Source organism: Aminipila luticellarii (genome assembly GCF_004103735.1).
Taxonomy (GTDB): Bacteria; Bacillota; Clostridia; order Peptostreptococcales; family Anaerovoracaceae; genus Aminipila; species Aminipila luticellarii.
This window is the reverse complement of record NZ_CP035281.1, coordinates 2306864-2422206: the sequence shown is the minus strand read 5'-3', so window position 1 is coordinate 2422206 and position 115343 is coordinate 2306864. Positions and strand designations below refer to the sequence as shown.

The following is a 115343-nucleotide window of genomic DNA, read 5'->3' as shown; positions in this document are numbered from 1 at the left end:
GTATCGCGAACATTACCCGCACCTTTGTGGATGATTCGCTAAAAGGGAAGGGCATTGCATCCAAGCTGGTTGAGATGGCCGTAGAGCAGATAAAAATGGAAGGTAGAACTCCTAAATTTACATGTTCCTATGCGGTTAAATGGGCAGAAAAGCATGATCAAAGCTCTTGTAAATGCTAGGATATAGAAAAAGGAACAAGGGATTTTCGGTAAACAGGAAGTATAAGAACAGGACGAAAGGCAATAAAAGAGATGATGGATTTAAAAAGAGTAAATGATTACATGAAGAGGGTAGAAGAATCAGAGGAGGTGACATTTAAGCCTGTGGGAAGCAAGTTGAAGGTCGGGCTTGATTTGGGAACGGCGTACATTGTGCTGGTGGTGCTGGATGAAGAGGATAATCCCATTGCCTGTGAGAAGAGGGCCGCATCCGTACTCAGAGACGGTATAGTGGTCGACTATACGGGAGCACTGGCAATCGTAAGAGAATTAAAAGAGAAATTAGAACAACGTTTAAACGGCCGGGAACTGATAAACTGTGCTATTGCCATGCCTGCCGGAACCGATTCCAGTGTAAAAACTCACTCGTATGTGGCAGAAGGTGCCGGATTTGAAGTGACGAATATTTTGGATGAACCAACGGCGGCCAACTCCATATATCAGATTGAAAATGGTGTAGTAGTGGATATCGGCGGCGGAACTACGGGACTGGCCATCTTGAAAGACCAAAAAGTGGTGCAGATCGAGGACGAGCCTACAGGCGGTACGCATGTGTCGTTGGTTCTGGCTGGGAATTACCATATATCTTTTGCAGAAGCGGAAATCATGAAGCAGGATTACAGCAAGCATAAGGAAATTCTTCCGGTAGTAAAAGCGGTTGTGGAAAAAATGGCTTCTATTGTAAAGAAATACGTAGATCCAAAGGAAGTGGACACGATTTATCTCTGCGGCGGAACCTGCTGTCTGACAGGAATCGAAAAAATCTTTGAAAAGGAAACCGGAATGAAGACGATTAAACCGGACAATCCATTCTTAGTGACTCCTGCCGGAATAGCCATGAACTGCGTGGCAGGAGAATAGAAGCTCTGGATTATTTGTAATGGAAAATAACATCTATTAAAATTTTTTCTGGTATTTACAGATGGGATAAGGAAGAGTATAATTGGATTACAGTACACTAAAGCGTATAGTTGTAATCCAATTATTTATGCAGGCATAGTTTAGTGGCAAAATATCAGCTTCCCAAGCTGAGGTTGCGAGTTCGATTCTCGCTGCCTGCTCCAAAAACAAAAGGTAAAAAAGATTTATTGCTTACAAAGCCAGTAAATCCAAGCCTTTCAAGAGCTTCCACGATGAAAAGTGGAAGCTCTTTTTTCGTAGATTTATTGGGGTAAAAGCTTCACTCTGACAGGACTCAAACCTACAAGTAAAAACATTCATGAGCAGCGCCCTTTTTAGTACAGAGCGAAATGAAAAAGGGCGCCACTCAAAATACAATCAGATGAACAAGCTGAAATCAAAAAGGGCTCCGATTTTTAAGGCTGAATGAAAGCCGATAAAGTTAGCGCCCTTTTTTTATATATACACCAAAATCACATTAAATTTGAAAGCATTAGAAGGCCGGAGAATCGGAGTGCAGGAATGCACTTTTATTCTCCGGCTTTTTTGTTTTCTGGAAAGGAAAGGTCATGCTGGTACACTATAAAAGAAATAAACAAACCGCCTGCTACGATTCAAACAATCTCTCCACTGTAGGTAGAATACCCCCGGCTGAACGGCCATGCGGTCCATTTCAAAGCTGTGGCGGCTGCCCATACCCGTCCCACGGCTTCATCTGCTACAGCGCTGAGGGAGATTGCCTTAGAACGGATATGCAAAAAACTGCAAAACGCAAGGAAGGTGCAAGATGAAACATGGAAACTGATTTAACAAAGAGGTATCCGATCAAATCAAGGTACTGCTGCTGTATAACGCCATGAAAAAGTGGTGCGACGGAGCTGTTTTTGTGTAATCACAAACCAATATTTACAGGGAGGTATTCAAATGAGCGTTAACGCCAGAAAAGAAGAATATGAACACATAGAATTGTTTGGAAAGCCAGCACTTTTCACCAATTCCCGCATCGACCGAACCACGGTGCCGGTGGGCTTTTACTGCTACGATTTGCGCGGCTCCGACTATGATCCAGGCAGGCCGGTGAGCATAGAAAATAAGGTTACCGTTAACCACGCCGGAGCCGTTTTGACACCGGAGCCGGTCACTATCTCCAAGGAGGGTTTCCGCAGGCTGCGGGACAACATCAATTTCCTCGGTGAGTCCCTGACTCTCGCAGACTTCTGTGATGAGCACAAAATCACTCTCGCATCCGAATTATCCAATCCAGATGAGTCAGGCGTGAAGATGGGAGGAATGACACTTGGATAAAGGAAAAATCTTTGAAGTAGAACTCAGCCGGTGGAACCCTTCCGGTGCAAATCCGTCGGCACAAATCGCACTCCCCGCCACACCCTATGAGCTGGCGGATGCGTTGGAAAAAGCAAGAATTACCGGAGATACCGTCTATTCCGCGGAGGTTTTAAGCTGCAAGCTGGACTATCTGCCGCAATTTATCGCCCCCGATATCAATCTGTATGAGCTGAATCACCTCGCCCAGCGGCTGTCTTCCCTAAGTGCATGGGAACTGGACTGCTTCGAGGGCATGGTGATGATGGATGCCGTTCAGACTCAATACGCTCCCATATCAGTGGAGCGGCTCATCAATATGACACACAGCACCGAGCATTGCCAGATTGCCTATGAAGCTCATGACGATCCGTCTCTCGGCAAATTTTATGCGGATAATGATTTTGTACCGGCACTGGAAAGGGTATCGGATGAAGTCTACGAATATCTGGACTTCGCCAAAATCGGCAGAGAGATGCGCGAGGGTGAGGGCGGCGTGTTCACGCCCCATGGCTATGTAGTGCAGAACGGCGAGATTGCCTCCGAATACCACAGCGTCGATACCAGAACCCTTGACAAGCCGGATTATGCCGTGCTTCTCCAAGTAACCAAGGGGCATTTTAATGATCCCGCCTATGACAACGAAACGGTTGTCTTCCTCAAGCTCCCTGCCGGGGATGCGGCGCTTTTGCAGGCGGTTGATGCTGTCGGAGCCGCCTCCCCGGAGGAATGTGCATTTTCGGCGGAGGACTGCATGGCGCCAAGCCTCACTGAAAAAATCAGCGACGTTCTGTATGCATCTGAGGGCGACTGCTATGGGCTGGTGAATGAGCTGGCAGAGCAGCTCCGGCAGCTTGAAACGGACAACCATCTGCTGACCTACAAGGCAATGCTGGCGGAAGCTCCCGGTGATATATCTTTGGAAGAAGCCCTTGACCTTGCGTTTATGACAGAGGAATTTGAGCTTTTGACTGATACTGCCTCTCCCGCTGAGTACGCAAAAGTGGAAATCCAGCGAATGCTTTCTTTGGCAGGTGATAACGGACTGAGCCTGTTCTGTAATCTGGATAACTACGGGCGGTATCTTTTGGAGCAGCGTGCCACTGCCGAAACCGAATACGGGCTGCTGGAGCCGCAGAACGGCATGACGGTGGACCAATGCCTCAACCGCCCCGGACAGAGTCTTGGCATGGAAATGAAATAGCAAATCTTTGTTGGGTTTTGGTATAGCTATTCTCATGAAGCTGTGGCATTGTGTTGTGCTGAAGGGAGGCGAAGAAGATGGACGAGAAGCTCATGGACTTGCTGGATATGGCTCTGGCGGAGCGGTTTCAGCTTGTATATTCCGCCCTGCGTGAATCAGACCCTCAGGCGGAGAAACTGGCACAGGAACTAATTTCGCTCAGTGACAGCATCCAGAACAGCTTTGAAATCAGTCAAGGTATAAAAGACAGAATTGAGTAGTATCTGAGTCAAAATTCGGATTTAGAGGTAACGTTTCAAAAGCATCTGTACATTCAGGGCGCCAAGGACTGCGTGGCAGTGTTAAGAGAGCTTGGCGTAATCAAGTAGCGCAGGCAGAGACGCCTGCGCTTTTTTAGACCCCACATTAAAACAGGGCCGTTTCCCCAACAGGAGGCGGCCCTGTTTTTTTGCGCCCTTTTTTGCCTTTCTGGGGAAACGGCCGGAAAGGAGGACCCATGCAGAAAGAACAGCTTGCAGAGCATCTGCGCCGGTATCACCGCGGTGCGGAAAACGCGGTCATCAGCCGTGAGCTGGAATGTACCTTCCACGTTTCCGGCAAGGAGCTGCGGGATCAGGTCAATGCCCTGCGCCGGGAGGGTGTTCCCATTGCCAGCGACCAGAACGGGTACTTTTACGCGAAAACCGAAGCCGAGGTACGCCTGACCATCCGGCATATGAGAAACCGCATCAGCGGAATCAGTGCTGCCATCACCGGCCTTCGGCGTTCCCTTGCAGCCTTTGACGATACGCAGATACGTCTGCCGCTGGAAGGAGGTGATGACTCCTGAACAGCTTCATGTCCTGGATCGGCGGCAAGAAATCCTTGCGTGAGCTGATTGTCACCCTGTTTCCCCTCTATTATGAGCGGTACATTGAGGTGTTCGGCGGAGGCGGCTGGGTGCTTTTCCACAAGCTGCCCGGCAACGATTTTGAGGTCTACAATGACTTCAACGGTCTGCTGGTGAACCTCTACCGCTGTGTGCGGGAGAAGCCGCAGGAGCTAATGGCGGCGCTTGCCTACTGCCTCAACTCCCGCGCGGATTTCGAGCTTGTGAAAAACGCCCTCGCCCGCGATTCTCCCGCATCGGATGTGCAAAAAGCGGCGTGGGTTTACCAGCTTATCCGCTACAGCTATGCGTCGGGGCTAACCAGCTACGGTAGCCAGCCCCATGATATCCGCAGCAATTTCCCTCTCATCGAGCAAGCCCACCGGCGGCTTGCCAAGGTGGTCATCGAAAACAAGGACTTTGAGAAGCTCATCGGGCAGTATGACCGCCCTGTCAGCTTTTTCTACTGCGACCCGCCGTATTTTGAAACCGAAAGCTATTACAAAAACGTGGGCGAGGACGGCTTCACGGAAAAAGACCATATCCGCCTGCGGGATGCCCTGCTGCAGATCGGCGGCAAATTTCTGCTGTCCTACAACGACTGTGAATTTATCCGCAGCCTCTATGACGCACCGGGCATCCAGACGGAAGCCTTTACCCGCATTAACAACATCAAGCAGCGTTATGACAATGGGGCGCAGTTTCCTGAAATCCTCATTGCCAACTACGATCTGCATGAGCGTGAGAAAAACGCCCCATCACAGCTGAATCTGTTTGGGGAAGGAGGCTTCATGGAGTAGAAAAAGCGCCCTTGGCACAGCCTTGCGTGAAAAACAAAATTAATACTTGATTGGAGGAACCCTTTTTTATGAAAAAGAATCAAATGCCCCAAATCGGCCTACCGGCCGATGCCTGTGAACGGTCCGGCTTCACCGATAAGGATACGCTGGAGCTTCATGCCGGACAGAACGCCCTTGTATTTATGAAGGACAAAATGACGGCGCTGGAGGTGGCGAACGCCATCCAGAGTCTCAGCGCCCTTGCCGCCGATCTGACCGTCGTTCTCGCCTCCGCCTGCGGACTGTGCGACAACTGCGGCGAGGGCTGCGCAGATGACTGCCCTGCCGGATGCGTTTCCGCTTGCTCTCTCTGCCATGATCTGCTGGATGAAAGCCAGACTGTCCGCATCCCCGGCTATCTGCTGGAGGAAGCGGGTATCCCCGCCGACGCCAAGCTGGAAGCCTATACGGACGAGGACAGCGGCGAAATCACGGTGGTGGAGGCCGATATCCAGCAGGATATTACCGATGTGCCGCCCGGTATTCTCGCCGTGCTGGCCCAAAGCGGCGTGTGCCTTGCGGAGCTGGATGAGCTGATTATGCTGGACAGCATCATCTACGGCAACTAACCTGTCTTGGATTCCCAACACACAATCCGGGAGGTGAGCATATGCCGGGAATCACCCTGAAGAACGGCCTCATTTCCTACTACGGAAACCCGGCCGGATATACAGAAAAAGAAAAAGCGGTGGTGGACAGCATCTTTCAAAATGACGAGCTGACCGCATGGCTCAAAAGCCGCAGCCTGACCCCGCAGTGGACGGACGGCGTGATGGAACGGCTTGCCGCGGGGGAACGAATGGGCGGCATGAATGAGTCCGCCGCACCGCTGAAAAATGTGCGCGTCTGGCAGCTGAAGCCGGAAACGGATGTGTATAGGAAGTTTATCTCTTATGAGGAAACGGTGCGGCAGTTTGGAGAGCCGTCCCGGGAGCATTACCGGGTCGCCTATGACGGGCAGCTTGACACCAACGATCTCGAAGCCATCTACACAAGGTGCAACGTGAATCACCCGCCTGGCTATGACGGACACTCCCTGTCCATGTCCGATGTGGTGGAGCTGTATGACGCAGAGGGCAGCGAATTCCACTACTGTGACCGCTTCGGATTTCAACAAATCAGCTTCGGGGAACCGGAGCAAACCCAAACCATGGGCATGAGCATGTAGACAGCCAGAAGCTGTTTTTTTCATGCCCTCATTTTATGAAGGAGGCCAAAATGAAAAGTCTATTTTGCAAGCTGAAGAACAAGCTCGGTGCGGCTGCTGTGAAAAGCCGCTCCATTCTCGCAGGGAATGCCGGGGACGGCTACATTGACACCGCGATCAAAATCCTGATTGCAGTGGTTTTGGGCGCTTTGCTCCTCGCGGGGCTGTATGCCCTGTTCGGGGAAACGGTGCTCCCCACCCTGACCGAGCGCATCAAGGAGATGTTCAACTACGCCGGTTAACTGTGCCGGAAATCTTGTGAAGGAGGAAAAAACCATGCCTAAGAACACGACACCGGCCGCACCCAAGTACGATGTGAAAATCCACTCCATCCGTCCGGAGGGCAGCTGCAAGGCCACCGCCTCGGTCAATGTCTACGGCGATTTTGCCGTGCGGGGCATCAAAATTATGGAGGGCTCTAAAGGGCTGTTTATCTCCATGCCAAGCTATAAGGCCGGAAACGGCGAGTACAAGGATATCTGCTTTCCCTGCACCAAGGAGGCCAAGGCAGAGTTTGACAAGGCGGTCCTCGGCGCTTATCAGCAGACGCTGACCCAGGGGCAGACCGCCGCGCAGAAACAGGAATCCTCCGCCCAGCAGGAGCAAGGTCAGCCCGTCATGGGCGGAATGTAGGAGGCGCTTATGAATAAGAAAATGAAACGGCCGCTGTGCCTTGCCCTCACTGTCTGCCTTGTGCTTTCCCTGCTTGCGGGCAGCGCCTATGCGGTAAACCGGTATTTTGAGGATGCCAAGGGGCATTGGGCGGAGGAAGCCATTCAGATCCTGACGGAAAAAGGCGTCATCAGCGGCTACCCCGACGGGCTGGCGCACCCGGATGAAATCATCACCAGAGGGGAATTCGCCGCCTTGGTTGCCAGAACCATGGAGCTGCCGGAGCCGGAGGAAAGCGAGGTCACCCTTCGCTTCACCGACATTGCCGGACATTGGTCGGAGCAGGATGTTGAGGCGCTCATTATTGCGGGAATCATCCAAAAGGACGATTTCGGCACGAAGTTTTTACCGGATCAGCCCATCACCCGCATGGAGATGATCCGCATGCTGGTGCGTGCCATCGGCAAGGGCGAGCATGACGCCTCCTGCTCCTGCGTCACCGGCTTTTCCGACGACGATACGCTTTCCGAATCGGACAAATCCAGCATCTGCACCGGCAAGGAATACGGTATCGTAGACGGCTACCCGGACGGCACGGTCAAGCCGGACGGAAAGGCCACCCGCGCCGAAGCCTTTGAAATGCTGGTGGATACGGAAAAGGCCAAAGAAAAAATCAAGAAGGAAGAACCGCCCAAGCCGACTGTTCCCACCAAGCCGGAGGATAAGCCCTCCGATGGGAATTCCGGCGGGGGCAGTTCTGGCGGCAGCAGTTCCGGTGGCGGTTCTTCCTATGTTCCCGCCCCGCAGTTTTCATTTACACTGCCCAAAACCGCGTATACTGCCGATGAAATTGAAATCAAGCCGGAAAGCCGGTATGTAAGCGATTTGACATGGTCAGCCCTGAAAAACGATCTGCCTGCCGAGCTTTCAGAGCTGACAGACGGTACCCTTGACCACAACGGCGGTAAAGTGAAATTTATGCAGACCGGCAGCATCACCCTGATTGCCACGGCCAAAAACAGCCGGGGCGTCACGGTGACCCATGAGCAGACCATCAGCATCTACCCGGTTGTGACGGCGGCGTTCGCTCTGCCCGAAACCACCCATACCGACAAATCCGTGGCGGTGAAGCTGATGACCGAAAACCTCGGTACCAATGCGGTGGTATGGTCGCTCGAAAAGGATGGCACTGCCGTCGATATCGAAACGGCTCTCACCGGAACGCTGGATTCCACCGGCGGCACGGTGCTGTTCAAGGAAAAGGGCGTATACAAGCTGACCGCCTCGATTACGGATGAGCTGGGCAAGGTTATCACCGCACAGGATAGCATCACGGTCTACCCGGTAGCGGAGGTCAAGCTGACACTCCCAACCGTTTCTCATACGGATAAAACCGTGGCGCTCAAGACAGAAACAAAAGAAACGGACGGCCTCACAGTGGCCTACACCCTGACCCGGAACGGCGAGCCTGCCGAAACCGACACATGGATCGAAGGAAATCCTGCTGACGGTAGCATCCGATTCAAGGAAAAAGGTGTGTATGCGCTGACCGCCTCTGTCACCGACGATACCGGCAGAGTGTTTTCCGATACCGCCCATATTACCGTCTACCCGGTAGGTTCGGCGGGCTTCTATCTGCCGGAAATCTTCCACACCGACAGCACCGTGATGGTGGAGGCAGTGTTCGGGGAAATCGGCAGCCATACCGCAAATTGGACGCTGCTCCGTGACGGAAAAGAAGTATCCCTCACCGATGCGGTGGAGGGTACGCTGGGCAACAGCGGCGGTGAGCTGAAGTTTCATGCCAAGGGCAGCTATGTTCTGAAAGCGGAATTCACCGACGACGGTGGCAGAACCTACCGCTACGAGCAGGGCTTCAAGGTGTATCCTGTGCCTGCCGTCAGCTACAGCCTGCCGGAGTATGTTCACACCGATACGGATATTGCGGTCAAAACCGAAACCACTGATTTGGACGGCCTCACCGTCGAATGGCTGGTGGACAACACCTACGGATTTCAGGACTGGCCGACCTATGTGGACGGAACGCTCACAAACGGCGGCGGCACGATCCGCTTCAAACGGGCCGGTGTCTATGAGCTGGCAGCCAGAGTCACCGATGAAACCGGCCGTGTATTTCTGTACGAAAGCCATGACAAATGCGAGGTTCTGCCTGTGCTGACCATCGGCTTTGAGCTTCCCGAATTTGCCTATACCGATACCGCCATCGACCTCAGAACCCACGGCAACAATCAGGTTCTGCCGGTGGAGTGGTCCGTCAGCAAGGACGGCAAGAGCATTCCGCTCTCCGAGGCGTTTGACGGCAGCCTCACCCCCCAGGGCGGCAAGATTACCTTTAAGGGCGACGGCGAGTATGTTCTCACCGCTGCCATGACCGATTACCTGAAACGCAGATATTCCCACAGCGAAAACATTCGCATCCACCCTGTGGTGCAATATGCATTTACCATGCCGCAGGCTGTTCACTACGGCACGGAGTTTGAAGTTGCCGCAAAGGATGTCCGGCACCTCGGCAGCTATTCCGTTGTATGGACACTACAAAAGGACGGCAATCCCTCACAGTATCAGGGCACCCTCGGCAATGACGGCGGCAAAATCGCTATCCATGACACCGGCACATTTACCCTGACCGCCTCTATCACCGACAGCGAAGCGCGTGTCACCACCCATTCGGAACGCATCACGGTCACCAACACCGCGCCGAATGTCCCTGTGGTAGAAGCCGTACCCACCCGTACCGCCAAGGCCGGCAAGTTTCTTGTGAACATCACCGCCAGTGCCACAGACCCCGATGGGGATGCGGTGACCTTGGAGTATGCGGATACTGCGGCCGACAGCTATTATGCGCCGGGTACTCACACCATAAAAGTTCGTGCCAAAGACATTGCCGGGGCGTATTCTGCGTGGACGGAAAAGACCTTCACCGTGACCAATGCCGCGCCAACCGTTATCCTGACCGCCGAGCCGACCCGCACGGCGAAAGATGGCAAATTCCTCGTCAATATCAGTGCAAAGGCAGCGGATACGGACGGTGACGCCACCACGCTGGAATGGGACAACAAGGCGGCGGATGGCTACTATGCGCCCGGTACCCATACCGTAAAAGTTCGTGCCAAGGATATCGCCGGGGCGTATTCCCCATGGACGGAAAAGACCTTCACCGTGACCAATGCCGCGCCCACCGTAACCCTGACTGTCGAGCCGACCCGCACGGTGAAAGATGGCAAATTCCTCGTCAATATCAGTGCAAAGGCAGCGGATGCGGACGGCGATACCACCATGCTGGAATGGGATAACAAGGCGGCAGACAACTACTATGCGCCCGGCACCCATACCGTAAAAGTCCGTGCCAAGGACATTGCCGGAGCATATTCCCCTTGGACGGAAAAGACCTTCACCATCACCAGCTCCGCGCCTACGGTTACCTTGACTGCCACTCCGACCCGTACAGCCCAAAGCGGCAAATTCCTTGTGAATATCAGCGCAACAGCCTCTGACTCGGATGGCGATCCCACTACACTGGAATGGGACAACAAGGCGGCGGACGGCTACTATGCCGTTGGCACGCACACCGTCCGTGTTCGCGCCAAAGATGCTACCGGGCTGTATTCCGATTGGGTATCCAAGACCTTTACCGTGGCAAACTCCGCCCCGACAGCGCCGATGATTACCCGAACGCCGAACGGCAACAGTGTGGCACCGGGAACGCCGGTCACCATCACGGCAGCCAGCTCCGACCCGGACGGCGACCCAGTCACCCTGATTTGGGAGGGCAGAAACGCCGAAACCCAGACCTACCCCCGCGGAAAGAACGTGGTGCGTGTCAAGGCGGTGGATTCCGCAGGCGCCGAGTCCCCGTGGGCCGCTATCGTTTTCTTTGTGGCGGATTCCAACGGCGGCGGTGGCATGACGCTCACAGGCCCGGATTCCGTGATCATGGAAAACGGCATCGAAGGCGCCACCATCACCGAATACACCTTTACGGTGCCGCCCGTCAGCGGGCACAGCGGCTCCGACTTCGGCAGGGTGCGCGGCTACAACAAGCTGACCGGCCAGTGGGATCAGCTGGACTACGGCACCACCTCCAACGGCATCACCTTCACCCGTACCCTCGGCGCAGGCGTATACACGCAGCTGGAGTTTTATTATTATACCAACCACTCGTGCATGTACAACAAATCCAACATCACCTACTCGGTGACGTACCACTTTGAATAAGGGGGAACATCCATGAAGCATCTCATTTGCAAGCTGAAAAGCAAGGCGGTCATGACCGCCGCCAGAACCCGCCGCGTCCTTTCCGGCAGCCGCGGGGACGGATACATTGACACCGCCATCAAAATCCTGATTGCCGTGGTCTTGGGCGCTCTGCTCCTTGCGGGGCTGTATGCTCTGTTCGGGGAAACGGTGCTGCCCACCCTTGTGCAGCGCATTAAGGAAATGTTCAACTATGCAGGCTGATAGCACCCTTCAGGCGGTGCTTTTTTTCTGTCTGCTGCTGGCGGCTTCTGTGTGGGATCTCCGCAAGCGGATTATCCCGGACAGCATCTGCCTCCTGATTGCACTGACGGGGCTGATTGATTTCAGCCCCGTCAATCTTTTAGGCGTCCTTGCGGCACTGCCCCTGCTGCTTGCCGCCCTGTACAAGCCGGAGGGCATCGGTGGCGGGGATATCAAGCTCACAGCCGCCGCAGGCATGGTGCTGGGCTTTGTGGGATGCACGGCCGGGCTGCTGCTCGGCCTGACGGCATCCCTCTTTTTTTATCTCATAAACCAGCTCATCAGACGGCTTCGCAAGCTGGAGCCGCAGAAAGCGTCACAGGCATCTCTGCCTATGGCGCCGTTTTTGTCCCTCGGCTTTCTTGCCGTAACCATTTCAAAAATTTTAGGAGGAATTGTCTCATGAAAAAAATCCATATCAGCAGAAAAAAGGCCCTCGTCGCTGCCGGTATCGCCGCCGTTACGCTGGCCGCCGCCCTGATCCCCAAGGCTGTGAAAGCAGTGAAACACCGCAGATACAGCTCCAGTTTCTAAAATCACCATGAAATCAAGGAGGAAAAATCTATGAGCCTTTTCAAAAACCGCACGGTGGTCGGAGTGATCTGCATTCTTTTGTCCCTGCTTATCTGCTTCGGCGTGACGCCGCTGTTTAACCAGTCGGTCAGCCAGAAAACCGAAATCGTCCGCGTCGTGAAGGAAATCAAGGCAGGCGAGGAAATCACCAAGGAGATGGTGCAGACCGCGGAAGTGGGCGGCTTCGGACTGCCCGAAAATGTTCTTCGCCAGAGCGAATCCGTTGTGGGCAAGTACGCCACCGCCGATCTTTCCGTTGGTGACTATATCTTAAACACCAAGCTATCCGACACCCCGGCGGCAGAAAATACCTATCTGTACAACCTGGACGGCACCAAGCAGGCCATGTCGGTCACCATCAAGAGCTTTGCCAACGGACTGTCCGGCAAGCTGGAAAGCGGCGATATTGTGTCGGTGATCGCCCCGGATTACAAAAAGCAGGGCTCCACCGTGATCCCCGCCGAGCTGAAATATGTGGAGGTCATCGCCGTCACCGCAGGCAGCGGCTATGACGCCAACCAGCGTGACGCTGGACCCGATTCGCCTTCGGCGGAGAATGAAAAAGAACTTCCTGCAACCGTGACCCTGCTGGTATCCCCCGAACAGAGCAAGGTGCTGGCAGAGCTGGAATCGGACGGCAAGCTCCACCTGTCCCTTGTTTACCGCGGCACACCCGCCAACAGCGCCAAGTTTATCGAGGCGCAGGACAAGGTCGTTGCGGCACTGTATCCCGCGGAGCCGGTGCAGGACAGCGCTCCTGAATCTCAGGAACCGGAGGAAAGCACTGCATCCGAAGCGCCTGCGGAAAGCGAGGTGCAGTGATGCTGAACTTTAAGAAAAAGGGCATCTTCACCCGCCAAGTGCCAAAGGAGGATGCCTCGCCGGAGCAGGAGCCGCAGGAAGGAATCCTTGCCGTTTGGGGCTCCCCCGGCAGCGGAAAGACCGTCACTGCCGTGAAGCTTGCAAAGCACCTTGCCGACCGGAAGAAAAACGTGGTGCTTCTTCTCTGCGATATGACCGCCCCCATGCTGCCCTGCATCTGCCCGCCCTCGGAGCTTCAGGGCGAGCATTCGCTGGGCAGTATTCTTGCCGCCGCCCATGTGACGGAGCCGCTCATCAAGCACAATCTGGTGACGCTGAAAAAGCACAAATACCTCACCGTCCTCGGCATGAAAAAGGGTGAGAACGAGTACACCTACCCGCCCTATGAGCAGACTCAGGCACAAGAACTTCTGGATAATCTGCGAAAAATCGCCCCTTTCGTGGTGGCGGACTGCGGCAGCTATATCGCCAACGACATCCTTTCCGCCGTGGCGCTCATGGAGGCCGACAGCGTCCTGCGCCTTGCAAACGCCGATCTGAAATCCGTAAGCTATCTTTCCAGTCAGCTCCCATTGCTCCGGGATTCCAAATGGGATGCGGAGAAGCAGTACAAGGTTGCCGGGAACGTGAAGCCCCGGCAGGCCGGGGAGCAGATCGGACAGGCGCTGGGCTCCGTAGCCTTTACCCTGACCCACTCGCCGGAGCTGGAGGAACAGTACCTTGCCGGGAATCTGCTGGCAGATTTGTCCTTAAAGGACAGCCGCCAATTCCGCAAGGAAATAGAAAAAATTACAAGGGAGGTATTTGGTATATGAAAAGCTATCGTTCCAAATCCCCCTCGGAGAGCATGGGGGGCACACGGGGGGAACTGGTTCCCACCCGTGAGGCGCACTGTGAGCAAAGCGAACCATGCAGCTTTCGCAAAAGCTGCGCGCGCCAAAAGGAGGTGTTCGGCATATGAAGTTGGGCAAAAAACGAAGCGCACCGGCATTTCAGAATAAGGCGGCACGCACAGAAAAAAACGGCAGTCATCCGTTATCCACAGAACCAGAGCTGATCACCGAAGTCGGAAATACCTCCGAACCCACGGCTGAGAGGTTTGCAAACTTGCAGTTCGGTTCCGATGTGGATGTTTTGAATCCGCCGGATGAGCAGGAAGCCGCGCCGTTGCGTGACAACCGCACGCTGCGTGCGCATGGTCTGTTCTTTACCCCGGAAACGGAGGGAAAGGATTTCTCCTCGGTGCTTGCCGAGGTGCAGGAGTACATCTCCGAACATTACAGCACCCTCATCACCGCAGGCGGCGAGGATGCCAAGGCGCAGCTCAAACGCTACATCACCAAGTACGTCCAGGACCGCCGTGTCTCGGTAAACGGCATGAGCGGCGGCAAGCTGGCGGACGCCCTCTACACCGAAATGGCGGAGTTTGGATTTCTGACCAAATACATCTTCGGGAGCGGCATTGAGGAAATTGACATCAATTCGTGGAAAGACATTGAGGTGCAGTATTCCGACGGCCGCACCGTCAAGCTGGAGGAACGCTTTGAAAGCCCCCAGCACGCTGTCAATGTGATTCGAAGGATGCTCCACATCAGCGGCATGGTTTTGGATAACGCCAGCCCCATCGTGTTGGGGCATCTCAGTAAAAATATCCGTATTGCCGTCTTGAAAAGCCCCATTGTGGACGAGGATGTGGGTGTGGCGGCCTCCATCCGTATCGTAAACCCGCAGAGCATGAAAAAAGAGGACTTTGTCCGAAGCGGCACGGCGACAGACCCTATGCTGGACTTTTTATCCCTTTGTGTCCGTTACGGCATCTCGGTCTGCGTGGCGGGCGCCACCAGCTCCGGTAAAACCACCGTGGCAGGCTGGGTGCTGACCACCGTACCGGACAACAAGAGAATCTATACCATTGAAAACGGCTCCCGTGAGCTGGCTCTCGTCAGAGAAAAGGACGGAAAGGTGGTCAATTCGGTCATCCACACCCTGACTCGTGACAGCGACAATGACCGCCAGCGCATCGACCAGACCAACCTTTTAGACTATGCCCTCCGTTTCAACCCGGACATCATCGTGGTGGGCGAGATGCGCGGCGCGGAGGCAAACGCGGCGCAGGAGGCCGCCCGAACCGGCGTGGCGGTGCTGACCACCATCCACTCCAATTCCTGCGAAGCCACCTATCGCCGCATGGTGTCCCTGTGCAAGCGCGCCGTGGATATGTCCGATGCGACCCTCATGGACTATGTCACCGAAGCCTATCCCATTGTGGTGTTCTGCAAGCAGCTGGAAAACAAGCAGCGCCGCATGATGGAGATTCAGGAATGCGAAATCCTGCCCGACGGCACAAGGCGTTTCCGCCCGCTGTTCCAGTATGTCATCACCGAAAACCGCATGGAGGACGGCAAATTCATCATTGAGGGGCACCACGAGCAAGTCAATACCATCTCGGACAGCCTTGCCAAGCGGCTTCTGGAAAACGGTATGCCGCAGGCGGTCATTGAGAGCCTGAGGAGAAAGGAGGCACAAATCGCATGATGACGGTACTGTTAATCGCCTGCATTGGAATGATTGCAGGCTCTTTTATTTTGCTTGGGCTGACACCCATGGCGTTTACAACCGCCATCTTCGGCAGGCTGACTGATCAGCCCAAAGCCCTCCGGGATGAGGTCAATGAAACCATCCGCAGGAAAAAGAAATCCTATCTGCGCCGGGAGCTTGCCGAGGTGCAGTCTATCCTCAAGGTCACCGGCAGATCGGCACGCTTTCCCATGCTCTGTGCCTTGTCCCTGCTGTTCTTTGCCGTGGGCGCGTCCGTGGCCGTGATGCTCTCGAACTTTTTTCTGGTTCCTGTCATGGCGGCGGGCTGTATGCTCCTGCCGTTCTGGTGGGTGAAGCTCACGGCCAGCCACTTCAAAAAGGACATTGCGGCGGAGCTGGAAACGGCGCTCAGTATCATCACCACGGCCTACCTCCGAAACGAGGACATTCTGACGGCGGTGGAGGAAAATCTCCCGTACCTGAACCCGCCGGTGCTGTCGGTATTTCAGAGCTTTGTGTCCCGTGTGCGGCTGGTTGACCCCGATGTGACGGCGGCGCTCCATGATGTGAAAATGAGAATTGACAACACGGTGTTTCAGGAATGGTGCGACGCCCTCATTGCCTGTCAGCACGACCGCAGCCTGAAAACCACCCTGACGCCTATTGTCAGCAAGCTTAGTGATATGCGGGTGGTCAACGGTGAGCTGGAAACCATGGTGTTCGAACCGAGAAAGGAATTCATCACCATGGTGGTCCTTGTCATAGGCAACATTCCGCTCCTGTATTTTTTGAATCAGGACTGGTACCACACCCTGATGCATACCCCGCTGGGGCAGGTAATCCTGACCATCTGCGCTGCCGTGATTTTCATTTCCACGGCGTTTGTGATCAAGCTCACCCAGCCCATCGAATATCGAAGATAAGGAGGAACCCATGACAATCTATCTGTTTTTATTTGGAGTCCTCCTGTCGGCGGGACTCTTTTTCATTGCCGCCGATCTGCTGCATCTGCCCACCCTTGCAACCCAAAAGGCGATGCTGTCAGCAGGAAAGCAGGCCAAGGCCAAGCCCAAAACCACCGATGCCCTGCTGCGGAACGCCGCCGTCCGGCTCTCCCGGTATATCCGCATGGATGCGTACAAGAGAAGCCGGATGACAAATGTGCTGTCGGCGGCGGGGCTTTCCGACTCACCGGAGCTGTTCACCGCAACGGCTATTGTGAAGGCGGCGGCTATCGGGCTGTGTATCATTCCCTGCCTGATGGTTCTGCCATTGCTGGCGCCCATTGTACTGTTTACCGCCGTGCTGGTCTATTTCAAGGAAATCCGCAAGGCGGACGAGGCGCTGGCAGCCAAGCGCGGAAAAATCGAACAGGAGCTGCCCCGTTTCGTTGAGACCGTCACTCAGGAGTTGAAAGCCAGCCGGGATGTGCTGTCCATGCTGGAGAATTTCAAGAAAAACGCAGGCGAGGACTTTGCGGCGGAGCTGGACATCCTCACGGCGGATATGCGTTCCTCCAGCTATGAGGCGGCGTTAACCCGCTTTGAGGCAAGGTTCAATTCGCCCATGCTCTCGGATATTACCAGAGGGCTGATCGGCGTACTGCGCGGGGACGACGGCGGGATGTATTTTCAGATGCTGGCCCACGATATGAAACAGCTGGAGCTTCAGCGGCTGAAAGCGCAGGCCATGAAGATCCCGCCGAAAATCCGGGTGTTCTCCTTTGCCATGCTCATGTGCTTTCTCATGACCTACATGGCGATTATTGTCTATGAAATCATCACATCCCTTTCCGGGATGTTCTAACAGGGAGGTGTAAACCAGATGACAGAACAGGAAATGATGACGCTTCTGCGGAAAAAGCTGGACAGAGGCATGGCGCAGTATCGAAAGGAATGGCAGCAGAAACCGGCCTCTGAGCTGGTAGAGTTGGCGAGTGAAATTGCCGCTGTGAAGTTTGTGTACGGAGAATTATCCGGCAGCAGCTATTCGGCTGACTATATGGAATACCTCCTGCGCTTCGAAAACCCGCTGGAGGTGGTAAAGGATCAGTGGATATCCGAGCAGACCGTGGATTTCAGCGAGGAACTCACCCATGCCCTTTGGACGCTGTGGGACAAGGGCGAATCGGAAGCAGAGTATACCCTCGACCCGGAATATGCGCCTGTTTCTGCGGAGGAAGTGAGAATCACGGTGCGGGAATTTATTGAAGCGCACCCGAACGCAGCGTTTGACATGATGACGCCCGGCGGTTATGTGTACCTGACGCCGGAAACTGCACAGCTTCTGCTCTCCGGCCAGAGTGTGAAAGGAAACCCCGGCAGCGCTGAATTTGCCAGAGATGTCCCCGCGGATGAACTGCTGGAGCAGGAGATTTGCACTGCTGATTTCAGCAAGGGCGCATGGCGTATCTTAAGTGACCACAACCCGGAACCCCGGCAGGAGCAGGGGCCCTTTGAGCGGGGGGTGACCATGTGCTGAGAAAAATCCTGAAAAACAAGCGCGGCGAGGGCTATATCGACGTGGCCGTGCTGGTGCTGTGCGCCATGCTGGTTATTGCCCTTGCCGTGAAGGTGTTCCCCGTCTACATCCAAAAGCAGCAGCTGGACACCTTCGCCACGGAGCTCATCCGGGAGGCCGAAATTGCCGGACAGGTGGGCAGCGAAACCAGCCGCCGTGAGCAGCTTCTGCGGGAAAAGACAGGGCTTTCTCCCAGCGTGGAATGGTCTGAAACCGGCAGAATCCAGCTCAATGAGGAAGTCACGGTAACGGTCACCTACCAAACCAACATCGGGCTGTTTGGCGGCTTCGGCTCGTTCCCGATTACGCTGAGAGCAGATGCGGCGGGAAAGAGCGAGGTTTACTGGAAATGACGGATAAAATCAAGCAAATTTTACGGAGAAAAGACGGTGCGGGCTTTCCTCTCATTATCGCAATTACCCTGTCGCTGGTCATGATCTTCACGGGCATTTCAGAATACTTCCGTCTGATGATTGTGGCGCAGGGTGTGCGGGATGCAGTGCAGGCCGCCGTCATCTCCACCGTGGTGGAGAATTACGATGATGTGTACCACGGTGTGCGGGAGGGCTATTCGGGCGCTTACCAGCCCTATGCCGGAGATTTCGAGGAAAGTCTCGATTACGGCGATATTTATGACCGGCTGGACAACATCCTTGGACTCTCTTATAGCAGCGGATACCATGAAAAGCGCACGCCGGACGGCAAGCTGGAGTTTAAGGTCTGGAATCTGGAGGTGGACATCCGAAACGCGCCTCTTGCATCGGGTGACCAAGCTTCCGCCCGTTTTGAAGCGGACAGCACCATTCTGCTGGAGGTTCCCGTATCCTTTGGCGGGAAGCTGCTGCCGCCCATGACCATCAAGGTCAAGACCAGCGCCGGATACACGCCTAAATTTTGACTGTTATCAAAAAGTTTTCTATAATAACAGTAGACTTCCGGAAACGTTCATGGTAGGGTGTGAAATAACAAGAGGCTTATCAAAATATGGTAAATAGGAGGATGCTCTTATGAAAAATATGAATCCCAAAATGAAGAAGTGGCTGGCTGTCGCCGGGGGACTTGCCCTCTGCGTGATACTGGTGGTGCTGATCGGGCAGCGGTTCCAGACACCCAATCCGGTGGATGCGCCCCTCCCGTCCCAAAGCTCCGAGGTGAGCGATGTGACGGTAGACCCGTCCGGGCCGGACAGCACAGAGAAAGAAAAAGAGGTCACCGTAACTCCGCCCGATACCACCCAGCCGGTGAGCACCGACAACGGCGCGGTTTCCAGCGGCACGGAGCAGACCATTCAGGGCGATGTGAGCAAGCCGGAATATACCGAGGAACAGCTTCAAGACCCCACACAGAAGCCCAACGGCGAAAAGGTCACCGAGCCTCCCGCGGCAGTCGACCATGACAAGGTGGAACAGCCGAAGGAAACCCCGAAACAGGAATCCTCCTCTAAACCCAGCAATGGCGGAAACAGCATTCCTGGCTTTGATAACGTGCCAAACTTGGGCGAAAATCAAGTGATTGAGGGAAAAAGCGATGGCGACATCAACAAGCAAGTCGGTACGATGGACTAAAACTTAATACAATATATCCCAAGAGCACGGTTGAAAAATACCGTGCTTTTATTTTGCAAAAACACAGGAGGGCAAAATGAAAAAATTACTTTTGAGAGCCCTGCCGCTGTTCCTCGTTTTGTGTCTGCTCTGCCCGATGACTGCGCTTGCCGACACCGGCGGCAGCGGAAACATTGACGGCGGTGGCGGCGGGATGGGTCAGGGAACCAGCACCAATTCATGGAGTCCCGGTAATGAAGGTGTACGTGTCACGGTGGTTCGCGCAAGCGACCATGCGGTAGTTACTACTCCCATTGATTTAAGCAATAAGTCCCCATCATCTTCGATTTATCATTTCGGAAAGGTCAGCAAAATACAGTACAACAATGGCAGGAACTTGCAAGCTGTCCAAGGCGGTTATACCACCATAAAACCACCTCAGGCAATTCCAAAAGTTATCAGTACCAATGGCAGCAATAATATTGATGCACTCAAGAAATACTTTTGCTCTGAGTTTTTGGTGCAACTCATCGCAAATCACACTGGCATGGACTACGATGTTCTGATTGGCGGTGAGTACAAGTTGCTCCTTGAACCCTTTGCCTTTTATAAATTTGAGGGCAATATGTTTGCCACCACCGCTACTGAAGCGGCGCTCTATGATGAGCAGACCAGCGGCCTGTTAAGGCGGCGCATGGTATCCCTAACCCACAAGAATCTGCCGCTGGCCATGTTCCTGGAGGTAAGCGATCTCGGCTATCCCGCATGGGGAGGCAGCAAAACCAGCGCCGCCACCAATGCGGATATCAAGTCCAGCCTTGGGCTTGGCATCGTCCGCTTTGAGGAAAAGCCGGAGGAACCGCAGATTGACGCCTACGATTATGAGTACCGGGTCAACACCGACGTCATCACGGCGGTGCGCATCAGCGGTGGCCAGTCCGACCCTGACAGCCCCACCCGTGTCAGCTTCAACATTGGCGGCCAGACCTACAACGTGGGCAATGTTTATTACCCTGAAGGCGACAGCCAGCTTGCGTGGGTGAAATGGAGAACCCCTGATACCGAGCAGAACATGACCATTGAAGTGACGGTGTCCGGCCCCGGCAGCACGGCGAAAACGACCCTCAACGTAAAAATCGTTGACCTTGATAAGAACCCGCCGCCCAATCCCGTAGCCGATGACCGCAATGACAGCTTCTCCCGCACTTCTGTTCCAAGCAGAGCGGTGAAAAGCACGGCAAGCTGGAGTGTCTGGCGCCCGTGGTGGCAGGAATATTGGGTATGGCATGGGGATGATGAGGACGGATACTGGTGTGACCATGGATGGTGGGAATTTGATCTGGATCGCTACAGCGCCAGTCTAACCGCAGCCATGAGCATCCAGTGCGATGATAAAAATCCCACCGCCAGCGGAAGAGTTATGAAGTCAGGATACGGTATCAACCAGACCGTCACCGGGAGTGTCAGCTCCAGCCAAAGCTCGGCGGTTACCCAGCCGCAGAATGCGGTCAGCTATTTCCCTGAATTCGGCTACGAAGCCTACTGGCGGCTCTTGGATCGTATGGGATCGGGGCGGTTTGAATTTCAGAAAAATCCCTATTCCACCTACAAGAATCGGACTCATTTCAGCCCCATCTGGATGCTGGACGGCGCCTATACCGTCAACACATGGCTCATAGATGCGTGGACGCCCGATGGGATGCTGTCCGCCAACCTGACCGACAGCCTGACTATCCGCGGCAATCTGTGGCAGGATTGGCACGCCGGTCCCATCCAGCCGTAAAGGAGGGACGAGGATGGCATATGAACGCATTGAGGCTCCAAAAGGCAGCGTGTACCACTACACAAAAACGGATCGGCTGGAGGCAATTCTCAAGGATGGCCGCATCCGGCGGTTCGGAGATCGGGAGTGCTGGTTCTGCACCTCTCTTGCAGATACCCTGCGGCTTATGGAAATGACCGTCATGCAGGAGGGGCATCCTTACGTGGATGTGCAGGGCTTCTGGCGGAAATACCCCGCTTTTGTGCCGGAGGATTATGTGATTCTCCAGCTGGAGCCGCGCTATCAGAACGGCGATTGGGTGCGCTGGAATCAGGAGCTGCCGCCCGGCTGTTCCGCTGAGCTCCTTGCACAAGCGAAGGAATTCAGTGCGCTGAAAAAAGGATTTCGGGGCGACCTGAAGTTTTACCAAAACCCGCAAGTGCTTGCGGTAGCTCCGCTTTTGGAGGAACAGACTCCGGGCATGGACATGACCATGCAGCTATAAAAACAGAAAAAGAACAAGGCGGCGGGAGCGATCCTGCGGCCTTGTTCCTCATTTCGGAAAGGTGGTCTTTATGAAAAGATATAAAAAAATCGCGCTGGCACTCACGCTCGTTCTCATGGTAAGCCTGCTGTTTGGCACAACCGCTTTTGCGGCAAACGGCGACGTGGCCGGGGCGATTGAGGGAACGTGGAACGATGCCTCCGGGCAAATCAAGACGGTGGTCAACAAGGTGGTGTTCCCTGCAATCGACTTGATTCTGGCGGTGTTTTTCTTTGCCAAACTTGGGATGGCGTACTTCGATTATCGCAAACATGGGCAGTTTGAGTGGGCGGCGCCCGCCATTCTGTTCGCCTGCTTGGTGTTCACTCTCACGGCGCCGACCTATATCTGGACTATACTCGGGATGTGACTGTAAAACAAAAAGTAGGCAACCCGAGCCTGATAGCAAGGTTTGCCCATATTTTCATAGTAATCGTGATTAGTTTTGGTAGAACCGATTTAGTCTCAATAAGCTGTCTGCTCATTTGGTTCATACAGAATATTTGTTAAACAAAATAGGCAATAATGCTTTACTCCATTGATTTGATCAGAACAACCTTTTCCCATCTGAAATATCAATATCGAGCTCTTTTGCCACACTGTTTTGCTTAAATGGATTTATTTTTTCCACTACACCGTCACGTTTGAAAAGTGAGCCTGTATTCTTGAACCAAAAGGTTACATCTGCTGTTACGCATTGTTCACGGATATTAAGTACCCAATCATAATCGCACATACGGGCTTCTCGTCCTGTTTCGCCGCCAACGGTAACATGGTCTATGCCATCAAGATATGGTGTTAAATCTATCGCTTCTAAAAGTGGGGCGCAGGCAATAAAGCGCCGCTTTATCGGATAGGATAAAAAGAGCGGAAGCCTGTAATCGGCGAGTGTTTGATTTTCGGCAGTACAGCCAATATTCACATTGTCATAGCCTGTACCCCAATCAGACGGAAGCGATTGGGGGAAACGGTCAATTCGCTTTGTTAAAATCAAGAAATCAATATCTGTTCTTTCCTTGATGATAGCCCAAATGTCTTTACGCCACTCGTCTGCTTCTGGCAGGAAAAAGTCAGTCGCAAAACAGGTTGGAAGAATTTTGTTGCCTTTGATATTGTATTCTCCCTTTGCATTTTTCCTTGCGGGCCAATCAAATTTATCTGTTTTTTGTATTGTGCTTTGACCATAGCGTTTTGCATACGGCCCATAAAAATAGCAATTTGTACAGCCATCACTTATCTTGTAACAGCCTGTCCATGGCTCCCAGTTCATAGTATTCCTCCTCTTGGATGGGTGAAGCCGATGATGGCAGAAACGCACCGCTTGTCAAGTGCAGCGTTTGAACGTCACCGTCTGTGCCTTCATGGAGATCTTATCCACCTCATAGCCGTAGACGGGCAGCTCCTTCTTGAAGGTTAAAAAGGCGTGGTCGATGGGAAAGCCCAGAATCTGTTCAATCTCGGCATAGGTCAGCGCGAAGCTGTTCTCCGTGCGTTGACCTATCGCCTTCCAAAGCGGCTCATATTTACTCATTGTCCGTCTCCTCCAATCTTGTTTGGAATAAAATAGCGGCTTTGGTTTACCAAAGCCGCCGTGTATCACATACTAAAGCCTAACGCATACTGTTTTACAACCTCAAGAGGGAACATTGTGCGTGTAGCAACTTCTTCTGCCGACATGCCTTGATTAAAAAAGCGTTTGATAACCGTGGTCATATCCTCTGCAATTTCTACAATGTGCTTGTCGGGGTCATATACCCGAATATCACGCTGCCCCCACGGGTATTCTTTGATTTCGTGTACCCACTGCAAACTGGATATGCTTTTTAGTTTGGCGTATACCTTGTCTAAATCTTCCACTTCAAAATAAACTTGAAAGTTGTGCGATTGCTCTTTCACGCTATCGACTGATATGCCAACGAGTTCGGCATATCCTTGTTGCAGAGAAAACCCCTCAAAGGTCACATGTACGCCAATATCCATTACCGCGTTTTGATGAAGCACCTTTTCATAAAAATGTTTCGATGCGGCTATATCCTTAACCGCTAAAAGACAACCTTGATATTTCATTTTTCAATCCCCCTTTGAGGATAGTGTATCGTATATCTCTGTGCCGTCATAGTAAAAATCCGACATTGTTTTCAGATACTTTTGTGGGGTAACGCCACTGATAGCCTTGAAATCTTTATCAAAATGGGCTTGGTCGAAATATCCAGCTTGTTGCGACAATGCCGCAAAAAAGCAAGGCGATTTTTGAATGTGCTTTAATACATAATTAAAGCGAGTTAAGCGTATAAAGTCCTTAACATTCATCCCAATTTGCACAAGAAACAAGCGGTTTAGCTGTCGCCCACTATAATGGGATTGTCTGGCAACTTCTTTCACTTGTATTTGTCCATAATTATCAGAAATCACTTTGGTTGCCAACACCAAAGAGTCCGAAACAACATGCTTTTCCATGCGTCGGTATAAAATTTCCTCACAAGTATTCACCAAATCGGATACAGTTTTTGATGCTACAAAAGCCTGATGCAGCGAATAAAACAGCTCATTGTCAATATCCTCAAGCGTCAGTCGTTTATCTGCAAACTCCGCTTGGCTTTGACGAGTAATTTGATACAAACCATAGGGAGAAAGTTGTACAAGCAATAGGACATGATAACTATTTGGTTCCATTCCTAACAATACCGGGGTTAAAGATGCTCCCCACAGTTCAGCAATGACTGCGTTTCCGTCAAAAGCAAGCGACAATGTTCCGCAAGCGTTAGGCATAAGCGTATATTGTGCGGTAAATGTATTATTCGATGGAAATACGACGTTGTAATATTGAATATATTTTCTCAGCCCCACATGCGAGGGGAATATATTGAATTGCTTGTTATCTTTTATAATCAAATTATTCCCCCTCATCTTCAAAGTAAAGTTTTCATTATGTTTATCCGCCTAATGCGAATCAAGCAAATATAAATACACCCCTTCGGGGCAAATTTTTCCTCACTACCGTTTCAAAAAAGTTTTACTCGGTAAATATATAAAATAAGTTTACCATAGCAAAATGGAAGTTTCAATTAATTAAATATAGACAACAGGGAGGGGTTCGGTGCTATGAAAATTAAAATCCGTTCACCGTCTATATGCAAGCATTGACTGGACTATTCTTGGCATGTAGACAAAGCAAGAGCCGTTGCGTCAAGTAAGATGCAACGGCTCAAATTCGTGATAAGTCAGATTTTATTGTGTAGGTGAAGTTAAACCACTAACAGAGGGTGTGCTCATACCCTTACACAATGTTTTCACCCAAAATAATTTTTGGCATAGTGGTTAAGCATCTGTTCCATCGCTTGTAAAAATGCTCTAACCCTAACTTTGACACCCTTGCGTGAGTTTCTTCATCTCTAACAGTCCAATGTAAAACATAAGTGACTTTGCCTACATTGCGTGTGAGGCGAACAGGCAATGCCCCTTCTTTAACGGCATTAAAATCTGTTTGGCGGTGGGTGCGTTTGATATATCTAACTTCAATAACACCATCCTGCTCCATATAAAAGGCGGCAACCTCTTTCATAAGTTGCTCAATTTCCTCTTGCTTTTCAATCTTTGCCTCATAGATACAAATTTCATTAAACATTTATTGCACCACCTCACACATTATATAAATTATATAAAACTTGCTCACCGAGCGTTAATTTCCCATGCTACCGTTTCACAAAAGTTTTACACGGCAGATATATAAAGTGAGTTTACCATAGTAAAGCGGAACTTTCAATTAAACAAATATGAACAATGGAAAGGACACAGATACTATGAAAAAGTCCGTTCGCCATCCTTTTGCAAGGATACTCTGGACGATTTTGGGGATGTAGACAAAGCAGGAGCCGTTGCATCAAGATAAAGATGCAACGGCTTAATTTCATAATCTAAAATAAGGGTAAAGCTTCTTAAGAAAAATACCATGGCTCACTGATAAATTTGATATATATTTTTTTGTTTGCAATCTCAATTAAGCCTTCGTCCTTCATTCGTTTCAGTTCCCTGAAAAGTGAGGGGCGTTGTACACCGAAGTAGTCAGCAAGCTGCTTTTTTGTGATAGGTAGCAAAACAGATTCCGATTTTTGCTGGGTAGAAAGTGCCAGAAGGTAATGAAGCAAAGTTTTTAGGTCCCAAGTTCATGGCCATTCGTTGGGCGCTCACTGTACTTGCCATAATCATCTTCTCATGGATTTCGGCAAAAATTATTCGGGATGAGGATCTACCGGGAGAAATGCTGGCTAAGCCCGGCCTCCATATTAACAAGGATGCCTGTATGGGCTGTACCCTTTGTGCAAAGAACTATCCCACACTGTTTATAATGCAAGGGAAAAAAGCTGTTGTCAAAGCATATGATAAACAGGCTCTTGATTATGAAAAACTCCAAAGTGTAATAAAGGCATGTCCGGTTCATGCAATAGAATATTCGGAACAATAAAGATAAGGAGTTATATCACAACGTGATGTAGCTCCTTATTTACTTTATTAAAAAGGTTGTAAGCCTATCTTTGTATCCAGGATTAATATCATCGAGAGGGGTTTAAGTGTAATTACCCTCAGGATTCAATCACCCTATTAATCCAATCGCATAAGATATATAAGGGTAATGCTATGCAATTTATAATTTTGTGATGTTACCTAAGCTGAAAAAGGAGGTGTTTTTTTGTGAGTCGATATAATGAAAACAGAAGGGGTTGCGGAAATCAGACCGTAGAGTCATGCCAACAAGACCATGGGCCTTATCCCTATGTTACCAACATTTCGCAAGCAACTGGGCGGAATCAGAACTATCGCACGACATTGTGGACTGGATGTCACCTGCAGTTAACTCTGATGAGTATTCCCGTATGCGGTGAAATTGGGTTAGAGATACATCCAGATACTGATCAGTTTTTGCGTATCGAACAAGGAAACGGTGTTGCTTTGATGGGAAACCGCAAAGAGCAATTGGATTTCCAGCAATGTATAGCAGCAGATGATGTTATTTTTGTCCCTGCCGGAACATGGCATAATGTTGTTAATAAAGGGCGATGCCCTTTAAAACTCTATTCAATTTATGCACCACCACATCATCCGCATGGCACAGTGCACAAAACTAAGGCAGATGCCGATAGATTGGGGGATTGAAACCACAATACATGTAAAAAAAGTAAGAGCCACGTGAGAATTCACGCAGCTCTTATTTTTATTGCATTGAACCATTTTTCAGTTTTTGTCGTTTTACCAGTTTCACTAACTCAAACCAAAACACTGCGATAAATGCAATAATAACAGCCTTTAATAACAGAGAAGCAGAAAGTGGTGCCAACTTTAATAAGCCATTGAGTGGCGAATACAAAATAATGCCAAGCATAGCCAGTGTACCAAGGTTAACTGCCCACATCACTTTGTCTTTCACAAGGCGCTTTACCGATTGAAAGGTAAAATCGTGATCAGAACTATTGACCTGTACAAGAAACAAGTTGGATAGCATGATAATTGCAAGCCCCATTGCCCGGGCAACTGGTGCATTATCAACATTTCCATCGAGGATTACGTAATACGTTCCAAAGGAGGCCGCAAAAATGATAAGTCCCTGCAAAATGCTTTTGGCTAGAGTTTTTGCGGTCAACAGTTTTTCCTTTGGATCTCGAGGGCTTCGCTCCATAATGTCTGCTTCGGCAGGCTGACGCTCTAGTACAATCGAGCAGGTAGGGTCAATGAGTAGCTCGAGCAGAACAACGTGGAGAGGAAGTAAAAGCAGTGCTGAGGGGGCAATGCCAAGGATTGGTGCAAGTAAGGAGGCAAAGGCAATGGGAATATGAATGGTGAACACATAGCCCACAGCCTTGCGAATGTTATCATAAATACGGCGACCGTCTTTTACCGTTTCTACAATAGTAGTAAAATTGTCGTCCATTAGAATGAGATCTGCTGCTTCACGGGAAACTTCACTGCCGCGTTTACCCATTGCAATGCCAATATCGGCATATTTGAGAGCGGGTGCATCATTCACGCCATCACCGGTCATCGCGACAATTTCACCGTTATCTTTGAATGCTTTTACAATACGCATTTTATGTTCAGGAATGACACGAGAAAAAATGCTGACATCCTTCACTTTTTCACGCAGTTCTTCATCGGTCATTTCGCTTAGCATATCGCCTGTAATGATATGGTCGCTGTTTTGCATACCGATTTTCTTTGCGATAGACGCGGCGGTGATGCCATTATCACCTGTAATCATAACAACACGAATACCCGCTTTATTGCAAACGGCGATGTCTGCTTTTACACCTTCACGGGGTGGGTCGGCAAGCCCGATCAGTCCGCAAAGCGTTAAATGGCAGTCTGTGATCTGTGCAGGAATTTCTGCTTCACTTTGTAGCTTTGCAGTGGCAACTGCAATTACACGCAAACCTTGTTTGGACATTTCGGTGATCTTCTGTTCTGCTGTTTGTTTTTCTAAATCTGTAAGCTTACAAATAGTTAAGATACGCTCAGGGGACCCTTTTGCGGCAACGGTAATTCCGTCATCTCTGCGCCAAATATGCCCCATCATCTTCAACTCATTTGTAAAGGCATATTCGCTGATTAGTTCTCCAGCAAAAAGATCTTCCTTTAAAATTCCAAGGGTTTCGCAATGCTTGAGCATTGCCTTTTCCATTGGGTCATAGGCATCGGTCTCGCAGCCCATACCCATTACTTCACAAAGTGCTATGGTGTTGCCATCAGTAGCCCACGTATCCTGCACGGTCATCTGATTCATCGTGATGGTACCTGTTTTATCTACGCATAGCACAGATACGGCGCCAAGCGTTTCCACTGAAGGCAACTTGCGCACCAGTGACTGCTTTTTGGCAAGTCGCCAAGCTCCCATTGATAAAAATACCGTGAGGATGACAGGAAACTCTTCTGGAATCATTGCCATGGCAAGGGTGATGCCCGACAAAATGCTTTCAATCAGCCTGTCGCCAAAGCTGTGGTCAGGAATATTTAGCCATGTGAATATTCCTACAAGGGCAAACAAGACTGCAGCAATTCCTGCGCATAGTTTAACAAGACTTCCGGTTTGCTTTTGTAGGGGTGTGGGTTCCTCTGGTGCAGATGCAACATTAGCACCGATTTTTCCATATTCGGTGCTGCCACCAATTTTATCTACCAGTACCGTTGCTGTGCCCTGTGTAACCAGCGTGCCAGCATAACAATAATCACGCCGCCAATAGTCGCTTGTTGAATCTGCACTCTCAGTGTTGATTTTCCACACACCTTCCGCTTCGCCGGTCAACGAAGATTCATCGACACACAGGTCGTTACATTTTATTATAATGCCGTCTGCCGGGATTTTAACCCCCTCATAAATCATCATTAAGTCGCTGGGCACAAGGTCAGCACTTGCAATGGTCTGCTCCTTGCCATCACGAATAACAGTGACATGCGGGGCAGATAAATCTTTCAGGGCATTTAGGGCTTTATCGGTTTTCCATTCTTGAATTACATCAATGCTAATGATGCCCACCACAAAAATGAGCATAATCGCACCATCCCTGGATTCTCCCAGAATAAAATAAATGGTCGCAGCAACAATGAGCAGTAAGAACATTGGTTCGCAGATAATATGCAGGATTTTTTTGAAAAAGCTTTCTTTTTTCCGTGCGGTCAATTCATTCTTACCATATTGCTCCTGCAATCGTTTTGCTTCGGTGGCGGTTAAGCCAGCCATGTTTTGCTTTTTGTCTGTCATAAAAGTTACCTCCGTTTTAGCCTTTCGGCAGTCGTTTGATAGCTCTATGGCACTCCATTTCGGGGTCATGTGTTCCATCAGGGTATAAAAAATAGCACACCTATGGAACATACTACTGTCCCACAGATGTGCTCAAATTGCAATCTGTTGCCGCTCATTGGGCGGCCCGGCCCCATGACCTTTACAAAAAGGTTCATCGCCTGCTCAGTTTGTACTGTTGATCTCGCATTCATGCTGAATGTAATGCAGTGCAAAGAGATTCTATATATTATATGCAGGATTGCAATCATTGTCAACCAGAATATTATAGAAGATGTAAGGAGAATTAAAATGAAAACAAAAATCCGTTCACCGTCTTTATGCAAGGATTGTCTGGACTATTCTTGGCATGTAGTAATAATGAGTAGGTCCAGTTCTGCAAGGAGCTGGGTCTGCTCATTTAGGTTCTCATTATGCTCATAATAAGAAATTCTGGTTATTCCTAACTGTTCATTAATATGCCAACACCTCATAACCAGTTTCGGTTACTAACACCTGTTTTTCCCATTGCGCAGAAGGCTTCCCATCAGCAGTGCGAATAGTCCAATTATCGCATTTATCTGTTACTATATTGGATTTTCCCATATTTATCATAGGCTCTACAGTAAAAACAAGTCCTGGGACTAAGAGCATTCCTGTTCCTTGCTTTGTCACATAACCGACCCAAGGATCTTCATGAAATTGTAGACCAATACCGTGGCCTCCGATTTCTCGAACGACAGAATATCCATTTTCCCTTGCATGGTCTTGAACAGCTTGCCCAACATCACCAAGAAATCCCCACGGTTTTACCTGTTCAATGCCCAGCTCCACACACTCTTTCGCAACATCAACCAGTTTTTGTTTCTCAGCGGAAACAGCACCAATGCAAAACATGCGTGAAGAATCTGAAAAAAATCCGTTATAAATTGTAGACACATCAATATTTACAATATCGCCGTTTCGCAGGAATATACGATCAGAGGGGATACCATGACATACAACATCATTAATTGAGATACACACGCTCTTAGGGTATCCGTCAAAATTGAGTGTTGCTGGAACGCCTCCCAGTTCCTTGGTTTTTTCGAAGATAAGCCGGTCAAGCTCTTCCGTGGTGATTCCATCAACCGCATAATTTGCAATGAAATCCAGTAAAGCGATGTTTCGTTTGCTGCTTTCCCGAATACCTTCAATCTGTTGTTTTGTTTTAAGCAATTTTCGATAAGGCACTTCATATCCCTTTAAGCGGTAGATTTCAATTTGCTCATCAATAGGGCCATGACATTTCTTATATTTTCGACCGCTGCCACACCAGCAGAGATCATTTCTTCCAAACTTGTCAGACATTTTATCTCCTCGCATTTACAAATTCGGAGGGAGCAATACGCCCTATAGACTAAGGTGAGCTAAGAGAAACACCGGAAGTTTTCCGATATTGGCGTGGCGAGCATTGAAACGCTTGTGAAAAAGCTCTTGCAAACGCTTCAGATGACGAGTACCCATATCGAAAAGCAATATCGGTTATTCTGTCATTGGTTATGCAAAGATCATTAGCAGCAGCTTTTAATTTACATTGGGCAAGAAATTGTTTATATGTCATACCCATGTGCTCCCGAAACTTTGTAGAGCAGTAATACGGTGAATAACCAACATATGATGACATATCTTGCAGGCTTGGGCTTTCTGTTATGTTATTTTCTACCCACTTTGCCATTGTTTCTATTGTTTGAACAGACATTTGCTTCACTCCTTTCTCCAGTATATCAATTCTCACAGACAATTACCTGATATAAGTTGCACATATGAGATAAAGTGCTTGCCGATAATCTCCGTAATTTGGCTGCAGCAGGAGTTTACGGATGCCTTTAATTACTGTACAGATTATAAATAATTAGCAATTCAAATACTTGTTAAAAGTTATCGTACCATATGTTGCCGCAAATTTCCACTGTCCTTATGCAAGTATTGACTGGACGATACTGGGGATGTAACGGAGAATAGGAAAACGAGGCTGACAAACGCCAGCCTCGTTCTTTATAGTTTGTTGTCAGCGATTCGCTCTCTCAAATTCTCAATTTTAGAGCGGATTGCTTTTATAGTACGTTCAAAGTCCACATCGCTTTTGCCGGTTGGGTCATCTAACCCCCAATCCTCCCTGTGCATACAGGGCAAAAAAGGACACTGCACATTGCAGCCCATGGTCACCACGATATCCACTGGGGGAATCTCCTCCAGCAGCTTACTGCGCTGAGTTCGCTCCATGTCGATGCCATAAATCTGCTTCATCAGCCGCACAGCATCCTGATTGATTTGCGGCTTTACTTCCGTTCCGGCAGAATAGCTTTCAAAGACATCAGACGCAAGGTACTTGCCCAGTGCTTCGGCAATTTGGCTGCGGCAGGAGTTGTGTACGCAGATAAATGCTACTTTAGGTTTGCTCATACTGGAAACCATCCTTTCGTTTTGTTGGCGATTTTTACAAGCAACAGCATCACCGGCACCTCGGTCAGCACGCCAACTACGGTGGCAAGAGCCGCCGGTGAAGTAGTACCAAACAATGCAATCGCCACAGCGACCGACAGTTCAAAGAAGTTGGACGCGCCAATCATCCCCGCAGGGGCGGCAATATCATGGGGCAGCTTCAGCCATTTGCAAGCAAAATAAGCGATGAAGAAAATAAGGAAAGTTTGCAAAACAAGCGGCACAGCAATGAGTAGAATGTGCAGCGGATTATTCAAAATCACATCACCTTGGAAGGAAAACAGCAATACCAAAGTGAGCAGCAGACCAATGCTGGTGGCATTATCAAATTTATGGACAAAGGTGTTTTCAAAATACTCTGTGCCCTTGCGATTTGTCACCAGCACACGGGTCAGAATACCGCCCGCAAGCGGAATGACTACAAATAAAATGACCGATAAAATCAGCGTGTCCCATGGCACGGACACGTTGGAAACGCCCAGTAGGAATTTCACAATCGGCACAAAGGCAACCAGAATAATCAAATCGTTGGTTGCTACCTGTACTACGGTGTAGGCAGGGTTTCCTTTGGTGAGCGTGCTCCAGACGAACACCATCGCTGTGCAGGGTGCCGCACCCAAGAGTACTGCACCCGCCAGATACTCCTTGGCGAGGTCAGGGGCAATCAAGCCCTTAAAAACCACATAGAAAAATAGCGCGGCGATACCGTACATGGTGAACGGCTTGATGAGCCAGTTTGTCACCCATGTGACGAATAACCCCTTTGGGTTTTTCCCCACATTTTTGACGCTCTGGAAATTCACCTTCATCATCATGGGATAAATCATCACCCAAATGAGGATGGCGACCGGAATAGAAACTCTGGCATACTCAAAACGGCCTAAAAATGCAGGAACGGCAGGTAAAAGTTTACCAATTAAAACACCTGCCGTCATACAGAGAGCAACCCACACGGTCAGGTATTTTTGAAAGAAGCCAATGCTTTGTGATTTTTCCTTTGCCATAAATTTACCCCCGTACTTTTTGCAGGATTTTAACGACCTCGTCCTTTTTTAAAACCTTTCCAAAGGAAACGACCTTGCCGTCCACAACCAATGCAGGAGTTGTCATCACACCGTAAGCAGCGATCTGTGTAAAGTCTGTCACATGGTCAATGGTGGCATCCATGCCAAGCTCTTTGAGCGCTTCCAAGGTAGCCGCTTCCAGTTGATTGCACTTTGCACAGCCCGAGCCAAGCACCTTGACGGATGAACCGCTCACTTTTGCTTTTTCGGCTTCCGCAATCGTTTCTGTATTGCAGTCACCGCCACAGCAGCAACCGGAGTTTTTTGCTTTTGCTTCTTCGTCAGCTTTCTTTGCGGCAATTTCGGAGGGCTTGCACATTTCCCCGCAACCACACTGCACCAATTCTTCCTCTGCATTTTTCTTTTTACCAAAACCAAACAATGCCATAATAAAAACCTCCTTAAATTCATGATTAGAAACCTGAATATAACAAATAGAAACCGATGAGCAGGATCACCGCGCCCATGACGATTTTCAAAATAGCGCTGGCTTTTCCATACTTCTCGCTTTGGGAGAGCTTTTGGGCAAAGCCCATGGAAGGCTCCGCAATCACGGCGAGAATGCCGTGCCCAATGAAATAGAGCAGCAGTAGCAAAACACTCCATACAAGGCTGCCCGCCGTGGCCGCAAGGATACCCAAAACCGTAAAGGTCAATCTCGGCAATGACGGCGAAAATCAAAAGTGGAATAACTGTTTTTATATCCTTTGTTTACTCATCCGCAAGTACCTTCAGGGCAGCAACCGGTCTTCACAGCTTTTCCCTCAAAGAAGTTTTTGAGATTTTCTGGAAGTGAATACTCGCCGCAGTCACAAACGGGCTGCACCATGCCGAGCACAGCTCTTAGAATTCCTTCGGCCAGCATGGCTTTGGGCGGTACTTCATAGGCTTGACCTTTGTATGCAAAGGTACGACAGGTCACATCGGTTCCGCTGATTTCACCACAGCAGCCGCAGGTGTTTTCCGCAACAGGTCCGCAGATATCCTGCCCATTTACACGAATGGTGGGCGACGCAAGGAATCGGTAGTGCTCCGCCAGTTCTTTTGTGGCGATCTGTACCTTTTGAAGCCGCATGGTATATCCGGCAGCCTCCAGAGCGGGCGCGATACTGCCCAAAACTTCTTCCAGTACCGCATCGGCGCCGATACAGCGGTCACAGGTATTGAGATCAAGATAGAGATATTCCACAAGCACAGCCTTGGAGGAATCCTCCTCACAAGCCCCGCCGCGGCAGCAATCTACGCTTTTTTTTGCACTGCATTCGCCGTTTGGCGGTGTCCAGCCAGTATCGTCGCCTACATAGGAGATGGCGCCTGCCGGACACTTGTTGCCGCAGCCGTGGCAACGGTCAATGCAGTTTCCGGGTTGCATCACCACAGGGGACGGGGCTTTTGCTTTGTTATAAACACTGTGGGAGCAAAAATCCACGCAGGTTCCGCATTCAGTGCAAGCAAGATAATCGATGACTGGATACCAGTTTTTAGCCATTCTCTTTCCCTCCCATTAAACCAGTAGATACTGGAAAATATTAAACAGATAGCCAACAATGATAATGCCGATGGTGCAGATGGCAATAAATGTGCCCAACAGCTTCGGCTTTACCGCCTTGCGCAGCATGATGATGGAGGGCAGGGAAAGCGTTGTGACTGCCATCATAAAGGAGAGAACCGTACCAAGCTGCGCGCCTTTGTAGAGCAGCGCTTCGGCCACCGGAATCGTGCCGAAAATGTCAGCGTACATGGGAACGCCAAGCAGAGTTGCCAGCACTACCCCAAAAGGATTATTGCTGCCAAGCACCATCTCAATCCAGCTTTCAGGAATCCAGTTGTGGATGATAGCTCCGATGCCCACGCCAACCAGAATGTACGGCAGAACTTTTTTGAAGGTTGACACCACCTGATCCTTGGCGTAAATGACACGCTCTTTGCGGGTTAAGTCAGGCGATTCAAAATCTACGCCGCTTGCCGAGCGAATGAATTCTTCCACATAGTTTTCCATGTGAAGTTTTTCAATCAGCGTACCGCCAACGACCGCGATAACCAGGCCCACAACGACATAGACGATAGCGACCTTTGTGCCAAAGATGCTCATGAGCAGAACGAGCGACCCGAGGTCTACCATGGGTGAGGAAATCAGAAAGGAAAAAGTCACGCCAAGGGGCAGTCCGGCACTGGTAAATCCAATGAACAGAGGTATGGAGGAGCAAGAGCAAAAAGGCGTTACCGTGCCAAGCAGTGCTGCCATGATATTTGCCCACACGCCGTGAAAGCGGCTCATAATTTTCTTGCTTCGTTCCGGCGGGAAGTAGCTTTGAATGTACGAGATGATGAAAATCAGCACGCAGAGCAGTACGGTGATTTTTAGTACATCATAGATAAAGAATTGAACGCTGCCACCAATTCGTCCTGTTACATCAAGACCGAACAACGAGAGCAGATTACCGATTAGGGCGTTGAGCCATTTCATTCCAAGCACTTGGTCTTGAAAGAACAGCCACGTATTTTGAAGGATCTCCATAGGGTAAGCGCCTCTCTTTCTTAAATTCAATAGTCATATCAAAAAAACTTGATATGTTGTGCCGAATAAAAGCCATCTTCCATCAGATGGCCGTTATTGATTGCAACAACGAGTATCTTCAGCGGTTGCATTGGGGGTGGTAATTGCTTTTAACAGGAGCATGGCCTCGTGGCTGCCCTGTTCACTGATTTTATAATGTGTCCATTTGCCTTCCTGTCTGCTTTCGACAATACCCGATTCACATAAAATCTTCATGTGATAGGACAAGGAGGACTGACCGATTTCCATTTGATCAATGAGCACGCAGGCGCATTTTTCACCGCTGCGCAGCAGTTCCAAAATGGCAAGCCGCTTTTCATCGCAAAATGCCTTAAATACATTAGCGTTCTTCTCCGGAGTAAGCTCCAACGTTTATCACCTCACATCAAATTATCTTGATATGATATAGTATATGCTTCACATCAAAAAATGTCAATATGAAAGGAAGCGCTGTTTATGAAAATTAAAATCCGTTCACCGACCTAATGCAAGGATACTCTGGACTATTCTTGGCATGTAGACAAAGCAAGAGCCGTTGCGTCAAGTAAGATGCAACGGCTCAAATTCGTGATAAGTCAGATTTTATTGTGTAGGTGAAGTTAAACTACTAACAGAGGGTGTGCTCATACCCTTACACAATGTTTTCACCCAAAATAATTTTTGGCATAGTGGTTAAGCATCTGTTCCATCGCTTGTAAAAATGCTCTAACCCTAACTTTGACACCCTTGCGTGAGTTTCTTCATCTCTAACAGTCCAATGTAAAACATAAGTGACTTTGCCTACATTGCGTGTGAGGCGAACAGGCAATGCCCCTTCTTTAACGGCATTAAAATCTGTTTGGCGGTGGGTGCGTTTGATATATCTAACTTCAATAACACCATCCTGCTCCATATAAAAGGCGGCAACCTCTTTCATAAGTTGCTCAATTTCCTCTTGCTTTTCAATCTTTGCCTCATAGATACAAATTTCATTAAACATTTATTGCACCACCTCACACATTATATAAATTATATAAAACTTGCTCACCGAGCGTTAATTTCCCATGCTACCGTTTCACAAAAGTTTTACACGGCAGATATATAAAGTGAGTTTACCATAGTAAAGCGGAACTTTCAATTAAACAAATATGAACAATGGAAAGGACACAGATACTATGAAAAAGTCCGTTCGCCATCCTTTTGCAAGGATACTCTGGACGATTTTGGGGATGTAGTGGAACAAATAATGTTTCGTTGCTTTAATATGTCTTGTAGATGTCATATTATCATCTTATAATAAAAGCAGTAGAGGTGATAATATGCAGATTAACAGGCTATTCGAAATGGTTTATCTATTGCTGAACAAAAAAAGTATGACCGCCGGGGAGCTCGCAACACACTTTGAGGTTTCACCCCGCACGATTTACCGGGATGTAGAGCTTCTATCCTCGGCGGGAATACCCATTTATATGACCAAGGGCAAGGGTGGTGGAATTTCACTGCTCCCTGACTTCGTTCTCAATAAAACTGTCCTGACCGATGGCGAAAAGTCAGATATTCTCGCTGCACTTCACGCAGTAGATGCGGTCAACTTGGAGCAAACCAATACTGCGGTGCAAAAGCTGTCCTCCCTATTTGGAAACACCAGCGCCGATTGGGTTGAAGTTGATTTCTCCGGCTGGGCAAACGCCGATGAGGAAGCGCAGCTGTTCAGCCTGCTGAAAAGCGCCATTCTCGGAAAGAAAAAAGTGGCGTTTCAGTATCACAGCAGTGAGGGCAGCACGCAGCGCACAGCAGAACCCATGAAACTCTGCTTTAAGGGACAGAGCTGGTATCTTTATGCTTTCTGCACAGTGCGTCAAGATTATCGGTTTTTCAAACTGCGGCGCATGAAAGAATTGAAGCTGCTTGACGAGCGCTTTGAACGCACTGCCTCCGCGAAGATATTTGAAGGCACAAAAATATTTCAAGATGATTTCGTGACAATCACACTGAAGCTGTCAAAGAAAATGGCGTATCGTGTCTATGATGAATTTTCACAATACAAAACGCTTCCCAGCGGTGATTTCATTGCGACGCTCACCATGCCCAGAGGCGATTGGGTCTATCAATATCTTGCGACCTTTGGTGAGGATTGTGAGATCATAGAACCGGAGGATATCCGCCTGCAAATCAAGGATAAGCTGCAAAAAACACTGGCACAATATTTATAATATGACACGCTGCTGTCAATTGGTCTTTGCTATGATGATAGTATCAAAGACAAGGAGGACGATCAAATGAACTACGAAGTTGTGCATTTAGAGGAAAAGATTATTGTTGGGGTAAGTGCTGCGACCAGCAACAGCGACCCTGAAATGGGGAAAATCATTGGCGGGCTTTGGGAGAAGTTATACCAAGGCGGCATCAATGCCGTGATAAAAAACAAGGTAAACGAGTACGCCATTGGGCTGTATTCCGATTATACGGCCGATGGGTACTGTGTAACAGCGGGTAATGAGGTTTCCAAGGCAGAAAATCCTGAACTGACCGTAAAAACAATCCCTGCCGGAAAATACGCAAAATTCTCTGTGCATGGGCATATGGAAAAGGCCGTCTCTGACTCATGGGGAGAGATTTGGCAGACGGATTTAGACCGCAGCTTTACAGGCGATTTCGAGGAATACCGAAATGCCGACCCGGAAAACTGTGATATTGATATCTACATTGCTCTGAAGTAAGGGGGGGAAACGTATGAAATTAGAAGGCTTCGGAATTTTCGTGAAAGATATGCCGACTATGGTGCGTTTTTACCGTGATGTTCTTGGGTTTGAAATCAAGGAGGAAGAAGATTCCAGCAATGTCTATCTGGTGAAAGATGGCACTTTGTTTTTACTTTATCGCAGAACAGATTTTGAGCAGATGGCAAAAAGGTCGTTTTCTTATGCGAATGGCATCCATGGCCATTATGAAATTGCGATGGGTGTAGAAAACTATGCCGCAGTAGATGATACCTTTAAGCGGGTTGTGTCAAACGGTGCCGTGCCGGTCTTAGAACCTACAACAGAGCCGTGGGGACAGCGGACTTGCTATGTTGCAGATCCAGAGGGCAACTTAATTGAAATTGGTTCCTTTACCAAATAAGCAGCTACACAATTGCCTATGCCTAAAAAGAAGGAGACGAAATAACAAATGGATTATAGAAAAGAATTTGAGCGCATGATGCAAACACAAACAGCCATGGCGCTGGCTACAGCGGCAGACGGAGCGCCCAATGTACGCATCGTCAATTTTTATTATGATGCAGAGACGAAAGCCCTGTATTTCTCCACCTTTAGCGACAACCAAAAGGTTGCGGAGTTTGAGAAAAATCCTCATGCTGCATTCACAACGATTCCGGAAAGTGGAGAAGAACACGTTCGGGTCAGGAATGGGATTGTTCGGAAAAGCTCTGTTTCGGTGGAAGCCATCAAGGATCAGTTTCTATTGAAGCTGCCGGAATACATTATGAGCATCCCTGATGTACTTCCTGCGCTTATCCTGTTCGAAATCACCTTTGACCAAGCGGATGTGGTCATTGACTTTGAACACATGGAAACGATTGCGGTATAGTCTGAAACCCCTGTCGGCAGCGAGTTGCAACTATTCTCCAAGGCGCACTGTGAATGAACCCACGGTGTGCCTTTTTTATTTCCCCCAAAAGACGTTTGCAGCAGCAAAACAAGGAGGGCGGCAGAACCGCTCTCCTTGCTTTTTGTAAACGGGCTATGCTATTTATCGTTGCCGTCGGGCTCTGAATCTCTTTTGAGTTCCACAATAACGCCGTCATCACCGGAGATAAAAAGCTCCTCCGTCTTTTGCTGCGCACGCTGAAGCAGCGAGATGGCATCCGTCACATCGTTAAACAGCGAATCATACATTTTTTTGTAATCTGCCACACAATAGACCTCCTTTTCCTTATTTCGGCGGCCACCGTTGTGTGGTATTGAAGCTCTGACCGGACGGATTGTCAAGTCGTTTCTGAAGTTTTCTAAATGTTAGCACCCTGTCAGAAATCCGTTCAGACAGATATGCAGGCACACCGCATTTTATTGCATGGTGTGCCTTTTTTATTTCCACAGAAAGGGGTGAGAATCCAATGTTCATATGGGACTTTGTCCTTGGAACCGTGATGGATCAGATCATCGAATGGCTCTACGGACAGGTGGTCGGTTTTCTGGCCGATTTTTTTGCACAGATGGGAAATATGGGCGTGGAGCTGTTCGAAATGAGCTGGGTGCAGTCCATCGTCCTGTTTTTTTCCTATCTGGCTTGGGCGCTGTATGGAACCGGGCTGGTGGTGTCGGCGTTTGAAACCGGCATCGAGTACCAGCACGGCCGGGGCAGCATCAAGGACACCGCCTTAAACGCCATTAAGGGCTTTATGGCGGTGTCCCTTTTTACCATCGTGCCGGTGGAGCTGTTCAAGCTCTCGGTCAATCTCCAGAGCAGCCTCACGGCGGGGATCACCGGCTATGGAACCAGCTTTGGCGACCTTGCCGGGAACATCATTTCCGAGCTTGGCAGCTCACCGGATATGGTTGGCGCCATGGGCTCCGGCGTGTTCGGAGGGCTGGCTGTCATTACAAGCCCCATCCTGCTGCTCTTTATGATCATCATGATGGGGTACGCGGTCATTAAGGTGTTCTTTGCCAACCTGAAGCGCGGCGGCATCCTGCTCATACAGATTGCCGTGGGCAGCCTGTATATGTTTTCCGTTCCCCGCGGCTACATCGACGGTTTTACACAGTGGTGCAAGCAGATCATCGGTCTGTGCCTCACCACATTTTTGCAGGCAACCATCCTTGCGGCGGGGCTTATGGTGCTGCGAACCCACGCTCTGCTGGGGCTTGGTCTGATGCTGGCCGCAGGAGAAGTACCGCGAATTGCCGGAGCCTTCGGGCTGGATACCAGTACAAAGGCCAACGTGATGAGCGCCGTGTATACCGCACAGGCTGCCGTCAACACCACCCGCACCATCGTACAGGCGGTAGCGCCGAAATAAGCACAGAAAGGAAAAGCCTATGAAATTAATCTATGTGGCGTCCCCTTATGCCGGGGACATCGAACAGAACACCGCATTTGCCAGGAAAGCGTGCCGCCATGTGATGAACGAGGGGCACGCTTTTTTTGCGCCCCATCTGTTATATCCGCAGCTCCTTGATGATTCCAATCCGCAGGAGCGTCAGGCGGGTCTGGATATGGGACTTGCCATGCTGCCCCGCTGTGACGAGTTGTGGTGCTACGGCGACCGCATCTCCTATGGAATGCACCTTGAAATCGAGGAAGCGGTCAGAATCGGAATCCCGGTTCGCCGGGTGATGGAACAGGAAAACGGCTTTGCCATCGGCAGAGCCAAAGGCACCGAACCGGCCGAAGCTCCCCAGCAGGCGATGAGGATGGCCTGATGATGACGATGGGGAGCCTCTTCGATGGGATCGGAGGTTTTCCATTGGCGGCTATCCGCAACGGTATCACTCCCGTATGGGCCAGTGAAATCGAAGCCTTTCCCATTGAAGTGACGAAAATCCGATTCCCCGAAATGCTCCATGTCGGGGATATTACAAAGCTGGACGGAGCGAAATTGCCGCCTGTGGACGTCATTTGCGGCGGCAGCCCGTGTCAAGATTTATCGGTCGCTGGCCAGCGCCGGGGCTTGGCGGGTGAGCGTTCCGGCCTGTTTATGGAGCAGACACGCATTGCGAAGGAGATGAGAAAATCCGATGAGCAACGAAACGTACCAGCTCACCTTGTTCGACCTCGATACCTCGTTTGGGAGAATGTCCCCGGAGCCTTCAGCTCCGCAGAGGGGGAGGACTTCCGGGCGGTCATTGAGGAGATCGTCCGCATTAAGTACAGTGCCTGTGATGTGCCTCGACCTGAGTCCGGGCGCTGGGAATCTGCTGGGGCTGTCCTTTTGGGAAATGAATTCAGCCTGGCTTGGAGAGTCATGGACGCTCAATTCTGGGGAGTCGCCCAGCGCCGCCGTCGCATCTTCCTTGTCGCAGATTTTGGAGGCACGACCGCACCCGAAATACTATTTAAGCAAGACAGCCTGTTTGGGGATATTGCGCAGAGCGGAGGCCCGCGGCAAGGAGCTGCCGCCCCAGCTCAGGGACGCACTGATGATACAGGCGGGGCTTGCCTGACCCCATGGGATGTACAGAGCCGCCGCATTTTTGAAGAAACCGGAACATGGCCCGCCCTCTATAGTGGTGAAGGCGGTGGGCACGGATATATTCAGACAGAAGAAAGAATACCCATTGCTTTCGCCGCCAACCAACGTGATGAAGTGCGGGATTTGCACGATATTGCAGGGGCAGTACAGGCTCAGCCGGGGATGAAACAGCAGACCTTTGTGGCAGAACCGCTGTTGTGCTTAAACGATCAGGGCGGCGAACGGATGGATGTCACCGAGGATGTGGCGTCCACGCTGCGCGCCGGTATGGGCGGGCATCCTCCCCTTGTATCTCAGCCAAACTGTCTGAACGGCTGGGATACCCAGCAAAGCCGTGTGTTCACGCCGGAGGGTGTGGCGCCGACTCTTGCCGGTGCGGACGGCGGCGGGGGAAGAAACCCGGCAGGGCTTCTGTTTGCGGCAGGCGTTGTCAGCAAGGGTGACGGCGACTGCTTTCTCTCACCGGAGGTACACACCTCTATTACCGGCGGCGGTGGGCAGGCCGGACAGGGCTATCCCTGTGTGCTTACCGCGGGCTTCTGCGGAAATGCCAGCGCCGATGCGAGAGGAATCGGCTATCAGGCGGAGTGCTCACCCACCATTAAAACCGGCACGGCCCCATCGGTACTGTGCCTCAACGATCAGGGCGGCAGTCAGATGCACTGTACCGAGGATATCACCGGCACCCTCCGCGCACAGGAGCATGGACACCAGCCGCTGGTGTTTGACAACCACGCACAAGATTCCCGCTTTACCGGACCGGTGGATGTGTCGCAGACAGTATCCGCAGGCTTCGGGCAGGGCGGGAACAATCAGCCGCTGGTCATGGCGACCCAGCAGGGCGGCGCTGAAATTGGCGAGGGCATCTGCCCGACCATTACGGCAAGTGCCGGGATGAGTGGCAATAATCAGCCGGTATTATTTGAAAATCACGGCATTGACAGCCGCTACACCGGCCCCCATGCAGTAGCGCCCACCATGTCCGCCCGGATGGGAACAGGCGGCAATAATGTTCCGCTGGTGGGCAGTGCCGTTGCCTTTTCGCTGGATTCCAAGGAATCCAACAGCATGAAATCAGCAAATCCCCATTCGGGATGCCGGGAAACGGAGGTTGCCAGAACCATTGACACAACCAGCCCCGATCCCAGCAAGAACCAAGGCGGCATTGCTATTTTGCAGGAAACCATCTGCATTGCCGGAAACACCATCGACCGGGAGCCGGAAAACGGCGGCAACGGCCTCGGCTGTCAGCCGGACATCAGCTACACCATTACAACCAGCGACCGGCACGCAGTGTGTGAGCCATACCAAGAGGTGGTGGGCGCGCTTTGCCGTGGAGATGAGAAAGGCATCGGCAGCCAGTATGTCAGTCAGAACAAATGCATTGTGGAAAGGCGCAACCTCATCCGCAGGCTTACCCCTCTGGAATGTGAACGGCTCCAAGGTTTTCCCGATGGCTGGACGCTAATTCCGGGGGCATCTGACAGCGCCCGGTATAAAGCTCTTGGAAATAGTGTGGCGATACCCTGCGTGGACTTTGTCCTCCGAGGCATCGCTTATTTTTTACGAAAAATCTATGAGGAACAGGAGGGATCACCCCGATGTACATCTACCCCGACAACTTAAAATCAAAGGCGACCCTGTGGCTGTGGGATCTGCGGGACATCGGAATCATCGGCATCGAATGCCTGATTTCTGTCTTTGCCCTCTCCCGGCTGGGCTGGCTGCCGCCCATTGTTCTGACGGCGGTCTATGCCTTTTTATCCATCCGCTTCGAGGATGTGAGCATCCTTGACTTTATCCGCTACGCCGTCGCTTTCTTCTTTGGCAAGCAGCAGACCTACGAATGGAGGGGATGAATATGAACAGAAAAAAGAAACAGGAGGCCAGAGAAAAAGCCTCCACCCGCCAGCTCATGGGCATTGATGGCATCACCGCCCACAGCCTTGTAACGCCCCACGGTGAGCTGGTGTTTTTTATGATTAAACCGACCAATATCAGTGTTTTGTCTGAGAGCAGCGTGGGGGCAAGAATCTACGCTCTTATGAATGTTCTCAAGGGCATTGCTGAAATTGAAATGCTGTGCCTGAACAGCCGGGAAAACTTCGAGGACAATAAGAGTTATCTCAAAGCAAGAATGGATGCCGAGCAGAATCCTGTCATCCGAAAACTGCTGGCACAGGATCAGACCGCCCTTGACCGTATGCAGGTGCAGATGGCAACGGCAAGGGAATTTCTAATCATCATCCGGCTGAGAAATGAAAAGGAACGCGATGTTCAGCCCTACCTCTCCCGCATCGAAAAGAGCCTTAAGGATCAGGGCTTCACGGTGCGCAAGGCGGGTGAATCGGACATCAAGCGCCTGCTGGGTGTCTATTATGAGCAGAATGTCACAACGGAACAATACGAGGATTATGACGGAGAAAGGTGGGTGATTTTCGGTGAGTAAAAACAGAAAAAGAGAAAAATCAGTGCCGCAGGAGGATGCAAAAATCAAGGATTTCCTTGACATGATCGCTCCGGGCATCATCAAATTCAACACCGACCACTTCATATGCGGCAACACCTACCGCTGTGTGTGGGTGCTGCGGGAATATCCCACAGCTACCGAGGAACAGGCCATCCTGCGCCACCTCGGAGAAAAGGACGGCGTGACCCTGCGCATCTACACCCGTCAGGTAACGGCGGCCGAGGAAAAGAAGATCATCCACAATGCCGCCAACAAAAATCGCATGGATAAGAGCAGTACCAACGATCTCCAGCAGACCGTCACCGCCGAAAGCAATCTGCAGGATGTAGTGACGCTGGTCTCCTCCATGCACCGGAATCGGGAGCCGCTTCTGCACTGCGCTGTTTTTATCGAGCTGACCGCTCACGATTCCGATGCGCTGAAGCTGCTCCAGACCGATGTGCTCACCGAGCTGGTGCGCTCCAAGCTCAATGTGGACCGGCTCATGCTGCGCCAGCGGGAGGGTTTTCTCGCCGTAGGCCCCGCTGGCTGGAATGTGTTCGCCAGCCAGTTTGAACGGGTGCTGCCCGCAAGCTCCGTGGCAAACCTCTATCCTTTCAACTACAGCGGTAAGACCGACCCTCACGGCTTTTACCTCGGCAGGGATAAGTTCGGCTCCAATATCATTGCGGATTTTGACAAGCGCGACGATGACAAAACCAACGCCAATGTCCTGATACTCGGTAACTCCGGCCAAGGCAAGAGCTACCTGTTAAAGCTCATTCTCTGCAATATCCTCGAATCGGGCAAGTCGGTTCTGTGCCTTGATCCAGAGCACGAATATGTGGAGCTGGCGGAAAACCTCGGCGGCTGTTTCATTGATCTCATGTCGGGCCGGTACCGGATCAACCCGCTGGAGCCGAAAACATGGGACGAGGGCGGCAGCCCGGAGGACACCGACGCGCCCCAGGCGTTCCGCCAGTCCACCAAGCTCAGTCAGCACATCAGCTTTCTCAAGGATTTCTTCCGGTGCTACAAAGATTTTTCCGACCGCCACATTGACGCCATTGAAATCATGCTGGGCAAGCTGTACGAACAGTTCGGAATCAGCGACCGCACCGATTTCAAGAGCCTTGCCGCCACGGACTACCCCATTTTGTCCGACCTCTATGCCCTGATTGAAGCCGAGTACAAGGGCTACGACAAAACCAAATACCAGCTCTACCCGCCGGAGCTTTTGCAGGAAATCCTGCTGGGGCTTCACTCCATGTGCATGGGCGCGGAAAGTCAGTTTTTCAACGGCCACACCAACGTAACCTCCGACCGCTTTATTGTGTTCGGAGTAAAAGGCTTGCTCCAGGCCAGTCGGAACGTGAAAAACGCCCTGCTGTTCAATGTTCTGTCCTTCATGAGCGACAAGCTTCTGACCGAGGGGAACACCGCCGCCTCCATTGACGAGTTGTATCTGTTCCTCACGAACCTGACAGCCATTGAATACATCCGCAATTTCATGAAGCGTGTGCGCAAGAAGGAATCGGCGGTTATTCTTTCGTCACAGAACTTGGAGGACTTCAATATTGAGCACATCCGCGAATTGACCAAGCCGCTGTTTTCCATTCCGTCTCATGCGTTTCTGTTCAACGCAGGCAACATCGACAAGCGGTTCTATATCGACTCCCTCCAGCTGGAAGAAAGCGAATACAACCTGATCCGCTTTCCCCAGCGCGGTGTCTGCCTCTACAAATGCGGCATTGAGCGGTATAACCTCGCGGTTCACGCTCCGGCATATAAGGAGAAATTGTTCGGAACGGCGGGCGGCAGATAACATGGAAAGGAGAAAAATCATGAACAGACTGCAACAGCAGAAAGAAAACAAATCAGGACTCCTCGAAGATATGCTGTCCTTCATCCGCTACACACCCAATCGGGAGGCGGATCTTTTAGCGTTTATGGAGAAATACCAGAAAGCGGATTGCGACGAGCGCCCCGCCATTTTGGAGCAGCTCCGGTGCTGCATGGATGGCAAGGAATACCCCGATCCCTACGCCGGGAGCTACCACTATACCCCGGAGGATGTGTCTGTCATGGGGCAGATTCTGGATGACTACATTGACGACCTCACCTTGGCGCAGGGTGATCCCGCCGCCGTTTCAGAGTGTGTGCGGGATACGGTGCTGAAAATCAATGCGCTCAACGAGGAATGCGGGCGGTATCTCATTGATACCTGGCGCAGGGAACGGCTGTGCGGCTTCATCAACTCTGCGGCGGAGCTGGCGGGGCTGTCTCAGGAAAAAGACCTGACCCTGCAGCACAGGATATGGTAAAGGCGGTGAGTAAATGGAGATACAGGGTCAGGATTTCGGGATTGAAATTGAAATGACCGGGCTTACCAGAAGCCGCGCTGCCGAGGTCATTGCCGAATATTTCGGCACCACAAAAGAATATGAGGGCAGCTTCTATGACACCTATTTCGCAAGGGATACCACCGGCCGCAAATGGAAGGTCATGAGCGACGGCAGTCTGGACTGCCAGCGGAAGGAGGGCCGCAGGAAGGTCAGCGCCGACCGGAACTACAGCGTGGAGCTGGTCAGCCCCATCTGCCAGTACGGGGATATCGAAACGGTGCAGGAGCTGATCCGCAGGCTCCGGGAGGCCGGTGCGTTTGTGAATTCCTCCTGTGGCATCCACATTCATATCAATGCCGCGCCCTTTGACGCACCCCACCTCCGTAATCTGGTCAACATCATGGCGGCCAAGGAGGATATGATTTACAAGGCGCTGAAGGTCTCGCGTGGGAGGGAAAGCCACTACTGCCAGAAGATTGACCCCGCTTTTTTAGAGCGGCTCAACCGGCAGAAGCCCGCCACCCTCGACCGGCTGAAAAGCCTCTGGTATAACGGCGGGGACGGCAGCCGGGAGCATTACCACCATAGCCGCTACCACTGCCTGAATCTGCACAGTGTGTTCCAAAAGGGTACGGTGGAATTCCGGGCGTTCAACGGAGAGCTGCACGCCGGAAAAATCAAGGCGTACATCCAGTTCTGTCTTGCCATGACCGCGCAGGCGCTCAACCAGCGGTCGGCAAGTCCTACGAAAACACAGTCCAGCAATGAAAAATATACTTTCCGTGTTTGGCTTCTGCGCCTCGGTATGATCGGGGACGAGTTTAAAACCGCCCGTAAGCATCTGCTGGATCATCTGGAGGGCTGCATCGCGTGGAAAGACCCGGCACAGGCCCAAAGGCAAAAGGAACGGCTGCGTCAGAAGCGGGAGGCGGAGCGTCAGCAGACACAGGCTCCCCCGGAAGAAGCGGTGCCGGAACCTATTATGGAAGCGGAGGACGAGCAGTCCCCCGCTTTTACTATGTCCATGTAGAAGGGAGAACGTATGAAAAGCAAACTGTATATCGCCTATGGCAGCAATCTTAATCTGCCGCAGATGGCGCACCGGTGCCCATCCGCCAAGGTGGTGGGGGCATCCGAAATCAAGGATTATGCCCTTGTGTTCCGGGGCGGCCGAAACGGAGCCGTTGCCACCATTGAGCCCTGCGAGGGTTCCTCCGTCCCTGTTTTGCTGTGGAAGATCACGCCGAAGGATGAAGCGGCGCTGGATGTTTATGAGGGCTTTCCCCGGTTCTATGACAAGGAACTGATGGAACTGCCACTGGATGGACAGTCGGTGTCCGCCATGGTCTATGTGATGACGCCGGGGCATCGCTTGGGGTATCCCTCGGACTATTACTACAACACCATCCGTGAGGGCTACAAAACCGCGGGCTTTGACACCGCTGTTCTGGAGCAGGCGGTGGACTATACCGAGCAGCTCATGGCAAGTGAGCCGGAGCCGGAACAGCAGAGTCTATTCGGCTTTGGCGGTCTGAAATGGTGGTGACGGCATGGCAGATCCCGCAACCATCGCAGCTGTTGTAAAAGCCGCCGCTACCGCGCTCTCGGATGAACGCACCCGGAAAACCATCTGCTGGATCATTGCCGCCGTCCTGTCCCCGCTGATTTTGGTCGTCGTGCTGGTCTGCTCCTTGCTTTCCGGCACCACAAACCACAACAACACCGCCGTGGAGCTGTGCTTTCACGGCGGTGTCATTCCGGCGAGTATGCCTGCGGAGTACCGGGAATACATCGGGGATATGCGCCAGAGCTTCACCCTCATAGACAATGCCATCGATAACGTGAACGCAGAGATGGAGGACGGCGACAGCCTTGACAATTACCGGGTCAAGGCAATTTTTTATTCTCTGTTCTTCGGCGCAGCGTCCCCCTCCCGACTGGAACACCGGCGCTATGTGGACTGCTTTGTGACGTATGAGGAACGCACCCGCACCGTGGAGAACGGCGACGGCACCACCTCGGAAGAAACCTATACCGTAGCCGTACCCATCACCTCTCTGCCCGCTGTCTACAACAACATCCGCGCGCTGTTCGGCAGAGCCGTCACTTATGAGGATCAGGCCAACGCCAATGAAATCTATTACCGCGCCCGATATGGCACCGGCGCGCCCATGGAAGATGACAATTCCGGGCTGTGGGAGGACTGGACGCCGGATCAGATGGACGGTTTTTATTCCGATTTGCCTGTCGGAGAAGCGGGTGCACAGGCTGTCCGGCTGGGGCTTTCCCGCCTTGGAGACCCGTATTCGCAGGAGCTTCGAGGACAGGGCAGCTACACCGACTGCAGCTATCTTGTACAGTGGGTGTACAAAAAGCTGGGGGTAAATCTGCCTGGCACGGCTGCGGCGCAGGGCAAATACTGCGTGGACAACGGGCTGACGATTCCAAAATCCAGCCTTGCTCCCGGAGATTTGGTGTTCTGGAGCCACAAGCCCAACGACCGCTTCATGAACATTACCCACGTTGGCATCTACGCCGGGGACGGCAAGGTGGTGGACGCATCCTCCTCGAAAGGACAGGTCGTCTACCGGGATTTGTTCGATTCCGGCAAGCAGGTGCTGTACGCAAGACCCTACGCGGAAGCGCCGGAAGCCTCCGCCTCCGGCTTGATTTCTCCGCTGGGTAAGAACTGGCGCTCCATGGTGACCTCTGAATTCGGCGGCAGGACGGACCCGCTCACCGGCGAGTGGGCGGGGCATTCCGGTATTGATCTCGGCGCATCGAAAGGCACCTCCATCCGTGCGGCACAGGCGGGAACAGTGAAAACCGTAGTCTATGGCAGCACCGGCTACGGCTATTATCTCACCATTGACCACGGCGGCGGGCTGGTCACCTTATACGGTCACTGCTCTGAGATTCTCGTCCGTGAGGGGCAAACCGTGAAAGCCGGGGAAACCGTTGCCAAGGTGGGTTCCACCGGGCGCAGCACCGGAAACCATCTGCACTTTGAGGTGCGGGTGAACGGTGTGAAGCAAAATCCGAGAAATTATCTACCATAAATTTAAGAAGGAAGGGCTGATTTTATGCGTGAGAACAAGATTAAGGTACTCAAAATTGAGCCGGGGCAGGCGCCCCATGTCAAGGAAATTCAAAATGACCTTGCCAGCCTGCAGGCGGAGGTGGGCGGCCTGATTGAATGCATCAGCTTTCCCAACGGCTGCGTTGCCGTCTGCAATGAGGAAGGCAAAATAAACGGAATGCCGCCCAACAGGCGGCTGGGCGCGGACATTATCTGCGGTCCGTTTTTTGTCTGCGACACCACCTATGACGGCAACTTTACCTCGCTCGGCAAGAGTAAGGTCGCGGAATACAGCCAGCTTTTTGCTGACATTCCCGAATTCACCGGGCAGGAACCGGAGCTGGAACCCGGCTTCACCTTTATGGGATTTCGATTTTAAGGAGGACACTCAGCATGAAAAAAGAAAGCATTACCGTGCAAATGGACGGCGAAAAGCTCCGTGCGGTGAAACGCTACATGGAGAAAAAGGATGCGGATCTCACACAGGAGCTCTGCGATTCCTTGCAGAAGCTCTATGAAAAATACGTTCCGTCTTCCGTCCGGGAATATATTGACGAGGGCTGCGAGGATGCTCCCGCCACCGCTTCGCCCAAAAAGCAAAAAGAAAAAGAGAAATCTGCTCCTGCCGCTGATGGCACACAGGACAGGGCGGCACATTAAGGCGCATGCCCGTCCCCCAGCGTTGCCCCCTGTTCGCCCCTGTGTGCCGCTTTGACAGGCGGTGTGGCATCCATGCACCCATCCCACTCTAAACGGCAACGTGAGGGCTTTGTGCGAGCGTTGGGAAAAGGCTCTCTGCACCCCAAATCCAGCAGTCTCCACGGTCGAAAAAAGAGCAGGATAAAGGCGGGTGGTCGCAAGCGCCCTCCCGCCGTCCACTTCGCCCAGCAGTGCTGGACGTTTTTTACACCTTCCCGTGAGGTGGTCGGATTGGGGAATTGTCACGGTCAGGGTGGTCGGAATCTGCGAAAACGCAGTGACACAAAGGATTTTATACGGTCACCTCACAGGTGAACACCCACAAAAATGGAGGTTTTACCATGAAAAACAACAAGGAACGAACGGCGGTCTGGCTGTACCCCGAAACCATGGAACGGCTGGACGGCTGGCTGAATCAGGACAACTGCAAAAGTCGCAGTGAGTTTATCGAAAAGGCGCTCTGCTTTTACATGGGCTACCTTGGAACGGAGGACACCTCCTCCTATCTTTCCAAGGCCCTGCTTTCTTCCATGGAGGGAACGCTGCAGAAAACCGAGAACCGGGTGGCAAGCAATCTGTTTCGCCTCTCGGTGGAAATTAGTATGATGATGCATCTGCTGGCAACTACGCTGGAGGTTACCGATGAGGAACTGCACCGGCTTCGCGGCCGGTGCGTTGCCGAGGTGAAAAAGACCAAAGGGAAAATTCGTCTGGATGATGCGGTGGAGTTCCAGAACGGCGCCGAGGCTGAAGAATAATGGCGCGGATCATTCTCAAGGTTCCCTATCTCAAGGGCGGGGAAAAGACCGCCGCCCATTTAAATAACCTCGTCAAATACATTGCCACCCGTGACGGTGTGGAAAAAATGGAGAGTGCCCACCGGCTCTGGCATTCCACCAAAAAGCAACAGGAGCTGATCGCGCAGATACTACGGGAGTTTCCTGATACCAAGGATTTATTTGAATACGAGGATTACTGTAAGAATCCTAACCGTGGAAATGCCTCGGAGTTTATCTCCATTGCGCTGGAACAGAACCTTGATCAAATCAGCGGCCGGGAAAAATATCTGGATTACATCGCAAACCGTCCCCGCGTCGAAAAGTTCGACAGTCATGGTCTGTTCACCGCCGGGGATGCGCCGCTGGTCTTAGCGCAGGTTGCTGACGAAGTGGCCTCCCACACCGGCAATGTCTGGGCGCCGATTATTTCCCTGCGCCGTGAGGATGCCACCCGGCTGGGCTATGACAACGCCCGTGCATGGAAAGCGCTGCTTTCCTCCAAAGCGATGGAACTTGCGGAGAATCTGAAAATACATCCGGACCACCTGAAATGGTACGCCGCATTTCATAATGAATCGCACCACCCGCATGTTCACATGGTCTGCTACAGTACAAATCCGCAGGAGGGCTACCTTACCAAGCAGGGCATCCGTAAAATGAAATCCGCTCTGGCAAATGAGATTTTCCGGCAGGAGCTGATTCCGCTCTACGGAGAAAAGTCCCAGCGGCGGGATGATGTAAAGCAGCAGGCCGCCGAAGCCATGGGAGAGCTGATTCGCCAGATGAAGGGCGGCGCGTTGGTCAGTGAGCGCATGGAACAGCTCCTCACCCATCTGGCGGAGCGTCTGAAAACGGTCAGCGGCAAAAAACGGTACGGCTACCTGAAAGCTGACCTGAAAAATGTGGTGGATGAAATCGTGGATGAGCTTGCCAAGGACAGCCGCATTGCCGAAGCCTACCGCCTGTGGTGGGAGGTCAGGGGCAGGATTGAGTCCGTCTACACCGAAACACCCTCCGAGCCGCCGCCCCTTTCCCGCTGCGAGGATTTCAAACCCATCCGCAATAGGGTCATTCAGGAGGCATTAAACCTTGGCAGCGGTACGATGACCTTTGAGGAACCGGCCTCTGTGGAAACCGCTCTGCCGGACGCCACCCCGGATGACGATACACCCGCCGTGGAGTCTGCCCCGGATAACACACCCGCCGAACCGGAGGATGCTTCCGAACCGCCGCCCGCTCAGTCCTTCAGCAGTGGGGAGAAAGCCCCCACCTCATGGTGGACGGAGGAATACAAGCTGGCAAAGCAACATCTGCATGGCGATGAGGATGCCGGAATCCCGCAGAATTTTGAAAAAGCCCGTGAACTTTTCCTCGCAGAAGCGGATAAAGAGAATCCCCTGGCACTCTATGATCTTGGTCGTATGACCGCCGACGGGCTTGGGTGCGAAGCGAACGCCGATGCAGCCTATGGCTGGTACGAAAAAGCCCTTGCGGTGTTTCATGCTGCCGAGGAAGAAAAGCCTTGGAAGTACACCGAGTACCGCATCGGCAAAATGGTCGCCGCAGGGCTTGGCACAGAGCAGGACTATTTACAAGCGGCGGACTGGCTCACTCTTTCTGCAAACGAGAAGTACAAATATGCGCAGTATTCCCTCGGCGGTCTGTATTACCACGGCAAGGGCGTGGAGCAGAATCATGAAATCGCCTTTGCCCTCTACACCCGCTCGGCGGACCAGAGCTTTCCCTATGCCAACTTTGAGCTTGGTAAAATGCTGCGGGACGGCATCGGTTGCGAAAAAAACAGTGTGGAAGCTGACCGGCGTTTCAAGGAAGCCTTTCTCGGCTTTGTCTTTCTGGAGGAAAAAGGGCACGACGATAAGCTCCAGTACCGGCTGGGATGGATGCTTCTGAACGGCGTCGGCACGGAAATGAATGAGACAAAAGCAAAGGAATACTTTGAAAAGGCGGCAACGGTGGGAAATCCCTTTGCCTGCTACCAGCTTGCCAAGCTCATTCTCTCCGATGAAAAAATACAACCGCAAGAGGTAGAAAAGGCCCTTGGCTATCTCAGGAAAGCGGTGGAGGCTGAAAACCCCTATGCCGCATACTTTCTCGGCAAGCTCTATGAAAAGGGAGAGCACGTTCCGAAAAACATCTCCGAGGCAGTACGGCTCTATACCCTGTCGGCAGAGTGGGACAACGATTTTGCCGCATACCGGCTCGGCAAGCTGTACCTTGGCGGCGAGGGCGTCCTCAAAGATGTGGAAGCCGCAATCCGCTGGCTGACCTTTGCCGCCGACCGAAAGAATCCATTTGCCGAATATGCCCTCGGCATTCTCTATCTCAAGGGAGAGGATGTTCCGAAGAATGTGTCCAAGGCATTGGAATACCTGAAACGCTCCGCCGCACAGGGAAATCAGTTCGCACAATACCGGTTGGGCAAGGTTTACCTCATGGGAGAAGATGTGCAAAAGGACATTACGGCCGCCCTGCAATTTCTGACGGCTGCCGCTGAACAGGGCAATCAATATGCGCAGTACACTCTCGGAAAACTGTACCTGATGGAAAAAGACATTCCCAAGGACAAGGAAGCCGCTGTCCGGTGGTTTACCCTCTCGGCGGCGCAGGGCAATGTTTACGCGCAGTTTTTCCTTGACCATATAGATGAGTTCAAAGACCCCTCCGTCCTGCTGGCGGGCACACGGCTCCTGCATCACATGAGCCGTGTGTTTGCAGACAACGCGCCGCCTCTGAAACCGCCCGGACAGCGCGCCGACCGCAAGCTCCTGCGCAAACTCCGGGAGAAGAAGCAGGCGCAGGGCCATGCGCGGGACGACTACGAACAGACCATGTCACTCTAAAAATGATTGGAGGATACCCGTGAAAAAGCAGAAAAAGAAAACCGGGCGGATACCTATTCAGAAAAACCGGTACCCAAAGCAATGCCGTCCTGTAAAAAGGGCGGCATTTTTTCATCAAATCGGCAATCGCCATAGTTAGGAGGTGCTCTATGGGTGTGTATGTGCATTTTACGGATGAACAGAAATACCGTGCCAACAATGTGGAGCTGGCAGACTTTCTCCAGCGGCGCGGGGAAAAGCTCCTGCCCAGCGGACGGGATAAGCGGCTGGCCTCCGACCACAGCATCACCGTCCGGGGAAACGAGTGGTACGACCACTCCGCAGAGAGCGGCGGCTATGCCATTGATTTCGTGCGGAAGTTCTACGGCTGCTCTTACCCCGAAGCCGTGACCCTGCTGCTGGGCGGTGAGCAGAGCGAGATCTACAGACCGGCGCAGGCAAAGAAAGAGGAACCGAAAAAGCCCTTTGCGCTCCCACCGGCCCACACGGATATGCGCCGTGTCTATGCCTATCTGGTAAAAACCCGGCGCATCGGCCGGGAGGTGGTCAGCTTCTTTGCAAAGCAGAAACTTCTCTACGAAAGCTGCGAAAAATCTCAGGATGGGACAAAGGAATACCACAACGCGGTGTTTGTGGGCTTGGATGAAAACGGTGTTGCCCGCCATGCCCACAAGCGCGGAATTTACACCTTGGGGCAGGCGTACAAAGGGAATGTAGACGGTTGCAATCCCCGCCACAGCTTTCACTGGCTTGGCGAAAGTGAGCATCTGTATGTTTTTGAAGCGCCGGTGGATCTACTATCGTTTATCACCCTGCATCCGCAGGACTGGCAGCGGCACAGCTATGTGTCCCTCTGCGGTATCGGCGGTCAGGCGATGGTGTGGATGCTGGAGCAGTATCCGCATCTCCGACAAGTGTCGCTATGTCTGGACAACGATGAAGCCGGGCACAAGGCCAGCGAGCGGCTGAACCAGCAGCTTGCGGAACAGGGCTATGAATCGAAGCGACTCATGTCTCAAGGGAAGGACTGGAATGATGATTTAACGGAAGCGGTGCAACAAATGCAGAGCGGTTTTGAAATGCGGATGGCTTAGAAAAAAGGCAGTTCTAAATGGCACTGCCTAAACTATTTTTTCCCGTTTTCATCTTCCGTTATTTCCTCCAGTATCTCGGAGCAGAGCCCGACGCACTCATTGCAGATTGCTTCATGGGTACCGGCAATGATGCGTTCAACCTCCTGCTGACCCTTGCCGCAGAAGCTGCAGTGAATATCCTCGCCATGCTCTTCATACCGGGCGTCATCATATTTTTTGATACGCTCTATTTGTCGTTTCAGCGGCCTTATGTCCTGCAGAAGCGACCACACGCAATCATAATGCACCACGCAGTTCTGGTCAAAGTATTCCGCTTCCAGCCACGGAAATTTTTCCAACCGCATCTTGTAGCGGCTTGCCATTGTTGAGAATCCAACCTTTTTAATGGTGCGCTGGAAAAGAATAAATTTCAGCAGCAGCGCATCCCGAAGCGTTTCATCCGCCAGCATTGACTCATAGCTTTCGATGCTGCCTTGAGCCGCACATTTTTGAATGGAGGATAGCTGCTCCGTGAGCTGTTTATAGAGAAACAGATGATAATCCAATTTGCTGTCAAGCAGTAATAATTCCTTGTCCATTATATGTCCCCTTTATCGATAAACATGGTTTTTATGGATTTATTTTACCACTAAATTGACTGTGAAGAAAGGAGTTTCCCATGCAATCCCAAGTCTACATCTTAATCGCAGCGGCCGCCGTGATGTTTCTCATCATCGGCGGCCTTTCTCTTTTGGCTCATTATTACACACTCAATGGGATCAAATCCCGCACAGTGGGCGACGGCCAACATGGAACGGCGCGCTTTGCCACCAAGCAGGAAATCAAAAGCATTTACAAACACATTCCCTTTCAGGCGGAGCTGTGGCGGAAGGGTCAATGCCTCCCTGCCACAGATGAGCAGGGTATCATCCTCGGCAGCATGGGAGCAAAGAACAAGGTCACGGCGCTGGTGGATACCGACGATGTTCACTGCCTCATGATCGGCGCATCCGGCGTGGGTAAGACAGCGTTTTTCCTGTACCCCAATCTGGAATATGCCTGCGCCAGCGGCATGAGCTTTCTGACCACCGACACCAAGGGGGACCTGTTCCGCAACTACGGCGGCATTGCCCGTGACTATTACGGCTACCATGTGGCTGTCATTGACCTTCGAAATCCCACCCGTTCCGACGGCAACAATATGCTCCAGCTGGTCAACACCTACATGGATGCCTACCTTGCCGATGAAAACAACCTTGTGGCAAAGGCCAAAGCGGAGAAATACGCAAAAATCATCTCCAAAACCATCATCAACGCCAGCGGCGAGAACTATGGGCAAAATCAGTTTTTCTATGATGCCGCCGAGGGACTTCTGTCCTCCATCATTCTGCTGGTTGCGGAATATCTGCCGCCCACCAAAGTAGACGGGAAAAAGGTGGACTGCCGCCATATCATCAGCGTGTTCAAGCTGGTGCAGGATTTGCTGGCCCCCAGTAAGGTAAAGGGCAAAAGTCAGTTCCAGCTCCTCATGGAAAAGCTGCCGCCCGACCACAAGGCCCGCTGGTTTGCGGGAGCCGCCCTCAATTCCGCGGAACAGGCCATGGCGTCGGTACTCTCTACCGTGCTGTCCCGCCTGAATGCCTTTCTCGACTCTGAAATGGAGCAGATACTCTGCTTTGATACAGCCATTGATGCGGAGAAATTCTGCAATGAAAAATCCGCGCTGTTTGTGGTCCTGCCCGAAGAAGATTTGACCAAATATTTTATGGTCAGCTTAATGATTCAGCAGCTCTACCGGGAAATCCTCGCTGTGGCGGATGAAAACGGCGGTAAGCTGAAAAACCGGGTGATGTTCTACTGTGACGAGCTGGGTACACTGCCTGCCATTGAATCGCTGGAGCTGATTTTTTCGGCCAGCCGATCCCGCCGTCTTTCCATGATCCCCATTATCCAGTCCTTTGGTCAGCTTGAAAAAAATTACGGCAAGGAGGGTTCGGAAATTATCGTGGACAACTGCCAGGATACCATCTTCGGCGGATTCGCGCCAAACAGCCAGACTGCCGAGGTGCTGAGTAAGGCGCTGGGCAGCCGTACCGTTATGAGTGGCAGTATCAGCCGTGGCAAAAATGATCCCAGCCAGTCCTTACAGATGATGGAGCGTCCTCTCATGACGCCGGACGAACTGAAATCCATTCCCAAAGGAAACTTTGTCGTCATGAAAACCGGTACTCATCCCATGAGGACAAGACTGCGGCTGTTTCTGGATTGGGGCATCCGCTTCGGAAAGCCCTATACCGTGGCGGAAAAGGCGAACCGCAAAGTAGTGTACGCCGACAAGCAGACGCTGGAGGAAAACATCGTCCGCAAGCACACAGCCTGCCTGATGGTGGATGAGGAAACCGGGGAGCTCCTTGAACTGCCCACCGGCACCGGAGCACTCCATACACCCGTGGCGGAACCGCCCGCAGAGCCACAGAAGCGGCGCAGCCACCTCAGAACGTAAAGGAGCCGATGAACCATGAGCTACTTTAACCACATTTATTCTGCCCCGCCCGATGAGCTCCCCCATCGGGCGAGGGCGGTTTATATTTACCTCCGTGACCGTGCGGGAAAAGGTTCGGATTGCTGGCCTGCGGTCAAGACCATAGCCGCCGACTTGCAGCTCTCCCGCAGCACCGTCAAGCGCGCCCTGAATGATTTGGTGAAGGAAGGGCTTATTGAAAAGGAATCTCGCTACCGGGAGAATGGCAGCAATACCAGCAACCGGCTGATTCTGAAAAAATAGCCCAACTGTAAAAAAGGCGAAAAGACGGATTTCCCGCCAAGGGGATACTCCGTCTGCGAGCTGAACCGAGGTGCGGTTCATGATGGACCCACCAGAACCTCTCACTCTAAGAATATTTATTACAGAAAAAGAACAAACTCATTGTAGGGTTATAGCATATATAAAAATATGCTATTGCTCGCTATTAAAAAACAACATCGGAGTAATATAATAACATATATTCTTGTAGTGTATTGCCCACGGTCGGAGGTGAGAAGATGGATCGAAAGGCACTTGGTATGCGATTGGCCGCCGTGAGAAAAGAGTCCGATTATACCTCGGAAAGACTGGCTCAGGAGTGCGATATCAGCGCCGTATATATCAGGCAGATTGAGGCTGGGAAATATCAGCCCAGCATTTCAACACTGATTAAATTCGGGAATGTCCTTCACCGCTCCCTTGATTATTTTGTGCAGGACAGCATAGAGTGGAATGAGCTGAATACACTGACTGGAATTGCTGAAAAGTGTAAGCACCTAAATCCTGAACAGATCAAAATGGTGGAGCGGATGATAGACGCAATGTATGAGCCTGAAAAGAAATCCTGACAAGGTAGAAAAAGAATCTCAGTGATGAGGTTCTTTTTTTCTGTTCGATGAAGTGTCGGTTCTTTCCCCTTGCTATTCGTAAGGTTGTAGAATATATTTGTATATGCTATATACCTACAAAAAGCAAGGAGAAGATGATCATGACAACAAAAGAAAAAACCAAGCTGATTAAACAGGCAGGAAAGCTCTATACCCTGGGATTGACCGTGGAAAAGCGCAGAGAAAAGCTGCGGCGGTTGGCAGAGAGAAACATACCCTACGATTCGCCGCAGATGGAAGCAGTTAGAACAGGAGCATTTAAAATACAGATCACAGTTTTATGAAAAAGGATGATGATCAATTAGTACATTCGCGGAGGTAAAAGGGACAAAGGCAATAGCAGCTTGAACAAAGTAAAGGCCTATGTCTATAGACAGAGCAGCTATATGCGCCCCGACAAAACTTGCTCAAAGACAGTGCTGCGATAATCCCGTTTTGCTGCGCCTATCCCGAAGCAAAACTTCTGGACAGATGGTGAAGATTCAAGGTTTATAAAAAATAACCAAATTTCAAATTATCATTGACAATTGAGTATTGACTCAATTATAATAAGAATATAGTTGAGTCAATACTCAATTAAGATTTCGAAGGGAGGGTTATTTATGTCTGTCAGAAGCGATGTTTGCGATTGTGATGTTATACATGAAGAAATCGTAAACGCAGTTAAAATAAAAATGCTTTCAGATGACACTTTTAATACTTTGACAAAATTTTTGAAAGTCGTGGGGGATAGCACAAGGGTTAGAATTTTATGGGCATTAGATGCCAATGAAATGTGTGTCTGTGACTTAGCTGTTTTGCTTGGCATGACAAAATCTGCTATATCACATCAGTTACGCACATTGAGAAGAGAAAATCTTGTAAAATTCAGGAAAGACGGCAAGATTGCTTATTATTCTCTCACAGATGATCATGTGAAAATCGTTTTGGAACAAAGCATAAGCCATGTAACAGAATAAAATTTAATTACAGGAGGAAAACTACGATGAAAAAGTCATTCAGATTGGAAGGGTTGGACTGCGCGAACTGCGCGGCGAAAATCGAAAAGGAAGTCAAGGCGTTGGACGGTGTAACGGACGTAACAGTAAACGCTATGACGGCTAAGATGGTTCTTGAGGCTGACGACGGGAAAATGGACGAAATTATTAAGACCGCCGAAAAAATCGTCAAGAAGCATGAACCTCATGTTGTCATGAAAAAGGCGTAACACTCACGACCAAGCATTTCCGGCTTTTGGCATAACGCAACGAGTCGTTATGCCAAAAGCAAAGGTATTTCAGAGAACTAAATTTTTTTGCATTAACAGTTGAGTGCATGCTCAATCATGCTCGTCCCCTTATCTAAGGAGGAGAAAGGAGTTCAACATGAACAAGAAACTTGTAAAAATTATCATAGCCGCAGTCATTTTTGCAATCGGGCTGCTGGTTAAAACAGACATCCTTTGGCTTAAACCCGCTATCTTTATTGCCAGCTATATCGTAGTCGGAACCGATGTAGTGGTAAAGGCTATCAAGAATATCTTTCAAGGCCAGGTTTTTCAGGAAAGCTTTTTAATGACTGTAGCGACCGTTGGCGCGCTTATTATTGGGGAATATCCCGAAGCTGTTGCCGTTATGCTGTTTTATCAGGTTGGCGAGTATTTTCAAAGCTATGCCGTTGCTAAGTCCCGGAAGTCTATCGCAAGCCTGATGGATATACGCCCCGATTACGCAAATGTGAAAAAGGGCGACGAATTGATCAAGACCGACCCGGACGAGGTGGCGATTGGCGATACTATCGTTGTCCGCGCAGGTGAAAGAATCCCGTTGGATGGCAAAGTGCTGGACGGCAATTCAATGATCGACACCTCTGCGCTGACCGGAGAATCCGTTCCGCGCGAAGCCGGCGTCGGCTCGGATGTTTTAAGCGGCTGTATCAATGTGAACGGTGTTCTGACGATTGAGGTCACAAAAGAATTTGGCGAATCGACTGTCAGTAAAATACTTGACCTCGTTGAAAACGCCAGCAGCAAAAAGGCAAACACCGAAAACTTCATTACAAAATTTGCGCGGGTTTATACCCCAATCGTTATGGCTGCCGCGCTTCTAATTGCGATCATCCCGCCGCTGGTAATATCCGACGCTACCTTTGGCGACTGGATATACAGGGCATTGACATTCTTGGTTGTTTCCTGCCCATGCGCGTTGGTTGTTTCCATACCGCTCTCCTTCTTTGGCGGCATTGGCGGTGCGTCAAGGCGCGGTGTTCTTGTCAAAGGCAGTAACTATTTGGAAGCATTGGCGCAGACTGAAATCGTTGTGTTTGACAAAACAGGAACCCTTACAAAAGGTGTGTTCAAGGTTCAAAAGATAAACGCTGTCGGCATTTCCGAAGAAGAATTGCTGGAGCTTACCGCTTATGTTGAGAGTTATTCCAATCATCCCATTTCGCTCTCGTTGAAAGCGGCCTACGGGAAAGATATCGACAATGAAAAAATTATTGATGTTGAGGAAATCGCGGGCCACGGCGTCAGCGCAACGGTTCATGGCCGTAAAGTTTTTGCCGGTAACGTCAAGTTAATGCAAAAAATCGGTGTTGAATATTCGCGGGATGAGATTATAGGAACAACCGTACACGTTGCCATTGACGGTCAATATGCCGGATATATCGTAATTGCCGATGAGGTTAAGGAAGATGCGGCAGAAGCGATAAGGCTGCTCAAAAAAGCAAACATCCATCAGACTGTGATGCTGACGGGCGATGCGAAAAGCGTGGGTGAGAAGGTCGGCAAAGAATTAGGGCTGGATAAGGTCTACACAGAACTGCTTCCCGGAGATAAAGTGGAAAAGGTGGAGGAACTGCTGGCGCAGGCGAAAAAATCGGCAAATGGAAAGCTGGCTTTTGTAGGCGACGGCATTAACGACGCGCCTGTTTTAGCCCGTGCCGACATAGGCATTGCGATGGGCGGATTGGGTTCCGACGCGGCCATCGAAGCCGCCGACGTCGTAATTATGACCGACGAGCCGTCCAAGCTGGCAACAGCAATGAAGATATCTCAGAAGACGCTCCGAATCGCAAAGCAAAACATATGGCTTGCTTTGTCGATAAAATCCATTGTGCTTGTACTCAGCGCGGTTGGGATCGCTACTATGTGGGAAGCCGTGTTTGCGGATGTTGGCGTGACGATCATTGCAGTGCTGAACTCCTTCCGCGCGTTGAATACAAAGAATTTATAATCAGGACGAAAGCCTGTTAAATGGAGGGCGAGGACAAAACAAAACGGTTCGCTGTCACGCTGGACAGCAGACAACAACATACTTTCGCAGCATCCGGCGGGTATTCGTGCAGATGGTAGTGCGCTTGTAGGTGTTTCAGACGCTGATCGCCGAACATCAGTACCTGGCGATATTACTCCGGCAACAAAGCACTGACGGGCTAGCAGGACATCGGCAGTGAAACCAGCAAAAAACGGTATTACTTTGACGCAAACGCCGTGATGATATCCGGCAAGTGGCTTCTGAGCGAAGGTAAGTGGTATTAAATCGATAGTTATGAGGTGGATGAAAAAGGCGTAAGAACAACAAAGTAAGAACAACAAATAAATAAAGCCAAGGGCAAACCCGCTGAAAACCGGGGGCGCAAAGCCGAGGGTCTAAGACGTTTTGGAACGTTATGATAGCCTGGCTGCCAAAAACCGCGCAGGGCGTGCCCTCTCCAACAGAGGGCACGCCCTTGCTCCCTTTTACGGCTTTTGACGGATTATTTGGATATCGGGATACCGGCTTTCGCCTGCCACGGAAGAAAGAGGTATCTCTATGAGTAATAACAGCTACCCTCCCGCACGGAGGTGTAGATAAAGACGGCGCAATCTATCTATTCCTTACTCTACATACACAATTTCATAAGTCTACTTTAAAAAAGTCAGTATTTTGCCAAGGGCAATCTACTGACTTTTTTTATTCGACAAGAAAACCGCTACAGCGACGTGAATTTACAGAATTTAACAATCTGTTTTTATATATAACAGCTATCGTTCCACGCTGCCGTTCCCCTCCGCTTCTGACATTTTGACTCACCATCAAAATTTCAGAAAACGGAGGACAAGCCATATGGCAGAGAAAAAAGAGTATCGAATCAAGGTGCAGGGTCAGCTTGTACCGGTTAGTGAAGAAGTCTATTTTACCTATCACCGCATGAAGCGTCGTGAAACCTATCTGGAGGAAAGGGATACGGCAAACGGCGTCTTTTATTACAGTGCCATGGATACGGCGGAAACTACAGGTGAGGATGGGATTCCGGACCTTGTCTCTCCCCGTGTGGAGGATGTGGTCATGGACAAGCTCATAACGGAAGAGCTCCACAGGTGCCTCGCACAGCTTTCTAAGGAGGAACAGGCTTTAATCTTTGCCCTGTACTTTCAAGGAAAATCTCAGTCGGAATTGGAGCGGGAAACCGGTATCAAGCAACAAACTATCAGCTACCGTGAACGACAGATTCGGCTGAAGCTCAAAAAAATGATAGAAAAGTAAAAATATTTTTTGTAGACCCCCTCACGAAATCGGCTTAGTAGTGAGGGGGTTTTTCTATTCACCCTCATTGCTCTTTGAAAATTTCATATCCGACGACCTGAATACGTTAGCTGACGGACCCCAAAAGGGAAAGCGACTTCGGAGGATGCGCCAAGACCACCTGTAGGACGGCGATGAGAACATGAAAGCGACCATATTCCTTTTATTCTGTTCATGGTTTCTCATTTTCCAACCTATCAAAGACGGCCAAATAAGGTGCAGAGCGGTACCCATCCGACCGAAAAGCGGGCTGTGGCAGCCTGTCTCGCAATGATCCCGTCAGCCTATATTGATACTTCTGTCCAGTCACAGCCCCCCCTTGACCGGGGGACCACGCAATGAGGGCAGCCAGCGGAGATCCCGGTGGAGGTGAGATTCCTATGATGCGGTGAAGCCAGCCGCAGTTCAGGCCGTCGCCTTTTGAGTCCTGCGCAGCAGGATTCTGGTGCTTGGGGAGTAGTGTCAAATTAAGCACAGCAAGAAATCTTAATGTCAGAAGCAATGGGGATCGCCCTGCCTGCGGAGGCTCTCACAGCGAAGCAGATCATACAGGGCGGTCCCTATTTTTGTGCCATTAAGAAACCAAATAATGTCAAACAAGGGAGGTGCAAATTTGAACGCTAACATGCAAACCATCAGCCGAGGCGATATTTTTTATGCCGATTTAAGCCCCGTTATCGGCTCGGAACAAGGGGGCATCCGTCCCGTACTTATCCTGCAAAACGATGTAGGCAACCGCCATAGCCCCACCACCATCGTCTGCGCCATCACTGGCAAGCCCAAAAAGCCTCTGCCCACCCACACGGCCATCGCAGGAACAGGCGGATTATCCAGAGAGTCATTTGCACTTCTGGAGCAGATACGCACCATCGACCGGGTAAGGCTCAAGGAACGGATTGGCAGGCTGGATATGCGGGAAATGAAAAAAATTGACGAAGCACTGGCAATCAGCGTCGGACTTGAACCGGCGTTTTTTTATGAGGGAGGAATACACCATGACACATTCACAGGTATCCGATAATCTGATGTACGCTGCCGCCCTGCAGCAGCTCGAACGGCTTGCAGCCGTCAAGGGCATGACGGACAAGGAACTTGAACAGGTTAAAAAAGACTTGGAACGCAGGCTGCGCCCCACCATCATCGCGCTCTGCTGAGTCCCGGAATTGTTTTCTGAATATTATCAACTATTCAGTAGCTATATGCCCGGAGGTGTGGTAGTGTATGTCGTTGAAAGGAGGGAAAAAAGATGTATCAATCCAATTCAACATCGGCGGTAGCGCCGAAAATCACATTGATACAGGCGAGAAAGCCGGAAATTGCAAAGCTCCGTGTGGCGGCATACGCCCGTGTGAGCAGCGATTCAGAGGATCAGCAGAACTCCTACATCGCACAGGTGGATTATTACACCCGGCACATCGCCGCACAGGACAGCTGGGAGTTGGCGGACATTTATGCCGACGAGGGAATTTCCGGCCTTGTGGCAAGCAAGCGGGATGAATTCAACCGCATGATTCAGGATTGCCGGGACGGAAAGATCGACCGCGTCCTCGTCAAATCCATCTCCCGCTTCGCAAGAAACACCAAAGAATATATCCAGTATGTGCGGGAGCTTCTTCGGCTGGGCATCTCTATCCACTTTGAAAAGGAGAACATCGACACCGGCAAAATGACGTCGGAGCAGATCGCCACCATTTACGGCGCTTTTTCACAGATGGAGTCACAGAACCACTCAAACAATATGCGGATCAGCGTCCGCATCCGTATGGAAAAAGGCGACTACCTCTCGCCGTCCGAGCCTTACGGCTACAGGCTGGAGGGGCGCACCCTGATGATTATTCCCGAACAGGCCGAGGTGGTGCGCCGCATTTATGCCGCTTATCTCAGCGGTCAGGGAAAGGATGACATCGCAGACAAGCTGAACAAAGCAGGCATCCCCCGCACGAAAGGGCGAACCGTCTGGCACCCAAGCACAGTGGCATATATCCTCACCAACATCGCCTACACCGGAGATATGCTCTGGCAAAAGAGCTTCGCCACCAACGAAATCCCCTTCCGGCAAGTGCGCAACAAGGGCGAAAAGCCGAAATATTTTGTAGAGAACTGCCATGAGGCGATTATTTCCAAGGAGGACTTTCAGCGGGTACAGGCACTGATGGAAAGCCGACGGAGGCAGACAAACGGAACGGTTTCCTCCGCACTGCTGGCAAAGAAAATCCGCTGTGAAGGCTGCGGAACCCTGTTCCGCAGAAAAATCGTCAATAACAAGGTCTACTGGACTTGCCGGAGGCATGACCGTGATAAAGACCTTTGCCCCACCTCACAGATACCGGAGGAACAGATTGTCACGGCAATCCTCCGCATGTACCACAAGCTGAAACGGCATCGCGCGCAAATCCTGTCCCCGGTCTTATCTCAGCTGACCGAGCTTCGGGAAAAGGAGCTTCGCTCCAACCGCAGAATCAATGATATCGACAAGGAAATCGCCCAGCTCACCGAGCAGAATCTCGTTCTTGTTCGACTCAAGTCGAAGGGATACGTAGATTCTGCTCTTTATTTATCCCAAACCGGCGAAATTGACTTTAAGCTCCGGGAGCTGCGCCGTCAACGCCGCCGCATCATGGAGGCCAACGGCGAGGACAGTCAGATTAAAGCGACCCAAGCCATGCTGGATTATCTGGAGGACAGCCCCGAATATTTGGAGGCGCTCACGGAGGAAGTGTTTGAAACGCTGGTGGAGAGCATCTTCATCTCATCGGAAACAGCAATGAATATCAGCCTTCACAACGGTCTGATGCTGAAAGAAACCATGGAAAGGACGGTGCGGTAATATGGCATGGCAGAGAAAAATCCCCTTCGGGTACACCATGAAAAGGGGTGAGCTGCAGTGTTGTCCCACAGAATCAGCGGCGGTCAAAGAGATTTTCAGGCTTTATACTGACGGCATGGCCTACAGCAAAATTGCCGCCGAAATGATGCGCCGGGGGCTTCGCTACCACAGCCACACGGCCGAATGGAACAAGCACATGGTCAAGCGCATCCTCGAAAACGAACGCTATCTTGGGGAAAAGGAATATCCCCCCATCCTTGAGCCGGAAGCCTTTCTGCGTGCCCAGCTTATCAGGAGAGAAAAGAATGCCTATACACCCTGCCCGGACTATATCGGACCCATCCGTGAAAAAGCGGTCTGCGGCGTGTGCGGCGGCAGGATGCTCCGCGATACCAGAGCTGGGGGAAAGCCCCGCTGGTACTGCGAAAAGGAGGGCTGTACCAACCGCCGTTACATAGAGGACGAGGACATCCGCACAGCCCTATCCGATAGGCTGAATGTGCTGGCGCAGACCCCCAACCTCTTAGAATGGTTTCTGCCGCAAAATATAGAGGAGCCGACGCTGGAGGCGGTACGCATCCAGAACGAGGTCATCCGGGAGCTGAACAAAGCGGAGCCGGGACAGGAGTACACCAAAATGTTGATACTGGTCTGTGCCGCCGAGCAATACAGCGGACTGCCTGATTATATGCCTTACTATCAGATGCAGAGACTGAAGGAGAAAATCCTTACACAATCCATCAATGCGGAACTTCTCAGAGAGCTTTTCACAATCGCAGTGCAGGAAATCCAATTTACCGCCCACGGCAGTCTCCGCTTGCGACTCATCAACGGAAAAACCCTTGAAGCAGATGGAAAGGAGGATGCAAAGTGCCCGAAAGCGCAGTGAGAAAAGTCACGGTGATTCCCGCTGATCCCAAGCACAACCAAAAGGATATCCGCAAGCAGCGCCTGCGGGTAGCGCCTTACTGCCGCGTTTCCACCAGCTCCGAGGAACAGCTCGACAGCTATCAGGCGCAGATTGAATATTACACCGAAAAAATCGCCGCCCAGCAGGAGTGGACCATGGTGGATATGTTTGCGGACGAGGGCAAAACCGCAACCTCCACCAAAAAGCGCAAGGATTTCCTGCGGATGATCAAGGCCTGTGAAAAGGGCAAGGTGGATTTGATTATCACCAAATCGGTATCCCGGTTCTGCCGGAATACGCTGGACGGTCTGGATTATGTCCGCAGGCTCAAGCGGATGGGCGTGGGCGTCTTCTTTGAAAAGGAAAATGTCAACACCCTCTACATGGACAATGAAATGATTCTCACCTTTATGATGAGCCAGGCACAGGCCGAGAGCGAGTCCATGAGCGGCAACATCCGCTGGGGACACCGCAAAAATTTCAAGGACGGCAAGGTTTACTTTCACTATGCCGGATTTTTAGGCTATCGCCGGGGCGAGAACGATCTGCCTGAAATCGACCCGGAGGAAGCGGAAATCGTCCGCAGGATTTTTTCACGGTATCTGATTGGGCACAGCGTAGCCAAAATCATCGCAGACCTTGAGGCGGACGGCATCAAAACGGCGCGGGGGCATAAAAAGTGGAATGACGGCGTGATACGGGGGATGCTTCAAAACGAAAAATACATGGGGGACGCTCTGCTCCAGAAAACCTACATCGCAGACCTTTTTACTCGCCAGACTAAGAAGAACACCGGTGAGCTTCCCCAATACTACGTGGAGAACAGCCATCCCGCCATCATCGACCGGCTGACCTTTCAGCGGGTGCAGGAGGAAATGGCACGGCGCTCCAGCCTGAAAAAGGTCAGCGCCGCCGCCAAAACCGAGCTTGCCAAATACAGCGGCAAATATGTGCTGACCGAGCTGTTATCCTGCGGAAATTGCGGCAGTCCCTACCGCAGAGTGACATGGACCAGACCGGAGGGTAAAAAAATTGTCTGGCGGTGCATCAACCGTCTGGAGAATGGTAAGAAGTTCTGCAAGGACGCCCCCACGCTGGAGGAAAACAGGATTCACACTGCGGTGGTCAGTGCCATGAACGAAATGTTCAGCCAAAAGAGCTTGAAAGCAATTCTGCAGGACAGCATCCGAACAGCCCTTTTGCCGGGAAATGGCGAAACCAGCCTTGCAGCCATCGACAGCAGGCTTTCTCAACTGCGGGAACAGCAGTACCGGCTCCTTCAGCTTGCCGCCGCCGTGGGAGCGGATTCCACCCAATACGATGAGGAACTGAAGAAGGTCAGTATGGAATTCTCCGCACTGGTGGCAAAACGGAGCGAGCTGGAGAAAAATAAGCAGGATACCGAACAGGCGGACGAGCGTGCAGAGCAGCTTGCCGCCGAGCTGGAATCGGCGGACACCGGCATCACTGCCTTTGACGAGGTCACGGTGCGGCAGCTGATCAGCGCCATTACGGTACTCAGCGAAGAAAAACTGCTCATCCGTTTCAAGGACGGAACGGAGATTGAGCAGATCATATAAGGGCAACAGCAATCAGGTGCGGTGAAATATCCTGCACCTGATTTTCTATATCCCATAAGTAGCTGAACATAAATTCAAAGCATATCAGGAGGAATGAAAATGTTTTTCGATTACCAAAAAGCACAGCGGATGAAGGAGCGGTATCCCAGCGGAACCCGCATCCGACTCAATAGTATGGATGACCCCTATGCGCCCATTGCGCCGGGAACGGAAGGAACTGTAAATTTTGTAGATGACATCGGCACGCTTCACTGCACCTTTGACAATGGACGCACCCTCGGTGTCGTTCCCGGAGAGGACAGCTTCTCGGTGCTCTCGCGTCCAGCACCGTCTGAGCCGGAGGAAAGTCCCACTCCGCAGTTCGGCATGAGGATGGAATGAAAGGAGGATGCACCGTGAAACGGATTACGACAGATGAGCTTCGCACCATGACAGACCATGAGGGACTGATTCTTCAAGGCTGCGGCGGGGAGCTTTCAGAATGGGTAAACGGCATCAACGAGCTGCTGACACAGGAAGGAATTCTGCAAAACGGCGATACCTTCAAGGATGTTTTCGCTTTTGAGCATGACGGCTGCACCAATCTGCTGTTTTCTATGGAAAATGTGGATTTGCATATGGGAAAGCTCGCCATATGGCGTTTGCAGTCACACAGTGCTTTCGGCGGCACTTGGCTGAGTGATTATCTTCCCAACCGGCTGGGCGTTCATATGGATGAAGCAACTGCACAACAGGACGGCGGCCTTGAAATGAAACAAAGCTACTAACAATTCCAAGCATTTCACCGGCGGAGCTTGCTCTGCTGGGTACATAAAAAAACAGGCTCCCACGGAGCCGGAAAGGAGAAACCTATGAAAGCATTGAAAAAAAACAGTGCCCTGTATCTGGAACAGATTGCCTCTGCGGTAGCTGAATGCTATGAAAAAGATGAAAAGCCCTGCAATCGGGCACTGCTGGAGCTTTATACGAGGATCGGTCAATGTATCTGCCGTCAGGGAGAAAAAGCGTTTATTACGCATTTGTCTGAGATGCTCGCCGACCGGTTTCCATCGCTGAAAGGCTTCTCTCTTCGCAATCTCCGCAGGATGCGTGACTTTTACCGCACTTATGAAAACAGCCCGGCTCTTATGAGCAGGGCACAGTCCCTTGGCTGGACACAAAATGCCGTGATACTGGAGTGCTGTGAAACCGATGCGCAGCGTTCGTTTTATATTGACCTTGCGGTGGAACGGAACCTTTCCAAGCTGTCGCTCATGAATGCCATTCAGGAGGATGCCTTTGCCGAGACCCTCCATGCAGAAATTTGCTCCGAAAACGTGGAACCCAGCTGCGCCCCTGTAAGCGATAGCCGCATCGATGAAGCAGTAGACACCACCACATCAGTTGAAACGGCGTGTGAGCCGTTTGTGACAGCGTGTGAGCCTCCCCACCAAGGGGATACTCTGCTCCGAGGCACTGGCAGTGGCTACAGTGAAATTCTCACAATAATTCCAACCGGCAAAAGAATGAAAAATATGCGAAAACAGTCCATTTCATGCTGGCAGGCTTACCCGTTTCTGGAGCGCTCCGCTTCGCCAAAACCATTGGCGCAGAAACAAATCATCCATTTAAAGCCGCCGCCAGATATGGTTCAACCGAAGAAGCTCCCGCCGCCTTTCATCAGAAAACAGGGCAGGAATTATCAATGGCAAGTACATCGACCGAAAACAGCCGCATAATTATTTGAACACGGCCGTGAAGAGTCTGAGGATTTATGGCATCATAAAATTGGTCATTGCCTGCGGAGAATCTGATTTATTTTGAGAATTTGGCGCTCTCTTTGGAGAAAGATAAGAAATCTTTTTTCCACGGTGTCCACAAAAAGACATAGCTTTCCGTGAAGAGGGCTGTGTCTTTTCTTGTAGTAGAAATATGAATGATGACTATAAAACTGAGGAGAAAATAGGATGGCGGAGAGGATAGCCCTTGACAAGCTGGAGCAGAATCTGGTTTTTTTTAATAAAATGTATGACGCAGTAAGACTGGTGGATCCTGTTCATAAGAAAGTCTTGGAGTATCGTGATCGAAGCATGGGAAAAACAAGCAGGATTTGTTACGATTACTGGGGGAATGGAGGAATATGTGATAATTGTATTTCTGTCCGTGCTCACTGTGAAAATAAAAGTTATATAAAGCTCGAACAAGATCAGGATGCTATTATGCTGGTTACGGCAATTCCCATTGAAACGGATGATACAGCTGCTGTGTTGGAACTGTTTAAGAATGCTACGGATAGTATGATGATTGGAACCGGGAACTATAATGATGGAAAGGAGATGCGTCATATTATTTACGATATGAATAATATGATAATCAGAGACCATTTGACATCCTTATATAATCGGCGTTTTGTGGATGACCGGTTACCGGTGGATATCGTCAAGGCTACAGTGGCAGAACAACCTTTGTCTACTATTTTCATCGATATAGATAACATGAAGACCATTAATGACACCTATGGACATATAACAGGAGATTTGGTGCTAAAGCAGGTGGCTGCCGCTGTGCAGAACAGCATACGGGCTGATTTGGATTGGGCGGCGAGATATGGAGGCGATGAATTTATTGTTTGTTTGAACAATATGGAGGAGGATGAAGTATTGCGGATTGCAGAACGTATTCGCAGCAACATTTCCTCTATTGAGGTGCCTATACAGAATGAAAAGATAAGAATCACAGCTTCATTAGGGGTGCAGACCATGTCTCAGTCTTCGTTTACAGCGGAAGAAATGATCCGCAGAGCGGATGAAAAAATGTACCAAGAGAAAAAAGACGGAAAAAACTAAAATAACACCCCAAAGGTTAGAAAGAAGACTAACCTTTGGATGGTGTCTTTTTTATGAAAAAATATAATATGATATGATGAGGAAAAGAGATGATGTAAGTGCAGGAAAAAGAAGTATCACAGTATCAGAAGATGACGGAAACCCCGGTATCCAGACTGATTATTACATTGGGGATACCCACTACCGTCAGTATGCTGGTAACGAATATTTATAACATGGTGGATACCTATTTCGTAGGCAGAATCGGGACCAGTGCCAGCGGTGCCGTGGGCGTGGTCTTTGGACTGATGGCGGTCATTCAGGCAATTGGGTTTATGTTCGGGCACGGTTCCGGAAGTATTATAGCCAGAAAGCTTGGAGAGAAAAATGTAGATATTGCCTCTAAGTTTGCCTCCACCAGTTTTTTCTATTCTTTTGGAATCGGCATTCTTTTGACCCTTTTGGGATTGATTTTTATAAATCCTTTTATGAGGCTCTTGGGCAGCACGGAGACGATTCTGCCCTATGCGAGAATGTACGGATTATTTATTTTGCTGGCAGCGCCATGGATGGCCAGTAGCTGTGTATTGAACAATATTTTGAGGTATGAAGGTCAGGCCTTTTTTGCGATGATCGGATTGACTTCCGGAGCCGTTCTAAATATTGCCGGTGACTGGATTTTGATGACAAAAATGCACATGGGCATCGAAGGAGCCGGAATATCTACAGCCCTTTCTCAGGTCGTCAGCTTTTTTATTCTTTTGGCTGCATTTCTCAGGGGAAAGACCCAAAGTAAGATTGCTTTTCGATTAATTTCCAGAGAATTTCAGGATGTGTTCTTAATTATGAAGACCGGGCTGCCAAGTCTGATGAGACAGGGACTGTCCAGCGTATCCATCATGATTTTGAATAGTCAGGCGGCAGCTTACGGCGATGCGGCGGTAGCCGCCATGACTATTGTGAACCGCATTTGTTATTTTATTTTCGCTGTTGCACTGGGTATCGGACAGGGATTTCAGCCGGTTTCAGCCTTTAATTACGGTGCGGGAAAGTATTCCAGAGTAAGGCAGGGCTTTATTTTTACCGTAACCGCAGGAGAGGTTTGTCTGGGATGCATGGCTGTTTTTGGAATGCTCTTGTCTTCTCGTTTGGTTGGATTTTTCAGAAATGATCCCGCTGTTATCGAAATCGGAACCTTTGCCTTGCGTATCCAATTGATGGCGTTGTTTTTTATGCCGTTAGCCATTTGCGGAAATATGATGTTTCAAAGTATCGGTAAAAATGTCATCGCTACTTTTTTGTCGGCTCTTCGAAGCGGTTTATGTTTCATTCCGATCATTTTAATCTTGTCCCGCCTAATGGGGTTAAGAGGGGTGGAGATATCCCAGACCTTATCGGATACGTTGACCTTTTTTGTATCCATACCCTTTGTCATTCACTTCTTTCGATTTTTACCTAAAGACAAGGAAGAGGATCGTGTGATACAATAGGAAACATGAAGAGGAACGGAGGCATTTTTAATATGGAAACAACATCGTCGGCACCGAAGCCGGCACCGACAAAAGCAGAACGGAGACAATCCATTTTTTACATGGCGGTATGTGCCGCCCTATGGAGCATCGGGGGGATTTTTATTAAGCTGCTTCCGTGGAATGCCTTTGCTATTGCCGGGGCTCGCAGCCTGATTGCAGCCATTATTGTATATACATATATCCGTCATAAAAAAATTCAGATGAAATTTGTGAAACAGGCATTTGTGTCAGGAGCTTTTTTAAGCGGTGTTTTTTTGAGCTTTGTTATTGCCAATAAATTGACTACCGCAGCGAATGCTATTGTTCTTCAATTCACGTCACCGGTATTTATTTTGATCTTATCTGCTGTTTTTCTGCACAAAAAATGCAGGAGGGGAGATTTGATTACGGTCACAGCCACCCTGGCGGGGATCTCTTTATTCTTTTTGGACCATTTGACACCGGGGGGGATGCTTGGAAATGGTTTTGGCATGTTTACCGGGCTGATGGTGGCGTGTTCCTATCTGATTGTAGGCGAGGTGGATGAGGAGACGCGCATGACTGGAATTTTCTTAGGCCAGATCTTTACGGCGGTGATTGGAATGCCGGCATTGATTTTTACGGAGACAGCTATAACCACCCCGGCTCTATTCAGCATTCTTGCCTTGGGAATATTTCAGTTGGGCATTCCCTATGTGCTGTTTGGATTGGCTATGAAAAATGGATCCGCTTTGTCGTGCAACTTAATTGGGGCGATCGAGCCGCTTCTGAATCCAGTGTGGGTGTTTTTGTTTAATGGAGAAGCACCGGGATTTTTTGCTTTGATTGGGGCGGTTATTGTCATCACTGCCATTACTTTGTGGTGCATATGGAATGACCAGGTCAGCAGACTTCAAGAAGCAGAAGAACAGAAAAAGCTGGACTCTGCATAAGGGAAGGTAAGCGCAGGAACTAAGATATTTCAAATCCATATATCAGATGGAGCATACTCTGGTATATGGATTTTTTCAGTACTTGGATCGATCCAAAGACTTTTTATTCTTTTCTTTGAAACTGGACACAATATAAAATATTCGACATAATAAAAAAATAGTAACCCAATAAAAAATATGATACAATTGTAGGATAGATGTGTTTGAAAGGGAAAAAATGTAAGAGGTAGTAAAACAGGCTTCAAACATATTAGAAAAGATGCTTTTGACTAAGTAGGGGGACGTAATGAACGATAAAAAATATAAAGATGTTTTATATGAGTTTAGAGAAATAAGCGATTTAAAAGATATGGTCGATTCCAGTGCGGAACTGTTTTCTGAAAAGGATGCGTATCTGGTCAAACAGATTCCGGGCGGAGAATATACCCCTATAAAATATAGAAAATTTAAAGAAGATATTGATGCGCTGGGCACAAAGTTTATTGAGATGGGTCTTAAGGGAAAGAAGATCGCAGTGGTTGGAGAAAACAGCTACAAATGGATTGTAACTTATCTGGCCGCCACAAACGGTACAGGTGTTATCGTGCCGCTGGACAGAGAACTGCCGCCTCGGGAAATGGCTAATTTGATTGAAAGGGCGGAAGTGAGCACCATCGTTTATTCCAAGAAGATGGAAAAAATTATGGCAGATACCATGACCTTGCTGGCTCAGCCAATTTCCTACAGAATATGCATGGAGAAAGCCGAGGAATCCGGCGTATATAATCTGGATGACTTGATTGAGCAGGGATGCCAGCTGATCGCACAGGGAGATCGAAGCTTTATAGATGCCGAAATCGATCGGGAGGCTATGTGCTCTCTTCTGTTCACATCGGGGACGACAGGACTGGCAAAAGGGGTCATGCTTTCCCATAAGAACATAAGTGCTAATGTGTATAATATGTCTAAGTATGTATCCATTCCTTACGAGGACTTTGGGCTTTCCGTTCTGCCGATGCACCATTCCTATGAGCTGACCTGCCATATCTTTACGGGAATCTATCAGGGAATGACGGTCGCTATTTGCGAAGGGCTGAAACATATTTTGAAAAATATGCAGGAAGCGCCGGCAGGGGTTATGCTGGGGGTGCCTTTAGTGTTTGAGTCTATGTATAAAAAAATTCTCAAACAGGCTCAGGCTTCCGGAAAGCTGTCCGCTATGAAGAAAATGATGGCCGTATCCAAAACGCTGAAGCTTTATAATCATCCCAAAATTGTAAAAAAGATGTTTAAAGATGTACATAATGCTATGGGAAATCATATGAACTTATTTATAGCGGGCGGTGCTGCTATTGACCCAAGTGTTATAGAAAATTTTCAGGCATTAGGCATTCCAATGATCCAAGGATACGGAATGACGGAAAACGCCCCCATCATAGCTGTTAATAAAGATCGGTACAGTAAGCCGGCAGCTGTGGGACTTCCTATGCCGGGCACAGAGATTAAAATTATTGATGCGGATAAAACTGGAGTCGGTGAAATTATTTGCAGAGGTGACTCCGTTATGATCGGATACTATAACAATCCGGAAGAAACCGAGCAAGTCCTTATAGACGGCTGGCTTCATACCGGAGATTACGGATATTTTGATAAGGATGGATTCCTGTACGTTTGCGGAAGAAAAAAGAGTGTAATCGTTACGAAAAACGGAAAGAATATTTTCCCGGAGGAAGTAGAATTTTATTTAACGCAAAGTGAATTTATTGAAGAGGCTTTAGTACATGGTATTCTGGACGAAAAATCGGGGGATACTGTGGTAAAAGCGGAAGTTTATCTGGATAGAGAGGCAATAAAAGAAGCCGCCGGAGAACTTTCTACGGGGGATCTGAGAAAGTTTGTGAAACAGGAAATAGACAGGCTGAACGAACAGATGCCTTTGTATAAAAGGGTGAAACGCTTTGGTATACGGGAGAATGAATTTGAAAAGACGACTACCAGAAAGATTAAGAGATTTAATCAATCCAATATAGAAGAATAGGAGCTAAGATGCTGCACGCTGAAGAATTTATAAAGAATATAAATGAGAATAAAGATCCCCATATCCGATATAAGAAAAGCCGGCCTATCAGTGACATCAAGCAGATGCTGAATTCAAGCGTTGAACTGTATAAGGAAAATACGGCGTTTTGGGTCAAGAAGGTTAAGGGCGGAGATTATGAAAGCATTACTTATGCAAAGACTCTGACCGATGTGAATGCGCTGGGCACAGCACTAATCGCAAGAGGGTTCAAGGATAAACGGATTGCAGTCATCGGAGAAAACGGTTATGAATGGGCGATCTCCTATTTGGCAGCTGTCTGCGGAACCGGAACCGTGGTGCCTTTGGACAAAGAACTCAATGCCAATGAGCTGATGCAGCTGGTGGTCAATGCCGAGGTAAGCTGTGTGCTTTGTGATGCTAAATTTGGCAAGATTTTTAAGGAAATGCAGGCCAGCGGAGAGACGATACTCAAGATGGTGGTGACTTTTGGAAAAGAAAACGTCCGAAGCGGCGCACTTTCTTTCAGACAGCTCGTAGAAGAGGGACAAGAAGCCATCCGACAAGGAAATGAGGAGTTTACCAGTGCGCAGATTGACCCGGAAAAGCTGAGCATTTTATTATTTACCTCCGGTACAACAGGGGTGTCGAAGGGAGTTATGCTGTGCCACCGGAATATAGCAGATGATCTGATGTCTGCGCCTACCGTACTGGAAATCCGATCGGAAGATATTTTCTTTTCCGTACTGCCTGTTCACCACACGTATGAATGTACCTGCGGATTTTTACTTCCGCTGTATAAGGGGGCGGCTATTGCTTACTGCGAGGGGCTGAAATACATTACCAAGAATCTGTCCGAGATAAAGCCGACGGTGTTCTTAGGCGTGCCTATTTTATTTGAGAACCTATATCGGAAAATATGGCAGAACGTCAGAAAACAGGGGAAGGAATCCCTGTTAAGAAGGATCATTAAGATCAATCGGGCAACCAAAAAGATGGGCTTGGATTTAGGAACTCTCTTTTTAAAGGACATAAGGGAAGTTTTCGGAGGCAGGATGCGGCTCATGATCTGCGGAGGGGCGGCTATTAATCCTGAAATCCTCGATGGAATAAGAGACTTTGGAATCATGGCCCTGCAAGGCTACGGACTGACGGAATGTGCTCCGATCGGTGCGCTGAATCCGGACAAGGCGGCTAAATCGGCTTCCATTGGGAGAGCTCTGCCTAATTTTGATATGAAGGTGGTAGACCTCAATGAAGAGGAAATCGGTGAGATCTGCCTGAAAGGCGGCAATGTCATGCTGGGATATTATAACATGCCGCAGGCCACTGCCGAGGTTCTCAAAGACGGATGGTTCCATACGGGAGATCTGGGGTACATGGACTCCGAAGGATATGCTTATATAACGGGCAGAAAGAAAAACGTAATCATTACTAAGAACGGTAAAAATGTGTATCCGGAAGAGCTGGAATATTATTTGAGCAATATTCCGTATGTATTGGAATCTCTGGTGTATGATAAGGAATCCGAGGATGGCACGGATACGATTATTGCGGCATCCATTCGAGTGGATGAAGAAGAGGTGACTCAGTGTCTGGGCGAAGGATATACGGATGACATGGTAGAAGAGCTTCTCTGGAATGAGGTGGATAAAATAAACGAGACATCGCCTTATTTTAAAAAGATCAAACGGATCGTCCTTCGTAAAGAAGAATTTGAGAAAAACACTTCAAAAAAAATCAAACGCTTTGTGGAGGCTAACAAGCAATAAAAATAAGAAGATATAATAAAAAACTCTGGAGTTGATAGAAAGTCAAGCCAGAGTTTTTTGATGGGAAGTTTTTATGCTCCCATTATTTTTATTATTTCGTGACGATATGGATATTCTTAGAGCTTGTGGCATATACCATGGTGGCGTAGCAAAGATCGAATTCAATGATGTCTCCTACGTGTATCTCATCCTTGCAGTTTTCAATATCAAGAATCAGATGGTCACTGCTGGCTCCTAAGATTTCGAGTTTGTCGTTTCGAGGGATCAGCATATCCGGATCTCCAAAATCTACTTTTCCTAAAGCGACAAGCGCTCTTCTACGGATTCCTCTGTCCACGTAAGTCTGGGCATGGCCGAATGCATCAAAGGACAACTCTCCTACCGGATAGCTCGGTTTATCCTTTACCTCTACGACCTCTGCTTTTAAAGTAAATACGTCCTGATTCAAGAAATCTGCTTTTACACCAAAAAGTGCTTCATAGTCGTGAGCGAGTATGATGCCTTCCCCTATTCTCAGATGATTGATCCTCTTTGGCATGGTTTTATCGAATACCATAGGGGCAGAAGTGGTAGCACCTCCGGAGATAATTTCCAGCTTTCTTCCGATGACCGCTTCAATTTTTTCGGCGATGGCAATCAAGTCGTTCATTTTTTCAGGGGTGGCTTTTATGGAACCATAGCATCCCAGATTTGTCCCTATACCCATCAAGTCAACATTTTCTAACTGGGTTTCTACATAATTTGCTGTTTTGACCATTTCTTCCACATTCCAGAAGCCTTCTCTTAAATCACCTAAATCGGCCATAAGAACTACTCCGTGCCGCTTGCCCTGCTTCCGGCACTCCGTATTAATCTGATCCAGTACAACCTGTTCACTGTTCAAGCTGTATTCTGCATATTTTACAAGGTCTTCAATTTCACTGAGCATTGGAATACGGATCAGGAAAAACGGTTTTTTACAGCCTATTTCCTTGGAATCTATAATCTGCTCCATTCGTGAAGTGGCGATATATTTACAATTTGAGTTGTCAAATTCCTTTACCATTTCCGGTATGGCATGAAACCCCTTTATAACACCGGCCACCTCAATGCCTTGTTCCTGACACAGTTTGACCATGGAATCAATATTGTGCCTGAATTTTTTTAAATCTACCTCCAGTTGAGGATATCTTGCTCCGTTTGCATTCATTTAAAATTCCTCCTATTCTTTTATAAAATATCAGCAGAAACATTCATTGTCCCTTACGAATAAGGAGCAATTTATTAAAACAATCATACCATATTCTTTTTTCCAATAAAAGCAGATTTATAGGATAATTTTTGCATAGTTTATTGAATTTATTAGATTTTCCTTAAATGTCAATCTCTTTGCTTGACACTTGTTTTCTTTGGATATAGAGTAATTACAACAGTTAAATCCAATATATGCGAAAGGTGTCAGTGTGACTGGAATGTGTGAACAAGAGGACTTGAAGAAATTAGAAAAGAGTAATTCTATTAAAGGGATTACATTTTCATTATGTGCACAGATAATATGGGGATTCAGCGTAATTCTAACAAAACAGATCACGGCCGATTTTTCTCCATTGACTCTGCTCAGCTGGCGGTTTACAACAGGAATGGTCGCGATGACCTTATTGATTGCAATGAAAATTTTTCCGATTCACTTAAAAGGTAAAAATATAAAGCCGTTAGTCCTGTTAGCTGTTTTTCAGCCGATTTTATATTTTATAGGGGAAACCGTGGGGATTAAGTTTACGACCGCATCTGAAAGCGGGATATTCATAGCCATGATTCCAATTGTCACGTTGATTTTATCCATTTATTTTTTAAAAACGGTTCCCAGCAAATTGCAGATAGGGGGTGTAGTGATTTCCGTAGCGGGTATCGTATTAATGGTGGCCTGCAAAGGAGTAGGGGTGTCGTTTAGCATGATCGGTTATTCAGCACTTGTCTTAGCCGTTTTTTCGGCGGCAATATTTTCAATTCTGTCAGACAAGGCGGCGGAATACAGCAGCATAGAAAAAACATATATAATGGCCGTTATGGGAGCACTGGCGTTTGATCTGGCAGCTGCCGCGGAGCATATTGCTGATGGGACAGTAAGAATCTGGCTGACACTTCCTGTACATAATCTGCAATTTATGCTGACAACCTTATATTTAGGAATAGGCTGTTCCGTCATTTCTTTTTGCTGTATGAATGCTTCCATAAAATATATAGGTGCCACGAGGACCACTACTTTTGCCAGCGTCACCACGGTCCTGACGGTCCTGTGCGGAGTATTTATTTTGGGAGAAAATTTGAATATGCTGCAAGGTGCAGGAATTATTTTGGTTATAGCAGGAATCTATATGGCGAATAAAATATCTGTTGATGCAAAAGACGTAGAGTAAGTTGGGGGAGGATGTATGTACAGGGTATTGATTATAGAGGACGACTTTGTTATAGCAAGGTCGGTGCAAGAACATTTGAGCAATTGGGGCTTTGAGGTAAGGTATATAGAAAATTTCAAGGAAGTACTCGCTGAGTTTACCTCTTATGAACCGCAGCTTATATTGATGGATGTGACCTTGCCGTTTTTTAACGGATATCACTGGTGCAGAGAGATTCGCCAGATCTCATCCGTTCCCATTGTATTTGTATCCTCTGCCGGAGATAATTTGAATATCGTTATGGCCATGAATATGGGAGGGGATGATTTTATCGTCAAGCCTTTTGATTTGAATGTATTGACCGCTAAAATACAGGCCATTATAAGGCGGACTTACTCTTTTCAGGGGCATGCGAATATAATTGAATATAATGGTGCAGTATTGAACTTAGGGAATGCCACATTAAGCCATGAAGATAAAAAAATAGAGCTGACAAAAAATGATTTCCGTCTTTTGCAGGTGCTTTTTGAAAGTGCGGGAAAGGTTGTTTCCAGAGACTGCCTCATGACAAGGCTTTGGGAGGATGAAAATTTTGTTGACGATAATACTTTAACTGTAAATATTACCAGACTAAGAAAAAAGCTGGAGGAAATAGGCTTAGAGGATTATATCAAAACCAAGAAAGGAATCGGGTATATGATTGAATGAATACAAAGTATGAAATACGCATGGCTGCCAAAGGATTTGTAAAAGAAAATATAAAAAGGGTTATTTTATATTTGATTTTTTGCTGCATTTTCGGAGTGCTCTTCATACTGCAATCAGTTCAGGCGGAGGTAGTGCTTTACGGTGCGGAAGTCTGTGCCTTTCTGGGAATTATTTTTATGGCAGATGCATTTTATAAGGCCTGCAAAAAGCACCTTCGGCTGACAGAATTAAAAAATCAGATTACCTTTAACCTGGAAAATCTGCCGGAATGCACGTCTTTAATGGAATCCGATTATCAAAACCTGCTTAGGGAGCTGTTTACGGAGATGAAAAAACAGGAATCTGCTTTTCTGGCGGAAAGTAAGGATATGGTAGATTATTATACCCTTTGGGCGCACCAGATCAAAACGCCCATAACGGCTATGAGCCTGATTCTCCAAGCAGAGAAAGGGGATACCTCCACTCAGATGAAATTGGAGCTTTTTAAAATAGAAAAATACGTGGAAATGGTTCTGCAATACCTGAGAATGGGTAGCATGAGTTCTGATTTAGTGCTGGCAGAATATGATCTGGGGAAGATCGTAAAACAGGCGGTAAAAAAATATGCGACTGTATTTATCTATAATAAAATAACCCTGCAAATGCAGGATATAAATGTAAACGTGCTTACAGACGAGAAATGGTTGAGCTTTGTACTGGAACAGATTTTGTCCAATGCATTGAAATACACCAAAAGGGGAACGATTAACATCTACATGGCGCAGAATGCCGAGAAAACACTGGTAATAGAGGACAATGGGATCGGAATAAGCGGGGAGGATCTGCCGAGAGTTTTTGAGCAGGGCTTTACCGGATATAATGGCCGTATGGATAAAAAGGCCAGTGGGCTGGGCTTATATTTATGTAAAAAAGTGATGGACAATCTATCCCACAGGATAAGGATTGAATCGGAAGAAGGAAAAGGAACCAAGGTTTTTTTGGAGCTGTACATGAAAAGAATGGATCCGGAATAAGACGGTACCTTACAAAATTGAAAGGTTTCATGGAAAATTGTAAGCGAAATCTATGGCAGAGGTTTCGTTTTTTTATTATCATAAAATTACAAAAGGGATAGTATAGAAATGGGAGGAACAAAAATGGCACTATTAGAAGTGAAAAATTTAAAAAAAATATATTCCACACGCTTTGGAGGAAATCAGGTACAAGCTTTATCTGATGTAAATTTCTCCGTGGAAAGGGGAGAATATGTAGCAATCATGGGGGAGTCCGGATCAGGTAAAACCACCTTACTGAACATTTTAGCGGCGTTGGATCGACCCACCAGCGGAGAAGTTCTGCTGAACGGGAAGAGCCTTGCTGTTATAAAAGAGGCCAATATCGCTGAATTCAGAAGAGCAAACCTGGGATTTGTGTTTCAGGATTTCAATTTATTAGATACCTTCTCTCTGGAGGACAATATTTTTTTGCCGCTGGTCTTGGCAAAAATGCCGTATCGGGAAATGCAGGAGCGTATTTTGCCGATTGCAGATAAATTGGAGATTTCAGGGCTGCTGAAGAAATACCCGTATGAGGTGTCCGGAGGCCAGAAACAGCGTGCCGCTGTTGCACGAGCCTTGATTACGAACCCGCAGCTTATTTTGGCGGACGAACCTACGGGAGCTTTGGATTCAAAAGCCTCTGATCATTTATTAGACTTGTTTTCGGATATTAACAAAAGCGGGCAGACCATTTTAATGGTCACGCACAGCACGAAAGCGGCAAGCCATGCCAGCCGAGTTATTTTCATCAAAGACGGGCGAGTATTTCATCAGATTTACAGAGCAGGAATGTCCAATGAAGAGCTGTATGAAAAAATATCGAATGCATTGGTTGTCATCGCGGCGGGGGGTAATATAAGTGAATAAGCTATTTTATGTAAATATGGCATGGTCAAACATGAAAAAAAACAGCCGGATGTATTTGCCATTTTGTTTGGCTTCCACAGGAACCATAGCAATGTTCTACATGTTGGAGGCTATAGCAGAAAGCAATGGATTGTCCATGATCAGAGGGGGAGAGACCTTAAGAGCCATCTTGAACTTTGGCTGTTTTATCATAGGAATGTTTGCATGCATATTTTTATTTTATACGAATAATTTTCTGATGAAGCAGCGTAAAAAGGAGTTGGGAATTTACAATGTACTTGGTATGGGCAAAAGACATATTGGAATCATCCTGTTTTTTGAAACCATTCTTTTATATGGAATAAACATCGTAACAGGCTTGATCAGCGGTGCGGTCATCAGTAAATTTATATTTTTGATTCTTCTTAAAATGATGGATTGTGAGATACCGATTGCTTTTTCAGTTGAAAAAAAAGCAGTTGCAACGGCAATCGTTTTGTTTGGGTTGATTTTCTTTGCCATGCTGCTGTCCAATATCCGCCAGATACGGCTGGCAAAGCCGGTAGAGCTTCTTCAAAGTGCCAATGCAGGGGAGAAAGAACCGAAAACAAAAGGGCTTCTCGCTATAGCGGGCGTTATCACACTTGGGGCAGGATATGGCATTGCATTGACCATTCAGTCGCCGTTAAGTGCGCTGACGCTGTTCTTTGTAGCTGTTATTCTGGTCATCATAGGAACCTATGCACTGTTTACAGCTGGGAGCATTGCGGTTTTAAAGCTTTTAAGAAGGAATAAAAATTATTATTACAAGACAAAGCATTTTATCGGAACATCCGGTATGATCTATCGTATGAAGAAAAATGCCGTAGGTCTGGCCAATATCTGCATTTTATCCACGATGGTATTAGTAACTCTGTCTACGACCGTATGTCTGTATTCCGGGCAGAGCCGCGTGGTAGAAAGTGCTTATCCCAGAGACGTCCAAATTATTGCTCATGACGTTGCGGTAAATACAAAATCTCAAATTTTTGATATTATTCAAAAGAGCCAGTCTGAAGGCATAAAACAAGCGAAAAATATGACCGTGTTTAATTACTATACGTATGATTCTGTGAGAGATGGGAGTCGTTTTTCGGGACAGGATAAGAGCAGCGGAGAGAGGGCTTATGAGTTGATCTTTATGACACTGGCAGACTACAACAGTGCCGAAAGGTCGGATTGGAAGCTGGCAGAGGATGAAGTTTTAGTCTATTCAGACGGAATTTATAATGAAGACAGTCTGGATGTATTAGATCACCAGTTTCGTGTGAAGTCGCAGTTGGAGAACTTCCCATTTGAAAATATCAGTATGTCAGAAAACAGTAAAAAGGTTTATGTGATACTTTCAGACCAAAAGATCTTTGACCAGGTACAGCAAAAAATTAATGAGACCTACTCTTTCGAGGGGCGTTTAAGGTGCTATAGCGGGTTTGATTATCAGGAGAACGCAGAAGAGGGAAAAGCTTTTCTGGAAAAGATTAAAAAGAATATAGAAGAGCAGAATATGAATGCGTATGTAGCGACAAAGGCTGATATGGAGCAGGATTCTATGGCAGTATTCGGGGGACTCCTGTTTGTCGGCGGCTTCTTAGGCGTATTATTCATCATGGCCACGGTTTTGATTATTTATTACAAGCAGGTTTCGGAGGGCTATGAAGACAGAATGCGTTTTCAGATTATGCAAAAAGTTGGATTGACGCCAAAGGAAGTGAGAGCATCCATCAAAAGCCAGATGCTTACGGTATTTTTCCTGCCGCTTTTGGTCGCTATCATACATGTAGCCGGAGCTTTTAATATGATTACAAAAATGCTGGCATTGTTCAGACTGACCGATATACATTTATTTTTAACTTGCACCCTGGTCACTGTTGTGATTTTCGGGATCATCTATGGAATCGTGTACGGACTGACGGCAAAAGCTTATTATAAAATAGTCCGATAACAACAGTCATATATCTTTAGAATCAAAAAACAAAAACCGTCCGCTGAATGATGTGCTGCTTAAGGGCAACCGATCAGACTGCGGACGGTTTAGTAGTAATTTTATGCTTTTGAACGAATATGAGCGGCAACCTTTACGTCTTCTTTTTTTATGTGGTTAATAAGCCAGCCAGCGATACTTGTGTTGACTTTACTTACCAGTACGAGAGAAGGACCCTCTTTTTCCAACTGATCCATGATTTCGCGTACCACTTTTTTGAAGCCTTCGTGATATTGCTTGTGATTTGCATAATCCGGATACTGGCTTGCCAGCTGAAGCTTTTCTTCATCTGCAAAATGCTTCGCGGTATAATCGTATAAAAATGTAGTTGTCTTTGTCAGAACATCTCTGCCTTTTCCCTGTGAACAGGCATCCAGAAGGTCGTTGATTGCAGTAATCAACTGCTTGTGCTGTTCGTCGATGGTGCTGTTTCCTGTTTCTAAATCACTGGTCCATTCGTATTTCATAATTCCTACTCTCCTTTTATGTATCATCGTTTGTTTTCATTATACCCATGTAAAATCTTCATATCAAGGGACAATTTACTATTTATCCTGCTTAATTTATATACCCGGACAGGTTTGCCATAAACAGCGTATTTTAAATAATTTCACTTCACATGTTTCTGATTGCAGGTTCCTGTGAATCTGCAATCAGAACGTTTACTGCTTCTTGATTTTTGCAGCTTGTGCAAGAAATGCACTTGCACTCTTCAACGTATCGCTATCAGTGGATTCCAGCAACACCTTAAGGATATCTGTATCGAGAACTTCTTTTGGCCTGCGTTCCTCCGAGCCGAAAACGATGTAATCTAATGACAAATGGAGCATATCGGCTATTCTGATCAACGTATCAAGTGCTGGTTTTTGAAACGCATTTTCAATTTTTGTATAGGAACTTGCGGATAAATCGATAGCTTCACAAAAACTCTCCTGCGTAAAACCCAGTTCTTTGCGGCGGGCTTTAATCCGCTGAGCCATATTTTTGAGTTGAATCTCTGTCAAGTTGTTCACCTCCGTCCACTATTTATTATAATTAACAGACGAAAGTTAATGTATTCTGCATTGACGAAAAAAAGTTAATTCTATATAATTGAAAGTAAATATATTCGCTATTGACGAAACTTGGAATAACGATAAATTATGGCAGCTTGTATCAAATGAAGCCGTCAAGCACAATTATAAAATATTGGAGGAAATCAACATGAAAAACATATCAATCAGCAAAAAACTTTTCATTGGGTTCGGTACCATCTTGGTCATGCTACTGATAACCATCGGAATAGCAATTTTAAGCGTCAATAGCATTAATGAACAAATTCATTCCTATGCAAAGTATACGTTGCCAAACAGCACGAGCATTTGGATGCTTAGGCGTAATGACGTGGCTATACAACGAGATATCTTTCGAGCCTTTGATGAGACCGACAGCCAGAAAATCGCGGAATTGTTTGAAACAGCTCAGCAGGATTGTGATACGCGCACGAGTGAACTTGACAAATATGCGGCCAATCAAAGAGACACAAGCCGAGATGCACAGATTGCGAAGCTGCGAAAACTATGGAGTGAATCCGCGCAAATAAGGCTGAAAACAGCCGAGTTGATGAAAAACCCCACAGCAGCGAATATCCAACAGGCAAAGGAAATGGTTGAAAATAGCTACTTGCCTATTGCAGATCAGGCAACAGAAATTTTAGTTGGATTTACGAAAACCGCAGATGAGCGAGCCGTTCACCAAGAGCAGGAAGCAAAAGCTGCAGTTCGGTTTGCTTTGATATCACTTACAGTGTGCGGTGCTGTAGCCGTCGCACTGGCTGTGCTATTGATAACCATCATAAGAAAATCCATCCTCGTTCCTGTCAATCAGATTGTGGGGGCCTATGGTGAAATGGCTAAGGGAAATATGAAAGCTCCTATCCGATATGAAAGCCGGGATGAACTAGGGCAGATGGTAATGCTTATCAAAAAAACCAATGCGATGCAAGGAGCAATTGTTGATGATGTTATTGAAAAATTCACGAAGATATCTCAGGGGGATTTGAGAATTAAAGTGGATTTGGAGTATCCCGGAGATTATGTGGTTCTAAAGCAGACCATTGAAGACACGGTTTCGACACTTAGCGACACTATGACAAATATTAACACAGCTTCCAATCAGGTGGCCATTGGCTCTGAACAGGTGTCCAGCGGCGCGCAGGCTCTGGCTAGCGGGGCTACCGAACAGGCGGCTACCGTGGAAGAACTGAACGCTTCCATTACCCAGGTTGCTGAAGAAGCCCAAGGAAATCTGTCCACCATAGGTCTTGCAGCCGGGTACATTGAACAGGCCGGTACAGGGGTGAGCGCCAGCAACGAATATATGCAGCAGCTCTCTGGGGCAATGGATGAAATCAGTTCTTCTTCCAATCAGATTGCAAATATTACAAAAGTTATTGAGGATATTGCTTTCCAGACCAATATTCTTGCACTGAATGCCGCCATTGAAGCTGCCCGTGCCGGAAATGCCGGAAAAGGGTTTGCCGTTGTAGCGGATGAGGTGCGCAATCTTGCCGTAAAATCCGGAGAGGCCGCTCACCAAACCGCCGCTTTGATTGCGGCATCTGTGGCCGCGGTAGAACGGGGAACTCAAGTCACCGCGCAGACAGCAGAGCAGTTACAGGATACGGGTGCAAATGCAGAGAAGGTAGTGGAGAGCTTTACCAAAATTGAACAGGCATCTACGCATCAAACTGGTGCCATCGAGCAGATTAAAATTGGTCTCTCTCAGATTTCCGCCGTGGTGCAGACCAATGCCGCTACAGCTGAGGAAAACTCGGCTACCAGCGAAGAGATGTCGGGACAGGCTATCACGCTGCGTGAAGAAGTCGAAAAATTCAAGCTGTGGGAAGGAAAAGGCCAGCTTTAAAGAATCAAATTGCTATCTGCACGACGGTTCTGATAGAAGCGGAGTGACGGCGTACAGTGTACTGGGACTATGCAGGATTGCATTCTCGGCGGAAGGAGGCGTATCTATGAAAAAACAGAGTACTTGGATTCAGAGGCTGCTGAGCGTTCCTCTGATGATTCTTTTCATCTTGACCGTGTACAGTTTGAATGTTCCTAATCCGATGATTATCCTGATTATACCAATTGTCTATTTTACTTATTCCGATGGGTATATAAGCGGTGCTCTCAGTGGTGCGACGTCTATGGCGTATGCTTTTTACTTTTTTTTAATCAAGACTCGGGATCCCGTTGGAGGATACAAAGTTGCCACCATTATTCTGGCGATGGCCTCCATCATCTTTCTTGTGGGTAAGCTCAAGGCGCAGGATCAAAGGAATATAGCCGATCTTGAGCAGCATGAGGATGCATTGCTGCGTATGGCCACGACCGATAAGCTGACCGGTGCATTGAACCGACATGCGTTTTTTGAACGGGCCAACACTATTTATGAAAACAGCCATCGACAGGGCACATCCATATCCCTACTTTTTATTGACATTGATTATTTTAAGCAGATCAATGACCAGTATGGCCATATATTTGGTGATGCCGTTTTGAGCAGACTTTCGGGGACGCTTGAAAATTGTCTGCGAAACAGCGATGTGAACTGCCGCTACGGAGGAGAAGAATTTCTTCTCCTTCTCGCCGACGCGGATGGTGATGCGGCACAGCTTGTAGCATCCCGGGTTATGGAGCAGGTGCGAATGATACGGTTTGAGGAGTATCCTGACTTCCGTTTCACTGTCAGCATTGGTGTGTCCAGCACAATTCCTACTGATCCGCCGGTCATTGAACTTTTGATCCGCAGTGCGGACAATGCTATGTATCAGGCCAAGCAGGAGGGGCGGAACCAGATTGCCGTGGAGCGTCTGGAGGCGGGCAAAGAAGATGCCAAGCCCTTTGCCCACCCTTGCTTTACAGCGAGCAGCAGCAATGGAAACGTCGGTGCGTCAGTGGCGGATATTACTGAGATAGAGGAAGAACGCCAGGCCTTCAAAAATCTTCTGGAATCAGAGCAAGTCATTCGGGAATGTATGGACATGCTTTATCAGGCGAAAACTTTGGAGGAGGCAATGGAGAATGCTCTCCGTCGGGCGGGGGAATATTCCGGTGCAGACAGGGCCTATTTTTTTTCTCTGTCCGGGGATGCTCTGGTTTTGACAAATCAATGGTGCATGCCGCAGTTTCCGCCGGGATCGCGCGTGCAAAAGGTAAACTTGTCCGACTTCTATCAGTTGTGGTCATTGTTTGGCAACAAAGAATGTATTGTCATAGAAAGCATGGAGCAGATTCAGCCCTTTGATATGGAGCTGTATCAAGCCTTTCACAAACAAGAGATCAAAAGTGCCATATTTATTCCGTTGGAGCAGAATGGAAGGCTGCTGGGAATTTGGGGCGTGGAAAATCCATCCCCGGAGAAGGCTCAAAGCATTGCGCCGCTGCTGCTTTCGCTGCGCTATTCTTTGATGTCCACTATGCGGCGAGTTGGTTATGAAACCCTTTTGGAGAAACTGAGTTTTGAGGACTCTTTGACAGGACTTTGCAATAGAAACCGCTATTTGCGGGATATTTCCGCTTTTAAAGATGTATCGAATACGGGAGCCGTATACATATCCATGAATGAAATGAAACGGCTCAACGACACCTTTGGCCATGCCTATGGCGATCAAATTCTAGCCGGATATGCCGAAAAAATCAAAAGGACGTTTTCATCAGGTATTTCCTACCGTATGAGTGGCGATGAGTTTGTTGTGATTTGCAGAGATATTCCCCAGGAGCGGTTTGAACAACAAGTGCGAACCTTCAAGATGCATTATGCCGTCTCCCAGAATTGTCATGCGGCGATTGGATATCACTGGGAAGAACAGGGGGAAGATATCCGGAGCTTGATTCATGAAGCCGAAGCATGGATGTACGAGGACAAAAAGAGATATTACCGCAAAAGTCTCCCAGGAGACCGCTACCGATATTATAACGATAACGTATTTCACTTGACAGAGCCCGGTATACTGAAAAAAAGCCTTGAGGAAGGACATTTTCTCATTTATTTACAGCCCAAGGTCTCCTTTGCCAATCGCATTCTGAGTGGTGCTGAAGCACTGATACGCTACAGGCAAGAGGATGGGACAGTCATTCCACCCGTGCAATTTCTGCCTGTGCTGGAGGATGCCAAGCTTATTAGTTTGCTGGACTTTTTTGTATTTGACCGCACCTGTGCCATGCTCGCCCAGTGGATCAATCAGGGCAGGAATGTTGTACCCATATCTGTTAATTTTTCCAGGTATACACTGGCTGAGCAGGATTTTCTTTTGCGATTACAACAGGTGTTTGACAGATATTGCATTGAGAAAAAATGGATCGTTCTCGAGGTGACTGAAAGCGTCAAGAGTGTGGAGGGCATGAATCTTCTTTCCTTGATCGACAGTATCCGTGCTGCTGGTTTCTTTATTTCCATAGATGATTTTGGCGTGGATTTCGCCAATCTTTCATTGTTCTCCTTAGCTAATTTTGATGAGTTAAAGCTGGATAAGGTACTCGTGGACAGCATTGCAACCAATCAAAAAGCACAGCTGGTCATTGAATCCATTGTGGCTATCTGCCGTAAAATGAATATCGGTGTCGTTGCAGAAGGTGTGGAAACGGAAGAACAATTTCACCTTTTAAGGCAAAACGGCTGTAATCAGGCACAGGGGTATTTATTCAGCAAACCAATCCCCGTCGTGGAATATGAAGAAAAATACATACCTGTACCAGTTGGACTGTCAAAGAACGGAGCAAGAGATACATAAAAAACACATATTAATAAATTTTAGATTTTAAGAGTAAAAAAGGTTATGGTATTTTTCCCATAACCTTTTAGTAAAGTACAGTCTATTTAAAGTATCTGTTGTAAAGTCCTTCAAATGCACAACCGTGTCTAGCTTCATCCTTCGCCATTTCATGAACGGTATCGTGGATTGCGTCAAGGTTCTGCTTCTTAGCCATTGCAGCAAGCTCTTTCTTACCTGCGCAGGCACCGTTTTCAGCTTCAATTCTCATTTCAAGATTTTTCTTTGTTGAGTCCGTCACAACTTCACCTAGAAGTTCGGCAAACTTCGCTGCATGCTCGGCTTCTTCCCAAGCTGCTTTTTCCCAATAAAGGCCAATTTCAGGATAGCCTTCTCTATGAGCAACTCTTGCCATTGCAAGGTACATGCCCACTTCTGAACATTCTCCTGTGAAGTTTGCTCTCAAGCCTTCGATAATTTCAGGATCGACACCCTTAGCAACTCCGACTACATGCTGGTCAGCCCATTCTTTCGCACCTTCATCTGCTTTGATGAATTTATCTGCGCCTACCCCGCACTGCGGACATTTTTCCGGAGCCTCAGCACCCTCATAAGTATAACCGCAAACTGAACAAGTCCATTTCATAATTCCATCCTCCAATTTCTAATTATTTTTTACTATGTAATCACTCCATATACGACTGGTTTAAAAGACCGATTGAAGTGATACGTTATGTATTCATTATAACTCATTTATACCTATAAAATAATAGATTAAACATGATTTTTTGAAATTTTGAAATAAAGAAAGCGGAAATGGCGGAACAAAAAAGGAATGACCGCCCGGTCTCAAACGACTTGAAAAAAAGCAGATAATTTGATATGATTTAAAAATATGAATAGCAATATTGCAAGGGAAAAGGGAGAACAGATATGGCTGAAATGTTTTATAAATCAGAAGGATGCAGCAGACGCAGAAGGGTGAAGAGAATCGCATTCCTTGCAACCGTTATGGTGCTTGTCTTTAATCTGACAGGGTGTGCCACTTTTGATAATTTTAAGGGCGCTTTTATAGATAAAAAGGGGGAACCGGAGGCAACGGTACGAATCGGCGTCTTTGAACCGCTTAGCGGAAAAGATAAAGAGATGGGGGCGATGGAGATCCGGGGAATCGAACTGGCTCACGCCATGTTCCCGCAAGCGTTGGGAAAAGAAATCGAACTGGTCTACGGAGATAATAAATCCGATATGAATGTTGCGGAGAGCGTAGCACAGGAGATGGTAGACAAACGGGTCTCTATTGTGCTTGGCAGCTATGGAAGCGTCAATTCGCTGGCGGCAGTAAAGACTTTTGAAAAGGCGAAGCTGCCCGCTATAGCTATAACCAATACGAATCCGTTGGTAACAAGCTACAACCCTTTTTATTTTAGGGTTTGTCTGCTGGATTCCTTTCAGGGAGTCGCGCTGGCAAAGTATGCGGTAGAAGCCTTAAAGGTCAATACAGCGGCGATCATGAGGCCGGAGAATGATGATTATGCTATAGCTGTTTCGCAGACCTTCTCGGATAAATTGATACAAATGACGGGAAATGCCAATGCAGTGGTGGTTTCCTGCGATTATGAAGAAGACCGGAAGGAACAGGTGAAGGAGGATCTTCAAAAGATAAAAGAATCAGGTGCCCAGGTGGTCTTTTTACCGGTTAAGCTGGAGGAAGCGGCTAAGATTTTAAAAGAAGCCAGAAAAATGGGAGTCACCGCCCTATTTCTGGGGACAGATCAGTGGGACTCATCTAAACTGGTAGAACTGGCGGGAAAAGAGGCTGCCGAGAATGTCTCTTTCTCCACCATATTCGATCCCAATACGAATACGACGATTATGTCTGACAATTTTAAGAAAGCGTACAAGGCTAAATATGGGCAGGATGCCGTTCCGGAAAGTGCGGCAGCTCTTGGATTTGATGCATATATGATTGCGGTGGATTCCCTGAACAAAACAGGTACGGCTCTGGACGGAGAAGCTCTCCGCAAAACCATTGCCAATACCAGAGAGTTTCCTGGAGCCTCAGGAACCATTACTTTTGACATGAACGGAGATCCGATAAAATCCGTGGTAGTGAAAAAAATCACGGCTGGACAGGCCATATCCGTTTACACCATGGAACCTGCCATTGTCAGCTTATATTAATCGGTTCATGAAAGTTCTGACCACATTGGTGATAGGACTTTGCAGCTTTTATACAAAAATTGTATAAAAGCGTGCGAAATATTTACTATTGAAACCAAGGTTTTTGTGGTAAAATAATAAAAAGTAGAAAAAGGAGAATTACAATGGAAGAAAAAATTAAAGAAGCTTTAGAAAATATCCGACCTTTCTTGCAGAGAGACGGAGGAGATATTGAGTTTGTTGAACTTACCCCAGAAAATGTCGTTAAAGTAAAATTACAGGGACATTGCGCAGGCTGTCCGGGTGCAACGATGACATTAAAAGCTGTGGTTGAAAGGCTTTTAAAAGAATCTTATCCTGAAATCGCAGGCGTAGAAAACGTTTAGTAAGAAAAAATGATAGAAAACGCTGAAAGAAAAAATCGATTTACAGCGCTTCTGATAACGGCTTTCATTGCAGTGGGGTGCCTGATCGCATTTCCACTGCTTTTTAGTGGATGCAGTAATGGAGTCGCACCGTCTGAGAACCCCGTTCCTCAGCAGCCGGAGCAGCCTATTGATTTAAATATCCTGTGCGTAGGGGATGTCATGGTGCATAGATCTCAGTTAGCGAGTCAATACGATTCAAGTACGAAGAAGTACGATTATACAAACAATTATAGATATGTAAAAGATTATATTAGTCAGGCGGATCTGGCTCTGTGTAATGTGGAGACGACCTTTGCAGGAGCACCCTATTCGGGTTACCCGGACTTCTGTGCTCCCGATGAGCTGGCAGATGCTTTGAAAGATGCCGGGTTTGATGTGGCTATCACCTCCAACAATCACATGATGGACAGGGGAGGATACGGGTTGAAAAGAACGGTTGAAGTCCTTAGGAATAAGGGATTTCTTACAGCCGGAAGCCGCCTCGATCCACAGGAAAAACGGTATGCCATGATTGAAGTGAAGGGGGTCAAGGTAGCCGTCGTGCCTTATACCTATGAAACCCCTGTAAGCGGAACCGGTACAGGAATAAATGGGAGGGTGATCTCTTCCGAAAATGCAGAGCTTATTAATTCGTTCAGTTATCAGACGCTTGATCAGGATTTAGAGCAGATAAAAAGGACCTGCGACGAGGCAAGAACAGATGGTGCTGAAATTGTCATACTTTATTACCATTGGGGAGAAGAGTATCAGACTTCCGCGAATCGGTGGCAGCGATATATAGCGCAGCAAAGTGCGGATCATATGAATGTGGACATGATTTTTGCATCGCATCCTCATGTGCTGCAAGAAATGGAATATCTGAAAAGTCAGAAGGACGGTAAAGAGATTCCTGTATTTTTCAGTATGGGGAACTTTATTTCAAATCAGAGAATAGAGACCCTTGACAACCGATATACTGAAGAGGGTATCCTTGCTAAAGTGCATTTAAAATATCTGAAATCACAGGGCAAAATTACAGACATAAAAATGAGCGCAATACCGACCTGGGTCGAAAAATATACAACGGGGAGCAAGCCTATCTATGAAATTATTCCTTTAGATGATAACCTGCAAAAGAATGAAACGCTGAAAGCCTCCGGACATTTATCCAGGGCAGAAGCGGCATTGGAGGATGCAAATGGATTACTTAAAAAGGATTGAAGAATCAAAAGAAGAAATAGTGAAGACTCTTCAGGAGCTTATCTCCATTAAAAGTGCGGAAGAGAAGCCCACTGCTGACGCACCCTTTGGAAAGGGCATAGCCGAAGCTTTTGATTACATACTAAAGAAGGCCGAAGCGGATGGGTTCGATACGGAAAACGCGGATAATTATGGCGGGCATATTGAATTTGGCGGATATTTTCTCGATGAAAACGGGCAGATCACCGGAACCAGCGATGAAGTTATGGGAATTATCGGCCACTTGGACGTGGTTCCGGAGGGTTCGGACTGGGAGTACGAACCCTATGGCGGAGTTGTTGCAGATGGTAAAATTTATGGCAGAGGGGCTATTGATAACAAAGGCCCCGTGGTGGCAGCGTATTATGCGATGAAGGCTCTTAAGGATAGCGGGTACATGCCGGAGAAAAAAGTGAGACTTATTTTGGGGCTGGATGAAGAGACGAATTGGAAAGGGATGCATTATTACCTATCCAAGGTGAAGGCACCGGATTTTGGATTCACACCGGATGCAGAGTATCCGGCTATTCACGGAGAAATGGGAATTTTAGTTTTTCAACTGGCTAAAAAAATCGGAAAGACTACCGGAAAGGGCATTGAACTCAGAAGTCTTACCGGCGGTACTGCCGCAAATTCAGTGGCAGATTACGCCAGAGCCGTCATACGGGCGGATAAGATGGAAGCCTATGATAAAGTAAAAGAATTGGCGGCCCGCTATAGAAATGAAAAATGTTCGGAGAAGGGGCAGATCGCCTATGGAGCCAGATTGAACTGCAAAGGTGTGGGGAAAAGTTTAGAAATTGTGGCGCAGGGTATTTCAGCTCACGGAGCTACGCCGGAGTGCGGAGTCAATGCGATTTCCCTTCTGATGGATTTTTTGGGAGAGCTTGACATAATCAATGATGATGTCAATGAATTCGTTGGATTCTATAACCAGTATATCGGATATGAAACGGATGGAGCGGCCCTTGGCTGCGATCTTTCCGATGAGCCTTCCGGAAAATTGGTATTGAATGTGGGCAAGGTCGATCTGGAAGGAGAAGCCGTCATACTCACTCTAAATATAAGGTATCCCGTTACCCTTACCGATGATGCGGTGTACGGTGCGTTAATGCCCGTGATAAATAAATATAATATGGGCATTATTAAAATAAAAAATCAGCTTCCTATTTATATGCCGGCGGATAATCCGATGATTAAGACCCTGATGGAAATCTACGGGGAGCATACAGGAGATACGGAAAGAGAGCCTATCGTTATAGGCGGAGGAACCTATGCCAGGGCAGCAAAAAATATTGTGGCATTTGGAAGCATTTTTCCGGGGGATCCGGATCCGTCTCACCAGCGAAATGAATATATCGAAATAGATAAACTGATTTTAAATGCGAAAATTTTTGCAGATGCTATTTACAGATTAACACACTGAGTGTATAATACGTTACATAATTGTTTCAGGGGGAGGTGCAAATCCTCACCGGCGGTAATGAGCTTAGCTACGAGTCCGCGAGCCGAAAGGCAGAATGGGTCAGATCCCCATACCGACGGTATAGTCCGGACGAAAGAAACAGGCATATTTTTTATATGCGTTTATTTCAGTTGAGCAGGCCCTGAGAGAAATCTCAGGGTTTTTTAGTGCCGTAAGAGAGAGAATCTCCCATTATAAAAAGATTGAGAGGAACTAGATAAATGACTTCACAAAATAAAACGATAAAACTGGCCAAAATGGGCATGCTGGTAGCAATTTCAGTGGTTTTGGTCTACTTGGTGCATTTTCCGATTTTTCCTGCCGTACCCTTTCTGGAATATGATCCCGCAGACATTCCGATCTTGATCGGTACGTTTGCCTTTGGACCCATGGCGGGCCTTCTGCTGGCAGCGGTCACCGCAGTGATTCAGGGAATTACCGTAAGCGCTGCAAGCGGCTTATACGGTATCATCATGCACATACTGGCCACGGGAGCTTTTGCTCTGACAGCAGGACTATTATACAGGGGAAGGAAAAATAAGAGAGAAGCTGTTCTTGCCCTGGTTTCGGGTTCCATTGTGATGACCATCGTAATGATTATCGCAAATTTGATTATCACGCCGTATTATACGGGATGGCCTGTTAGTACAGTCAAAGATCTGATGGGCTTTATCGCAGGCTTTAACTTGATAAAAGCCGGTGTGAATTCCGTGATGACCTTTTTCTTATATAAGAGAATCTCCGGGTTCTTGCACAGATAGCCGGATGCTGCAATGAAATAAAAATGATCAAATGCCTTGATTCTTTTGTCAGGGCATTTTAATATGTTATTAAAACGGATAGTGTGGTACAATAAAAGGTATGAGTAAATTAGTGATAAGAGATGAAAAACAAACGAGGAAATTCGGGTTAAAGCTTGCGGACAAACTGAAATCAGGAAATATTGTTGCCCTGATAGGGGACTTGGGAACAGGTAAAACGGCACTGACCAAATATATTGCAGAGGGGCTTGACGTCAAAGAAACCATTACAAGTCCTACTTTTACGATTGTTCAGGAATATCAGGACGGACGGCTGCCGCTCTACCATTTTGACGTGTACCGTATAAAAGATGTGGAAGAAATGTTTGAAATCGGATATGAAGAGTATTTTTTCGGAAACGGTGTGTGCATTGTGGAATGGGCAGATCTGATTTCAGAGATTATTCCGGAGGATGCCATCGTGATCCATCTTTCGTATGGGGAACGTGAAGGGGAAAGAATATACGACATAAAAGGACTGGAGGCGGGTCTATGAATATATTAGCGATTGAGACCACAGGAGCATCGGCCTCTGTGGCAGTTATTGATGAGAAGGGTCAGATTTTTGAGGAAGCTTCTTCGGAAACGCTGAATCATTTGCAGTTTTTAATGCCAATGGTGGGAAAGGTGCTCGAAAAAAGTAAATTGCAGATAGGCGATTTGACAGCAATCGCAGCATCGGAAGGCCCGGGTTCCTTTACAGGTATCCGAATCGGCGTCTCTTCCGCCAGAGCGTTGGCGCAGGCACTGCAGATTCCTTGTATCAGTGTGCCTACCTTAAAGACCTTTCTTTATAATGCGGAATCGTATCAGGGGGTGTATTGCCCTATCTTTAATGCCAGAAGAAGTCAGGTATACGGAGGCGCCTATAAGTGGAAAGGTGACTCTATATGGGAAGTGGTAGAAGGAAATGCTTATATGCTTGCCGAGCTTTTAGAAGCACTTGAGTCTGCTTTAAGGGAGAAAGCAGAGGAAGTCACTTTTTTTGGAGATGGTGTCGAAGCATATAAGGCTCAAATAGAGGAATGGCAAAATTCATCGTTAAATAGCAATATACAAATTAAGTTTGCGGATGCTGGAATTCGCTATCAAAAAGCGTCTTCTGCCGCAAAATTGGCATTTGAATTATATAAAGAAGGAAAAACGTGTCCGTACGACGAATTAAAGCCCAATTATATGAGAAAAGCTGAAGCGGAACGAAAATTGGAAGAAGCAAAAGCCGCACAAAGCAACCGGTGAGTGCTATGAGTGACTTGATGATCAGAGCTGCGGCAGAGCAGGACATAAGAGCCATGGCGGATTTGGACAAAATTTGTTTTGCCGATCCGTGGAGTGAAGAAGCTTTTCGAGAGGAGCTTACAGAAAATGACAGGGCTTTTTATATTGCCGCGGAAATTGACGGAAAGCTTGTGGGATATGCGGGGTTATGGGCTATTTTCGACGAAGGGCACATCACAAATGTAGCGGTATCTCCTGACTACAGGAGAAGAGGAATCGGCAGAGCCATCGTTGCTACGCTGATCGACGCAGCGGAGGAGAACGGATTGAACAGTTTCACACTGGAAGTCCGGGAATCCAATCTGCCGGCACAAGGCTTATATAAAGAATTTAATTTTAAATCAGCAGGAATCCGAAAGGGTTACTATTTGGATAACGGTGAAAACGCTATTATTATGTGGCGCAACCATGAATAAAACAGATAGCCTTTGAAATACTAAGATAAAAGTGTATTTTGGAGGTGTTTTGAAATGACCACGTACTATGGCAGCAACAAGAACAGGGACAATCATTATTATAACAGCAGTGAAGATTATTATGATGATATGAGTCATCCCGTTTCCACGTGCAGCAGATTTGAGAGAAGACATGATTTCAGTACATTTAATATGTCGGATTATATGTCCTGTGAAAATTGCAGGCACTTATCCGCGGATAACGAGTGCATTGCGCGTGAGGACACAAATATTGGGAGAATGGAATGAAAAACGGAAAATTTTTAACAATGGGAATTGAATCAAGCTGTGATGAGACTTCGGTAGCCTTGCTTCTGGAAGGGAGAGAAGTGCTTTCCAACGTGATTGCCTCACAGATCAAGATCCATCAAGTATTTGGAGGGGTCGTACCGGAAATCGCATCCAGACATCATTTGGAAAATGTCAATCAGGTGACCGATCAGGCGTTGAAAGAGGCCGGGGTCACACTGGATGATGTAGATCTGATCGGTGTAACATACGGACCCGGACTTGTGGGGGCATTACTTATCGGTCTGGCATCTGCAAAGGCGTATGCTTTTGCGAAGAATATTCCTTTAGTGGGAGTACATCATATACAAGGGCACATTAGTGCCAATTACATACAGTATCCTGAACTGGAACCGCCTTTTATGGCTCTGGTGGTTTCAGGGGGACATACCAATATCGTAGAAGTCAACGATTATAATTCCTTTGAGGTACTCGGCGGTACCAGAGATGATGCGGCGGGAGAAGCCTTTGATAAAGTGGCCAGAGTGCTTGGGCTTGGGTATCCGGGAGGTCCCCTGATCGATCAGATTGCAAAAGAAGGAAATCCGGAGGCGATTCCATTTAAGCGGGTGTTTTTAGAAAAGGGCAGCTATGATTTCAGCTTCAGCGGCATCAAGACCGGTGTGCTGAATTATATCAATTCGGAGAAGCAGGCAGGAAGAGAAGTGAATCGGGCAGATGTGGCGGCCAGCTTTCAGCAGGCAGTTCTGGATGTCATTGTCACCAAGGCTGTTCATGCCGCAAAGGAAATGAAAAAAGACAAGCTTGTGCTGGCAGGAGGGGTGGCCGCTAACAGCAAGCTTCGAGAAATGCTGCAGGAGCAATGCGGAGATAAAGGAATCCAGCTTTATCGGCCTGCACCGATTTTGTGTACGGACAATGCAGCCATGATCGGCTGTGCGGCATATTACAAATACAAGGCCGGATTTGTCAGTGATCTGACTCTGGATGCTTATCCAAATCTGCCCCTTACAGATATTTGAAAGAGTAAAAATAATGGAGATATAATATGATAATACTTTCAGCGACGAATATAACCAAGACCTATGGAGTTGACATCATACTTCAAGAGGTCTCCTTTCATGTGAATGAAGGGGATCGGATTGGAATCGTTGGCAATAATGGTGCCGGAAAGACCACGCTGCTGAACATCCTGTGCGGAGAAATGCCGTGCGACGACGGAAATGTATTTATTTCTGCGAATACCAGCATCGGATATTTAAAACAGAGCCAGAATTTTGATTCGGATAAAACGTTAATAGAAGAGGTAACGGCCATTTTCAGCCATGTGGCAGACATGGAACGGGATATGGCTGAATTGTCTCAGGACATTGCAGAGAAGTCCTCAAGGGGAGAGAATGTAGATAAACTGCTTCAAAAATATGATGAAATAATGGAAGCCTACAACAGATGCAACGGATATAGTTATAAAAGTGAAATAAACGGCATATTAAATAGCATGGCTTTTACGGAGAACTTTTATGATAAAAAAATATCCACGCTGAGCGGCGGGGAGAAAACCAGACTGGCTCTTGCCTGCCTGCTTTTAAAGAAGCCGGATCTCTTGTTTTTAGACGAACCGACCAACCACCTGGATATCGGGACCTTAAAATGGTTAGAGCAGTATCTGAAATCCTACAGCGGAACCATTATTTTAATTTCCCACGATCGGTATTTCCTAGATCAGACGGTGAATCGGATATTTGAGGTAGAGAATCATAAGCTGTATACATATCAAGGCGGATATTCCGAATACGCAGAAAAGAAGCGCCAGAGGCGGGAAGAGGAATGGCGGAAATATGAAGGACAGCAAAAGGAAATCGCCAAACAGGAGGAAATCATCCGAAGGTTTAAGCAGCACGGGACAGAAAAACTGGCTAAGCGGGCTCAGTCCAGAGAAAAACGATTATCTCATCTGGAGCTGGTAGAAAGGCCGGAAGCTTTAGCAGGGAAGATGAAAATCCACTTTAAACAGCAGTTTAAAAGCGGAAACGATGTAATCTTTACGGAAAAGCTTCAAAAGGGCTTCGGTTACGGGCAAAAGAGAAAAGAACTGTTTCACGATGTAGAACTGGACATCAAAAGAGGAGAGCGGATTTGTATTGTTGGACCGAACGGTGTAGGAAAGACCACTCTGCTTAAAATTTTGATGGGCGACATGGAGCCGGACAGCGGCAGATTGAAGATCGGACATAATGTCCAGTTTGGGTATTACGATCAGGAACAGCAAAATCTCAATCCTGCCAATACCGTCTTTGATGAAATGAAAGATTCCTATCGGTTGTATACGGATACAGAAATGAGAAGCTTGTTGGGGCGGTTTTTATTTAAAAATGAAAGTGTATTCTTGAATGTGGGAGCCTTAAGCGGCGGAGAGAAGGCAAGGCTGTCCTTACTGAAGCTCATGCTTTCCGGAGCAAATGTCCTGATTCTGGACGAACCGACGAACCATCTGGATATTACCTCGAAAGAGGTTTTTGAGGATGCCCTGCTGGATTTTCCGGGAACAGTGATCGTGGTATCTCATGACCGGTATTTCCTGAATAAGATTCCAACCAGGATCATGGAGCTGGATACAGACGGAATCACGGCATACCTAGGATCGTATGATTATTATATGGAAAAAAAGCAAGAAATTGCGTCGGGGAAAAAGTATCTGAATGAATTGAACAGTGCTCAGAATTCCGGGGGCATGGAAGCTTCTGCGGCGGTAGATTTCAATAATTTAAGCGCCAGCGAACAGAGAAGGATCAATAAGGAGCTGGAAGCTAAAGCAAGAAGAAAAGAACGGGAGCAGAAAAGGCTGGAAGAAGAAATTGAAAGCCTGGAAAAAGAAATGGCAGAGCTGGAAGAAGAAATGTGCAGAGAAGAGGTTTTCAGCGACCATGTACTTCTTGCAAAGTATCACGATCGGAGCGAGGAATGTAAGACAAAATTGTCGGAAGCTTACGATCATTGGGTTTTAGTTCAGGAAGAATAAGGCGAAATAGTGCGAAAATTTTGAGCAAATTTGTGTTAAAATTTATACAAAAATTTTTTAAAATGCACTTGCATATCCTATAACAGTAAATTATAATGAATTTTAGTCAATAGGACATAGAAAAATGAAAAGAAGTGAAATGTATAGGAAATATATAGTTTCTGAAGTATGGAGGTTAGTTATATGACATTTGACAAAATAAAGGAAATTATTATGGAGCAGTTAAGCGTAGACGAATCACAGGTGACTCTTGAAACTCATCTGATGAAGGATTTGGAAGCGGACTCATTGGATGCGGTGGAAATCATCATGGCGATTGAAGATGAATTCGACATTGAAGTGCCGGATGAAGATGCTGAGAAATTCCAATGTGTTGGTGACATTGTTAAGTACGTTGAAGAAAAATTAAACTAGTCATCAAAAGAAAGCCCGCCGATAGCGGGTTTTCGTTATTATTGAATAGGACTGGATATAAAAAGGAAATTGTGAAAGATGAAAAAAGGTTCAAAAATATCAAATGCGGTAATTAAGCGTTTACCCAGATACAGAAGATATCTGAATGAGCTCAACAGAAAAGGTGTGGATAAAATTTCTTCAAGAGAATTGAGTGATTTAATCGGGTATACCGCTTCTCAAATCAGACAGGACCTTAATAATTTTGGGGGCTTCGGTCAACAGGGTTATGGCTACAATGTAGAAGCATTATATAATGAAATCAGCAGCATTTTAGGACTCGATAAAGAATATAAAATGGTTATTGTGGGCGCAGGAAATCTGGGACAGGCAATCGCGAATCACACGTCCTATTATAAGGCCGGATTTGTTGTATGCTCTTTATTTGAAGTAAATCCAAAGCTGATAGGAATCAAGATAAATGACATTGATGTTCGGGACTGTGAGGAACTGGTTCAGTATATCGAAGACAATGCTATTGATATAGGGATTATTTGTACGACGAAGGATGCGGCACAGGAAGTAGCGGACAGAATGTCCTTTGCCGGTATAAAAGGAATCTGGAATTTTGCGGCAGTTGATTTGGAAGTGCCGGAATCTGTGGCGGTAGAAAATGTGCATTTGAGTGACGGATTGCACTCGCTGGCATATCATATTAATAGAAATCATTATTTATCATAGAAAATGAAAATAACCGTTTCAAAAGAAACGGTTATTTGTTATAGTGGAATGTATAATAGATTAACCCTCTATGATCGCATCAGTTGGACATGCGTTTGCACATGCGCCGCAATCAATACACTTGTCCGCATCTATGATTCTAGCGTTGTCATTCTCAGAAATTGCTTCCACAGGACATTCTGGTTCGCAAGCTCCGCAGTTGATGCAAGCATCTGTGATTTTGTAAGCCATTTTGATAATCCTCCTTTTTTAAAGTGCTCAAAAGCCAATTAGATTATATCAAAGGGAAATGGAGAAGTAAAGATGAAAGTTTATTCTCTTGTCGGAAAAAGTGGAACGGGGAAGAGTTATCAGGCTATGTCCGTATGCGGGAAAAAGGATATTCCTGCCATTATTGATGACGGCCTGTTCATATATGAGAGCCGTATCTTACAGGGACAGTCTGCCAAAAGGCAGGCGACGAAAATCGGGGCCATAAAAACAGCTCTTTTTACAGATGAAGAGCACCGTAAGGCAGTTGCTGAAAAAATAAAAGAAGTCGACCCGGACAAGATCTTAATCCTGGGGACATCTGTGGGAATGGTAGACAAAATTGCCGAAAGATTGGAGCTGCCGGAGATAGAAGAACGAATTTTTATCGAGGATATTACGACAAAGGCTCAAAGAAACGCAGCCAGAAAGCAGCGGGTGGAGTTGGGCAAGCACGTGATTCCGGTACCTGCAGGACAATTAAAGACAGATTTCTCGGGCTATTTTCTGCATCCCATTCGCATGATCAGAGGGTTTGGTTTCGGCAGTAAGGAAAATATGCAGGAACGGTCCGTAGTCCGGCCTACATACAGCTATTTAGGGGAATTTTTTATTTCGGATAAGGTGGTAAACGATATCGTATATTATTTGGGGGAACAGAATAAAGGCGTGCATTCGATTGTGCGGGTACTCACCCAAAATACAAAGACCGGTATAAGCCTGACGGTCATGGTAAATATGAGATATGGCAATAAGGTCATGGAATGTGCCAGAGAGCTGCAGCAGGAAATTACGGAACATGTGGCTTATATGACGGCCTTTAATATCAATTCCGTAGACGTGGAGGTCAAAGGGCTGATATAGACGGCCAGGGGAAAAAAGACAAGCTGGGAGAACACGATGGTAGTCAGAGAAAAAGTTAAGGATTTTAATGTGGATCATATATTTGACTGCGGCCAGTGCTTTCGGTGGAACAGAGAGCAGGACGGCAGTTATACCGGGATCGCTTTTGGCAAGCCGGTGAATATAAGTTTTGAAACATATATGGAAGAACAAGGTGAAGGCAGGCTTTGTATTGATAATATTGATGAGGCAGAGTTTGAAGAGCATTGGTGCGGATATCTGGATTTAAATCGGGATTATGGGGAAATTAAAAGGATTTTAGCCGAAAAAGATCCCATCATGGCGGAAGCTATAAAATCCGGACAGGGAATACGAATCCTAAGGCAGGATCCGTGGGAAACGCTGATTTCTTTTATTATCTCTCAAAATAACAATATCCCCCGCATAAAAAAGTGTATTGAGAGCTTATGTGAGCTGTTTGGAGAATCGGCAGGAAGCTTTCGGGGAAGAAACTATTTTGCTTTTCCAAAAGCACCGGTTCTCGCCCGGTTGACCGAAGAACAGCTGGCACCCGTCAGACTGGGGTATCGGGCCAAATATATCATTGAAACCGCGAAAAAGGTCGCAGCAGATCACGCCGGTGCCGAACCGACAGATACAGAGGAAATTTTACAAACGCTGGAGCAGCTTCCCCTGGCGGATACGGCAAAGGGGTATGCGTATTTGACCAGCCTGTGCGGTGTGGGACCTAAGGTGGCGAATTGCATATTATTGTTTGGAATGGCAAAACATGAAAGCTTTCCCATCGATGTGTGGGTTCGCCGGGTGATGCACCGATTGTATGGGATAGACGAAAAGGATATGAAACATATGGCAGATTATGCTGCCGACCATTTTGGTTCGTATGGGGGAATAGCACAACAGTATTTATTTTATCATATAAGACAGTTAGAAAAATGAGTAGCAAGGAAGGATGTACACATGCTTGGACCAATAGTAAATGCTGCCGCAATTGTTGTGTGCGGATTGGCGGGAACATACATAATAAAAGGAGTACCGGAGCGGTTTGAAAATTTGGTAATGAAGGCGATTGCTCTTTCGCTTATTTATATAGGAATATCCGGAGCATTAGAAAATAAACGGGTGATGATTTTAATCCTGAGCCTGGTAATCGGAGCCATTATAGGCGAGGCCATTAACATAGATGCACAAATGAATCGATTGGGAAAATGGGCGGAAGGGAAGCTGGGCTTTTCAGAGGGCAATTTCTCTAAGGGCTTCGTGACAGCCTCCATCTTATTTTGTACAGGCTCCATGTCTATAGTAGGTTCTTTGGAGAGCGGATTGCAGGGAAATCACGAAATGCTTTTTGCTAAAGCTATATTGGATGGGGTCATTGCCATTGTATTTGCCTCTCAATTGGGAGTCGGAGTGACGTTCTCCGCTGTGCCTGTTTTTCTTTATGAGGGGGGTATCGCTCTTGGGGCGACCTTTATGAAGGGATTGCTCACAAATGAAATCATCACGGAAATGTCTGCCGTAGGAAGTCTTTTGATCGCAGGAATTGGCTTTAATTTTATGGAAATAAAGGAGATCAAGGTAGCTAATCTGATCCCCGCTATCTTTCTGCCGTGGCTGTTTATCGTTGCAGAAGGAATGTTTGCATAATATCGATAAAATTGAAAAAAAACTATTGACTTTATAAAAGATTAGTTTAAAATAGAGTTAGCACTCAGGTTTAATGAGTGCTAACAAAACATAATAAATAATAAAATCAAATATATCAAACAGGAGGTATCAAAAATGAGTTTTGGAATCAAGCCGCTTGGCGCTAGAGTAGTAATTAAGATGGTTGAAGCTGAAGAAAAGACCAAGAGCGGGATCGTTCTTCCCGGACAGGCGAAGGAACAGCCTCAAATGGCTGAAGTAGTTGCCGTAGGCCCTGGAACAGAAGAAGAAAAGATGGAATTAAAAGCCGGAGATAAGGTGGTATTCTCCAAGTATGCAGGTACTGAAATCAAATATGCCGGTGAAGAATATACCATTATGAGCCAGAAAGATATTTTGGCAATCGTAGAATAGGAAAGAGGGGAATTAAAATGGCTAAAGAACTACATTATGGTGAAGACGCTAGACGAAAATTACAAGCAGGTGTTGATAAGCTTGCAGACACTGTAAAAATTACATTAGGGCCGAAGGGCAGAAATGTTCTTATTGAAAAGAAATTTGGATCGCCGGTCATTACCAATGATGGTGTGACAATTGCCAGAGAAATCGAACTGGAAGATGCCGTAGAAAATATGGGTGCACAGCTTGTGAAAGAAGTAGCAACAAAGACAAACGATGTTGCAGGTGATGGTACGACTACTGCTACCCTTCTTGCACAGATCATTATTAAGGAAGGCTTTAAGAATGTGGCTGCCGGTGCAAACCCTATGGTATTAAAGAGAGGTATCCAAGGAGCCGTAGATGTGGCTGTGGATGAAATCAAGAATATTGCAAAGACCGTGGAAAATAAGGACAGCATCGCTCAGGTCGCTTCTGTTTCCGCAGCGGATTCTACTATTGGCGAACTGATTGCAGAGGCCATGGAAAAGGTCGGCAAGGATGGCGTTATCACAGTGGAAGAATCAAAATCCATGGGAACAACGCTGGAAGTCGTAGAAGGCATGCAGTTTGACAGAGGATATTTATCCGCATATATGGTCAGCGATACAGAAAAGATGGAAGCCAATATGCAGAACCCTTACATCCTATTGACCGATAAAAAGATTTCAAACATTCAGGAGATCCTTCCGATTCTGGAGCAGATCGTTCAGCAGGGAAGAAAGCTTTTGATCATTGCAGAGGATGTGGACGGCGAAGCCCTTGCCACTCTGGTAGTAAATAAGCTGAGAGGAACATTTGACTGCGTAGCTGTCAAGGCTCCGGGATTTGGTGACAGAAGAAAAGCTATGATGGAGGACATTGCTATTTTAACGGGTGGTACAGTTATTTCCGAGGAAGTCGGATATGACTTAAAGGAAGCTACATTAGATATGCTAGGTACTGCTGCATCCGTTAAGGTAACGAAGGAAAATACAGTTATCGTGGATGGTTCCGGCAAGGCTGAAGAGATTCAGAACCGAATCAAACAGATCAAGCATCAGTATGAAGAATCGACTTCCGATTTTGATAAAGAAAAGCTTCAGGAAAGACTGGCAAAGCTTGCAGGCGGCGTAGCTGTTATTCAGGTAGGTGCTGCAACTGAAACAGAGCTGAAGGAAAGAAAATTAAGAATTGAAGACGCTTTGAACGCAACCAAAGCTGCGGTTGAAGAAGGTATCGTAGCAGGCGGCGGTGTTGCTCTTGTCAATGCTATTCCGGCTGTAAGCAAATATGTTGAGACCCTTTCCGGTGATGAAAAGACCGGCGCGGCAATCATTATGAGAGCTTTAGAAGAACCGGTTAGACAGATCGCTGAAAATGCGGGCTGTGAAGGCTCTGTTATTGTTGCTGAGGTCAAGAACAACAAGGCCGGTGTTGGATTCAATGCAGCCACAGAGGAATATGTTGACATGATCAATGCAGGTATCGTCGATCCGGCAAAGGTTACAAGATCCGCTCTTCAGAACGCCTCCTCCGCATCTGCAATGCTTCTTACAACAGAAGCTGGCATCGTAGATATAAAGAAGGATGAACCGGCTATGCCTCCTATGGGCGGCGGCGGTATGCCGGGCATGATGTAAAAACATCATGAAGCTGTGAAGAACCGTAAATATAATACAGTTAAAGGATGATATGCAGGGGATGTCTCAGAAAATGATTCTGGGGCATCCTGTTTTTTTTGCGGGAGCATACCCGTGAGAAACCCTTGTAATATTGTAGGTTTGTCAAACATATGTTACACCGTGCTTCAAAAAATTAAATAGAGTTTCTCTTGGGGAAACCCAGCCCAAAGGGCGCATAGGAAAGTTATTGTAGTTTGCATTATGCTTTTTTAGTTGTAATTTAAAATCATTGAATGAGTAGAACTTTGCTATCGCATAAAAATATTCATTATCCTTACGATGTGAGCGTTCCACTTTACCATTATGTCTTGGAGTATAAGGCCTTATCATTTTATGGATAATACCTTGTTCCTTAAGAGTCCGTTGGAATAGCGTTAACGTTGGATTTTTAGAAGTACCAAGACGTTTTGTAAATTCCTGTCCATTATCGGTCTGAACACATTCGATCTTAAATGGGAAAGCTTTAATAACTTGTTTAAGGAATTCAGAAGCAGAATAAGAGCTGTGTTCCTCAAAAGCAGCAAGATATCTAAAACGAGAGAATTCATCAATAGCAGTATATTGATAGAATTTCTTATCAGAAGCTTCGCCAACAAGGCAAGAGGATGGAACAAATTTAACATCAATTTGTACTCTTTGACCTGGATACTCCATTTGCTCATATTTTTTAGCAATATATTTAGGATTCTGAGGTTTCTTAGGGATCAAAGATTGCTTGATTAGTACTCGATAAAGCCCAGTAATGGATCTGGAATACCCACGCTGTCGCAGTTTGACCCAAAAGACAACAAGACCTGCATTTGGATTCCTACGACGCATATCATGAATGAGTTTAAGCTCATTTGCAGTATGCTGATTTTTATGGGAATGAGGCTTACGAGAAAGTTCTCTCAGGGACTCAATAGAACCATCATATCTACGCAACCAACGATAAATATATTGCCTGTTGTGATGATATCTGATAGCAGCTTTTGTAACGCCAAATCTTTGAGCATATTTAATTAAGGATAGACGATATTTCATATCTTGTGTTATACTTGCCATACGGGAGACCTCCAATTTGTGATGTTTTGGTTTGTGAGGAATTAAGCATAACACAATTTTAGCGTTTCCCGTATTTATTTTTTGTCTTAATGTAACACATGTATTGTAATCCTACAATACCCGTGAGAAACCCTTGTAATATTCCATTGAAATATAGTTTTGACTATGATAAAGTAAGAGCATAAAAAACAAAAATAAAAGCGGGGTACAAAGGTGGAAACCATTTTAATCGTAGATGATAGTTTTTTTAATATTCAGCTGCTGAAAGGAATACTGCAAAAGGATTACAACATTATATATGCAAGTGACGGAGAGAAAGGACTTGAAATCGCCAAAGTCATGCAGCCGTCTTTAATATTGTTAGATGTTGAAATGCCGGGACTGAATGGCTTTCAAGTGATGGAAAGACTACAGTCGCTGAAAGAAACTCAGCAGATTCCGGTGGTATTTCTTACCGGAGTAGATGATACGGCCACCGAAGAGAAAGCTTTTTTCTGCGGCGCAGTGGATTACATAAGAAAGCCTTTTTGCTGCAATGTGGTCTGTGCACGTGTGCGCACCCATATCAATATGTTCAAATACAGACAAATGCTTGAAGCACAGATGTATATCGACGTGCTGACCGGATTGTATACCAGAAAGCACTGCATTGATCATGTTAATAAGCAGTGGAAACAGTGCATTCAGGATAAAACGCCTTTTTCCCTGGGAATTGCAGATATTGACTTTTTTAAGAGGGTGAATGATACCTACGGACATCAGGAAGGGGACAGGGTATTGAACAATGTGGCCAATATCATGAAACAAAGTATGCCGGAAGAAAATAATTACATTGCCCGCGTAGGCGGAGAAGAGTTTTTTCTGATCTTAACTTCCGAAAACCGGGATCGGGTTTCAGAAGTTATACAACATGTGTGCAAAGCGGTGGGGCAGAAGTGCGTATGTAAGGCCGGCGGAAATTCGGATCAGGAAATAAACGTCACGATCAGTATCGGAGGGAGCACGATCATTCCTTCTGAGCGAGATTCTCTGGACGATTTTATAGCGATTGCGGATCAAATGCTTTACAAGGCAAAGAACAACGGCCGGAATCGAGTTGTATGGATTTAGTTAAATGCCATACCGCTGACATTTTTTTATCAGGGTGGAATGATCCACGCCGAGAGCGGAAGCAGCTTTTCGCTTGGAGCCATACTGAGCAATGGCACGGCGTATCATATCTGTTTCAAAGGACTCCACAGATTTCTTTAAATTTCCTTCAATAATCTGCCCATAAGACGGAAGGGCATCCGGGGATGGGGAAGAAAGCGGCACTACAGGTGAGATACCTAGGACTTGTTTTACTGTGGACGCATTTATTTCGCCGGTTCCGTTAATAACGACCATTCTTTCCATGATATTTTTCAACTCCCGTATGTTGCCCGGCCATGAGTACTCGTGAAGGGCAGAAACGGCATCCGGAGTCAGAGATGCCAGTTTGACGTATTTTTTGTTATACTTCTCAAGAAATTTATGGACTAAATCTCCAATATCTTCTTTTCTTTCTTTTAACGGAGCCAGATAAATAGGCACTACATTTAATCTATAATACAAATCCTCTCTAAAATTTCCTTCTGCTATAGCCTTTTTCAAATCCCTGTTGGTGGCGGCCAGAATGCGTACATCCAGCGGGATCACTTTGCTGCTTCCAATACGAAAGACTTCTTTTTCCTGCAATACCCGAAGCAGTTTGGTCTGCAGATCCAAAGACATATCCCCGATTTCATCCAGAAGAATCGTACCGCCGTTGGCGATTTCAAACAGGCCCGGTTTTCCGCCTTTTAAAGCCCCTGTGAAAGAGCCTTCTGCATAACCAAATAATTCGGATTCCAGCAGGTTGGCCGGAATGGCGGAGCAATTGATTTTCAAAAATGGCTTGGAGGTGCGGTTGCTGGATTTATAAATAAAATCGGCGATGATCTCTTTACCGGTCCCGCTTTCGCCGGTGATCAGGACGGTCACGTCGGTGGAGGCGATGGTCTGTGCTGTTTGAATCGCTTCCTTAAAGTTCGGACTGTTGGCCACTAAATTCAGATTATCCAGCTGGCGTTTTCTTAAATATTCCAGCTCGGCGTTGCTGCTGGCCTGCTGAGACTTCAACAGGGCTAAGGCGTCTTTCAGCTTTTCCAGCTGGTCGATGTCCTTATCATGGGCTACCGCATATTTTAACTCACCCTGGTCATCGAAGATGGGGATTCCTGTAATAAAAATCTTCTGATTGGAGGAAATGACGGTTCCCACGGCTTCCTTACGTTCTTTTGTACTTAAAACAGCAGGAATCACCCCATTGGTATAGAGCTTTTTTTCCTGGTTGATTTCATAAACACTCTTTCCTACAAAATCCTCTTTTTTCAATCCGCTGAAATCCAAATAAGCCTGATTTACATAGATGGTCTTTCCATTTTTATCAGAAACATAGATCGCATCGATTAAGTGGTTACAAATTTCCTCAAAGTCGATGTGATTTTGTTTGAATTGGTCCAAGGCGGTTTCCAGTAAAAAAAGTCTCTGCTGGAGAGATCGGTGCAGCTCTTTAGGAAAATCGGAATCCATAGCATGGCGCAGTGCGGCTGCACAGCTTTCGCATAGGTTTAAGATATTTAATTCCTGACTCATTGAAACCCTCCTTCATAAAGGAAAAACGACCATCGGTGATATTTTTCCTCAATATATATTAAAATTGGTGATATTTTTCCTCACTTTGCTTTCAGTGTACCATAAATTTGTCCCTTTGTGCACTCTTAACTTTTGGTAAAATTTTTTATTTTTCTAAGGAACGTTGAAAATATAGGGGTTTCGAGAAATGAGGAAAATTTCTCGAAAGATCATGACGGGCTTGGCATACGATTTGCGTTATAGATAATTAAAATTACAAGGTAAGACTTTTAACGAAGTTCTTCATACATGTTTAAAAAAAGTTATACAAATTATTTTAAGAAAAGAGAGGAAAAGATGATGGCAAAAACTATTATTACAGTGGCCACAACAGGAGCCTGGCCAAGCAGAAAGGACAATCCTAATATTCCTATTACACCGAGTGAAATCGCAGAGGATGTTTTTAAATGCTACAAGGCAGGCGCTGCCGTATGTCACCTTCACATGAGAGACGATGAAGAAAAGGGAACCATGGATACCAAAAAGTTTGAAGAAACCGTTGGTTTGATCCGTGAAAAATGTGACATCGTCATTAACTGTACCACAAGCGGAGACTTAAATGCTACAGACGAAACCAGACAGGCTCACTTAAAGAGCATCCGTCCGGAATTGGCTTCCTATGATTGCGGTTCCATGAACTGGCAGCATAACAGCCTGTTCATTAATCATCCGAAATTCTTGGAAGAATTGGGAAAGACCATGCAGGAATATGGTGTTAAACCGGAGATTGAAATTTTTGACGCCGGCATGATTTATAATTCTACCTACTATCTAAAAAAAGGAATTTTAAAAGCACCGCTGCACTATCAATTTGTCCTTGGAGCAGCAGGCGGATCGGCGGCTACAGTAGAAAATCTAGTATATTTGAAAAGTTTGATACCGGAGGGTTCCACTTGGTCTGCTCTGGGTATCGGAAAAGGACATGTTCCGATTATGATGGCTGCCATTGCCATGGGCGGACATGTACGAGTAGGAATGGAGGACAACGTATTTTATGGTCCCGGTGTTCTTGCGGAATCCAATGCGCAGCTGGTAACAAGAGCAGCTGACTTTATAAAGCTTGCGGGAAATGAAGTAGCCACTCCTGCGGACGCCCGTAAAATATTAGGTGTCTAAGCACAGGAGGGGAGCATTATGATTAAAAAAATAGCAGTTCTGGGAGCAGGAACCATGGGCCACGGCATTGCCGAGACGTTTGCTATGCACGGCTATCCTGTCAACCTTTATGAAACCTATGAACCCTTACGGAACACGGTAAAAGAAATCATAAAAAATGAGTTGGCATTTTTATGTGAAAATGGCATGATAAAAGAAAAGGATATACAGGACAGTATGGATCGAATCCAAATCTTTTCTGAGCTTTCAGAAGCCGTTTGCGACGTGGACTATGTGATTGAAGCAACGCCGGAAAAGGTCGAATTAAAGCAGGAGATTTTTGACCAGCTGGATAAGCTTTGCAAGCCGTCTGCCATTCTGGCCAGCAATACGTCCAGTTTGGCATTGATGGATATGATAAAGTATCTTCCGGCAGAACGACAAAAGAGAGTCATGGTCTGCCACTGGTACAATCCGGCACACCTGATGCCGATTGCTGAGCTGTCTTTCTTTGGAAACATGGAGGAAGTCACCTATAAAGAGGTGGAGGAACTGTATCAAAATTCAGGGAAACAGACGATAAAAGTTTTAAAGGATGTACCCGGACTGGTTGCCAACCGTATACAGCAGGGAGTGGCAAGAGAAGTATTTTCATTAATAGAAGAAGGAATCGCTTCTCCAAAGGATATCGATAAGGCGTTGAAGTTCGGGCCTGCTTTCCGATATGCTACAACGGGACAGCTGGAAGTAGCGGATATGGGCGGTCTGGACATCTGGTGCACGGTAGGGGATAATCTTCTGGCTGTGATGGATAATCGACAGGAAGCCAATCCCATCCTGAGACAAAGGGTTGAAGCAGGAAAGCTGGGAATGAAGTCCGGTGAAGGATTTTTCAGCTATCCGGCGGATAAAGTCGAAGAAGAAAAAAACAAATTCAACAAAAAGCTTATTATACAGCTCAAAGCATCTGAAAACTATATAGACGAATAACGCTTGTCTTTGTTTTAAGATGAATAGTCCGGAAAATGCTCAGTGTAGAAGGCCTCCCTATACTGGGCTTTTTCCGGTGGCAAGAAATGAGCCTGTATAGAGGTGGAACTTATATAGAAGGAGAACAGAATATGCGATATGGATTAGAGGATAAAATGCCGTTCAGCGAATGTGTGATGTATGGCATCCAGCACTTGATTTACTTTCTGGCGGGAGCGGCCATCATGCCGGTCATAGTAGCGGCTTATCTCGGCTTAAACGGTCAGGAGACTACGACCATGCTCCAACGGACCTTTTTTTTATGCGGCGTAATGTCTATTTTGCAGACCCGGCTGGGGCACCGGTACCCGATTGTGGACGGCCCGGCAGGCTTATGGATGGGGATCTTGATTACTCTGACCACCACCACTACAGCCTTTGGCGGAAATCTGGCTCAGCTGCGCACAGATTTGGAGACGGGCATGATCATAGCGGGGATCTTTATTATATTCATCGGTGTGACCGGTTTGATTTCCTGGGTCTCAAAAGTGTTTACCCCCTTAGTGAACGGTGTGTTCCTGATTCTTATGGTACTGCAGTTAAGCGGGAGTATGATGAAGGGAATGACCGGAACGACCAGAGGGGGAGAGTCCATTTCTCTGCCGGATGTCTTTGTATTTTTTCTGACGGCGGGAATTATCCTGATGATCAATATAAAGGGAAAAGGTTTTCTCAAGAGCATTGCCACCCTCGTGGGTGTAGCAGTCGGCTGGTGCGCCGCGTTTGCCGTGGGAATAGGAAAACCGTATGCAGCTTCCGGTTCAGGCCTTTTCTCTCTCCCGACCGTTTTTGCATGGGGAGCACCGACTTTTAACGGAGGCGTGGTAGTAACCTGTGTGATCGGATGCTTAATGTTGTTTGCAAATGTATTGGCCAGTATTTATGGCATGGCGGATATCACGCAGGATACGGTAACGAAAAAACAGCTGAATAAAGCTGTTGGCATTTATGGGCTGTCTGCGGTAGCGACGGGAAGCTTTCCAACGGTAGGCTATGTACCCTTTGCGTCCTCTATGGGGGTCATTGAAATGACCGGAGTAGCGTCCAGAAAACCCTTTTATTTTGGAAGCATCTGCATGATTGTTTTAGGTATGATCGCTCCTGTAGGTGCTTTTTTTGCATCCATACCTCCGGCGGTAGGCTATGCGGCCATGATGATCGTTTTTTCTTTTATATTCGGCCAGGGACTCAGAGAGTTCCAGCGAATCGAATTTACACCGAGAGAAAATCTGATTGTGGGGATTTCCATGCTGGTGGGAATGGGCATTATGTTTTTGCCTTCCGGTCTGTTTGCTGTTTTGCCGGGGGTTGCAAAATATCTTTTTTCCAACGGATTGATTGATGGAATACTGGTAAGTATTGTTTTGGAACAAATAGTCTTGAGAAAAGTAGAATAGAATAAAAAAACGCCTGAATTCCTATTGGAATTCAGGCGTTTGTATTTTAGATCACAAGTCATGGCTTGCATGCTGCGAGCCGATATTACTTATTATGCGGTATTTGGTTGTTTTCGTCTACAAAATCACATAACTGTTCATAATTATCAATAATTTGCGAGACACATTTATGGTATTTTTTTTGTGTGTGTACTAAAAAAGCGTCCGGATCAATTTCGATATTTAACTCATTCATGCGTTCAATGCTCCACACATAGATCATGTCGAGAGCAGGAATGATTCTTTCTCCGGCAGGAGTTAAAATGTATTCCACCTTTAAGGGAATCGTGTTATACTGGATTCTCTCGATAAGGCCGTCTTCAATGAGTTCTTTCAGCTGTTGGCTTAAGACCTTTTCACTTACGGGCAAGGTCTTTTTTGTTTTTGAGAATCGAATGGTGCCGTGGTGGTGGATATGGTGTAATATTGTCATTTTCCATTTGCCGCCTAAACAAGACAAGGCGTATTGATAAGGATTTGTTCCCTGCATGATATAAAGCCTCCTCTGGTCAAAGTACCATTAAGCTGGTACATAGTCATGAAGTAAGTATAGCAAAGTCCCATGTTATAGTCAAACCGGAGCTTGTATTTTTGATGTTTTTT

The 115343-nt window shown here is 47.9% G+C and carries 127 protein-coding genes, 1 tRNA gene and 3 riboswitches (1 of these 131 cut by a window edge); of the genes, 100 read left to right on the top strand and 28 right to left on the bottom strand.

Translation table 11 applies throughout. From position 1 onward, the window contains the following. The 28 genes from EQM06_RS11320 to EQM06_RS11185 all read left to right on the top strand — a co-directional run. A protein-coding gene (locus tag EQM06_RS11320; RefSeq protein ID WP_128746472.1) for a GNAT family N-acetyltransferase crosses the window boundary here: on the top strand, positions 1-179 show its 3' portion. 91 nt of this gene lie to the left of the window's left edge; the window shows 179 of its 270 coding nt (coding positions 92-270); its start codon lies beyond the left edge, outside the window; its stop codon occupies positions 177-179. Between the two features lie 72 nt (positions 180-251). Then, positions 252-1079: an ethanolamine utilization protein EutJ gene (gene eutJ, locus EQM06_RS11315; protein WP_128746471.1), complete on the top strand. Its 828-nt coding sequence runs from the start codon at positions 252-254 to the stop codon at positions 1077-1079. A 129-nt stretch (positions 1080-1208) separates the two neighbouring features. Beyond that, positions 1209-1282: transfer RNA gene (locus tag EQM06_RS11310), tRNA-Gly, on the top strand. Positions 1283-2042: 760 nt separating this feature from the next. After that, entirely contained in the window at positions 2043-2423 is a 381-nt protein-coding gene (locus EQM06_RS11300; RefSeq protein ID WP_018214032.1) for an LPD28 domain-containing protein, read from the top strand. After that, on the top strand, positions 2416-3645 hold the full coding sequence (locus tag EQM06_RS11295) for an antirestriction protein ArdA (RefSeq protein WP_018214031.1): 1230 nt from the start codon (positions 2416-2418) through the stop codon (positions 3643-3645). Before EQM06_RS11300 ends, EQM06_RS11295 begins: the two co-directional genes overlap by 8 nt. A 77-nt stretch (positions 3646-3722) precedes the next feature. Continuing rightward, positions 3723-3905, top strand: a complete 183-nt coding sequence (locus EQM06_RS13190; RefSeq protein WP_230974967.1) for a hypothetical protein — start codon at positions 3723-3725, stop codon at positions 3903-3905. A gap of 188 nt (positions 3906-4093) precedes the next feature. Further along, positions 4094-4474: a hypothetical protein gene (locus tag EQM06_RS11285; protein WP_018214029.1), complete on the top strand. Its 381-nt coding sequence runs from the start codon at positions 4094-4096 to the stop codon at positions 4472-4474. Positions 4475-4482: 8 nt separating this feature from the next. Then, positions 4483-5313, top strand: coding sequence for a DNA adenine methylase (locus EQM06_RS11280; RefSeq protein ID WP_018214028.1), 831 nt, complete (start codon positions 4483-4485; stop codon positions 5311-5313). A 68-nt stretch (positions 5314-5381) separates the two neighbouring features. Continuing rightward, entirely contained in the window at positions 5382-5921 is a 540-nt protein-coding gene (locus EQM06_RS11275) for a hypothetical protein (RefSeq protein WP_018214027.1), read from the top strand. Positions 5922-5962: 41 nt separating this feature from the next. After that, on the top strand, positions 5963-6520 hold the full coding sequence (locus tag EQM06_RS11270; protein ID WP_018214026.1) for a YodL domain-containing protein: 558 nt from the start codon (positions 5963-5965) through the stop codon (positions 6518-6520). A gap of 50 nt (positions 6521-6570) precedes the next feature. Continuing rightward, positions 6571-6801: a DUF6133 family protein gene (locus EQM06_RS11265; protein WP_018214025.1), complete on the top strand. Its 231-nt coding sequence runs from the start codon at positions 6571-6573 to the stop codon at positions 6799-6801. A gap of 34 nt (positions 6802-6835) precedes the next feature. Beyond that, positions 6836-7192 carry a SpoVG family protein gene (locus EQM06_RS11260; RefSeq protein WP_018214024.1) on the top strand — a complete coding sequence of 119 codons (357 nt, stop codon included), beginning with the start codon at positions 6836-6838 and terminating at the stop codon, positions 7190-7192. A gap of 9 nt (positions 7193-7201) precedes the next feature. Then, positions 7202-11407: an S-layer homology domain-containing protein gene (locus EQM06_RS11255; protein ID WP_018214023.1), complete on the top strand. Its 4206-nt coding sequence runs from the start codon at positions 7202-7204 to the stop codon at positions 11405-11407. A 12-nt stretch (positions 11408-11419) separates the two neighbouring features. Further along, on the top strand, positions 11420-11650 hold the full coding sequence (locus EQM06_RS11250) for a DUF6133 family protein (protein WP_018214022.1): 231 nt from the start codon (positions 11420-11422) through the stop codon (positions 11648-11650). Next, positions 11577-12095 (top strand): prepilin peptidase, encoded by a 519-nt coding sequence (locus EQM06_RS11245; protein WP_456297962.1) that lies wholly within the window; start codon positions 11577-11579, stop codon positions 12093-12095. The genes EQM06_RS11250 and EQM06_RS11245 overlap by 74 nt, the downstream gene beginning before the upstream one ends. Beyond that, positions 12092-12223, top strand: coding sequence for a hypothetical protein (locus EQM06_RS13295; protein WP_018214020.1), 132 nt, complete (start codon positions 12092-12094; stop codon positions 12221-12223). The genes EQM06_RS11245 and EQM06_RS13295 overlap by 4 nt, the downstream gene beginning before the upstream one ends. Before the next feature lie 30 nt (positions 12224-12253). Further along, positions 12254-13084 carry a Flp pilus assembly protein CpaB gene (gene cpaB / locus EQM06_RS11240; protein ID WP_018214019.1) on the top strand — a complete coding sequence of 277 codons (831 nt, stop codon included), beginning with the start codon at positions 12254-12256 and terminating at the stop codon, positions 13082-13084. Further along, positions 13084-13899, top strand: a complete 816-nt coding sequence (locus EQM06_RS11235; RefSeq protein ID WP_018214018.1) for an ATPase AAA — start codon at positions 13084-13086, stop codon at positions 13897-13899. The genes cpaB and EQM06_RS11235 overlap by 1 nt, the downstream gene beginning before the upstream one ends. A 142-nt stretch (positions 13900-14041) precedes the next feature. After that, on the top strand, positions 14042-15619 hold the full coding sequence (locus tag EQM06_RS11230) for a type II/IV secretion system ATPase subunit (protein WP_128746470.1): 1578 nt from the start codon (positions 14042-14044) through the stop codon (positions 15617-15619). Then, positions 15616-16545: a type II secretion system F family protein gene (locus EQM06_RS11225; RefSeq protein WP_018214015.1), complete on the top strand. Its 930-nt coding sequence runs from the start codon at positions 15616-15618 to the stop codon at positions 16543-16545. Before EQM06_RS11230 ends, EQM06_RS11225 begins: the two co-directional genes overlap by 4 nt. A 10-nt stretch (positions 16546-16555) precedes the next feature. Next, a complete protein-coding gene (locus tag EQM06_RS11220) occupies positions 16556-17428 on the top strand; it encodes a hypothetical protein (protein ID WP_018214014.1) in 873 nt (290 codons plus the stop codon). A 36-nt stretch (positions 17429-17464) separates the two neighbouring features. After that, a complete protein-coding gene (locus EQM06_RS11215) occupies positions 17465-18103 on the top strand; it encodes a DUF3848 domain-containing protein (protein WP_230974966.1) in 639 nt (212 codons plus the stop codon). After that, positions 18097-18495, top strand: coding sequence for a DUF4320 family protein (locus tag EQM06_RS11210; protein WP_018214013.1), 399 nt, complete (start codon positions 18097-18099; stop codon positions 18493-18495). The genes EQM06_RS11215 and EQM06_RS11210 overlap by 7 nt, the downstream gene beginning before the upstream one ends. Further along, positions 18492-19040: a hypothetical protein gene (locus tag EQM06_RS11205; RefSeq protein WP_018214012.1), complete on the top strand. Its 549-nt coding sequence runs from the start codon at positions 18492-18494 to the stop codon at positions 19038-19040. The genes EQM06_RS11210 and EQM06_RS11205 overlap by 4 nt, the downstream gene beginning before the upstream one ends. 109 nt (positions 19041-19149) lie before the next feature. After that, complete coding sequence (locus EQM06_RS11200; protein ID WP_018214011.1) at positions 19150-19707, top strand: DUF6550 family protein; 558 nt, start codon at positions 19150-19152, stop codon at positions 19705-19707. Between the two features lie 76 nt (positions 19708-19783). After that, a complete protein-coding gene (locus tag EQM06_RS11195; RefSeq protein WP_018214010.1) occupies positions 19784-21469 on the top strand; it encodes a hypothetical protein in 1686 nt (561 codons plus the stop codon). A gap of 13 nt (positions 21470-21482) precedes the next feature. Further along, the gene (locus tag EQM06_RS11190) at positions 21483-21953 is read left to right on the top strand and encodes a hypothetical protein (RefSeq protein ID WP_018214009.1); all 471 of its coding nucleotides are present in this window, start codon (positions 21483-21485) and stop codon (positions 21951-21953) included. 70 nt (positions 21954-22023) lie between these two features. Next, a complete protein-coding gene (locus EQM06_RS11185; RefSeq protein ID WP_018214008.1) occupies positions 22024-22362 on the top strand; it encodes a DUF3852 domain-containing protein in 339 nt (112 codons plus the stop codon). Between the two features lie 177 nt (positions 22363-22539). Here the strand turns inward: EQM06_RS11185 and EQM06_RS11180 are convergent, their stop codons facing one another. The 6 genes from EQM06_RS11180 to EQM06_RS13525 form a co-directional block, all read right to left on the bottom strand. Continuing rightward, positions 22540-23262: a DUF5131 family protein gene (locus EQM06_RS11180; RefSeq protein ID WP_018214007.1), complete on the bottom strand. Its 723-nt coding sequence runs from the start codon at positions 23260-23262 to the stop codon at positions 22540-22542. Positions 23263-23316: 54 nt separating this feature from the next. After that, complete coding sequence (locus EQM06_RS11175; protein ID WP_018214006.1) at positions 23317-23523, bottom strand: hypothetical protein; 207 nt, start codon at positions 23521-23523, stop codon at positions 23317-23319. 65 nt (positions 23524-23588) lie between these two features. Continuing rightward, on the bottom strand, positions 23589-24059 hold the full coding sequence (locus EQM06_RS11170; RefSeq protein ID WP_018214005.1) for a VOC family protein: 471 nt from the start codon (positions 24057-24059) through the stop codon (positions 23589-23591). A gap of 3 nt (positions 24060-24062) precedes the next feature. Next, the gene (locus tag EQM06_RS11165; protein WP_018214004.1) at positions 24063-24884 is read right to left on the bottom strand and encodes a helix-turn-helix domain-containing protein; all 822 of its coding nucleotides are present in this window, start codon (positions 24882-24884) and stop codon (positions 24063-24065) included. A gap of 385 nt (positions 24885-25269) precedes the next feature. Continuing rightward, positions 25270-25617, bottom strand: coding sequence for a hypothetical protein (locus EQM06_RS11160; RefSeq protein ID WP_018213991.1), 348 nt, complete (start codon positions 25615-25617; stop codon positions 25270-25272). Positions 25618-25927: 310 nt separating this feature from the next. Then, positions 25928-26086 (bottom strand): helix-turn-helix domain-containing protein, encoded by a 159-nt coding sequence (locus tag EQM06_RS13525; protein WP_230974965.1) that lies wholly within the window; start codon positions 26084-26086, stop codon positions 25928-25930. A 29-nt stretch (positions 26087-26115) separates the two neighbouring features. Here EQM06_RS13525 and EQM06_RS11150 point away from each other — a divergent pair, with 29 nt between their 5' ends. Beyond that, positions 26116-26454: a (4Fe-4S)-binding protein gene (locus tag EQM06_RS11150; RefSeq protein ID WP_230974964.1), complete on the top strand. Its 339-nt coding sequence runs from the start codon at positions 26116-26118 to the stop codon at positions 26452-26454. A 227-nt stretch (positions 26455-26681) separates the two neighbouring features. Beyond that, positions 26682-27143, top strand: a complete 462-nt coding sequence (locus tag EQM06_RS11145; protein WP_018214002.1) for a cupin domain-containing protein — start codon at positions 26682-26684, stop codon at positions 27141-27143. A gap of 58 nt (positions 27144-27201) precedes the next feature. On the opposite strand, the gene EQM06_RS11140 is transcribed toward EQM06_RS11145, so the two are convergent. The 11 genes from EQM06_RS11140 to EQM06_RS11090 all read right to left on the bottom strand — a co-directional run bounded on the left by EQM06_RS11140 (position 27202) and on the right by EQM06_RS11090 (position 36841). Next, positions 27202-29739, bottom strand: a complete 2538-nt coding sequence (locus tag EQM06_RS11140) for a cation-translocating P-type ATPase (protein WP_018214001.1) — start codon at positions 29737-29739, stop codon at positions 27202-27204. A 113-nt stretch (positions 29740-29852) separates the two neighbouring features. Continuing rightward, a riboswitch (NiCo riboswitch) is annotated at positions 29853-29957 on the bottom strand. 274 nt (positions 29958-30231) lie between these two features. Then, on the bottom strand, positions 30232-31107 hold the full coding sequence (locus tag EQM06_RS11135) for a methionyl aminopeptidase (protein ID WP_026184156.1): 876 nt from the start codon (positions 31105-31107) through the stop codon (positions 30232-30234). Between the two features lie 49 nt (positions 31108-31156). After that, the gene (locus EQM06_RS11130) at positions 31157-31498 is read right to left on the bottom strand and encodes a helix-turn-helix domain-containing protein (protein ID WP_026184155.1); all 342 of its coding nucleotides are present in this window, start codon (positions 31496-31498) and stop codon (positions 31157-31159) included. 296 nt (positions 31499-31794) lie between these two features. Further along, positions 31795-32202: an arsenate reductase ArsC gene (locus tag EQM06_RS11125; RefSeq protein ID WP_018213998.1), complete on the bottom strand. Its 408-nt coding sequence runs from the start codon at positions 32200-32202 to the stop codon at positions 31795-31797. Then, positions 32199-33245 carry an ACR3 family arsenite efflux transporter gene (gene arsB, locus EQM06_RS11120; protein ID WP_018213997.1) on the bottom strand — a complete coding sequence of 349 codons (1047 nt, stop codon included), beginning with the start codon at positions 33243-33245 and terminating at the stop codon, positions 32199-32201. Before arsB ends, EQM06_RS11125 begins: the two co-directional genes overlap by 4 nt. Positions 33246-33249: 4 nt before the next feature. Further along, complete coding sequence (locus tag EQM06_RS11115; RefSeq protein WP_018213996.1) at positions 33250-33693, bottom strand: thioredoxin family protein; 444 nt, start codon at positions 33691-33693, stop codon at positions 33250-33252. Between the two features lie 25 nt (positions 33694-33718). Further along, positions 33719-33961, bottom strand: coding sequence for a hypothetical protein (locus EQM06_RS11110; RefSeq protein WP_020493353.1), 243 nt, complete (start codon positions 33959-33961; stop codon positions 33719-33721). Between the two features lie 59 nt (positions 33962-34020). Next, positions 34021-34794 (bottom strand): DUF2703 domain-containing protein, encoded by a 774-nt coding sequence (locus EQM06_RS11105; RefSeq protein ID WP_018213994.1) that lies wholly within the window; start codon positions 34792-34794, stop codon positions 34021-34023. A 15-nt stretch (positions 34795-34809) separates the two neighbouring features. After that, a complete protein-coding gene (locus tag EQM06_RS11100) occupies positions 34810-35823 on the bottom strand; it encodes a permease (RefSeq protein ID WP_018213993.1) in 1014 nt (337 codons plus the stop codon). Between the two features lie 93 nt (positions 35824-35916). Then, a complete protein-coding gene (locus EQM06_RS11095; protein ID WP_018213992.1) occupies positions 35917-36231 on the bottom strand; it encodes an ArsR/SmtB family transcription factor in 315 nt (104 codons plus the stop codon). A gap of 262 nt (positions 36232-36493) precedes the next feature. After that, positions 36494-36841, bottom strand: a complete 348-nt coding sequence (locus EQM06_RS11090) for a hypothetical protein (protein ID WP_018213991.1) — start codon at positions 36839-36841, stop codon at positions 36494-36496. Positions 36842-37160: 319 nt separating this feature from the next. Between EQM06_RS11090 and EQM06_RS11085 the strand changes: the two genes are divergently transcribed. The 4 genes from EQM06_RS11085 to EQM06_RS11070 all read left to right on the top strand — a co-directional run bounded on the left by EQM06_RS11085 (position 37161) and on the right by EQM06_RS11070 (position 39432). Beyond that, complete coding sequence (locus EQM06_RS11085; RefSeq protein WP_018213990.1) at positions 37161-38054, top strand: helix-turn-helix transcriptional regulator; 894 nt, start codon at positions 37161-37163, stop codon at positions 38052-38054. Positions 38055-38120: 66 nt separating this feature from the next. Then, positions 38121-38561: a GyrI-like domain-containing protein gene (locus EQM06_RS11080; protein ID WP_018213989.1), complete on the top strand. Its 441-nt coding sequence runs from the start codon at positions 38121-38123 to the stop codon at positions 38559-38561. 13 nt (positions 38562-38574) lie between these two features. Next, positions 38575-38964, top strand: a complete 390-nt coding sequence (locus EQM06_RS11075; protein ID WP_018213988.1) for a VOC family protein — start codon at positions 38575-38577, stop codon at positions 38962-38964. A gap of 48 nt (positions 38965-39012) precedes the next feature. Then, positions 39013-39432, top strand: coding sequence for a pyridoxamine 5'-phosphate oxidase family protein (locus tag EQM06_RS11070; RefSeq protein WP_018213987.1), 420 nt, complete (start codon positions 39013-39015; stop codon positions 39430-39432). A gap of 158 nt (positions 39433-39590) precedes the next feature. Here EQM06_RS11070 and EQM06_RS12925 read toward each other — a convergent pair whose 3' ends face one another. Beyond that, on the bottom strand, positions 39591-39758 hold the full coding sequence (locus EQM06_RS12925; protein WP_018213986.1) for a hypothetical protein: 168 nt from the start codon (positions 39756-39758) through the stop codon (positions 39591-39593). 200 nt (positions 39759-39958) lie between these two features. Here EQM06_RS12925 and EQM06_RS11065 point away from each other — a divergent pair, with 200 nt between their 5' ends. The 15 genes from EQM06_RS11065 to EQM06_RS10995 all read left to right on the top strand — a co-directional run bounded on the left by EQM06_RS11065 (position 39959) and on the right by EQM06_RS10995 (position 55343). Next, a complete protein-coding gene (locus EQM06_RS11065) occupies positions 39959-40864 on the top strand; it encodes a conjugal transfer protein TrbL family protein (protein ID WP_018213985.1) in 906 nt (301 codons plus the stop codon). 19 nt (positions 40865-40883) lie between these two features. Beyond that, complete coding sequence (locus EQM06_RS11060) at positions 40884-41267, top strand: DUF7768 domain-containing protein (RefSeq protein ID WP_018213984.1); 384 nt, start codon at positions 40884-40886, stop codon at positions 41265-41267. Beyond that, complete coding sequence (locus tag EQM06_RS11055; RefSeq protein ID WP_074432651.1) at positions 41267-43663, top strand: DNA cytosine methyltransferase; 2397 nt, start codon at positions 41267-41269, stop codon at positions 43661-43663. The genes EQM06_RS11060 and EQM06_RS11055 overlap by 1 nt, the downstream gene beginning before the upstream one ends. Next, the gene (locus tag EQM06_RS11050) at positions 43639-43896 is read left to right on the top strand and encodes a hypothetical protein (RefSeq protein WP_018213977.1); all 258 of its coding nucleotides are present in this window, start codon (positions 43639-43641) and stop codon (positions 43894-43896) included. Before EQM06_RS11055 ends, EQM06_RS11050 begins: the two co-directional genes overlap by 25 nt. Before the next feature lie 2 nt (positions 43897-43898). Then, positions 43899-44486: a hypothetical protein gene (locus EQM06_RS11045; protein ID WP_020493352.1), complete on the top strand. Its 588-nt coding sequence runs from the start codon at positions 43899-43901 to the stop codon at positions 44484-44486. Beyond that, positions 44479-46311, top strand: a complete 1833-nt coding sequence (locus EQM06_RS11040) for a VirB4 family type IV secretion system protein (protein ID WP_018213975.1) — start codon at positions 44479-44481, stop codon at positions 46309-46311. The genes EQM06_RS11045 and EQM06_RS11040 overlap by 8 nt, the downstream gene beginning before the upstream one ends. Continuing rightward, complete coding sequence (locus tag EQM06_RS11035; protein WP_230974963.1) at positions 46238-46810, top strand: hypothetical protein; 573 nt, start codon at positions 46238-46240, stop codon at positions 46808-46810. The genes EQM06_RS11040 and EQM06_RS11035 overlap by 74 nt, the downstream gene beginning before the upstream one ends. 13 nt (positions 46811-46823) lie before the next feature. Beyond that, entirely contained in the window at positions 46824-47861 is a 1038-nt protein-coding gene (locus tag EQM06_RS11030; protein WP_018213973.1) for an amidoligase family protein, read from the top strand. Positions 47862-47873: 12 nt separating this feature from the next. Then, on the top strand, positions 47874-48377 hold the full coding sequence (locus EQM06_RS11025) for a gamma-glutamylcyclotransferase family protein (protein WP_018213972.1): 504 nt from the start codon (positions 47874-47876) through the stop codon (positions 48375-48377). Between the two features lie 4 nt (positions 48378-48381). Then, complete coding sequence (locus EQM06_RS11020; protein ID WP_018213971.1) at positions 48382-49890, top strand: peptidoglycan DD-metalloendopeptidase family protein; 1509 nt, start codon at positions 48382-48384, stop codon at positions 49888-49890. Between the two features lie 24 nt (positions 49891-49914). Beyond that, entirely contained in the window at positions 49915-50289 is a 375-nt protein-coding gene (locus tag EQM06_RS11015) for a DUF3846 domain-containing protein (protein ID WP_018213970.1), read from the top strand. A 14-nt stretch (positions 50290-50303) separates the two neighbouring features. Further along, a complete protein-coding gene (locus EQM06_RS11010) occupies positions 50304-50570 on the top strand; it encodes a DUF6103 family protein (protein WP_018213969.1) in 267 nt (88 codons plus the stop codon). 380 nt (positions 50571-50950) lie between these two features. Further along, complete coding sequence (locus EQM06_RS11005; RefSeq protein ID WP_018213968.1) at positions 50951-51367, top strand: hypothetical protein; 417 nt, start codon at positions 50951-50953, stop codon at positions 51365-51367. After that, the gene (gene mobP3, locus EQM06_RS11000) at positions 51367-54249 is read left to right on the top strand and encodes a MobP3 family relaxase (protein ID WP_018213967.1); all 2883 of its coding nucleotides are present in this window, start codon (positions 51367-51369) and stop codon (positions 54247-54249) included. Before EQM06_RS11005 ends, mobP3 begins: the two co-directional genes overlap by 1 nt. Before the next feature lie 149 nt (positions 54250-54398). Next, on the top strand, positions 54399-55343 hold the full coding sequence (locus tag EQM06_RS10995) for a DUF3991 and toprim domain-containing protein (RefSeq protein ID WP_018213966.1): 945 nt from the start codon (positions 54399-54401) through the stop codon (positions 55341-55343). A 32-nt stretch (positions 55344-55375) separates the two neighbouring features. On the opposite strand, the gene EQM06_RS10990 is transcribed toward EQM06_RS10995, so the two are convergent. Next, the gene (locus EQM06_RS10990) at positions 55376-55921 is read right to left on the bottom strand and encodes a ClpX C4-type zinc finger protein (RefSeq protein WP_018213965.1); all 546 of its coding nucleotides are present in this window, start codon (positions 55919-55921) and stop codon (positions 55376-55378) included. A gap of 80 nt (positions 55922-56001) precedes the next feature. Between EQM06_RS10990 and EQM06_RS10985 the strand changes: the two genes are divergently transcribed. The 8 genes from EQM06_RS10985 (at position 56002) to EQM06_RS10950 (ending at position 63241) form a co-directional block, all read left to right on the top strand. After that, complete coding sequence (locus EQM06_RS10985; RefSeq protein ID WP_018213964.1) at positions 56002-57825, top strand: VirD4-like conjugal transfer protein, CD1115 family; 1824 nt, start codon at positions 56002-56004, stop codon at positions 57823-57825. A gap of 15 nt (positions 57826-57840) precedes the next feature. Further along, a complete protein-coding gene (locus EQM06_RS10980) occupies positions 57841-58107 on the top strand; it encodes a helix-turn-helix domain-containing protein (RefSeq protein WP_018213963.1) in 267 nt (88 codons plus the stop codon). Positions 58108-58364: 257 nt separating this feature from the next. After that, a complete protein-coding gene (locus tag EQM06_RS10975; protein WP_018213962.1) occupies positions 58365-58694 on the top strand; it encodes a helix-turn-helix domain-containing protein in 330 nt (109 codons plus the stop codon). Between the two features lie 140 nt (positions 58695-58834). Beyond that, positions 58835-59017: a hypothetical protein gene (locus EQM06_RS10970; protein ID WP_018213961.1), complete on the top strand. Its 183-nt coding sequence runs from the start codon at positions 58835-58837 to the stop codon at positions 59015-59017. A 318-nt stretch (positions 59018-59335) separates the two neighbouring features. Beyond that, positions 59336-59692, top strand: coding sequence for an ArsR/SmtB family transcription factor (locus EQM06_RS10965; protein WP_018213960.1), 357 nt, complete (start codon positions 59336-59338; stop codon positions 59690-59692). Positions 59693-59718: 26 nt separating this feature from the next. Continuing rightward, complete coding sequence (locus tag EQM06_RS10960; RefSeq protein WP_026184153.1) at positions 59719-59940, top strand: cation transporter; 222 nt, start codon at positions 59719-59721, stop codon at positions 59938-59940. 157 nt (positions 59941-60097) lie between these two features. Beyond that, positions 60098-61948 (top strand): heavy metal translocating P-type ATPase, encoded by a 1851-nt coding sequence (locus tag EQM06_RS10955; protein WP_026184152.1) that lies wholly within the window; start codon positions 60098-60100, stop codon positions 61946-61948. A gap of 367 nt (positions 61949-62315) precedes the next feature. Further along, positions 62316-62404: riboswitch (cyclic di-GMP riboswitch) on the top strand. A 417-nt stretch (positions 62405-62821) separates the two neighbouring features. After that, complete coding sequence (locus EQM06_RS10950) at positions 62822-63241, top strand: sigma-70 family RNA polymerase sigma factor (RefSeq protein WP_018213959.1); 420 nt, start codon at positions 62822-62824, stop codon at positions 63239-63241. 211 nt (positions 63242-63452) lie between these two features. Here the strand turns inward: EQM06_RS10950 and EQM06_RS10945 are convergent, their stop codons facing one another. Next, on the bottom strand, positions 63453-63755 hold the full coding sequence (locus tag EQM06_RS10945) for a hypothetical protein (RefSeq protein WP_128746469.1): 303 nt from the start codon (positions 63753-63755) through the stop codon (positions 63453-63455). Between the two features lie 14 nt (positions 63756-63769). Between EQM06_RS10945 and EQM06_RS13290 the strand changes: the two genes are divergently transcribed. The 14 genes from EQM06_RS13290 (at position 63770) to EQM06_RS10885 (ending at position 77633) form a co-directional block, all read left to right on the top strand. Further along, positions 63770-63904: a hypothetical protein gene (locus EQM06_RS13290; RefSeq protein ID WP_018213958.1), complete on the top strand. Its 135-nt coding sequence runs from the start codon at positions 63770-63772 to the stop codon at positions 63902-63904. Then, a complete protein-coding gene (locus tag EQM06_RS10940) occupies positions 63894-64301 on the top strand; it encodes a type II toxin-antitoxin system PemK/MazF family toxin (RefSeq protein WP_018213957.1) in 408 nt (135 codons plus the stop codon). The genes EQM06_RS13290 and EQM06_RS10940 overlap by 11 nt, the downstream gene beginning before the upstream one ends. Beyond that, the gene (locus EQM06_RS12920; RefSeq protein WP_018213956.1) at positions 64276-64434 is read left to right on the top strand and encodes a hypothetical protein; all 159 of its coding nucleotides are present in this window, start codon (positions 64276-64278) and stop codon (positions 64432-64434) included. The genes EQM06_RS10940 and EQM06_RS12920 overlap by 26 nt, the downstream gene beginning before the upstream one ends. Positions 64435-64526: 92 nt before the next feature. After that, entirely contained in the window at positions 64527-66107 is a 1581-nt protein-coding gene (locus EQM06_RS10935; RefSeq protein WP_018213955.1) for a recombinase family protein, read from the top strand. 1 nt (position 66108) lies between these two features. After that, complete coding sequence (locus EQM06_RS10930) at positions 66109-66996, top strand: recombinase family protein (RefSeq protein ID WP_018213954.1); 888 nt, start codon at positions 66109-66111, stop codon at positions 66994-66996. Continuing rightward, positions 66978-68597: a recombinase family protein gene (locus tag EQM06_RS10925; RefSeq protein ID WP_128746468.1), complete on the top strand. Its 1620-nt coding sequence runs from the start codon at positions 66978-66980 to the stop codon at positions 68595-68597. Before EQM06_RS10930 ends, EQM06_RS10925 begins: the two co-directional genes overlap by 19 nt. 99 nt (positions 68598-68696) lie before the next feature. Next, positions 68697-68978 (top strand): DUF4314 domain-containing protein, encoded by a 282-nt coding sequence (locus tag EQM06_RS10920; protein ID WP_018213952.1) that lies wholly within the window; start codon positions 68697-68699, stop codon positions 68976-68978. A gap of 14 nt (positions 68979-68992) precedes the next feature. Beyond that, positions 68993-69364, top strand: a complete 372-nt coding sequence (locus EQM06_RS10915) for a hypothetical protein (protein WP_230974962.1) — start codon at positions 68993-68995, stop codon at positions 69362-69364. A gap of 84 nt (positions 69365-69448) precedes the next feature. Next, positions 69449-70315: a DUF1016 N-terminal domain-containing protein gene (locus EQM06_RS10910; protein WP_051085487.1), complete on the top strand. Its 867-nt coding sequence runs from the start codon at positions 69449-69451 to the stop codon at positions 70313-70315. A gap of 228 nt (positions 70316-70543) precedes the next feature. Beyond that, positions 70544-71422 (top strand): GGDEF domain-containing protein, encoded by an 879-nt coding sequence (locus EQM06_RS10905; RefSeq protein WP_128746467.1) that lies wholly within the window; start codon positions 70544-70546, stop codon positions 71420-71422. A gap of 98 nt (positions 71423-71520) precedes the next feature. Continuing rightward, a complete protein-coding gene (locus EQM06_RS10900) occupies positions 71521-72891 on the top strand; it encodes an MATE family efflux transporter (protein WP_230974961.1) in 1371 nt (456 codons plus the stop codon). A 32-nt stretch (positions 72892-72923) separates the two neighbouring features. Then, positions 72924-73844 (top strand): DMT family transporter, encoded by a 921-nt coding sequence (locus EQM06_RS10895; protein WP_164914442.1) that lies wholly within the window; start codon positions 72924-72926, stop codon positions 73842-73844. 286 nt (positions 73845-74130) lie between these two features. Next, positions 74131-75861: an AMP-dependent synthetase/ligase gene (locus tag EQM06_RS10890; protein WP_128746465.1), complete on the top strand. Its 1731-nt coding sequence runs from the start codon at positions 74131-74133 to the stop codon at positions 75859-75861. Positions 75862-75869: 8 nt separating this feature from the next. Beyond that, positions 75870-77633 (top strand): AMP-dependent synthetase/ligase, encoded by a 1764-nt coding sequence (locus EQM06_RS10885; RefSeq protein WP_128746464.1) that lies wholly within the window; start codon positions 75870-75872, stop codon positions 77631-77633. 91 nt (positions 77634-77724) lie between these two features. Here EQM06_RS10885 and EQM06_RS10880 read toward each other — a convergent pair whose 3' ends face one another. Then, a complete protein-coding gene (locus tag EQM06_RS10880) occupies positions 77725-78822 on the bottom strand; it encodes an alanine racemase (protein ID WP_128746463.1) in 1098 nt (365 codons plus the stop codon). A 280-nt stretch (positions 78823-79102) separates the two neighbouring features. Between EQM06_RS10880 and EQM06_RS10875 the strand changes: the two genes are divergently transcribed. From EQM06_RS10875 to EQM06_RS10855, 5 genes are all read left to right on the top strand, one after another. Beyond that, complete coding sequence (locus tag EQM06_RS10875; protein WP_164914441.1) at positions 79103-80029, top strand: DMT family transporter; 927 nt, start codon at positions 79103-79105, stop codon at positions 80027-80029. A gap of 15 nt (positions 80030-80044) precedes the next feature. Further along, entirely contained in the window at positions 80045-80716 is a 672-nt protein-coding gene (locus tag EQM06_RS10870) for a response regulator transcription factor (RefSeq protein WP_128746461.1), read from the top strand. After that, positions 80713-81729 (top strand): sensor histidine kinase, encoded by a 1017-nt coding sequence (locus EQM06_RS10865; RefSeq protein WP_128746460.1) that lies wholly within the window; start codon positions 80713-80715, stop codon positions 81727-81729. The genes EQM06_RS10870 and EQM06_RS10865 overlap by 4 nt, the downstream gene beginning before the upstream one ends. Before the next feature lie 123 nt (positions 81730-81852). Then, a complete protein-coding gene (locus tag EQM06_RS10860) occupies positions 81853-82620 on the top strand; it encodes an ABC transporter ATP-binding protein (protein ID WP_128746459.1) in 768 nt (255 codons plus the stop codon). Then, on the top strand, positions 82613-84580 hold the full coding sequence (locus tag EQM06_RS10855; RefSeq protein WP_128746458.1) for an ABC transporter permease: 1968 nt from the start codon (positions 82613-82615) through the stop codon (positions 84578-84580). The genes EQM06_RS10860 and EQM06_RS10855 overlap by 8 nt, the downstream gene beginning before the upstream one ends. 101 nt (positions 84581-84681) lie before the next feature. Here the strand turns inward: EQM06_RS10855 and EQM06_RS10850 are convergent, their stop codons facing one another. Together EQM06_RS10850 and EQM06_RS10845 are read right to left on the bottom strand one after the other, a co-directional pair. Next, the gene (locus EQM06_RS10850; protein ID WP_128746457.1) at positions 84682-85086 is read right to left on the bottom strand and encodes a bacteriohemerythrin; all 405 of its coding nucleotides are present in this window, start codon (positions 85084-85086) and stop codon (positions 84682-84684) included. Positions 85087-85281: 195 nt separating this feature from the next. Then, positions 85282-85623, bottom strand: coding sequence for a helix-turn-helix domain-containing protein (locus tag EQM06_RS10845; RefSeq protein WP_128746456.1), 342 nt, complete (start codon positions 85621-85623; stop codon positions 85282-85284). 199 nt (positions 85624-85822) lie between these two features. Here EQM06_RS10845 and EQM06_RS10840 point away from each other — a divergent pair, with 199 nt between their 5' ends. After that, a complete protein-coding gene (locus EQM06_RS10840) occupies positions 85823-87523 on the top strand; it encodes a methyl-accepting chemotaxis protein (protein WP_128746455.1) in 1701 nt (566 codons plus the stop codon). Then, positions 87474-90392: a diguanylate cyclase gene (locus EQM06_RS10835; protein WP_164914440.1), complete on the top strand. Its 2919-nt coding sequence runs from the start codon at positions 87474-87476 to the stop codon at positions 90390-90392. Before EQM06_RS10840 ends, EQM06_RS10835 begins: the two co-directional genes overlap by 50 nt. Positions 90393-90474: 82 nt before the next feature. Here EQM06_RS10835 and EQM06_RS10830 read toward each other — a convergent pair whose 3' ends face one another. Beyond that, on the bottom strand, positions 90475-91020 hold the full coding sequence (locus tag EQM06_RS10830) for a rubredoxin-like domain-containing protein (RefSeq protein ID WP_128746857.1): 546 nt from the start codon (positions 91018-91020) through the stop codon (positions 90475-90477). Positions 91021-91304: 284 nt separating this feature from the next. Between EQM06_RS10830 and EQM06_RS10825 the strand changes: the two genes are divergently transcribed. The 13 genes from EQM06_RS10825 (at position 91305) to EQM06_RS10765 (ending at position 102580) form a co-directional block, all read left to right on the top strand. Continuing rightward, entirely contained in the window at positions 91305-92555 is a 1251-nt protein-coding gene (locus EQM06_RS10825) for an ABC transporter substrate-binding protein (protein ID WP_128746453.1), read from the top strand. 143 nt (positions 92556-92698) lie between these two features. Further along, the gene (locus EQM06_RS10820; RefSeq protein WP_128746452.1) at positions 92699-92920 is read left to right on the top strand and encodes a NifU family protein; all 222 of its coding nucleotides are present in this window, start codon (positions 92699-92701) and stop codon (positions 92918-92920) included. A 9-nt stretch (positions 92921-92929) separates the two neighbouring features. Further along, positions 92930-94162 carry a CapA family protein gene (locus EQM06_RS10815; protein WP_128746451.1) on the top strand — a complete coding sequence of 411 codons (1233 nt, stop codon included), beginning with the start codon at positions 92930-92932 and terminating at the stop codon, positions 94160-94162. Continuing rightward, a complete protein-coding gene (pepV, locus tag EQM06_RS10810; protein ID WP_164914439.1) occupies positions 94140-95606 on the top strand; it encodes a dipeptidase PepV in 1467 nt (488 codons plus the stop codon). The genes EQM06_RS10815 and pepV overlap by 23 nt, the downstream gene beginning before the upstream one ends. A 17-nt stretch (positions 95607-95623) precedes the next feature. Beyond that, a riboswitch (FMN riboswitch) is annotated at positions 95624-95751 on the top strand. A gap of 115 nt (positions 95752-95866) precedes the next feature. After that, complete coding sequence (locus tag EQM06_RS10805; protein WP_128746449.1) at positions 95867-96406, top strand: ECF transporter S component; 540 nt, start codon at positions 95867-95869, stop codon at positions 96404-96406. A 100-nt stretch (positions 96407-96506) separates the two neighbouring features. Next, positions 96507-96941, top strand: coding sequence for a tRNA (adenosine(37)-N6)-threonylcarbamoyltransferase complex ATPase subunit type 1 TsaE (gene tsaE / locus EQM06_RS10800; protein WP_128746448.1), 435 nt, complete (start codon positions 96507-96509; stop codon positions 96939-96941). Beyond that, positions 96938-97684, top strand: a complete 747-nt coding sequence (gene tsaB / locus EQM06_RS10795) for a tRNA (adenosine(37)-N6)-threonylcarbamoyltransferase complex dimerization subunit type 1 TsaB (RefSeq protein WP_128746447.1) — start codon at positions 96938-96940, stop codon at positions 97682-97684. Before tsaE ends, tsaB begins: the two co-directional genes overlap by 4 nt. A 5-nt stretch (positions 97685-97689) precedes the next feature. Continuing rightward, complete coding sequence (gene rimI / locus EQM06_RS10790) at positions 97690-98139, top strand: ribosomal protein S18-alanine N-acetyltransferase (protein ID WP_128746446.1); 450 nt, start codon at positions 97690-97692, stop codon at positions 98137-98139. Positions 98140-98193: 54 nt separating this feature from the next. Further along, the gene (locus EQM06_RS10785) at positions 98194-98427 is read left to right on the top strand and encodes a hypothetical protein (RefSeq protein WP_128746445.1); all 234 of its coding nucleotides are present in this window, start codon (positions 98194-98196) and stop codon (positions 98425-98427) included. Next, complete coding sequence (gene tsaD, locus EQM06_RS10780) at positions 98424-99449, top strand: tRNA (adenosine(37)-N6)-threonylcarbamoyltransferase complex transferase subunit TsaD (RefSeq protein WP_128746444.1); 1026 nt, start codon at positions 98424-98426, stop codon at positions 99447-99449. Before EQM06_RS10785 ends, tsaD begins: the two co-directional genes overlap by 4 nt. 26 nt (positions 99450-99475) lie before the next feature. Next, the gene (gene abc-f, locus EQM06_RS10775; protein ID WP_128746443.1) at positions 99476-101446 is read left to right on the top strand and encodes a ribosomal protection-like ABC-F family protein; all 1971 of its coding nucleotides are present in this window, start codon (positions 99476-99478) and stop codon (positions 101444-101446) included. Positions 101447-101629: 183 nt separating this feature from the next. Next, on the top strand, positions 101630-101860 hold the full coding sequence (gene acpP / locus EQM06_RS10770) for an acyl carrier protein (protein WP_128746442.1): 231 nt from the start codon (positions 101630-101632) through the stop codon (positions 101858-101860). Positions 101861-101938: 78 nt separating this feature from the next. Continuing rightward, entirely contained in the window at positions 101939-102580 is a 642-nt protein-coding gene (locus tag EQM06_RS10765) for a redox-sensing transcriptional repressor Rex (protein WP_128746441.1), read from the top strand. A gap of 60 nt (positions 102581-102640) precedes the next feature. Here the strand turns inward: EQM06_RS10765 and EQM06_RS10760 are convergent, their stop codons facing one another. Further along, positions 102641-102811: a DUF362 domain-containing protein gene (locus EQM06_RS10760; protein WP_128746440.1), complete on the bottom strand. Its 171-nt coding sequence runs from the start codon at positions 102809-102811 to the stop codon at positions 102641-102643. A gap of 72 nt (positions 102812-102883) precedes the next feature. Between EQM06_RS10760 and EQM06_RS10755 the strand changes: the two genes are divergently transcribed. From EQM06_RS10755 to groL, 5 genes are all read left to right on the top strand, one after another. Next, positions 102884-103693, top strand: coding sequence for an Asp23/Gls24 family envelope stress response protein (locus EQM06_RS10755; RefSeq protein WP_128746439.1), 810 nt, complete (start codon positions 102884-102886; stop codon positions 103691-103693). A gap of 36 nt (positions 103694-103729) precedes the next feature. Beyond that, positions 103730-104632, top strand: coding sequence for a DNA-3-methyladenine glycosylase family protein (locus EQM06_RS10750; protein ID WP_128746438.1), 903 nt, complete (start codon positions 103730-103732; stop codon positions 104630-104632). A 21-nt stretch (positions 104633-104653) separates the two neighbouring features. Further along, positions 104654-105340, top strand: coding sequence for a DUF554 domain-containing protein (locus EQM06_RS10745; protein ID WP_128746437.1), 687 nt, complete (start codon positions 104654-104656; stop codon positions 105338-105340). Between the two features lie 135 nt (positions 105341-105475). Next, positions 105476-105754: a co-chaperone GroES gene (locus EQM06_RS10740; RefSeq protein ID WP_128746436.1), complete on the top strand. Its 279-nt coding sequence runs from the start codon at positions 105476-105478 to the stop codon at positions 105752-105754. Between the two features lie 17 nt (positions 105755-105771). After that, positions 105772-107400, top strand: coding sequence for a chaperonin GroEL (gene groL / locus EQM06_RS10735; RefSeq protein ID WP_128746435.1), 1629 nt, complete (start codon positions 105772-105774; stop codon positions 107398-107400). 144 nt (positions 107401-107544) lie between these two features. Here the strand turns inward: groL and EQM06_RS10730 are convergent, their stop codons facing one another. Continuing rightward, on the bottom strand, positions 107545-108486 hold the full coding sequence (locus tag EQM06_RS10730; RefSeq protein WP_128745740.1) for a DDE-type integrase/transposase/recombinase: 942 nt from the start codon (positions 108484-108486) through the stop codon (positions 107545-107547). A gap of 213 nt (positions 108487-108699) precedes the next feature. Here EQM06_RS10730 and EQM06_RS10725 point away from each other — a divergent pair, with 213 nt between their 5' ends. After that, positions 108700-109596, top strand: a complete 897-nt coding sequence (locus tag EQM06_RS10725) for a GGDEF domain-containing response regulator (protein ID WP_128746434.1) — start codon at positions 108700-108702, stop codon at positions 109594-109596. Here EQM06_RS10725 and EQM06_RS10720 read toward each other — a convergent pair whose 3' ends face one another. Further along, complete coding sequence (locus EQM06_RS10720) at positions 109597-111141, bottom strand: sigma-54 interaction domain-containing protein (protein ID WP_128746433.1); 1545 nt, start codon at positions 111139-111141, stop codon at positions 109597-109599. It lies immediately after the preceding gene. A gap of 339 nt (positions 111142-111480) precedes the next feature. On the opposite strand from EQM06_RS10720, the gene EQM06_RS10715 reads away from it, so the two are divergent. The 3 genes from EQM06_RS10715 to EQM06_RS10705 all read left to right on the top strand — a co-directional run bounded on the left by EQM06_RS10715 (position 111481) and on the right by EQM06_RS10705 (position 114701). Further along, positions 111481-112296, top strand: coding sequence for a BKACE family enzyme (locus tag EQM06_RS10715; protein ID WP_128746856.1), 816 nt, complete (start codon positions 111481-111483; stop codon positions 112294-112296). An 18-nt stretch (positions 112297-112314) separates the two neighbouring features. After that, positions 112315-113265 carry a 3-hydroxyacyl-CoA dehydrogenase family protein gene (locus EQM06_RS10710; RefSeq protein ID WP_128746432.1) on the top strand — a complete coding sequence of 317 codons (951 nt, stop codon included), beginning with the start codon at positions 112315-112317 and terminating at the stop codon, positions 113263-113265. A gap of 131 nt (positions 113266-113396) precedes the next feature. Beyond that, the gene (locus EQM06_RS10705) at positions 113397-114701 is read left to right on the top strand and encodes a uracil-xanthine permease family protein (protein WP_164914438.1); all 1305 of its coding nucleotides are present in this window, start codon (positions 113397-113399) and stop codon (positions 114699-114701) included. Positions 114702-114786: 85 nt separating this feature from the next. On the opposite strand, the gene EQM06_RS10700 is transcribed toward EQM06_RS10705, so the two are convergent. After that, a complete protein-coding gene (locus EQM06_RS10700; RefSeq protein ID WP_128746430.1) occupies positions 114787-115230 on the bottom strand; it encodes a winged helix-turn-helix transcriptional regulator in 444 nt (147 codons plus the stop codon). Between the last annotated feature and the right edge of the window lie 113 nt (positions 115231-115343).

Bases quoted from the DNA above. Each gene is read 5' to 3' on its own strand.
- EQM06_RS11115 (WP_018213996.1), bottom strand. From the start codon at position 33,693: ATGGCATTGTTTGGTTTTGGTAAAAAGAAAAATGCAGAGGAAGAATTG.
- EQM06_RS10705 (WP_164914438.1), top strand. From the start codon at position 113,397: ATGCGATATGGATTAGAGGATAAAATGCCGTTCAGCGAATGTGTGATG.
- EQM06_RS11245 (WP_456297962.1), top strand. From the start codon at position 11,577: ATGCTCTGTTCGGGGAAACGGTGCTGCCCACCCTTGTGCAGCGCATTA.
- EQM06_RS11270 (WP_018214026.1), top strand. From the start codon at position 5,963: ATGCCGGGAATCACCCTGAAGAACGGCCTCATTTCCTACTACGGAAAC.
- EQM06_RS10970 (WP_018213961.1), top strand. From the start codon at position 58,835: ATGACAACAAAAGAAAAAACCAAGCTGATTAAACAGGCAGGAAAGCTC.
- EQM06_RS10955 (WP_026184152.1), top strand. From the start codon at position 60,098: ATGAACAAGAAACTTGTAAAAATTATCATAGCCGCAGTCATTTTTGCA.
- EQM06_RS11055 (WP_074432651.1), top strand. From the start codon at position 41,267: ATGATGACGATGGGGAGCCTCTTCGATGGGATCGGAGGTTTTCCATTG.
- mobP3 (WP_018213967.1), top strand. From the start codon at position 51,367: ATGGCGCGGATCATTCTCAAGGTTCCCTATCTCAAGGGCGGGGAAAAG.
- EQM06_RS10720 (WP_128746433.1), bottom strand. From the start codon at position 111,141: ATGAGTCAGGAATTAAATATCTTAAACCTATGCGAAAGCTGTGCAGCC.
- EQM06_RS11170 (WP_018214005.1), bottom strand. From the start codon at position 24,059: ATGAAATATCAAGGTTGTCTTTTAGCGGTTAAGGATATAGCCGCATCG.
- EQM06_RS12920 (WP_018213956.1), top strand. From the start codon at position 64,276: ATGACACATTCACAGGTATCCGATAATCTGATGTACGCTGCCGCCCTG.
- EQM06_RS11195 (WP_018214010.1), top strand. From the start codon at position 19,784: ATGAAAAAATTACTTTTGAGAGCCCTGCCGCTGTTCCTCGTTTTGTGT.
- EQM06_RS11025 (WP_018213972.1), top strand. From the start codon at position 47,874: ATGAAAAGCAAACTGTATATCGCCTATGGCAGCAATCTTAATCTGCCG.
- EQM06_RS13190 (WP_230974967.1), top strand. From the start codon at position 3,723: ATGGACGAGAAGCTCATGGACTTGCTGGATATGGCTCTGGCGGAGCGG.
- EQM06_RS10935 (WP_018213955.1), top strand. From the start codon at position 64,527: ATGTATCAATCCAATTCAACATCGGCGGTAGCGCCGAAAATCACATTG.
- EQM06_RS11255 (WP_018214023.1), top strand. From the start codon at position 7,202: ATGAATAAGAAAATGAAACGGCCGCTGTGCCTTGCCCTCACTGTCTGC.
- EQM06_RS10865 (WP_128746460.1), top strand. From the start codon at position 80,713: ATGAATACAAAGTATGAAATACGCATGGCTGCCAAAGGATTTGTAAAA.
- EQM06_RS10820 (WP_128746452.1), top strand. From the start codon at position 92,699: ATGGAAGAAAAAATTAAAGAAGCTTTAGAAAATATCCGACCTTTCTTG.
- EQM06_RS10990 (WP_018213965.1), bottom strand. From the start codon at position 55,921: ATGGACAAGGAATTATTACTGCTTGACAGCAAATTGGATTATCATCTG.
- EQM06_RS10910 (WP_051085487.1), top strand. From the start codon at position 69,449: ATGAAAGCATTGAAAAAAAACAGTGCCCTGTATCTGGAACAGATTGCC.
- EQM06_RS10740 (WP_128746436.1), top strand. From the start codon at position 105,476: ATGAGTTTTGGAATCAAGCCGCTTGGCGCTAGAGTAGTAATTAAGATG.
- EQM06_RS11005 (WP_018213968.1), top strand. From the start codon at position 50,951: ATGAAAAACAACAAGGAACGAACGGCGGTCTGGCTGTACCCCGAAACC.
- EQM06_RS10805 (WP_128746449.1), top strand. From the start codon at position 95,867: ATGACTTCACAAAATAAAACGATAAAACTGGCCAAAATGGGCATGCTG.
- EQM06_RS10860 (WP_128746459.1), top strand. From the start codon at position 81,853: ATGGCACTATTAGAAGTGAAAAATTTAAAAAAAATATATTCCACACGC.
- EQM06_RS11160 (WP_018213991.1), bottom strand. From the start codon at position 25,617: ATGTTTAATGAAATTTGTATCTATGAGGCAAAGATTGAAAAGCAAGAG.
- EQM06_RS10825 (WP_128746453.1), top strand. From the start codon at position 91,305: ATGGCTGAAATGTTTTATAAATCAGAAGGATGCAGCAGACGCAGAAGG.
- EQM06_RS11020 (WP_018213971.1), top strand. From the start codon at position 48,382: ATGGCAGATCCCGCAACCATCGCAGCTGTTGTAAAAGCCGCCGCTACC.
- EQM06_RS11130 (WP_026184155.1), bottom strand. From the start codon at position 31,498: ATGTCTGTTCAAACAATAGAAACAATGGCAAAGTGGGTAGAAAATAAC.
- EQM06_RS11280 (WP_018214028.1), top strand. From the start codon at position 4,483: ATGTCCTGGATCGGCGGCAAGAAATCCTTGCGTGAGCTGATTGTCACC.
- EQM06_RS11225 (WP_018214015.1), top strand. From the start codon at position 15,616: ATGATGACGGTACTGTTAATCGCCTGCATTGGAATGATTGCAGGCTCT.
- EQM06_RS11030 (WP_018213973.1), top strand. From the start codon at position 46,824: ATGGAGATACAGGGTCAGGATTTCGGGATTGAAATTGAAATGACCGGG.
- EQM06_RS11260 (WP_018214024.1), top strand. From the start codon at position 6,836: ATGCCTAAGAACACGACACCGGCCGCACCCAAGTACGATGTGAAAATC.
- tsaE (WP_128746448.1), top strand. From the start codon at position 96,507: ATGAGTAAATTAGTGATAAGAGATGAAAAACAAACGAGGAAATTCGGG.
- EQM06_RS11105 (WP_018213994.1), bottom strand. From the start codon at position 34,794: ATGGCTAAAAACTGGTATCCAGTCATCGATTATCTTGCTTGCACTGAA.
- EQM06_RS11080 (WP_018213989.1), top strand. From the start codon at position 38,121: ATGAACTACGAAGTTGTGCATTTAGAGGAAAAGATTATTGTTGGGGTA.
- rimI (WP_128746446.1), top strand. From the start codon at position 97,690: ATGAGTGACTTGATGATCAGAGCTGCGGCAGAGCAGGACATAAGAGCC.
- EQM06_RS10975 (WP_018213962.1), top strand. From the start codon at position 58,365: ATGGATCGAAAGGCACTTGGTATGCGATTGGCCGCCGTGAGAAAAGAG.
- pepV (WP_164914439.1), top strand. From the start codon at position 94,140: ATGGATTACTTAAAAAGGATTGAAGAATCAAAAGAAGAAATAGTGAAG.
- EQM06_RS13290 (WP_018213958.1), top strand. From the start codon at position 63,770: ATGTCAGAAGCAATGGGGATCGCCCTGCCTGCGGAGGCTCTCACAGCG.
- EQM06_RS10895 (WP_164914442.1), top strand. From the start codon at position 72,924: ATGGAAACAACATCGTCGGCACCGAAGCCGGCACCGACAAAAGCAGAA.
- EQM06_RS11215 (WP_230974966.1), top strand. From the start codon at position 17,465: ATGACGCTTCTGCGGAAAAAGCTGGACAGAGGCATGGCGCAGTATCGA.
- abc-f (WP_128746443.1), top strand. From the start codon at position 99,476: ATGATAATACTTTCAGCGACGAATATAACCAAGACCTATGGAGTTGAC.
- acpP (WP_128746442.1), top strand. From the start codon at position 101,630: ATGACATTTGACAAAATAAAGGAAATTATTATGGAGCAGTTAAGCGTA.
- EQM06_RS10815 (WP_128746451.1), top strand. From the start codon at position 92,930: ATGATAGAAAACGCTGAAAGAAAAAATCGATTTACAGCGCTTCTGATA.
- EQM06_RS11205 (WP_018214012.1), top strand. From the start codon at position 18,492: ATGACGGATAAAATCAAGCAAATTTTACGGAGAAAAGACGGTGCGGGC.
- EQM06_RS11075 (WP_018213988.1), top strand. From the start codon at position 38,575: ATGAAATTAGAAGGCTTCGGAATTTTCGTGAAAGATATGCCGACTATG.
- EQM06_RS11220 (WP_018214014.1), top strand. From the start codon at position 16,556: ATGACAATCTATCTGTTTTTATTTGGAGTCCTCCTGTCGGCGGGACTC.
- tsaB (WP_128746447.1), top strand. From the start codon at position 96,938: ATGAATATATTAGCGATTGAGACCACAGGAGCATCGGCCTCTGTGGCA.
- groL (WP_128746435.1), top strand. From the start codon at position 105,772: ATGGCTAAAGAACTACATTATGGTGAAGACGCTAGACGAAAATTACAA.
- EQM06_RS11060 (WP_018213984.1), top strand. From the start codon at position 40,884: ATGAAATTAATCTATGTGGCGTCCCCTTATGCCGGGGACATCGAACAG.
- EQM06_RS10850 (WP_128746457.1), bottom strand. From the start codon at position 85,086: ATGAAATACGAATGGACCAGTGATTTAGAAACAGGAAACAGCACCATC.
- EQM06_RS10840 (WP_128746455.1), top strand. From the start codon at position 85,823: ATGAAAAACATATCAATCAGCAAAAAACTTTTCATTGGGTTCGGTACC.
- EQM06_RS11090 (WP_018213991.1), bottom strand. From the start codon at position 36,841: ATGTTTAATGAAATTTGTATCTATGAGGCAAAGATTGAAAAGCAAGAG.
- EQM06_RS10905 (WP_128746467.1), top strand. From the start codon at position 70,544: ATGGCGGAGAGGATAGCCCTTGACAAGCTGGAGCAGAATCTGGTTTTT.
- EQM06_RS11185 (WP_018214008.1), top strand. From the start codon at position 22,024: ATGAAAAGATATAAAAAAATCGCGCTGGCACTCACGCTCGTTCTCATG.
- EQM06_RS10730 (WP_128745740.1), bottom strand. From the start codon at position 108,486: ATGGCAAGTATAACACAAGATATGAAATATCGTCTATCCTTAATTAAA.
- EQM06_RS11180 (WP_018214007.1), bottom strand. From the start codon at position 23,262: ATGAACTGGGAGCCATGGACAGGCTGTTACAAGATAAGTGATGGCTGT.
- EQM06_RS11250 (WP_018214022.1), top strand. From the start codon at position 11,420: ATGAAGCATCTCATTTGCAAGCTGAAAAGCAAGGCGGTCATGACCGCC.
- EQM06_RS11045 (WP_020493352.1), top strand. From the start codon at position 43,899: ATGAACAGAAAAAAGAAACAGGAGGCCAGAGAAAAAGCCTCCACCCGC.
- EQM06_RS11275 (WP_018214027.1), top strand. From the start codon at position 5,382: ATGAAAAAGAATCAAATGCCCCAAATCGGCCTACCGGCCGATGCCTGT.
- EQM06_RS11190 (WP_018214009.1), top strand. From the start codon at position 21,483: ATGGCATATGAACGCATTGAGGCTCCAAAAGGCAGCGTGTACCACTAC.
- EQM06_RS10755 (WP_128746439.1), top strand. From the start codon at position 102,884: ATGAAAGTTTATTCTCTTGTCGGAAAAAGTGGAACGGGGAAGAGTTAT.
- EQM06_RS11010 (WP_018213969.1), top strand. From the start codon at position 50,304: ATGAAAAAAGAAAGCATTACCGTGCAAATGGACGGCGAAAAGCTCCGT.
- EQM06_RS10980 (WP_018213963.1), top strand. From the start codon at position 57,841: ATGAGCTACTTTAACCACATTTATTCTGCCCCGCCCGATGAGCTCCCC.
- EQM06_RS10880 (WP_128746463.1), bottom strand. From the start codon at position 78,822: ATGAATGCAAACGGAGCAAGATATCCTCAACTGGAGGTAGATTTAAAA.
- EQM06_RS11085 (WP_018213990.1), top strand. From the start codon at position 37,161: ATGCAGATTAACAGGCTATTCGAAATGGTTTATCTATTGCTGAACAAA.
- EQM06_RS10985 (WP_018213964.1), top strand. From the start codon at position 56,002: ATGCAATCCCAAGTCTACATCTTAATCGCAGCGGCCGCCGTGATGTTT.
- EQM06_RS10960 (WP_026184153.1), top strand. From the start codon at position 59,719: ATGAAAAAGTCATTCAGATTGGAAGGGTTGGACTGCGCGAACTGCGCG.
- EQM06_RS11065 (WP_018213985.1), top strand. From the start codon at position 39,959: ATGTTCATATGGGACTTTGTCCTTGGAACCGTGATGGATCAGATCATC.
- EQM06_RS10760 (WP_128746440.1), bottom strand. From the start codon at position 102,811: ATGGCTTACAAAATCACAGATGCTTGCATCAACTGCGGAGCTTGCGAA.
- EQM06_RS11135 (WP_026184156.1), bottom strand. From the start codon at position 31,107: ATGTCTGACAAGTTTGGAAGAAATGATCTCTGCTGGTGTGGCAGCGGT.
- EQM06_RS10750 (WP_128746438.1), top strand. From the start codon at position 103,730: ATGGTAGTCAGAGAAAAAGTTAAGGATTTTAATGTGGATCATATATTT.
- EQM06_RS10785 (WP_128746445.1), top strand. From the start codon at position 98,194: ATGACCACGTACTATGGCAGCAACAAGAACAGGGACAATCATTATTAT.
- tsaD (WP_128746444.1), top strand. From the start codon at position 98,424: ATGAAAAACGGAAAATTTTTAACAATGGGAATTGAATCAAGCTGTGAT.
- EQM06_RS11070 (WP_018213987.1), top strand. From the start codon at position 39,013: ATGGATTATAGAAAAGAATTTGAGCGCATGATGCAAACACAAACAGCC.
- EQM06_RS11100 (WP_018213993.1), bottom strand. From the start codon at position 35,823: ATGGAGATCCTTCAAAATACGTGGCTGTTCTTTCAAGACCAAGTGCTT.
- EQM06_RS10920 (WP_018213952.1), top strand. From the start codon at position 68,697: ATGTTTTTCGATTACCAAAAAGCACAGCGGATGAAGGAGCGGTATCCC.
- cpaB (WP_018214019.1), top strand. From the start codon at position 12,254: ATGAGCCTTTTCAAAAACCGCACGGTGGTCGGAGTGATCTGCATTCTT.
- EQM06_RS10950 (WP_018213959.1), top strand. From the start codon at position 62,822: ATGGCAGAGAAAAAAGAGTATCGAATCAAGGTGCAGGGTCAGCTTGTA.
- EQM06_RS11235 (WP_018214018.1), top strand. From the start codon at position 13,084: ATGCTGAACTTTAAGAAAAAGGGCATCTTCACCCGCCAAGTGCCAAAG.
- EQM06_RS10715 (WP_128746856.1), top strand. From the start codon at position 111,481: ATGGCAAAAACTATTATTACAGTGGCCACAACAGGAGCCTGGCCAAGC.
- EQM06_RS13295 (WP_018214020.1), top strand. From the start codon at position 12,092: ATGAAAAAAATCCATATCAGCAGAAAAAAGGCCCTCGTCGCTGCCGGT.
- EQM06_RS10995 (WP_018213966.1), top strand. From the start codon at position 54,399: ATGGGTGTGTATGTGCATTTTACGGATGAACAGAAATACCGTGCCAAC.
- EQM06_RS10930 (WP_018213954.1), top strand. From the start codon at position 66,109: ATGGCATGGCAGAGAAAAATCCCCTTCGGGTACACCATGAAAAGGGGT.
- EQM06_RS10870 (WP_128746461.1), top strand. From the start codon at position 80,045: ATGTACAGGGTATTGATTATAGAGGACGACTTTGTTATAGCAAGGTCG.
- EQM06_RS10745 (WP_128746437.1), top strand. From the start codon at position 104,654: ATGCTTGGACCAATAGTAAATGCTGCCGCAATTGTTGTGTGCGGATTG.
- arsB (WP_018213997.1), bottom strand. From the start codon at position 33,245: ATGGCAAAGGAAAAATCACAAAGCATTGGCTTCTTTCAAAAATACCTG.
- EQM06_RS11300 (WP_018214032.1), top strand. From the start codon at position 2,043: ATGAGCGTTAACGCCAGAAAAGAAGAATATGAACACATAGAATTGTTT.
- EQM06_RS10965 (WP_018213960.1), top strand. From the start codon at position 59,336: ATGTCTGTCAGAAGCGATGTTTGCGATTGTGATGTTATACATGAAGAA.
- EQM06_RS10765 (WP_128746441.1), top strand. From the start codon at position 101,939: ATGAAAAAAGGTTCAAAAATATCAAATGCGGTAATTAAGCGTTTACCC.
- EQM06_RS10885 (WP_128746464.1), top strand. From the start codon at position 75,870: ATGCTGCACGCTGAAGAATTTATAAAGAATATAAATGAGAATAAAGAT.
- EQM06_RS11140 (WP_018214001.1), bottom strand. From the start codon at position 29,739: ATGACAGACAAAAAGCAAAACATGGCTGGCTTAACCGCCACCGAAGCA.
- EQM06_RS11175 (WP_018214006.1), bottom strand. From the start codon at position 23,523: ATGAGTAAATATGAGCCGCTTTGGAAGGCGATAGGTCAACGCACGGAG.
- EQM06_RS11230 (WP_128746470.1), top strand. From the start codon at position 14,042: ATGAAGTTGGGCAAAAAACGAAGCGCACCGGCATTTCAGAATAAGGCG.
- EQM06_RS11200 (WP_018214011.1), top strand. From the start codon at position 19,150: ATGAAAAATATGAATCCCAAAATGAAGAAGTGGCTGGCTGTCGCCGGG.
- EQM06_RS11015 (WP_018213970.1), top strand. From the start codon at position 49,915: ATGCGTGAGAACAAGATTAAGGTACTCAAAATTGAGCCGGGGCAGGCG.
- EQM06_RS10700 (WP_128746430.1), bottom strand. From the start codon at position 115,230: ATGCAGGGAACAAATCCTTATCAATACGCCTTGTCTTGTTTAGGCGGC.
- EQM06_RS11125 (WP_018213998.1), bottom strand. From the start codon at position 32,202: ATGAGCAAACCTAAAGTAGCATTTATCTGCGTACACAACTCCTGCCGC.
- EQM06_RS11265 (WP_018214025.1), top strand. From the start codon at position 6,571: ATGAAAAGTCTATTTTGCAAGCTGAAGAACAAGCTCGGTGCGGCTGCT.
- EQM06_RS11050 (WP_018213977.1), top strand. From the start codon at position 43,639: ATGTACATCTACCCCGACAACTTAAAATCAAAGGCGACCCTGTGGCTG.
- EQM06_RS10890 (WP_128746465.1), top strand. From the start codon at position 74,131: ATGAACGATAAAAAATATAAAGATGTTTTATATGAGTTTAGAGAAATA.
- eutJ (WP_128746471.1), top strand. From the start codon at position 252: ATGATGGATTTAAAAAGAGTAAATGATTACATGAAGAGGGTAGAAGAA.
- EQM06_RS10710 (WP_128746432.1), top strand. From the start codon at position 112,315: ATGATTAAAAAAATAGCAGTTCTGGGAGCAGGAACCATGGGCCACGGC.